At 53.5% G+C, this 102170-nt stretch carries 84 protein-coding genes and 1 riboswitch; of the genes, 50 read left to right on the top strand and 34 right to left on the bottom strand.

Features of this window, described 5'->3' with window-relative positions:
• Positions 1-121: 121 nt before the first annotated feature.
• From ACRDCA_RS20635 to ACRDCA_RS20625, 3 genes are all read right to left on the bottom strand, one after another.
• Positions 122-940: a carbohydrate ABC transporter permease gene (locus tag ACRDCA_RS20635; protein WP_025119098.1), complete on the bottom strand. Its 819-nt coding sequence runs from the start codon at positions 938-940 to the stop codon at positions 122-124.
• 10 nt (positions 941-950) lie between these two features.
• Positions 951-1892, bottom strand: a complete 942-nt coding sequence (locus ACRDCA_RS20630; protein ID WP_438691226.1) for a carbohydrate ABC transporter permease — start codon at positions 1890-1892, stop codon at positions 951-953.
• A 77-nt stretch (positions 1893-1969) separates the two neighbouring features.
• Positions 1970-3223, bottom strand: a complete 1254-nt coding sequence (locus ACRDCA_RS20625) for an ABC transporter substrate-binding protein (RefSeq protein WP_438691225.1) — start codon at positions 3221-3223, stop codon at positions 1970-1972.
• A gap of 462 nt (positions 3224-3685) precedes the next feature.
• On the opposite strand from ACRDCA_RS20625, the gene ACRDCA_RS20620 reads away from it, so the two are divergent.
• The 3 genes from ACRDCA_RS20620 (at position 3686) to ACRDCA_RS20610 (ending at position 7076) form a co-directional block, all read left to right on the top strand.
• Positions 3686-5347, top strand: coding sequence for a DUF4091 domain-containing protein (locus ACRDCA_RS20620; protein WP_438691224.1), 1662 nt, complete (start codon positions 3686-3688; stop codon positions 5345-5347).
• A gap of 162 nt (positions 5348-5509) precedes the next feature.
• Positions 5510-6292 (top strand): N-formylglutamate amidohydrolase, encoded by a 783-nt coding sequence (locus tag ACRDCA_RS20615; protein WP_438691223.1) that lies wholly within the window; start codon positions 5510-5512, stop codon positions 6290-6292.
• 73 nt (positions 6293-6365) lie between these two features.
• On the top strand, positions 6366-7076 hold the full coding sequence (locus ACRDCA_RS20610) for a flagellar brake protein (protein ID WP_438691222.1): 711 nt from the start codon (positions 6366-6368) through the stop codon (positions 7074-7076).
• Positions 7077-7179: 103 nt separating this feature from the next.
• Here ACRDCA_RS20610 and ACRDCA_RS20605 read toward each other — a convergent pair whose 3' ends face one another.
• A complete protein-coding gene (locus ACRDCA_RS20605) occupies positions 7180-8019 on the bottom strand; it encodes a PfkB family carbohydrate kinase (protein WP_438691221.1) in 840 nt (279 codons plus the stop codon).
• 370 nt (positions 8020-8389) lie between these two features.
• Here ACRDCA_RS20605 and ACRDCA_RS20600 point away from each other — a divergent pair, with 370 nt between their 5' ends.
• From ACRDCA_RS20600 to licT, 3 genes are read left to right on the top strand one after another with little or no spacing between them, the layout of a single operon-like run.
• Positions 8390-10255: a beta-glucoside-specific PTS transporter subunit IIABC gene (locus ACRDCA_RS20600; protein ID WP_438691220.1), complete on the top strand. Its 1866-nt coding sequence runs from the start codon at positions 8390-8392 to the stop codon at positions 10253-10255.
• Entirely contained in the window at positions 10252-11667 is a 1416-nt protein-coding gene (locus tag ACRDCA_RS20595) for a glycoside hydrolase family 1 protein (RefSeq protein WP_438691219.1), read from the top strand. The genes ACRDCA_RS20600 and ACRDCA_RS20595 overlap by 4 nt, the downstream gene beginning before the upstream one ends.
• 12 nt (positions 11668-11679) lie before the next feature.
• Positions 11680-12519: a BglG family transcription antiterminator LicT gene (gene licT, locus ACRDCA_RS20590; RefSeq protein WP_438691230.1), complete on the top strand. Its 840-nt coding sequence runs from the start codon at positions 11680-11682 to the stop codon at positions 12517-12519.
• Positions 12520-12526: 7 nt separating this feature from the next.
• Here the strand turns inward: licT and ACRDCA_RS20585 are convergent, their stop codons facing one another.
• The gene (locus tag ACRDCA_RS20585) at positions 12527-13438 is read right to left on the bottom strand and encodes a LysR family transcriptional regulator (RefSeq protein WP_438691218.1); all 912 of its coding nucleotides are present in this window, start codon (positions 13436-13438) and stop codon (positions 12527-12529) included.
• Positions 13439-13537: 99 nt separating this feature from the next.
• On the opposite strand from ACRDCA_RS20585, the gene ACRDCA_RS20580 reads away from it, so the two are divergent.
• From ACRDCA_RS20580 to ACRDCA_RS20565, 4 genes are all read left to right on the top strand, one after another.
• A complete protein-coding gene (locus ACRDCA_RS20580; protein WP_438691217.1) occupies positions 13538-14107 on the top strand; it encodes a chromate transporter in 570 nt (189 codons plus the stop codon).
• Positions 14104-14625 (top strand): chromate transporter, encoded by a 522-nt coding sequence (locus ACRDCA_RS20575; RefSeq protein WP_438691216.1) that lies wholly within the window; start codon positions 14104-14106, stop codon positions 14623-14625. The genes ACRDCA_RS20580 and ACRDCA_RS20575 overlap by 4 nt, the downstream gene beginning before the upstream one ends.
• Before the next feature lie 252 nt (positions 14626-14877).
• A complete protein-coding gene (locus ACRDCA_RS20570) occupies positions 14878-15108 on the top strand; it encodes a hypothetical protein (protein WP_438691215.1) in 231 nt (76 codons plus the stop codon).
• Positions 15109-15145: 37 nt separating this feature from the next.
• Positions 15146-15343: a hypothetical protein gene (locus ACRDCA_RS20565; protein WP_438691214.1), complete on the top strand. Its 198-nt coding sequence runs from the start codon at positions 15146-15148 to the stop codon at positions 15341-15343.
• Positions 15344-15434: 91 nt separating this feature from the next.
• On the opposite strand, the gene ACRDCA_RS20560 is transcribed toward ACRDCA_RS20565, so the two are convergent.
• Entirely contained in the window at positions 15435-15842 is a 408-nt protein-coding gene (locus ACRDCA_RS20560) for a cupin domain-containing protein (protein WP_438691213.1), read from the bottom strand.
• Between the two features lie 180 nt (positions 15843-16022).
• On the opposite strand from ACRDCA_RS20560, the gene ACRDCA_RS20555 reads away from it, so the two are divergent.
• Positions 16023-16607 carry a histidine phosphatase family protein gene (locus ACRDCA_RS20555; RefSeq protein ID WP_438691212.1) on the top strand — a complete coding sequence of 195 codons (585 nt, stop codon included), beginning with the start codon at positions 16023-16025 and terminating at the stop codon, positions 16605-16607.
• Between the two features lie 784 nt (positions 16608-17391).
• On the opposite strand, the gene ACRDCA_RS20550 is transcribed toward ACRDCA_RS20555, so the two are convergent.
• Complete coding sequence (locus tag ACRDCA_RS20550) at positions 17392-18297, bottom strand: DMT family transporter (protein WP_438691211.1); 906 nt, start codon at positions 18295-18297, stop codon at positions 17392-17394.
• Positions 18298-18474: 177 nt separating this feature from the next.
• On the opposite strand from ACRDCA_RS20550, the gene ACRDCA_RS20545 reads away from it, so the two are divergent.
• Positions 18475-19344 carry a helix-turn-helix domain-containing protein gene (locus ACRDCA_RS20545; RefSeq protein ID WP_438691210.1) on the top strand — a complete coding sequence of 290 codons (870 nt, stop codon included), beginning with the start codon at positions 18475-18477 and terminating at the stop codon, positions 19342-19344.
• A gap of 75 nt (positions 19345-19419) precedes the next feature.
• Here the strand turns inward: ACRDCA_RS20545 and ACRDCA_RS20540 are convergent, their stop codons facing one another.
• A complete protein-coding gene (locus tag ACRDCA_RS20540; RefSeq protein WP_438691209.1) occupies positions 19420-19701 on the bottom strand; it encodes a YjcB family protein in 282 nt (93 codons plus the stop codon).
• A gap of 270 nt (positions 19702-19971) precedes the next feature.
• Here ACRDCA_RS20540 and mrdA point away from each other — a divergent pair, with 270 nt between their 5' ends.
• Both mrdA and ACRDCA_RS20530 read left to right on the top strand, forming a co-directional pair.
• The gene (gene mrdA, locus ACRDCA_RS20535) at positions 19972-21897 is read left to right on the top strand and encodes a penicillin-binding protein 2 (RefSeq protein ID WP_438691208.1); all 1926 of its coding nucleotides are present in this window, start codon (positions 19972-19974) and stop codon (positions 21895-21897) included.
• A gap of 101 nt (positions 21898-21998) precedes the next feature.
• Positions 21999-23717 carry a penicillin-binding transpeptidase domain-containing protein gene (locus ACRDCA_RS20530; RefSeq protein ID WP_438691207.1) on the top strand — a complete coding sequence of 573 codons (1719 nt, stop codon included), beginning with the start codon at positions 21999-22001 and terminating at the stop codon, positions 23715-23717.
• 289 nt (positions 23718-24006) lie between these two features.
• On the opposite strand, the gene ACRDCA_RS20525 is transcribed toward ACRDCA_RS20530, so the two are convergent.
• The 4 genes from ACRDCA_RS20525 to ACRDCA_RS20510 all read right to left on the bottom strand — a co-directional run bounded on the left by ACRDCA_RS20525 (position 24007) and on the right by ACRDCA_RS20510 (position 29266).
• Positions 24007-25128 carry an OmpA family protein gene (locus tag ACRDCA_RS20525; RefSeq protein ID WP_438691206.1) on the bottom strand — a complete coding sequence of 374 codons (1122 nt, stop codon included), beginning with the start codon at positions 25126-25128 and terminating at the stop codon, positions 24007-24009.
• Between the two features lie 288 nt (positions 25129-25416).
• A complete protein-coding gene (locus tag ACRDCA_RS20520; RefSeq protein WP_438691205.1) occupies positions 25417-26265 on the bottom strand; it encodes a dimethyl sulfoxide reductase anchor subunit family protein in 849 nt (282 codons plus the stop codon).
• Positions 26266-26267: 2 nt separating this feature from the next.
• The gene (locus ACRDCA_RS20515; protein ID WP_438691204.1) at positions 26268-26888 is read right to left on the bottom strand and encodes a DMSO/selenate family reductase complex B subunit; all 621 of its coding nucleotides are present in this window, start codon (positions 26886-26888) and stop codon (positions 26268-26270) included.
• Positions 26885-29266 carry a DMSO/selenate family reductase complex A subunit gene (locus ACRDCA_RS20510; RefSeq protein WP_438691203.1) on the bottom strand — a complete coding sequence of 794 codons (2382 nt, stop codon included), beginning with the start codon at positions 29264-29266 and terminating at the stop codon, positions 26885-26887. Before ACRDCA_RS20510 ends, ACRDCA_RS20515 begins: the two co-directional genes overlap by 4 nt.
• 512 nt (positions 29267-29778) lie before the next feature.
• Here ACRDCA_RS20510 and ACRDCA_RS20505 point away from each other — a divergent pair.
• The 3 genes from ACRDCA_RS20505 (at position 29779) to ACRDCA_RS20495 (ending at position 31502) form a co-directional block, all read left to right on the top strand.
• Entirely contained in the window at positions 29779-30636 is an 858-nt protein-coding gene (locus tag ACRDCA_RS20505) for a hypothetical protein (protein ID WP_438691202.1), read from the top strand.
• The gene (locus ACRDCA_RS20500; RefSeq protein ID WP_438691201.1) at positions 30629-31033 is read left to right on the top strand and encodes a DUF1240 domain-containing protein; all 405 of its coding nucleotides are present in this window, start codon (positions 30629-30631) and stop codon (positions 31031-31033) included. The genes ACRDCA_RS20505 and ACRDCA_RS20500 overlap by 8 nt, the downstream gene beginning before the upstream one ends.
• Positions 31034-31103: 70 nt before the next feature.
• Positions 31104-31502: a DUF1240 domain-containing protein gene (locus ACRDCA_RS20495; RefSeq protein ID WP_438691200.1), complete on the top strand. Its 399-nt coding sequence runs from the start codon at positions 31104-31106 to the stop codon at positions 31500-31502.
• A 44-nt stretch (positions 31503-31546) separates the two neighbouring features.
• Here the strand turns inward: ACRDCA_RS20495 and ACRDCA_RS20490 are convergent, their stop codons facing one another.
• From ACRDCA_RS20490 to ACRDCA_RS20480, 3 genes are read right to left on the bottom strand one after another with little or no spacing between them, the layout of a single operon-like run.
• On the bottom strand, positions 31547-32026 hold the full coding sequence (locus ACRDCA_RS20490) for an Hcp family type VI secretion system effector (protein ID WP_438691199.1): 480 nt from the start codon (positions 32024-32026) through the stop codon (positions 31547-31549).
• A 53-nt stretch (positions 32027-32079) separates the two neighbouring features.
• Entirely contained in the window at positions 32080-32337 is a 258-nt protein-coding gene (locus ACRDCA_RS20485) for a hypothetical protein (protein WP_438691198.1), read from the bottom strand.
• Positions 32338-32361: 24 nt separating this feature from the next.
• Complete coding sequence (locus ACRDCA_RS20480; RefSeq protein ID WP_438691197.1) at positions 32362-32601, bottom strand: hypothetical protein; 240 nt, start codon at positions 32599-32601, stop codon at positions 32362-32364.
• 207 nt (positions 32602-32808) lie between these two features.
• On the opposite strand from ACRDCA_RS20480, the gene ACRDCA_RS20475 reads away from it, so the two are divergent.
• Positions 32809-33414 carry a nitroreductase family protein gene (locus ACRDCA_RS20475; protein ID WP_438691196.1) on the top strand — a complete coding sequence of 202 codons (606 nt, stop codon included), beginning with the start codon at positions 32809-32811 and terminating at the stop codon, positions 33412-33414.
• 42 nt (positions 33415-33456) lie between these two features.
• Here the strand turns inward: ACRDCA_RS20475 and ACRDCA_RS20470 are convergent, their stop codons facing one another.
• The 3 genes from ACRDCA_RS20470 to ACRDCA_RS20460 are packed head-to-tail and all read right to left on the bottom strand — an operon-like array spanning position 33457 to position 39811.
• Positions 33457-35700, bottom strand: coding sequence for a virulence factor SrfC family protein (locus ACRDCA_RS20470; protein ID WP_438691195.1), 2244 nt, complete (start codon positions 35698-35700; stop codon positions 33457-33459).
• Positions 35697-38600 carry a virulence factor SrfB gene (locus ACRDCA_RS20465; protein WP_438691194.1) on the bottom strand — a complete coding sequence of 968 codons (2904 nt, stop codon included), beginning with the start codon at positions 38598-38600 and terminating at the stop codon, positions 35697-35699. The genes ACRDCA_RS20470 and ACRDCA_RS20465 overlap by 4 nt, the downstream gene beginning before the upstream one ends.
• On the bottom strand, positions 38600-39811 hold the full coding sequence (locus ACRDCA_RS20460) for an SrfA family protein (protein ID WP_438691193.1): 1212 nt from the start codon (positions 39809-39811) through the stop codon (positions 38600-38602). Before ACRDCA_RS20460 ends, ACRDCA_RS20465 begins: the two co-directional genes overlap by 1 nt.
• A gap of 191 nt (positions 39812-40002) precedes the next feature.
• Between ACRDCA_RS20460 and ACRDCA_RS20455 the strand changes: the two genes are divergently transcribed.
• Positions 40003-40968 carry a diguanylate cyclase domain-containing protein gene (locus tag ACRDCA_RS20455; RefSeq protein ID WP_438691192.1) on the top strand — a complete coding sequence of 322 codons (966 nt, stop codon included), beginning with the start codon at positions 40003-40005 and terminating at the stop codon, positions 40966-40968.
• Positions 40969-40974: 6 nt separating this feature from the next.
• Here the strand turns inward: ACRDCA_RS20455 and ACRDCA_RS20450 are convergent, their stop codons facing one another.
• Entirely contained in the window at positions 40975-41991 is a 1017-nt protein-coding gene (locus ACRDCA_RS20450; RefSeq protein WP_438691191.1) for a LacI family DNA-binding transcriptional regulator, read from the bottom strand.
• Positions 41992-42267: 276 nt separating this feature from the next.
• On the opposite strand from ACRDCA_RS20450, the gene ACRDCA_RS20445 reads away from it, so the two are divergent.
• Both ACRDCA_RS20445 and ACRDCA_RS20440 read left to right on the top strand, forming a co-directional pair.
• A complete protein-coding gene (locus ACRDCA_RS20445; protein WP_438691190.1) occupies positions 42268-43014 on the top strand; it encodes an SDR family oxidoreductase in 747 nt (248 codons plus the stop codon).
• Between the two features lie 13 nt (positions 43015-43027).
• Complete coding sequence (locus ACRDCA_RS20440; protein WP_438691229.1) at positions 43028-44644, top strand: FGGY-family carbohydrate kinase; 1617 nt, start codon at positions 43028-43030, stop codon at positions 44642-44644.
• A gap of 157 nt (positions 44645-44801) precedes the next feature.
• On the opposite strand, the gene ACRDCA_RS20435 is transcribed toward ACRDCA_RS20440, so the two are convergent.
• On the bottom strand, positions 44802-45671 hold the full coding sequence (locus ACRDCA_RS20435) for a LysR substrate-binding domain-containing protein (RefSeq protein ID WP_438691189.1): 870 nt from the start codon (positions 45669-45671) through the stop codon (positions 44802-44804).
• A 132-nt stretch (positions 45672-45803) separates the two neighbouring features.
• Here ACRDCA_RS20435 and blaFONA point away from each other — a divergent pair, with 132 nt between their 5' ends.
• Positions 45804-46691, top strand: a complete 888-nt coding sequence (blaFONA, locus tag ACRDCA_RS20430; protein ID WP_438691188.1) for an FONA family class A beta-lactamase — start codon at positions 45804-45806, stop codon at positions 46689-46691.
• Positions 46692-46761: 70 nt separating this feature from the next.
• On the opposite strand, the gene arcA is transcribed toward blaFONA, so the two are convergent.
• Positions 46762-48036: an arginine deiminase gene (arcA, locus tag ACRDCA_RS20425; RefSeq protein WP_438691187.1), complete on the bottom strand. Its 1275-nt coding sequence runs from the start codon at positions 48034-48036 to the stop codon at positions 46762-46764.
• A 15-nt stretch (positions 48037-48051) separates the two neighbouring features.
• Positions 48052-49572, bottom strand: a complete 1521-nt coding sequence (locus tag ACRDCA_RS20420; RefSeq protein ID WP_438691186.1) for an amino acid permease — start codon at positions 49570-49572, stop codon at positions 48052-48054.
• Positions 49573-50137: 565 nt separating this feature from the next.
• Here ACRDCA_RS20420 and ACRDCA_RS20415 point away from each other — a divergent pair.
• Complete coding sequence (locus tag ACRDCA_RS20415) at positions 50138-51106, top strand: acyltransferase family protein (RefSeq protein ID WP_438691185.1); 969 nt, start codon at positions 50138-50140, stop codon at positions 51104-51106.
• Here the strand turns inward: ACRDCA_RS20415 and ACRDCA_RS20410 are convergent.
• The 4 genes from ACRDCA_RS20410 to ACRDCA_RS20395 form a co-directional block, all read right to left on the bottom strand.
• Positions 51068-52573 carry a Na+/H+ antiporter NhaC family protein gene (locus ACRDCA_RS20410; protein ID WP_438691184.1) on the bottom strand — a complete coding sequence of 502 codons (1506 nt, stop codon included), beginning with the start codon at positions 52571-52573 and terminating at the stop codon, positions 51068-51070. The genes ACRDCA_RS20415 and ACRDCA_RS20410 overlap by 39 nt on opposite strands.
• Positions 52574-52684: 111 nt before the next feature.
• Positions 52685-53659: an AraC family transcriptional regulator gene (locus ACRDCA_RS20405; protein WP_438691183.1), complete on the bottom strand. Its 975-nt coding sequence runs from the start codon at positions 53657-53659 to the stop codon at positions 52685-52687.
• A 142-nt stretch (positions 53660-53801) separates the two neighbouring features.
• Positions 53802-56153: a beta-glucosidase gene (locus ACRDCA_RS20400; protein WP_438691182.1), complete on the bottom strand. Its 2352-nt coding sequence runs from the start codon at positions 56151-56153 to the stop codon at positions 53802-53804.
• Positions 56154-56168: 15 nt separating this feature from the next.
• Entirely contained in the window at positions 56169-57530 is a 1362-nt protein-coding gene (locus tag ACRDCA_RS20395; protein ID WP_438691181.1) for an MFS transporter, read from the bottom strand.
• Between the two features lie 330 nt (positions 57531-57860).
• Between ACRDCA_RS20395 and ACRDCA_RS20390 the strand changes: the two genes are divergently transcribed.
• From ACRDCA_RS20390 to bhsA, 17 genes are all read left to right on the top strand, one after another.
• A complete protein-coding gene (locus tag ACRDCA_RS20390) occupies positions 57861-58391 on the top strand; it encodes a hypothetical protein (protein WP_438691180.1) in 531 nt (176 codons plus the stop codon).
• Between the two features lie 249 nt (positions 58392-58640).
• On the top strand, positions 58641-60038 hold the full coding sequence (locus ACRDCA_RS20385) for an MFS transporter (protein ID WP_438691179.1): 1398 nt from the start codon (positions 58641-58643) through the stop codon (positions 60036-60038).
• Between the two features lie 104 nt (positions 60039-60142).
• Positions 60143-60322, top strand: a complete 180-nt coding sequence (locus ACRDCA_RS20380; RefSeq protein ID WP_438691178.1) for a hypothetical protein — start codon at positions 60143-60145, stop codon at positions 60320-60322.
• A gap of 235 nt (positions 60323-60557) precedes the next feature.
• Entirely contained in the window at positions 60558-61136 is a 579-nt protein-coding gene (locus tag ACRDCA_RS20375; protein WP_438691177.1) for a flavin reductase family protein, read from the top strand.
• 145 nt (positions 61137-61281) lie between these two features.
• Complete coding sequence (locus tag ACRDCA_RS20370) at positions 61282-65157, top strand: DUF4132 domain-containing protein (RefSeq protein WP_438691176.1); 3876 nt, start codon at positions 61282-61284, stop codon at positions 65155-65157.
• Between the two features lie 60 nt (positions 65158-65217).
• The gene (locus tag ACRDCA_RS20365) at positions 65218-66315 is read left to right on the top strand and encodes an ATP-binding protein (protein WP_438691175.1); all 1098 of its coding nucleotides are present in this window, start codon (positions 65218-65220) and stop codon (positions 66313-66315) included.
• Between the two features lie 12 nt (positions 66316-66327).
• Positions 66328-68706 carry a DUF5682 family protein gene (locus tag ACRDCA_RS20360; RefSeq protein ID WP_438691174.1) on the top strand — a complete coding sequence of 793 codons (2379 nt, stop codon included), beginning with the start codon at positions 66328-66330 and terminating at the stop codon, positions 68704-68706.
• Complete coding sequence (locus tag ACRDCA_RS20355; RefSeq protein WP_438691173.1) at positions 68706-69830, top strand: VWA domain-containing protein; 1125 nt, start codon at positions 68706-68708, stop codon at positions 69828-69830. Before ACRDCA_RS20360 ends, ACRDCA_RS20355 begins: the two co-directional genes overlap by 1 nt.
• Complete coding sequence (locus ACRDCA_RS20350; protein WP_438691172.1) at positions 69827-71884, top strand: SWIM zinc finger family protein; 2058 nt, start codon at positions 69827-69829, stop codon at positions 71882-71884. Before ACRDCA_RS20355 ends, ACRDCA_RS20350 begins: the two co-directional genes overlap by 4 nt.
• A 73-nt stretch (positions 71885-71957) precedes the next feature.
• Positions 71958-72127: riboswitch (yybP-ykoY riboswitch) on the top strand.
• An 89-nt stretch (positions 72128-72216) separates the two neighbouring features.
• Positions 72217-73233 carry a sodium:calcium antiporter gene (locus tag ACRDCA_RS20345; RefSeq protein ID WP_438691171.1) on the top strand — a complete coding sequence of 339 codons (1017 nt, stop codon included), beginning with the start codon at positions 72217-72219 and terminating at the stop codon, positions 73231-73233.
• Positions 73234-73418: 185 nt separating this feature from the next.
• Complete coding sequence (locus ACRDCA_RS20340; protein ID WP_438691170.1) at positions 73419-74585, top strand: efflux RND transporter periplasmic adaptor subunit; 1167 nt, start codon at positions 73419-73421, stop codon at positions 74583-74585.
• Positions 74582-77758, top strand: coding sequence for an efflux RND transporter permease subunit (locus ACRDCA_RS20335; RefSeq protein ID WP_438691169.1), 3177 nt, complete (start codon positions 74582-74584; stop codon positions 77756-77758). The genes ACRDCA_RS20340 and ACRDCA_RS20335 overlap by 4 nt, the downstream gene beginning before the upstream one ends.
• The gene (locus tag ACRDCA_RS20330) at positions 77755-79224 is read left to right on the top strand and encodes an efflux transporter outer membrane subunit (RefSeq protein ID WP_438691168.1); all 1470 of its coding nucleotides are present in this window, start codon (positions 77755-77757) and stop codon (positions 79222-79224) included. Before ACRDCA_RS20335 ends, ACRDCA_RS20330 begins: the two co-directional genes overlap by 4 nt.
• Positions 79225-79300: 76 nt before the next feature.
• Positions 79301-81856, top strand: a complete 2556-nt coding sequence (locus ACRDCA_RS20325) for a heavy metal translocating P-type ATPase (protein ID WP_438691167.1) — start codon at positions 79301-79303, stop codon at positions 81854-81856.
• A 211-nt stretch (positions 81857-82067) separates the two neighbouring features.
• Positions 82068-82577, top strand: coding sequence for a Cu(I)-responsive transcriptional regulator (gene cueR / locus ACRDCA_RS20320; RefSeq protein WP_438691228.1), 510 nt, complete (start codon positions 82068-82070; stop codon positions 82575-82577).
• Between the two features lie 56 nt (positions 82578-82633).
• The gene (locus ACRDCA_RS20315; RefSeq protein ID WP_438691166.1) at positions 82634-82831 is read left to right on the top strand and encodes a heavy-metal-associated domain-containing protein; all 198 of its coding nucleotides are present in this window, start codon (positions 82634-82636) and stop codon (positions 82829-82831) included.
• 20 nt (positions 82832-82851) lie between these two features.
• Positions 82852-83112, top strand: a complete 261-nt coding sequence (gene bhsA, locus ACRDCA_RS20310) for a multiple stress resistance protein BhsA (RefSeq protein ID WP_438691165.1) — start codon at positions 82852-82854, stop codon at positions 83110-83112.
• 47 nt (positions 83113-83159) lie between these two features.
• On the opposite strand, the gene ACRDCA_RS20305 is transcribed toward bhsA, so the two are convergent.
• From ACRDCA_RS20305 to ACRDCA_RS20295, 3 genes are all read right to left on the bottom strand, one after another.
• Positions 83160-84341: a hypothetical protein gene (locus ACRDCA_RS20305; protein ID WP_438691164.1), complete on the bottom strand. Its 1182-nt coding sequence runs from the start codon at positions 84339-84341 to the stop codon at positions 83160-83162.
• 211 nt (positions 84342-84552) lie between these two features.
• Positions 84553-85107, bottom strand: coding sequence for a GNAT family N-acetyltransferase (locus ACRDCA_RS20300; protein WP_438691163.1), 555 nt, complete (start codon positions 85105-85107; stop codon positions 84553-84555).
• A gap of 58 nt (positions 85108-85165) precedes the next feature.
• Positions 85166-85570 (bottom strand): NUDIX hydrolase, encoded by a 405-nt coding sequence (locus ACRDCA_RS20295; RefSeq protein ID WP_438691162.1) that lies wholly within the window; start codon positions 85568-85570, stop codon positions 85166-85168.
• Between the two features lie 255 nt (positions 85571-85825).
• On the opposite strand from ACRDCA_RS20295, the gene ACRDCA_RS20290 reads away from it, so the two are divergent.
• Positions 85826-86284 carry a GNAT family N-acetyltransferase gene (locus ACRDCA_RS20290; protein WP_438691161.1) on the top strand — a complete coding sequence of 153 codons (459 nt, stop codon included), beginning with the start codon at positions 85826-85828 and terminating at the stop codon, positions 86282-86284.
• 109 nt (positions 86285-86393) lie between these two features.
• On the opposite strand, the gene ACRDCA_RS20285 is transcribed toward ACRDCA_RS20290, so the two are convergent.
• Positions 86394-87290: a PhzF family phenazine biosynthesis protein gene (locus ACRDCA_RS20285; RefSeq protein WP_438691160.1), complete on the bottom strand. Its 897-nt coding sequence runs from the start codon at positions 87288-87290 to the stop codon at positions 86394-86396.
• Between the two features lie 236 nt (positions 87291-87526).
• Between ACRDCA_RS20285 and blaSFDC the strand changes: the two genes are divergently transcribed.
• Entirely contained in the window at positions 87527-88675 is a 1149-nt protein-coding gene (gene blaSFDC, locus ACRDCA_RS20280) for an SFDC family class C beta-lactamase (protein ID WP_438691159.1), read from the top strand.
• Positions 88676-88726: 51 nt separating this feature from the next.
• On the opposite strand, the gene ACRDCA_RS20275 is transcribed toward blaSFDC, so the two are convergent.
• Positions 88727-90040, bottom strand: a complete 1314-nt coding sequence (locus ACRDCA_RS20275) for a glycoside hydrolase family 10 protein (protein ID WP_438691227.1) — start codon at positions 90038-90040, stop codon at positions 88727-88729.
• A gap of 338 nt (positions 90041-90378) precedes the next feature.
• Between ACRDCA_RS20275 and ACRDCA_RS20270 the strand changes: the two genes are divergently transcribed.
• From ACRDCA_RS20270 to ACRDCA_RS20260, 3 genes are all read left to right on the top strand, one after another.
• Positions 90379-90759, top strand: coding sequence for a DUF4354 family protein (locus ACRDCA_RS20270; RefSeq protein ID WP_438691158.1), 381 nt, complete (start codon positions 90379-90381; stop codon positions 90757-90759).
• A 70-nt stretch (positions 90760-90829) separates the two neighbouring features.
• Positions 90830-91180 carry a hypothetical protein gene (locus ACRDCA_RS20265; protein ID WP_438691157.1) on the top strand — a complete coding sequence of 117 codons (351 nt, stop codon included), beginning with the start codon at positions 90830-90832 and terminating at the stop codon, positions 91178-91180.
• A gap of 428 nt (positions 91181-91608) precedes the next feature.
• Positions 91609-92844, top strand: coding sequence for an MFS transporter (locus ACRDCA_RS20260; RefSeq protein ID WP_438691156.1), 1236 nt, complete (start codon positions 91609-91611; stop codon positions 92842-92844).
• A 54-nt stretch (positions 92845-92898) separates the two neighbouring features.
• On the opposite strand, the gene metC is transcribed toward ACRDCA_RS20260, so the two are convergent.
• Together metC and ACRDCA_RS20250 are read right to left on the bottom strand one after the other, a co-directional pair.
• Positions 92899-94080, bottom strand: a complete 1182-nt coding sequence (gene metC / locus ACRDCA_RS20255; protein WP_438691155.1) for a cystathionine beta-lyase — start codon at positions 94078-94080, stop codon at positions 92899-92901.
• Between the two features lie 39 nt (positions 94081-94119).
• Positions 94120-95406 (bottom strand): amino acid permease, encoded by a 1287-nt coding sequence (locus ACRDCA_RS20250; RefSeq protein ID WP_438691154.1) that lies wholly within the window; start codon positions 95404-95406, stop codon positions 94120-94122.
• 360 nt (positions 95407-95766) lie between these two features.
• Here ACRDCA_RS20250 and ACRDCA_RS20245 point away from each other — a divergent pair, with 360 nt between their 5' ends.
• Entirely contained in the window at positions 95767-96729 is a 963-nt protein-coding gene (locus tag ACRDCA_RS20245) for a LysR family transcriptional regulator (RefSeq protein ID WP_438691153.1), read from the top strand.
• A 27-nt stretch (positions 96730-96756) separates the two neighbouring features.
• Here the strand turns inward: ACRDCA_RS20245 and ACRDCA_RS20240 are convergent, their stop codons facing one another.
• Complete coding sequence (locus ACRDCA_RS20240; protein WP_438691152.1) at positions 96757-97137, bottom strand: VOC family protein; 381 nt, start codon at positions 97135-97137, stop codon at positions 96757-96759.
• A 107-nt stretch (positions 97138-97244) separates the two neighbouring features.
• Between ACRDCA_RS20240 and ACRDCA_RS20235 the strand changes: the two genes are divergently transcribed.
• From ACRDCA_RS20235 to ACRDCA_RS20220, 4 genes are all read left to right on the top strand, one after another.
• Complete coding sequence (locus ACRDCA_RS20235; protein ID WP_438691151.1) at positions 97245-98024, top strand: ATP-grasp domain-containing protein; 780 nt, start codon at positions 97245-97247, stop codon at positions 98022-98024.
• Between the two features lie 662 nt (positions 98025-98686).
• The gene (locus ACRDCA_RS20230; protein ID WP_438691150.1) at positions 98687-100072 is read left to right on the top strand and encodes a diaminobutyrate--2-oxoglutarate transaminase; all 1386 of its coding nucleotides are present in this window, start codon (positions 98687-98689) and stop codon (positions 100070-100072) included.
• Positions 100073-100087: 15 nt separating this feature from the next.
• On the top strand, positions 100088-101551 hold the full coding sequence (locus tag ACRDCA_RS20225; RefSeq protein ID WP_438691149.1) for a pyridoxal phosphate-dependent decarboxylase family protein: 1464 nt from the start codon (positions 100088-100090) through the stop codon (positions 101549-101551).
• Between the two features lie 136 nt (positions 101552-101687).
• Positions 101688-102074, top strand: coding sequence for a DUF4440 domain-containing protein (locus ACRDCA_RS20220; RefSeq protein WP_438691148.1), 387 nt, complete (start codon positions 101688-101690; stop codon positions 102072-102074).
• The last annotated feature ends 96 nt before the right edge of the window (positions 102075-102170 follow it).

Here is a 102170-nt window from a genome sequence, read left to right as displayed (position 1 = left end):
TAAACTCACCGTCTTTGATATCCAGATCCACGCCATGTAACGCCCGGAAACCGTTGGGATAGACCTTTTTCACACTGTTTAATTGAATACCGGCCATGTCTGTTTACCTTATTGTTCTCGGTTAGCCTTTAACACCAGCACTGGCGATGCCCTGGATGAAATAACGTTGGAAAAGAATGAACAGCATCAGCATCGGGATCACCGCCATCAGGGCACCGGCCATCAGCAGCGGGTATTCCACCCCGGCACGGCTGGACAGCGATGCCAGCCCCACCGGCAGCGTCAATTTCTCGGTGGTGGTATTGACGATCAGCGGCCACATCAGGTTATTCCAGCTCCATAAGCCGTTGATGATGATGCAGGCGATGATGCCTGGGCGGATCAGCGGCAGCATGATGCGCCAGAAGATGGCGAAGTAGCTGTAACCGTCGATCAGCGCCGCTTCTTCCATTTCTTTCGGTACCGCCAGGAAGAACTGCCGCAGCAGGAAGGTGGCGTAAATACTGAAGATCCCCGGTAGCACCAGGCCGGTAATGCTGTTAACCAGCCCCATTTTCTGTATCACCAGGAACTGCGGGATCAGAAACGCCTGACCGGGCACCATCAGGATCGAGATACACACCAGAAACACCGCGTCACGGCCCCGAAAGTGCAGGCGCGAGAAGCCGTAGGCGGCCATGGTGGCGATCACCATCTGCAACGTCACGGTAGAGAAGGTCGCCAGCAGCGAGTTGATGTAGAAATCGGCAAAGGGGATTTCACGCATGATCTTGCCGTAGGCCTGCAAGCTGGGGTTTTCCGGCAGCAGGGTCAGCGGGATCTGGATGCTTTCGGCCTGGGTTTTCAGCGAGGTCACCAGCATCCAGATAAAGGGCACTACCGAGGCCAGCGCCGCCAGCGTCATAAACAGATAGACCAGGGCTCGTTTGCTTATTGTCATCAGCGGCTCCTCAGCTCACTCTCAGGCGTTTGCCGATCGCCATCTGTACCAGCGTGATCAACAGGGTTACGGCGAATAACACCACCGTAATGGCAGAGGCGTAGCCTTTCTCTTGCAGATAGAAGGCGTATTTGTAGAACAGGTTGGTGATGGTCATGACGTCACCCTCTACCAGCGCGCGGTCGAACATCAGGAACACCACGTCGAAGATTTGCAGGATCTCGATGAAGCTCATCACCGACACAAAGAACAGCGTCGGCACCATCATCGGCAGCGTGATAAAGAAGAAACGGCGCAGGGTGCTGATGCCGTCGATATCGGCTGCCTCATACAGTTGGCGGGGGATGCTTTGCAAACCGGCCAGCAAGATGATGATCTTCAGCGCCAGCGACGACCAGATAATGATGATGGACACGCTGATGCGCACCACGTCCGGATCGGAAAGCCAGGCCACCGGCGCAATGTGCAGCAGGTTCAGCCCTTGGTTAATCAGCCCAAAATCCTTGTTGAACAGCCATTGCCACACCATCGCCACTGCGGCAGGCATGGTCACCGCCGGTAAGAACAGCAGGGTGCGCAGCAGCGCTTTACCGCGGATGTTCTGGTTCAGCCCAATCGCCAGCAGCAACGACAGCAGCAGGATTATCGGCACGCACACCACTACATAAAACAGGGTGTTGAAGGCGGCGGTATAGAAGTCATCGTCCTCAAACAGGTTGATATAGTTGTCAAAGCTGATGGTCGTCCAGCTCATAAACTGGTTGAGGTCGGTAAAGCTGTAAAAAATGTTCTGTAAAAACGGGATGAAGTAAAACACCACCAAACCGATCACCAGCGGCAGGATCATCACCCAGCCCCAAAAGCGCTCGCTGCGCTCCAGGCGGCTCAATGCGGCACGAGGTTTGCTCTTTGCCTGTTGTATGTTGGCCGTAGCCGTTTCTGCCAGCGACATGTCGCCATTCCTCACCTTTGACTGCTCAGTGTTGCCGCTGCGGCCCGCCTTCGGGCAGGCAGACCGCTACGGGGAAATTACTGCTCCATGATGCGTTCGATCTTCTTGACCGACTTATCCATTTCCGTACGGGCATCCGCGCCCATAAAGATTTTCTTCAGGCTGCCGATCCACATGTTTTGCCACTTCGGCGTGTTGGTACCTGCGGTGGGATAGGCTTCGGTCACTTCCAGCGTCTGGATGTACGGTGAAACATCGACCTTTTTGACTTCATCCACCCAGGCTTTGGCGGCTACTTTGTTGGCCGGGATCACCACCTTCGCCAGGGTGGCCTGCGAGGCTTCGCTGCTCATAAATTCGATGTACTTCCAGGCTTCCTGCTTATGGGCACTCTTGGCCGACATGGCATAAGCCAGGCTGTGGGCCACGCCGGACTGGAGCTCGATCTTCGGCATCATCACCACGCCAATGTGGTCGTTGATCAGGGGATTGTTGGCGAACGGTGCGGCCAACCAGGAACCGGCATACACCATGGCGGCGCGGTTGGATTGGAAGATGTTCTCGGTTTTCACTTCGCTCATTTGCTGGGCGGTCGGCATCAGGCCGTCTTTCATCATGCCTTGCAGTTGCTGATAGACCCAGATGGCGTTGTCGTTGGCGATATCGGTCGGTTGGCCATCTTTCGGCACGATATGGTTACCTTTTTGGAACAGCAGGTTCATATAGCTGTCCTGGCCGTCGATGCTGAGATCCATCACCAGTGGGAAGGCGCTACCTTTCAAGCCGGTTTGTAACTCCGCGGCCTTTTTCTTCATATCATCCCAACTCCAGTCGCTGGTGGGATAGCTGACGCCGGCCTGATCGAACAGTTTTTTGTTGTACCACACGGCGATGGAGTCAACGTCGCGTGGGATGGCCATTTGCTGGCCGTCATATTGATAAGCCTTGACGGAGCTGGCAACGATATTATCCAAATTAACCGTGCCGTCTTTTAAATAGTTTCCCAGCGGCTGCATAATGCCGTTTTTGGCATATTGCACAAAATAGGGTATGTTAATCCAGAATATATCCGGGGCGACACCGCCAGCAGCGGCGGAATCCAATTTGACAAAGTATTGTGCGGCCGGGGTTAATTCTATTTCCACTTTAATATTCGGATTGGCCTGTTCAAAGCGTTTGGCAATTTCCTGCTCGGCAGGTAATTGGTTGCGATCCCAAACGGCATAACGCAATGTTATCTGATCGGCAGCGTATAACATGGTTGGCAATAATAAAGCGGCTGCAACAGCTGAATGCAACAGAAAACGTCCGGCGTTTTTTCTAGGTGACATTGCTTTACCCTCGGTGTCGGCGAATACAGTTTTTAGTGAACGTGATTTCTTTCTATCCCTTAACTTTCAATGTGTCAATCTAGCCATTCTGCCCAAAAATGGGGCACTTATCTTTCACTGTTGTTAACAACGAAAGGTCAATGCCAGCAATCGAAAGCCTTTTTTGTTGATGAAATGTTAATGTCGAAGGGCGCAAATCCGTTGTCGTGCGGCAGTTATGGCTTGCCGGGGTCATAGGATTAACTGATAACCCTTGCACCATGATGGGGATTAAAAACGTTTTTATTGTGCAGGCGGCGGCATCTTTCATTTTTGTGATGCAAATAAACAAAAAAATAATTTTTTAGCCAGGAGAGAGGCTGTGAAGCGGCTTTTTTTGTTGGCCTATATTGCCTGTGGTGATAAAACGCGCTAGCCTGAGATTAATTAAATCCCACCGCAAAATAAAACAGGGCAGCTATTATGCGTCTCTCGCTACTATTTACCCATTGTCTGGAAAAGGTATTTCATCGTCAGTCTTCGCCCCAGGTCGAACAGCAAAGCCAATTCAGCTGCCTGAATAATGAAACCTTCTCATGGCAAGGGGTGTATTGCCTGTACCGCGAGGATAATGAAACCCGCCGGGAATTACGCTATCAACTCGAAGGGCCATTGGCCGATGATATCAGCGTGCGCCATGTGCAGTCCGTACCCAGCCACTTTCCCTGTTATGCGGAAACGGATGAAAATTATCTCACTACCGAGCCCGGGCTATTTCCCGACCCGCTCATGCCGATCCAGGATCGGCGTTTTTTTGCTGCCTGCCGTTATTACGCCAGCCTGTGGCTGACCTTGACGCCGCCAGCGCAGGGTATTGCCGGAGGCGACTATCCGTTAACGCTGCGGTTGTTCGATCATGAGACGGGTGAGGAGCTAGCCGCTGCCAAAATGACGTTGCACGTGGTGCCTGCTGCCTTGCCAAAGCAGCGACTGCTGCACACCGAATGGCTACATACCGACTGTTTGGCGGATTACTATCAGATTGCGGTATTCAGCCCGCAATACTGGCAGGCGGTACGCAACTTTGTACGTAACGCGGTGGCAAATGGCGTAAATATGCTGCTAACGCCAATCTTCACGCCACCACTGGATACCGCCATCGGCGGCGAACGTACCACCGTGCAATTGGTTGGAGTACAGCGCACCTCTGCAGGCTATCAGTTTGATTTTGATCGGCTGGCACAATGGGTGGAATTGGCGCAGGAAGAGGGCATTGAGCACTTCGAAATTGCTCACCTGTTCACCCAATGGGGCGCGGCGCATGCGCCAAAGATCATGGTGGAGATAGCTGGGGAAACGCAGCCGCTGTTTGGCTGGCATACCGATGCGCACGGCAGCGAATATCAGCAGTTTCTCCAAGCACTGATGCCAGCGCTGACCGGTTGGTTCCGGGCGCGGGATCTGCAACGGCAGGTATGGTTCCACATCTCGGATGAACCAAAACTGGAGAATATCGCCGCCTATCAACGTGCCATCGATTCACTGCGCCCATTGCTGGACGGGTTCCGCACCTTCGATGCGCTGTCTGACTTTGACTTCTATCAGCGCGGCTTGGTGGAAACCCCGGTGGTGGCCACCGATCATATCGAACCGTTCCTTGAGCATCAAACGCCACAGCTGTGGGCCTATTACTGCTGCGTACAAAGAACCGAGGTGGCCAACCGATTCTTTGCCCAGCCCTCGGCCCGCAACCGCATTCTGGGGATCCAGCTGTATCTGTACAACATCAGCGGTTTCCTCCACTGGGGCTACAATTTCTATAACAGCAGCCATTCGCGGGAAAAACTGAATCCCTATGCGGTGACCGACAGCGGCAACGCATTCCCCTCGGGCGATCCTTTTGTGGTTTATCCCGGGCCGCAATGGATGCCGATAGAATCGCTGCGTTTACGGGTATTTCATCAGGGGCTACAGGATCTGCGGGCGTTACAACTGCTGGAAAGCCTGACCGATCGTGCCACGGTAGAGCAGTTGATCGATCGGGAACTGGGCATGCGCATCACCTTTAAACGCTATCCTCATCAGGCCTCCGCATTGTTGCGGCTACGGGAGCAGGTTAACGCCCGGATAGAGGAGGCGCTGTAACGGGGAGCAGCATGCAGCGCCAGCGCTATATTGCTGTTCATCTTTAAAGAGGCCAGTTTCCTTTTTGACCGAACGTGCGAACGCGCTATTTTCTCCCACGGTAAATTGGTAGCTCGCGTAGGGATCGCCTAGAATTAGCGCTTTCCTGCGCCGGAGTCTTCTATGTACCATCCCTATACCCCAACCTTGCTGTCTGCTGATGAGCCTGCGGCCGTCAGCGTTGAGCTGCCACAGGCGACATCGCCATTCTTATTGCTGTGCGATCATGCGGGGCAGGCGATCCCGAAACGGCTGGGCGATCTTGGCCTGGCCAGCGGTGAAATCGACCGCCATATCGGCTGGGATATTGGGGCACTGGCGGTTTCCCGCAGCCTGGCTCAGCAATTGGATGCGACATTAATCCATCAACACTACTCGCGTTTGGTGATCGACTGTAACCGAACGCCGGGTATTGCCAGCTCTATCCCGCCGTTATCTGAGGTTACGCCGATACCTGGCAACCAGGGGATCAGCGCAGCCGAAGTGGGTGCTCGTGAGCAGGAAATATTTCAGCCTTACCATCAGGCGATCAACCACACGTTAGCCAGCCGTCGTGCCAATAACCAAGCCAGTGCGGTGATTGCCATGCACAGCTTTACGCCGGTATTTAAGGGAGATGCACGGCCCTGGCAGGTAGGGCTGCTGTTTAACCGCCATCCCCAATTCGCCCTGCTGTTGGCGGAGTTGTTGCGTGAGGAAGGGGATTTGCAGGTCGGTATCAATGAACCTTATGCCATGACCGATGCGACCGACTATACCCTGCCGACCCATGCTGAACGCCATGAGTTGCCCTACGTCGGCATTGAGATCCGTCAGGATTTAATCGGGGATAGCGCGGGTCAGGCAGCGTGGGCTGCACGTTTTGCCCGGCTATTGCCATTATTATGGCAACGCTGGGAAATTTGACTTTAGTATTGATGGCGGTGATGATTAGTGTAAGGAAATCGTAAGCGTCGATGGATTATACCGGGAGTGACGGGTGGAACATATTGATAACGGACGGTTTATCAAGCAGGAGCGTTTTGAGGTTTTGGCTATCTTACGCGACATTTATAAGCAAAGAACGCCGCTGCGTGTCGCTAACCAACAACATGAATTCAACAGCCAATTGGTGAGCGTCGGTGCGGATAATATTGTTTTTGACTGCAATGCCCAAGAACAGATCCTCGGCGGAAAATTTAACATTGTGATCGAGAATCACGATGCGAAAATCGAATTCTCCGTCGAACAGGCGCTACTGACCGAGCATAACGACATGCCGGTTTATGAGGCGAGCTTGCCGAAGAAGCTGGTTTATATTCAACGCCGCCGTCAGTTACGCATCACCACGCCTCATTGGCGTGAGTTCTTCTGTAACGGAGAATATAGCGATGGCACTCCGTATCAACTGCGTATTCACGATCTTTCGCCTGGTGGTGTTGGCCTGCGTATTGACGGCGCAGTACCTGACTATATGCAGCCGGGGTTGGTATTTAATAAGGCGCAGCTGGATTTGGGGGATTACGGCAAGTTCAAGGTCAATATGGAACTGATCGCCATTAATGAAGATCATGATATTGATGAAGACGAAACGCATCATTTCACGCGTCTGTCCTGCCGTTTTATTAAAATGGGGATGCTGACCGAGCGTAAAATTCAAAGCGCGGTATTTGCTTTTGAGCTGGATTTCAACAAGAAGAAAAAACGCTGAGTTCCGCTAGTGAGCCAGCCGGTGCTCATGAAGAATCACTACACTTTCAGGCTAACTCGATCGGTTCCCTCTCCCTGTACAGAGAGAGGGCTAGGGTGAGGGATTATTTCAGCGCCCGCAGATGGCCGATTTCCTGCCAGCCGTGCCGCGCAGCATCTTCCAATACCGCACACACCTCATGGATCGCCGTCGGCACCGCCTTGCTGAAAGGTTCCCCTTGCAGCAAATGGGCAATTAACAGCGCGGTGAACATGTCACCCGTCCCTTTCACCGGCGAATCGATTTTGGCATGAGTGAAGCTTTGCACCTCGTCGGCGGTGACCAGCAGCAGGCCAACTTCTTGCTCGCTGTTTGCCACGCCAGGTGCGCTGGTGACCAAGACCCACTGCGTATTGCCCTTGAGTAGCGCCCGTGCGGCCTGTTCGGTTTGCTCACGCGTGGTCAGCGCCATGCCGCACAACTGCTCAAGTTCGAAACCGTTTGGCGTCAGGCCATGGGCCAGATTGAGGTACGGCGAGCGATAGCGCTCAACCAGACGTTTATCAACGTAAACCCCTTCGCCGTAATCGCCCATCACCGGATCGATATAGATCTTGATGTCCGGGTTAAGGGTGAGCACTCGTGGCAACCAGTCGGTCAGAATATGGCACTGCGCCACGTCACCGAGATAACCGATGATGATGGCCCGAGCGCGGCAGACGACTTCACGGGCAATCAGATCTTCCAGAAAACCGCTGAACCATTCGCTGGAGATCGCTCCCCCATGCGGCGCGCCGTAATAGGGCGGGCAACCAAACAACACGCTCGGTACCTGCAACACCTCCAGGTTCTTCTTCAACAACGTGCGGTAGGCAATGCCGTTCCCCACGCTACCGTAGATCACCTGCGACTGAATGGTGATCACATCAATGGGTGGTGGCCGCAGTTTAGAGCCTTGTTGCATGTAGACTTCCTTGGTTCATAGTTATTCAAGCGCAACGGTCGGCGGCGATAGCCTGCCGAGGTAGGGAAGTTTAACCTATTGAAGGGCATGGCTACAGTATGTAGCAGGCGAGTTTGTTGATTTTTAGCAAGAAAACCCGCGTGTATTCTGACAGCTGTTCGTGATGCGAGTCACAAAGCTTACCGCTGCCGGTTGCCTGACGATCGCCTCCGCGGTAATACTTGCGCCGTAGCCTATCGCTACCAATCATTTTTATGATGGCGTGTTACTGCGTAAGCAGGCAAGACCAAAATAGAAATGCACTTCTTCTGACGAAGGGGAGCATTTTCATTTTGGTCTTTTTTTTTGCTTTTTTTACCGGGGAAAACTTATGGATTATAACCAGTTGGGATTAGATATCTTGGCGCTGGTCGGTGGGCAGGGTAACGTCAGCAAGCTGACGCACTGTGCGACTCGTTTACGGATGGAGTTTAACGATGACAGCCTGGTGGAGGCGAAAGCCATCGAAGCGTTGCCAGGTGTGATCAGCGTGGTGGAACGCGGCGGCCAGTTCCAGATTGTGGTGGGCAACAACGTGCAACAGACCTTCCGCGTGTTGCAAAAAGCGATTGGCCAACCGGTGGGCAAAGCGGGCGGACAGCCGAAGAACAAAGCCAAGGGCGGTATTTTTACGCAGATTATCAGCGTAATTTCGACCACCTTCACGCCGGTGATCCCAGCCATTACCGGCGCAGGGATGATCAAGGCGCTGCTGGCGATCCTCAAGTTGACCGGGGCGATAAGCGCTGCCAGTCCGACCTACCATCTGCTGAATACCATCGCCGATGCTGCCTTCTTTTTCCTGCCGGTGTTGCTGGCTTATGGGGCCTCAATCAAGTTTGAATGTAACCCGATCCTGGCAATGACCATCGCGGGAGCCTTGCTGCATCCCAATCTTGCCCAAATGTTGGCCGCAGGTTCGCCAATCGACTTTATTGGTATCCCGGTGCGGCTGGCCGATTATGCTGGTTCGGTGTTGCCGATCATCTTCACCGTTTGGCTGATGTCCTATATCGAGCGCTTTGCCGAAAAAGTCTCGCCGACCATGATCAAGTTCTTCACCAAGCCGATGATCATTCTGCTGGTCACCACGCCGCTGGCCTTGGTGGCGGTGGGGCCATTCGGTATTTTCCTCAACGATCTGGTCGCCAGCGGGGCGGCAGTGATTGATGGCAAGGCCAGTTGGCTGATCCCGATGTTGATGGGCGGGCTGCAACCCTTCCTGGTGATCACCGGCACCGCGTGGGCAATGACACCGATCGCCACCGGGCAACTGAGTAAAAACGGTTTCGAGATGATTAATGGCCCCGGCATGTTGGCTTCCAACATCGCACAGGGAGCGGCGACCTTGTGTGTAGCGTTCCGCACCAAGAACAAAAATCTGCGTCAGTTAGCCTCATCTGCCGGTTTCACCGCACTGTTGGGGATCACCGAGCCATCCTTGTACGGCGTCACGCTGAAGCTGCGCAGGCCGTTGATCGCGGCCATGATCGGTGGCGGTTGTGCCGGTGTCTATGCCGGAGTGAGTGGCTTGGTGCGCTACGCCTTTGTTTCTCCGGGGCTGGCGGCTTTGCCTGCCTTTATCGGCGAAAATCCGATGAATATCGTGCATGCCCTGATCACCTGCGTCATCGCCATCGTGGTTACCTTTGCTCTGACCTGGATCCTGGGCTTTGAGGATCCGGTAGATGAAGAGGCGGTTGCAACAGATAAGGCTCCGTCTGATCGCGATGAGTCGCTGCACAGCCCGTTGGCTGGCCAATTGGTGGCGCTCGATCAGGTGAATGACGACGTCTTCTCGCAAGGGCTGCTGGGCAAAGGGGTAGCGATTGTGCCGGAGCAAGGCGTGCTGCGCGCACCGGTCAACGGCGAGGTCGTGACTTTCTTACCTTCGAAACATGCCGTCGGCATTAAGGCTGATAACGGGATGGAAGTGCTGATACATATCGGCATTGATACCGTCAATCTCAACGGCGAGCATTTCACCTCTCAATTGCAGGTGGGCGACCGGGTGAAGACCGGCGATGAGCTGATACGTTTTGATATTGCCGCCATCAGCGCGCTGGGTTATGACATCATCACACCGGTGCTGGTGGTCAACAGCGAACAATATCCACAGCTGAGCTGCCGGCAGCCCGGCCCGGTAAGCTTTGGTGAGCAAATTGTCGCGCTCAATGCCGGGGAGAAAAAAGTATGAAATACCAGCAACTGAACGACTTCCCACCCGGCTTCCTGTGGGGAGCCTCAACCTCGGCGTATCAGGTTGAAGGGGCATGGAACGAAGAGGGGAAAAGCCCTTCGATTGTCGATATGCTCGATCATCCTGCGGGAACGGCCGATTTTAAGGTGGCCAGCGATCATTACCACCGTTTCCGTGAGGACGTTAAGCTGTTCGCCGAATTAGGCCTGAAGGCCTACCGTTTCTCCGTAGCCTGGACGCGCATTTTGCCGAACGGCACGGGTGAGGTGAATCAGCCCGGTCTGGCGTTCTATCGCGACCTGATCGATGAATTGCTCAAACACGGCATTGAACCGGTCGTCACGCTCTATCATTTCGATCTACCCTATGTGTTGGAGCAACAGGGCGGTTGGAGCAACCGTCACACCATTGATGCCTTTGTCGAGTATGCGGACGTCCTGTTTACTGCCTTTGGTGATAAGGTCAACTATTGGCTGACCATCAACGAGCAGAACACCATGATCCTGCATCCTGGCGCCATCGGTGTGCCAAAGGGGGGTGAACTACCAACCAGGCCGGTGCTGTATCAACAGAGCCATCATATGCTGGTAGCGCAGGCGCGGGTCATGGCACTGTGTCATCAACGTTGTCCTGCTGGGAAAATTGGTCCGGCGATCAATACCACCTCCATGTATCAGGAAACCTGTCACCCGCTGGATGCCATCGCCGCTCATAACTGGGAAACGCTGCGCTGCTGGAGCTTTCTGGATGTTGCCGTGCATGGCCGCTACAATGCACTGGCCTGGCGGTATATGCAGGATCGTGGGCTGGCCCCTGAAATGGCAGCAGAAGATGCGGCGATACTGCTGCAAGGTAAACCGGATTATGTGGCGATCAACTACTATTCCACTGCGACGATTGCAGCCAGCCGCGGCGATGCTTCCGATATCAGCGCTCGTGCCGGGGATCAGCAAATTATGCTGGGTGAGCCGGGCGTGTATCGAGCGGCAGAAAACCCATATGTTGATAAAACGCGCTATGGTTGGGTGATCGATCCCGTGGGCCTGCGCCTGACGTTGCGCAAGGTCTATGAGCGCTATCAAATGCCGATTTTAATTACCGAAAATGGCATTGGTGCGCCGGACCAACTACTGCCAGGAGATATCGTCAATGATGATTACCGCATTGATTTTATGCGTGCACATATCGAGCAGATGAAATTGGCAATCAACGATGGTGTCGAGCTGCTGGGCTACTGTCCGTGGGCCGCGATCGACCTGGTCAGCACGCATCAGGGCTACGCCAAGCGCTATGGCTTTATCTATGTCAACCGTGGCGAGCAGGATCTGTACGACCTGCGGCGTATCAAAAAGAACAGTTTTGGCTGGTATCAGCGATTGATCGCCTCGAACGGCCAACAGCGTGGATAACACAGGGTAATGATGAAAGTCGTCAAGGTGCTCAATAACAGCCTGGTACTGTCCACCGACAGCGATAACCGCGAAGTTATCGTGATGGGTAAAGGTATCGGGTTTAACAGCAAAGTGGGGGATGTGCTGGCTGCGGCCAGCATAGAAAAAGTCTATGTGGTGCAGAATGGTCAACAAGGCCACGATCACCTGCGCCTGATAGAAACCACGCCGGAAGAGCACATTGAACTGGTGCAGATGATCCTGCGGCTGGCCAATAGCCAGCTCGGCGGCCGGGTCAATGAACAGATCTTTTTCACCCTGGTGGATCATCTCAGCTTTGCCATTGAGCGCTGCCATAAAGGCATCGTCATTCAGAACCGGCTGTTGCATGAGGTGAAACGCTTTTATCCGCAAGAGTTTGCCGTCGCGTTGCAGGCGCTGACACAGATCAATCAGCGCCTGGATATTCTGTTGCCAGAAGCCGAGGCGGGGAACATTGCCTTCCACTTGGTTAATGGCCAGACCGATGTGCAAAGCATGGAGCACACGCTATTGGCGGTAAAGATGTTGAAGGATATTTTCAACATCATCAAATACCACTTTGGCATCGATATCGTCACCGGTTCGCTCAATTACTCGCGTTTCCTGCTGCATATGCAGTTTTTCATTCAACGCATGATCGACAATAAACAGGTGAAGTCAAAAGACGATTTCCTGTTCTTGCAGGCCACCAAAGAGTATCCCGATGCCTATCGTTGCGCACTGTTGATCCGTGACTATGTGAAGAATCTGCTGGAAATGGAGATGTCTAACGACGAGCTGCTGTATCTGGTCATTCACCTGACGCGGATTGTCGAACGGGACGATTGAGCGCGATCTACAGTGAGCTCACCGTTTCGGCCACCAACTGACGGAATCGGGTGATCAGCGGTGACTGGCGGTTACCGCGCAGCGCCAGATACAACGGGGCGCTGAGTTGGGCCTCTTCGGCGATGCTGCGAAACACGATCCCGTCGTCACCTAAACGCCGCATGGAAGCAGGAACGATCGACAGCCCCAACCCTGCACTTACCAGGCTGAGCGTTGCGGGCAGGCGCGGAGCCTCCTGCACAATGCGTGGGCTGAAACCGGCGCGGTGGCAGGCCGCCAGAATGGCATCATACAAACCTTGGCCTGCCGGGCGGCGATAAAGGATCAGCGGTTCGTGGGTCAGTTCGGCCAAGGGAACCTTTTCGTTGCTGTCTATCGCCAGGCGATGGCCTACCGGTAGGGCGATCAGCATCGGCTCAAGCAATACGGGTTCGATCAGCAGCCCGGGTATGCCGCTAACCGGTGAGCGTACAAAAGCCACATCCAGGCGTTCATCCACCAAAGCCTCCATCAGTTCACCGCTGCCAGCTTCCTCCAGCAAGGTCGTGATCCCGGGCAGAATATCGCGGTAACGGCGTAACAGGTTGGGCACAAACGGATGCAACGCTGCCGAACTGGTAAAACCGATAGCCAGATGGCCCTGTTCACCACGGGCTGCGCGCCGTACGGCTTCGCTCAAATTCTCTGCTCGCGTTAACAAGGTTCTGGCCTCGTTAAACAACACGTTTCCTGCCTCCGTCGTACGCACTCCGCGTGGCAACCGTTGCAGCAGTTTCACCTGCAATTCTTCCTCCAGCCCTTGCAGCAAACGGGTCAGCGGCGGTTGCTGAATGTGCAAGCGAGCGGCGGCACGGGTGATATTCCCTTCTTCGACCACGGTAACAAACGCCCGCAGACGGCGCAGTTCAATCATATTCATACCTTGTAGGTATCGATACTGGTTTAGAAACGCATTAGACATCATGGCATGGCCAAGCGCATCATTCCAGATAACAACTTAGGTGATGTGGGAAATGCAATGTCTGACTCTAACGCGCTACAAGATCACGGGATCAGTGAACCGCCAAGCAATGGCCAACTGTTTTCAGGTTTTCTCATGCTGGGCTTGATTGGTTTTGGCGGGGTGCTGCCGCTGGCACGCAGCATGTTGGTGGAACAGCGCCGCTGGTTAACCGCAGAACAGTTCACCGAACTGCTGGGATTGTGCCAGTTCCTGCCGGGTGGCAACGTCATTAACCTGTCGGTGGCGGTGGGGATGGAGTTCCGCGGATTGCGCGGCGCATTATGTGCCTTGCTAGGGCTGATCTGCGCACCGACGGCGATTGTGGTTGGCCTGGGCGTGATTTATGCCCGCTATCAAAACGATGCGCATGTGCAGCACGTATTTGCTGGGTTAGCCGCAGCGGCGGCAGGGTTGCTGCTCTCTACCGGGTTGAAAATGTTGTTGCCACTGTGGGGGAAATGGTTACCGCTGATGATTGTTGGCATTGCCCTGGTCGCGATCGCCTGGCTGCGTCTGCCGCTGCTGCCGACCATGCTGGTGCTGGCTCCGCTGAGCATTCTGCTGGCCTGGAGGAAACCATCATGATTGCGGTGTTAATCTCGCTGGCGGTGATTTTCACCGAGCTTTCGCTGATGGCGTTTGGCGGTGGTTTTACCATTCTGCCGGAAATGCAGCGCCAGGTGGTGGAAGTGCATCAATGGATGAGCGCTCAGGAGTTCAGCGCATTGTTCGCCATGGCGCAGGCGGCACCGGGGCCGAATATGATGATCGTGCCGCTGATTGGCTGGCACGTGGCGGGTTGGGCCGGGCTGTTGGTTTCCTCGGTAGCCAAGTTTGGGCCGTCTTCCATCGTCACCATTCTGGTGATGGGCGCCTGGCGACGCTTTAAGGATAAACCCTGGCGACGTGTGGTGCAGCTTGGGCTGATCCCGGTTACCGTCGGGCTGGTTGCTGCCAGCGGCGTGTTGATTGCCCAGGCTTCGGCGACCAACTGGCGGCTGGCGGTATTAATCGTGCTCGCAACGCTACTGAGTATGAACAAGCGCATCCATCCGTTATGGATATTGGCCGGCGGAGCGGTATTGGGATTATTGGTCGGCTAAATCGCTAAATATATAAAGGGCGCAGCAGCGCCCCATGGCAATTCGTAGCTCTCACTCATCGCAATTAATCCTTGGCGTAATTAAATCAACTTAATGACCTGTGTAAGTTATAAGCGCATTAATACAGGTAATTTTGTGATTGGTCTCTAAAATTAAAATATCCCTCTTTTATTAATTGTTGATGATTTGCTGGTGATGAGTTAGAAATTAACTCTCCGTACTATTTTACATTATCAGAAAAAGGAGTAACCTATGGGGCTATTAGATATTTCATTATTAGTTCAGATATCTGGTGGACGCGCAAATAATAGCGGCGACCGCACGGATAACGGTGGCAGAACCAATGGCAATGGTAACAAAGGAAGTGGAAATAACTCTGGTGGTTTTTATGCAAAGTACGCTGATCCACGCTGTTTCAACAGCGTAGCAGGTGGTGCGATAACGGATCCTGCTCGTGGTAGTCTTTCAGTATTAACGCGTTAAGTAAAACATACCGGTTACTTTTTTCTGGATCCATTTCATGAGAAAAATTATCAATATAGCCGCCTCTGTGATTGCCTTTTTTATAGCATCTGCTTTATTAAAAGGGGCCTGTGTCTGGGCATCAGGTTGGTATGCGGCCCCAGCCAATATTTCCCACACATTTGTCATTCTCTCGTGCTGCTATGTGGTGGCCAAATTGGTATTTGGCATAGTAAACTATTTCTACCCCAAATAGCGGGTTGAAATAGCCAATGCCAGAATATTAACCGGTTCAGCGCGTAGGGGCGCTGCATGCACCTCCGGTCTCTGAAACCTGAAAGTTAACGTTAAGGTAGTTGGCCGTAGTCGGCATCGGAGACCGGCTCCAACCATTCATTCGACGCCCCCTCCGCTGGAACCGCCACGGCGATATGCGCAAACCAGCTATCCTGAGCTGCACCATGCCAGTGTTTTACTCCCGCCGGGATAGAGACCACATCTCCGGCGCTAAGTTGCCGGGCAGGCTGATCCCACTCCTGATACCAGCCGCGCCCACCGGTCACCAACAGGATCTGACCGCCCTGGTGGTGAATATGCCAGTTGTTACGGCAGCCGGGTTCAAATACTACATTGCCAATGGCAACCCCTTCGGTGGTCAACATGTTCAGGTAGCTGGTACCGGTGAAATATTGCGCATAGGCGTCATTTTTCGGCCCTTTGGCGAAAATACCTTTTCCGTCAAATTTTTCGTTCATCTTGTTCCGCCATGAGTAAGCAACCAAAAAGGATGGTCAATAGGCGAGAGTGTAGGGAAAGCGAGATTGAATGATAAGATAGGCAAATACGCATATGTCTATGCAAAAAATTCACTAATCAAACAAACAGCTGAACGACCAGCAGGCCGTTGGATAACAGCGAAGGAACAGGGTTCAACAATGAAGCGAACTTTAAAACACGGCCTGTTGGCACTGTTATTGGCCAGTACGGCAGGAGCAGCCTGGAGTGAGCAGACTCTGGTTTTTGTCCGCCACGGTGAGAAACCAGACAACAACAGCGGCCAACTGACCTGTAGGGGATTCAACCGTGCCTTGGCGTTACCGCAGGTGCTGATTGGCCGTTATGGCAAACCAGAGGCTATTTTTGCCGCAGGCCCGAAGAAGAATAAACCGGGAAGTTCGCAACGGGCGTTGACCACCATGACTCCAACGGCAATTCGGCTGTCGTTGCCGGTGAATATCCAATATCACGCCGATGAGATTACCGAGTTACAGACGGCGCTGCTAGACGAGCGTTATCGTAACGCCGTGGTGTATGTTTCTTGGGAACATCACAACCTGGAGCAGGTGGTAAAAAATATTATTGCTGCCGAGGGAGGCGATCCTCAACAGGCAGCCAAATGGCCGGGCAACGATTTTGACAGTATCTATGTGCTGACCATCAATCATGCTGCACCCAGCAACAAGATTACCTTCAAACATGAGTCTGAAGGGTTAAATGCGGTTGCGGAAAGTTGTCCATAGACTGGAACTACGACGGTGTCTGATGGCACCGTCGTGACGCCGTATTTTTGTCAATGGCCTTGCATTTATTTTTACCGCTTTACTTTAATCGTTATCTAAAAAAATAAACATATCGCTTTAATTGTTTTTATTACAGAAAGAATTAATGAGGATTTACTTTCAATTAAAAATATCTTGACCCTGATGAAGTATTAAGAATAATGCCGTCGTCATATACAGATAAGTACCTTTTTGAGTGAGGAGAGTTGCGTTCATTCAATGCTTTATTATTAAAAGATGATTAGACAATGGCTGAGCATCTGTTCCCTCTCGGTATAACTCATTGGTATTGATGTCATTCATTTAAACTTGTTTAATATTAATCAATTACTGTATTGTGGTTGATGGTGAAAAATATTTTATTTTGCTTTTTGTGTGTTTTTATTGGGGTTTTGATAGGTTTTGTTGCAAGAAGCTTTAATGCCCCTCCGTTATTGCAGTCCCTGATTATTTCAATTGGCGTAGCGTTCATGATGCTTATTTACTTTCAAGTAAAAGGAGTTTTTAAATGAGAAGCTTAAGTTTTGACGAAATTAATCTGATTTCCGGTGCGGGAAAATGGCATTTATCGGCCTAATAAACCATTAATATGTATGAGTAAGCAAGGTCAATACGAGTCTTATTGCAATGGTTTATAGTTTTCCTGCAATGGGAGGGTTAATAGTTAAATGAGGTGGGTGATACCCCACCTCAGTTCTTGCTGCGTTCAACTATCAATTATCAAGTTTTGCAACAGGGGTAACAATCACTGGATCCCACGTATCCAGCGGGGTAGCGTGAGCATCCCCGGTTTAGAGAACATCACCAGGTTCCCCAGCAGGATCAGGCATAGGCCTATCACCGCGTTCAGGTGCCACTGGTAGCCTTCATACAGGGTGGAAATCGTCAGCGCGACCAGTGGGAACAGCAAGGTGCTATAGGCAGCTGCACCTGCGCCGATGCGGCCCAGCAGGGTGAAATAGGCGGCAAAGGCGATCACCGAGCCAAAGATCGCCAGATAGAGCAGCGAGCCCAGATAACGCGTGTTGAACTCGATCTGTAGCGAAGCGCCCTGTGCCAGCGCGATGGCAAACATCAGCAATGCGCCATAACTCATGGCATAGGTATTGGTCGAAAGTATATCCAATCCACGCCGCTGGTGGCGCGTGCTGAGCATATTCCCCAGTGAAAAACCGTAGGTGCCCAGCGCGCTCAAACCGATCCCTTTCAATAAATCAGGTGCCATCTGGGTGGCCATCAAATCCTGCCAGAACAGCGCCACGATGCCGATCATGCCCAGTAGCGCTGCAGGCAGTAGGTTAGGGCTAGGGCGTTGGCGGAAGAAAATCATGCTGTTGACCGCGTTGAACAACACCGCCATCGAGAAAATCACCGATTCCAGCCCGCTGCTGATATAGGCCGCTGCCAGATAAAAACAGTAAAAGTTAAAACCAAACACACAGCAGCCCTGCAACATGCAGAACAGATGATCCCGCAGGCTGATGGCCCGCAGGCGGCGTAACGCCAACATGGCCAGCCACATGATGGCGGCAGAAAGCAGGAAGCGGTAACCGATCGAGACCGGGATCGCCACCGTGCCTTGTTGCAGGGTAATCGCAATCCAGGTGGTACCCCAAATCAGCACCACGGCAAGATACAACAGCGTATTCATAAATCCTCCTGTTAGTGATAACGGGAGTATTCACCTTTCCGTGCCATAGCGCTTTCAGCCCTTTGCGGTCAATTGCATATTCTTGCGCTTTTTTGCCAAAACCACCCGGGGAGAACTGGTATCTCGCGTCGTCACTCTTTACACTGAATTGGCTTGAATAACCGGAATAGGGCGGCTATGGCTTACCTGGCATTTGAAACATTACAGCAGCACAAAGCCCAGTTGCACAACAGTCTGCAATTGGGGTCTGGCGTGCAGTTGGCGGCCTGGTCCAACTGCAACGACCGTATTACCCAGGAAAGTGCCGATCACCATACCCTGAGCCTGTACGTTGCGGATGGCTATGAGTGCTATCAAAAGGTGCCAGGGGGATGGCAGAACGGGGGGGGACCGGATCGCTTTTGCATCATGCCACGCCACTATGAATCTACCTGGGATATTCGCAGCGATCTTTCCTTCGTGCATCTGTATTGCACCGACCAACATTTGCGGCAACTGGTAGAACAGACCTGGGATCGCAGCCCGGCCACCATCAACGTAGAGCCGCTGGCGTTTGCGGAAGATCCCCACATCACGCTGTTGTACCGCCAGTTTCTGCTTAATCACAACTGGCAAGACCGCGCTAACCAGTTGGCCCTGAGCAGTGCAGCCACGCTGTTGATGTCACATATGCTCCAGCGTTACACCCAGTTGCAATGGCGGCTGCCCAGCGTGCGTGGTGGGCTGGCTCCTGCCGTGCTGAAGCGGGTGCAGGAATTTATCGACCATCATCTCGATCGGCCGCTGGTGCTGGCCGATCTAGCTTCTCTGGCAGAATTGAGCGAGTTTCATTTTGCCCGCATGTTTAAACACAGTACCGGGCAGGCACCGCATCAGTATGTGATGCAGGTGCGTTTGCAACAGGCAGAGAAATTGCTGCGCAACACGCTGATGCCGCTTACCCAGATCGCGCTGGACTGCGGCTTTAGCTCCGCCAGCCATTTCAGCCACCGCTTTAAAGCGAGCTACGGCCATACTCCAATACAACTACGGCAGCAAAGCCGCTGATGGCTATGGAAAGGAGTTTGCAAGGGGATAACCCTCAGTGGGGCGCCGCTATCTTGCGCCCGTACTGAACGGCGATTATGGCAGGGGGAAGGTAGTCGAACTTTGGCTCATGATATCGATGAAAACATCTTTGAATGTCGCCCAGAACTGCATAATGCCTGCCAGATTGAAGGTCATGCCCATCAGCCCCATCACAAACCAGCAGCTGGTAAACAGCCCGAGACTGCTGAACATAAACGCCATACCGTTACGGCTGGCCTTGCGGCACACCACGTTCAGTTGGCTGGCCAGAAACATCATCACTGCGCTCAGCAATTCCCAGCGCATCATAATAAAGCCAGTGGCTATGGTACTCATCGACGGTGATCCTTTGCTACAAAAGCCTCATCTGGCCCAGGGGGCAGAATAGGTATTGGGATAGAGGGTGATTTATTGTTCAGTGTGATCTGCGTCACATTGTAGCATCGTAGCTATTGATGGCTCAATAGCGCTGACCCATCTCGGAAACATTCCAATATATTGAAACAGTTATGCCAAATCATTAGCAACCTTTTAATGTAGGAGCAGGAGCATTAACGCTATGCTTGCCGGCTGTTAGCACTCCGTCAGACAGGTAATACTCCGCGCATGGCCCCATTAAAAGATCCATTCCGTGACCATTCCGCTGAAGAAACGCTGTTTATTCGCCGAGCCTGTGTGGCGATGGTGTTGGTGGTCGCCTGTTTTGGCGCGTTGGTCTTCAACCTGTATCGCTTACAGATACGGCAGCATGCTTTTTACCAGACGCGCTCTAATCAAAACGACATCAAAATGTTACCCATTGCCCCTAACCGCGGGCTGATATTCGATCGCAACGGCATCCCGCTGGTGCGTAACGTACAGCTGTATCAGATTGAAGTGACTCCCAGCAAAATCACCGATATGTCGGGGCTGCTGCAAGACTTGACGCCGATTGTCGATTTGACGCCGGATGATATTGCCGCCTTCCGCGACGATATGCACCACAATAGCCGCTATAAGCCCGTCACGTTGAAAACCGGGCTGAGTGAAACCGAGGTGGCTCGTTTTGCGGTAAACCAGTATCGTTTTGACGGCGTAACGATCGATACCTACCAGCAGCGGCAATATCCGTATGGGGCGCAGTTGGCGCACGTGGTGGGATATGTCTCGCGCATTAACGATAACGATGTCAAAAAGCTCGATCGGCAGGGCCTGGCGCAAAACTATGCCGCTGACCACAATATTGGCAAACAGGGGCTGGAAGCCTATTACGAAAAAGAGTTACACGGCACCACTGGCTATCAGGAAGTGGAGGTGGATAACCATGGACGTATCGTTCGTCTGCTGAAGGAGCAACCGCCGCAGGCGGGCAAAGATATCTACCTGACGCTCGATCTGCACTTGCAACAGTACATCGAAAGCGTGCTCAAAGGGCAACGGGCGGCGGTGGTGGTCGCCGATCCGCGCGACGGCGGCATTCTGGCCATGGTTTCCAGCCCCAGTTACGATCCCAATCCGTTCGTCAAAGGCATCGGCTATCAGGCCTACAAGTCACTGCTCAGCAACCCGGACTTGCCGCTGATCAACCGCGTAACTCAAGGGTTGTACCCACCAGCGTCTACGGTGAAGCCTTATATGGCGGTATCGGCACTGTTTGCCGGTGTCATCACCCCAACCACCACTTTCTTTGGCGCACCAACCTGGATCTTACCGGGAACGCAGCGCCATTATCGCGACTGGTTGAAAACCGGCCACGGCCTGCTGAACGTCACCAAGGCTATCGAGGAATCGGCGGATACCTTCTTCTACCAGGTTGCCTATGAAATGGGGATCGACCGGATCCATCAGTGGCTCAGCAAATTCGGTTATGGCCAGCCGACGGGTATCGATCTGAATGAGGAATATCGCGGCGTATTGCCCAGCCGGGAATGGAAGCAGCGGGTGCATAAAAAAGGCTGGTATCAAGGTGATACCGTTTCAGTGGGTATTGGTCAGGGTTATTGGGTCGCTACGCCGATCCAGATGGTCAAGGCGCTGACCACGCTGATCAACAGCGGCAGGGTGCAAACGCCGCATCTGCTGTACTCGATGAAGCAGGGCCGGGAAGTGGAACGCTACCAGCCACCTGCGCAGGCGGTGCAAATTGGTGAGGCCAAATCGCCCTATTGGGGCATTGTCCGCAACGGCATGTATGGTATGGCGAACCTGCCTAACGGCACAGGTTATAAGCTGTTTCATACTGCGCCTTACCAGATAGCGGCCAAATCGGGCACTTCGCAGGTGTTTAGTCTGAAAGAGAACCAGACTTATAACGCCAAAATGATCCCGGTGCGCCTGCGTGACCATATTTTTTATACGTTATTTGCGCCGTATAAAAATCCGCGCGTGGCAATGGCGCTAATTTTGGAAAATGGGGGTGGGGATGGGGTGGTCGCAGGGCCGACGGCCAGGGCGATCCTGGACCATATTTTCGATCCGGCCAATGCCCCACCGCCGGGAGATAACGACGCCAGCCAGACACAACTCGGTGACAGTGAAGATGTGCAACATTGAACGCGTTTGTTTTTACTTTCTTACAAACTGCAACCTTCTGCCAATCCGCTTAAGGTTAGACTTACCTGATAAATAATTGGTTAAAAAACGCAGGGTTAATAGTGGCTCCTCCAACCAAGAAAAACGGTAAAAACTACTCGACGGCGCGATTTGGCTGGATTTGTGCAGGCATATTGGTCTGCTTCTTTCTATTGATGTTTCGGGTCGGCTATTTGCAACTGCTGGAACATCAACAGTTGGCCGATCAGGCTGACCAGCGTTCTATTCGTACCCAGGTGGTGCCCACCAACCGTGCGATGATCACCGATCGCAACGATGCGGCGCTGGCGGTCAGCGTCTCTTCCAAAGATATCGTGTTAGATCCCAAACATATCCTCGACAGCCAAACCGATACCAGCACCGAGCGCTGGCAGAGTTTGGCCAACGTGTTGAAAATGCCGCTGGGGGATGTTCAGCACCTGATCCAGGCCAATGGCCGTAAGCGCTTTATCTATCTGGCTCGCAAGGTAGAAGATGACAATGCTAACTATATTAGCAAGTTACACCTGACTGGTGTCAGCACCGAGCAGGACTTCAGCCGCTTCTACCCCATGGGGCAAGACGCAGCCGGGCTGATTGGCATTGTGGGGCAGGATAATCAGGGACTGGAAGGAATTGAGCTGGGTTTCAACCCGCTGCTACAGGGTAAGAACGGCCTGCGCGTCTATCAGAAAGACGGCAGCGGTGCGGTTATCGGTGTGATCAAAAGCGTTGATCCGGTGCCGCCACCGAACGTGACGCTCAGCATCGACAAATTTATTCAATATGTGTTGTTTTCACAGATCCGTGACGGGGTGATCGCCAATCAGGCCGATTCGGGTTGTGCGGTGCTGGTCAAGGTTAATACCGGTGAAATTCTCGGCATGGCCAGTTACCCGTCGTTCAACCCCAATAACTACACCAATACGCCGGTGAAAGACATTCATAACGTTTGTAGCAGCGACAGTTTTGAGCCAGGCTCGACGGTTAAGCCGGTCGTGGTGATGGTAGGGTTGGATCACAAACTGATCCGGCCGGATACCGTGCTGGATACCACGCCTTATACGGTGAACGGCCATCTGATTAAAGACGTGGGGCATTGGTCGAAACTGACCATTACCGGGGTACTGCAAAAATCCAGCGATATTGCGGTTTCGCATATCGCACTGGCGTTGCCTGCCACGGTATTGCCTGCCGTTTACCGCAGCTTTGGCCTTGGGCGGCCTACCGAACTGGGTATTGGCAACGAAAGCAGCGGCTATTTACCCGCTCATCGCGCGCGCTGGGCCGATATCGAACGAGCTACCTTCTCCTTTGGCTATGGCTTGCGCGTCACGCCGCTGCAGATGGTACGCGAGTATGCCACCATCGGTTCATTCGGCGTTTATCGGCCGCTTTCCATCACTAAGGTGACGCCACCGGTAATGGGTCAGCAAATCATGTCACCCGAGGTGGTGAGAACCGTGGTGCATATGATGGAGAGTGATGCGTTGCCTGGCGGCAGTGGGCTTAGTGCCGCAGTACCTGGCTATCGCCTGGCGATCAAGACCGGCACCGCTGAAAAAATGGGGCCTAACGGCAAGTATGATGGCGGCTATATCAACTACACCGCAGGCGTGGCACCGGCCAGCGATCCGCAGGTAGCCCTGGTGGTGATGGTCAATAACCCCAAGGCAGGTAAACACTTTGGCGGTTCGGTGGCGGGGCCGGTATTTGGCAAAATCATGGCACAGGTGCTGGAACATATGAACATCCTGCCAGATGCCCAGCCGCTGAAAGTGGTGGCGGTAGCCAAGGGGTGAGTTGTTAATTTGCTCATACAGCCCCTCACCCCAGCCCTCTCCCAATGTAACATCTGGGACATCATGAGCACTGGTTTGGGGAGAGGGAGCTAGTCCGCACTCGGGTTTAGGTGCAGGTGTTAAAGTCAGATGCGGAAGATAATTTGTGGCACGTTCGTTCCCTCTCCTTGTGGGATAGGGAGTTAATCCGCACTTGGGTTTAGGTGCAGATGTTAAAGTCAGATGCGGAAGATAATTTGTGGCACGTTCGGTCCCCTCTCCCTGTGGGAGAGGGATAGGGTGAGGGGAATTATTTCTCAACCACCCGCAGATCGATCCTGCGGTTTTTGGCGCGATTGGCTTCACTATCGCTAGGTACCAAGGGGTAAGCCGAGCCATAACCCTCGGAAGTAATGCGGCTTTCCCCAATCCCCATCTTTACCAGCGCCATCCGTACCGCATCGGCGCGATCCTGCGATAAACGCTGATCCATCTGCTCATTGCCCGACTTATCGGTATATCCCCCCAGCCGGATCTCCACATTCGGATAGGCGCGCAGAATATCGACGATATTTCTCAATTGCTCCTGTGACGCGGGAGTCAATTCTGTGCGATTGGTATCGAACCGCAGGCGATCCAGCGTAAACCAGCGCTTTTCGCTAGTGGGCGCATTGCTCTCAATGTAAGTGATCAGCAGATTCTCGACGCAACGCTGCGACAGCAGGAGCTGCTTTCCATCGGCCAGCCGGCGGTAGGTCACATCGCTCTTTCCGTTGGTCTGCATGGGCTGTAACACGCTAAAACCGCGCAGTGAAAACAGCAGCGATACCAGCAATAGCAGCACCAGCATCAGCCACGGCCAGATACGGCGTTTGGGCGGTACCAGCGATCCGGTGCGGGAAACCGCCGGGTCAGCCGGGATCAGCGCAGGTAACTGATTGAGCACCGCCGTTGGCTGGGCTGCAGCGATCTGGGGTAACTGCCAATCGAGCCAACCTTTTAGCGATGGGGATTGCATGGAACGTTGCCGCAGGTATTGACCCAACAGGCCGAATACCATAGCGGAGGCCACGGAAAACAGCCGTTCAACCCGCGTTTTTTCCAGCGCATAAAAGCTCATGAATAACTGGGTGAGGTTCTTCAATTTGTGGCCAAGTACCATTGTCAGCAATGCCGGGCTGAATTTGCTCAGCGCTTCATCCAGAAAGCCTGATTCGAAGCTGGGGGTGTGCCTGGCCAATTTGCGCAAACGCAGGGAATTATCGTTGCGATGCAGATAGTCACGGGTGTTTTGCAGGATCAAGGCTGCCATACCGTTCAGACATAGCGAAATCGTCTCCCGATCCATGGTCAGTTTTTGTTCCAACACCGTCAGCAGTTGGGGCGAAATCGCCGCTGCCTGCTGGGTAATGACATTTTCCATCGCGTACATCCGAACCTCCATTTGTTCTGCGCGCATTCTGCACCGCAGAGTATGGTCAGTTCAACTTGTTAAACTCTTAAATTTTCATTGGAAAAATCTGATATTGCGCACAAATGCGCGAACTCTTCAGGTTTACCACCATTCAGGGCAAATCGTAGCTTAAGTACAGGGTGGCAGAGTAGCAGATTGGTTGGATATGCCGAAGTGATTCCACTTACTAATTTAGTAATTTGCAGCAAAGGTTGATCTTACACCGGGATATGAGTGGGGGCGCATTACACGCCCCCGAAAATGGCATTATTGAATACTGAAGAATCCCAACCGCAACAGCACTTCGGCTATCAAGATCAAAACACTTCCCACGGTGAGCCACCGCTTGTTGATGCGCTGGCTACGCCAACTGAGTGCCAGTGCGCTGACGCCGGCGATCAATATCACCCACGAGGCCAAGCGCAGGCTGGCCAGTTGCGCAAAGGCTGCCAGTGGTTGATGAGGGAAGGTGACAACGTCACTGTTCCACACCGAGTTCAGGTATTCCATATACAGGGGTTGTGCCAGCAAGCGGCACAGCGTGATGGCAATCAGCAAGGCTATCGTCGTCACCGCCACCTGGCGCGTCAACTGAGAGGGCAGATCGGGACGAATCGCAAGTGACCACAGGCTGGCCACTGCACCCAGACTCAATACCGACCCAAAGAACATCAGGTAGGTATTGAAATGCATCCAGGTCACTACCGAACTGTGAACGTAGATGGCGCTCATACAGAAGACGTCGACAATTCCCAGCAGCGAAGCAATCAGCAGTAAAACGATCGGCAGTCGTTTTTTGAGCAGCGCAATCAGTGTCCCTAACCCTAAAAACGCCAGATAAAGGCTGGCAAAGATGATTTCACGGCTCAGCCAGGAGCTCTCTACATGGCGCAAGGCGTGGAACGCATTCAACGGATAGCCCAGATGAGCGGTAGAAACCATCAGACCCAGCGCCCCGGAGATAAAGGCGAGCAGCATGAAAGGCAGCGCATAGCGATGCTTTTCCTGACTGCTCAGCCCTTGCTTGGCCACCAACAGGCTAAAGGTGGTGAACAACGTAATACCAACCGAAGCCTGCACCAGCAGGGTAAAAATGATAAGAGGCCATTCATGCATGATTATTTACTCCCCTGTTCGGCACCTTGATGCGCTTTGACGACCAGATTTGGGTGAGTAATGGCGGAATCGGGCAGACCCTGCACATCACAAAGGTCACCATATTTCGCCCGCAGTTCATCAATGGGGCCAAACTTGATGGCACCCAGTGGGCAGGTTGCCACGCAGATCGGCTGTTCCCCTGCGGCCTGTAAATCGATACAGAAATCGCACTTTGACATCTGACCGGTGGTCTCGTTGAGCTGAGGAGCGCCGTAAGGGCACGACCAGGCGCAATAGCCGCAGCCGATGCACTTATCGGTGTCGACACGCACGATGCCATCACCAGGGCGCTTATGCATCGCGGTGGTTGGACAGTTCTTGGTACAGATCGGATCTTTACAGTGGTTACAGGAAATCGACAGGGTATAGGCGTAGACGTTATTGCGGTAGCCGCCCTGGCCGGTAGAGACAAAACCACCGCCTTTGACCTCATAAATGCGGCGAAAACGCCGCCCGACGTCCAGGTTGTTCTTGTCTTTGCAGGCGACCTGGCAGGCTTTGCAGCCGGAACAGCGTGAAGAGTCTATATAGAATCCAAGCTGACGATCGCTAACGGGTGGGTACTCGATAAATTTACTCATGCTTTGGCAACCTCCACAAGCATCGTTTGATGAGAGTTGCCTTTGGCCAACGCGGTGATCCGCGCCGAGCTAAGCACGTTGGCACAGCCACCATGGTCGACGCCGTTGGCATCCGGCTGCCACCAGGCTCCCGCTTGCAATGCGACAACGCCTGGCATAATACGCTGGGTAACCTCGGCCGGAACCAGCGTCACGCCGCGATCGTTGTGGATACGAACGTAATCGCCTTGCGTAATGTTGCGATGGCTCGCATCCGCCGGATTGATCCACAGTTTCTGCGTCTGTACCTCCTGTAACCACGGGTTGGCATATTGGGTGGAGTTAGCCCGGTTTTTGCCTTTCCAGGTGATTAGCTGTAGCGGGTATTTGGCCGCCAATGGGTCTTCCGGCCCCTCATGAGCGGGTACGTAGTGGGAGAGCGCCGGGATTTCCGGGTGGTGCATGTCATACAGCCGCTTGGAGAAAATCTCGATTTTTCCTGACGGCGTCGGGAACGGATGATTTTGCGGATCGCGAATATTATCGGCAAAGGCAATATGCGGCTTGCCTTTGAACAGATGGCGGCGCTGCACCAACAGTTCGTCAAACGTTGGCAAATGTTCGTCAGGCATGGCCTTACGCGAATTTTCCCAGATCTGCACAATCCACTCTTTCTCGCTACGCCCCAGGCTGAACTCCTGCTCAATGCCCAGTTTTTGTGCCACTTCACGGATCCAGTCGTAATCGGAACGACGTTCGAACTCAGGTTCGATCAGCTTTTCCGACAGGATCAAATAGTTCGCCGTACCCCAGGTTTCGCCGATATTCCAACGTTCCATAAAGCTGGTTTCTGGCAATAACAGATCGGCATATTTTGCGCTCGGCGTCAGATAGAGGTCGCTTTGCACAATGAATTCGATCTTGGATTCATCGGCCAACACCTTGGCGGCCTGATTGATATCCGGGTTTTGGTTGGCCAGGTAGTTACCTGCCAGGGAAAACAGCAGACGAATATTGCTATTGAGCTGGTCACCACCGGTTAAACCGTCTGCAGGTGTCACTTTGCTGGCATCATCCGCCGCCTGCACCCAGTTCATGATGGAGATTTTTTCTTTTACCGGGTTGTCTGGCATTTCCGGGCCAGTGGTAAATTTACGGTTACCAATGCCGCCATAGCCGCCAGCCCAACCGCCTTTGACCCCCACGTTGCCGGTAATGGTCGCCAGCAGGGTTGAGCCTCTGGCAGTGCGCTCACCACAGTTGTGCCGCTGTGGCCCCCAACCCTGGATCAGCGCCGCCGGTTTGGTTGTGGCGTAATCACGAGCCAGTTGCCGAATGGTTTGCGCCGGGACATGAGTGATCGCCTCCGCCCACTCTGGAGTTTTCTTGATGCCGTCTTTCGCCCCCATCAGGTAAGCCACCAACGACTCGTTGGCGGGTACACCTTCTGGCATCGAGCTTTCATCAAAGCCCAGGGTGTAGCGGGTGATAAACGCCTGGTCGTGCAGGTTTTCGCTGATGATGACGTACATCATCGCATCCATCAGCGCGTTGTCCGTGGCCGGGCGCAATGGGATCCATTGGTCTGCCAATGAGGATGAGGTATCTGAGTAACGCGGATCAACCACGATAAAGCGGGTACCATTCTGCTTCATCTGCTGAAAATAGTGATTGGTATGACCGAAGATGGTTTCCGTTGGGTTATGCCCCCACAGGATCACCAGCGGCGTGTCACTTAGGGTATCCAGAGTGTTGCCACTGGCTGCGGCCCCGTAGGTATATGGGGTTGCCGCACCGGTATTACCCATACTGACCGAGTGATAATACTCAAGATAGCCGCCGGTCAGGCTGAGCAGACGGCGTGCCATCTTATCGCCTGAGAACGCGCCACCGGTAACCGCGGTATTATTATGCACGAAACGTGAAGCGGGGCCGTATTTCTCGGTGATGCGCTTCAGGTTGTCGGCAATCAAGGTGGTCGCTTCATCCCAACTGATGCGGACAAATTTACCTTCGCCGCGTTTACCGACGCGCTTCATGGGATATTTCAGCCGGTCGGGATGATAGACGAATTTACGGTAGCCACGGCCACGCACGCAGGCGCGCATAATCGGCATTTCCGGATCTAATTCGGCATCGGGTAGGGTGGTGATGCGGGTGACCATTCCGTCTTGCACATGGGCACGGATGTCGCATTTGCCGCCGCAGTCAAAGCTGCTACAGGTCGGAATGATGCGTTCGGGTGGCACAGAACCCGCCGAGGCTTCGCTCTTGGCACTGTCGTTGGCATAGGCAAATCGAACACCCACCAACGGCGCTGCGGCCAGTGCGCTGCTCACTTTGACGAAGTGACGGCGGCTAATCCCTGGTGAGGAGTCGCTATTATATTTATCAGTCATGATATTTGCTCAAAAAAGAAAAAGATTATCGACGGTAAACCGGTGGGGTTTCGTTGAGAAATATCAACTTCAGATACTTATTTTGGGGTAATACCTTAAAATTACCTTTAAAAATGATAAGAATAATCATTTCCATTATATTGTTTGGTGTTATATTTCCCCGTAGCGAACCATTTGTTAAGATAATTCCTAGGGAAGGAGGTTGTGAAAACTTTATTATTGCCTACTTAGGTGGTTATCCTTTGAAGATAAAAACCCTGACTGTTGAGGTGGATTTATCGGTTTAAGCAATAACCATACATTCACCTGGTAAATGATTTTTGGCTAATTAATAAATTACATACTGAGAAGTGCTGGCTTTCTCGCCTTTTGTGGGTTGCTCATGCCATGTAATATAGGTCAGAGGTTAAAAACCTGATGATCCTCGCATTGATGAGGGAAATTTATGGGATTCTGTTGGGCAACACCCTATACTCCATTGACTCAGGCTAAATCGAAGGGAATCAATGCTTATGAGATACGATCCGGTTTCGCAAACTTTTGTGGATGATAACTACCGCTTACAAGATCAGCTTGATTTTAAAAAGCAACATGCAGATATCACCTATCAGAAATTGCATGCTCAGCTCAACGAAATGAAAGATGAGAACATGTATGCCTTACTCACGGTAGAGGAGGCGCAGTATTTCTTAAAAACCTTATGCGATCCCAATGCCAACCTGTCGTGGAAGGACGCGATTTTTTCCTGCACCGACCCGATGTCGTCTTTTGCTGGCAATATCGCCGAGTCACTGTCCGTGGGTAGGATCGCGATGGAGCTGAGAGGGTTTGGCGTAACGGCAACCGAGTACGTGGGGAGAAATGGCAATGCCTATATCAGACTGTCGGGATATGCAGGAATAAGACAATTTTTAAATGCAACCCGCTACCGGATCGATAACCCGAGAATCCTAGATATTGGCATCGGAACCAGAGGTATAGAGAATGGCATTATTGGTGGGGCAAGATTCTGTATTGTGTTTTCCGCCGCTTATCGCGCCGTTGAGTTGTTGCTAAAAGACGAATATGGTTTGACCGATTTTTTTGTGAATTTAACCATGGATATGGCTAAGTTGGCGGTGTCAATTGGGGCTACATGGTGGTTAAAAACGACAGCGACAGCTGCTATGCTTACAGGATCTAGCGTTTTAATTATTGCAGGTGGCATATTTTTATTTGGGGTTGGAATTACTTTTGCTTTATTCTGGTTGGATAATAAATATAAAATAAGCGAATCAATAATTAAAAACATGAAGTCATATAAATCACATAATTCACCGTATCATGCCGACCAATTCTTCAATACTTGGGGGAGACTCAGTCATGGATGATGTAACCAAACCGATTCATGGATTTTTTGCAGTTATTCTTTTGTTGCTTACATGCTGGCTCGGTTGGTTTTCTTTAAGTGGGTATGTCGCTTTTTTTAGATTAAGCGATATCGTTATTTTTTCTTGGGTAGTTGGGTTGATGATATTTGGCGCTCCTTTAATGTTGTATTTCTTATATGTGGTATTTTATTCCCCCATAATGAACAAACCCATAAAAGCGAATAATAAACTGGGCAACTCATTGGTTATTTTAGCTATGATTGGCGCTGTAATTAGTCTGTTCTCTTCGATATATATCGGTCACGATCTGAAAGGTAGGGGGTATAAAGTTTGTTCAAAAAGCTCTTGGATACTCCCTAATGAATATGTAAAAGATATCAAGCTATGTCAAAAGTAAAAATTCTTAGCACACGAGGAGAGGCGTGTTTAGCAGAAGTATTTTTTTAACACTCAAGGGGGAATCAGTCATGGATGATGTAACCAGACCGCTTTATAGTGTTTTTATGGGTTTTCTTTTATTGCTTGTATGTTGGGTTTGTTGGCTTTCTTTAAACGGCTATATAGACTTCTTTAGATTAAGTGATGTCATCGTTTTTTCGTGGCGAGTAGGGGTGATTGTGTTTGCAACTCCTCTTCTGCTTTACTTTTTGTCTGTGCCGCTTTATTTTCAATTAAGAGGGATGCCGATAAAAGTGAACAATAAGCTATTTGGTAGGTTAGCCATGCTTGCTATGGTAGGGGCAGTAATTAGTTTGGTTTTTTCATTCTATGTAGGCTGCAGCCTTAAAGAAAACGGCTATAAAACCTGCCCAAGAAAATCTTGGAATGCGCCGACCGAATATGTAAGAGATATAAAATTGTGTTAATAAAAAATACCAGACACCCATAAGAGGGTATCTGGCCTAGATAATCAGTAAACTCTGTCATCCCAGATGCTATAACCCGAAGTGCCCGCGCTTTTATGACTCCAGCTAATAGACTTATACTTTACCTGCACTTTTTCAAACGGCATTTTATCACCGTCATCGACGGAGTGTGGGTAGATGCAGGTAACATCGACAAGGCTGGCCTCGGTCAATTTAACTTCGTAGTAAAGTTCTAGCTGGCCAGCAGGATTGACACGGTAAAAGGAAAAGATAATGTCTAGCAGTTCATTTTCCGTTATTGCTACACCTAATAACGGAGATGACTTATCGATTGGCTTAATAAAATGCAACGGATGGTGGGCGACGTTCTGCTCACGGCTGATGCTATGATTTAAACCTAAAACCTGCACCTGATTTTCATGGCCAACCTGACACCGATTGCCAATAGAGTCCAACGATGAGCATCCTGCGGAGATCAAACCCTGCCGTTTGCCATTAATGCTTGCGTAAATCAAATTAGACATATCGCTTCCTTATGTAGTCTATAGCTTTATTAAAATCACGTGATGAGTCAAGATCAATGCCGCTGTTGCGGCGCGGGTGGCACCGTAAGTTGGAGCGTAAAACGGAAATGTTCGCCACTTGGATCCGTAAACTTCGCCTCGGCAACATGGCCTACATCTTCAGCATATAATGAAAAAAAACGTTCCATCACTACCGATAATGCTTCTACCGTCTCAAGTTGACTGTTGTTAATGCTATCATTAAGTTGTCTATCAAGCTCAGTCACCAACTCATTTTGGTCATCAATGACATTGCCGCTGTTCTTGGTCATACTTGTGCCTCCATTCATCATGCATCAGTGTGCATTAGTTGGTAGTTTTTCCAGAGTAAGCTTGAGCATGCGGCCATCTGAAACCTTCATTTCCGCGCTATCGGTTTTGTTCGCTCTAAATAATAAAATGCAAATCCTCATCAGCAACGCCAGTTTTTCTTCGGGGGCTAACGGGCTATCATGTAAAGCCTGTTCCAACTGAGCGACCAGTCGCTCCATCGCCGGAGTTTTATGACCAAATAGCGTCCTTGATTCTTTCACCATACCAAACTTACCTTGTAATGAGTGAACAGTGATACCGATTATCTATAAATAATAGGTATTGTCTATAAAAACGAATGCGTAGCAATTTAGTGTATTAAAAATTCAAATATTAACTCTTTCTATCATAATAAAAACATATGTTATGGTGGACAGCAGCCAAGAAAAAGCGACAATAGGCGGGTTAACTTAATCAAAGGACATGAAACAATGAACACACTTGACGCCATTGCGCAACGCCGTGCGACCAAACAATTCGATACCCAGCATGTGATGACGCTGGAAGAGAAGAAGGCGCTGCTCAACATCGCCCTGCAAAACACCCCTAGCGCTTTTAACCTGCAACATTGGCGTCCGTTGCTGATCGAAGATCGCACCCAGCGTGAGCATATCCGCGAGGTAGCATGGGGGCAGGCACAGGTGACCGATGCTTCGATGCTGGTTATTCTGTGTGGCGATCTTTCCAGCTGGGAATCCCAGGTGAAAAACGTTTGGCGTGAAGCCGCAGAACCGGTGCAACAGTTTATGCTGCCTGCGGTCGACCAATATTACCGTGGCAAGGCCCAGGTGCAGCGTGATGAAGTTATGCGCAGCAGCGGCCTGTTTGCTCAGACCTTAATGCTGGCGGCCAAAGCACAGGGTTATGACTCTTGCCCAATGGACGGTTTTGATTTTGACGCCGTAGGCAAGATCATTAATAAGCCGGAACATTATCAGATTGCACTGATGGTGGCGATTGGCAAGGGCATCGGCCAGCCTTATCCACGCATTGGTAAATTGCCGGTTGATGAAATTGTGAAGGTCGATCGGTTTTAATTCTTTTTCCTCTCTCCCAATAGGGAGAGAGGTTCTTGATGACTAGGCCATTTCCTGAATAATACGTTCTAATCGTTGCCGCTGTGGCTTATTAAGCGCTTGCGCACCACCATGGCCCGCGTTTTCCGCGATTAAATGATACAACCCCACCAGCCAATCGTAGATATAGAGCGCACTATTATTGATCGGTTCCACAGGTAACGCTGTCAAACGCAAGTCGGCACTCTGGCTGGGTTTGGTGAAAATCTTATGACCGCGGTTAATGCGGCTTTCCGGCCTCTGTTCCTGTGGGCGCAACTGGAAGCCAAGCCAGGCGACAAAATCCCCCAGCACCGTCAAGGTACAGGCAATCTGCCGTTCAACGAGATTTTCCCTGCTGTTGCCGGTATGCTCCGGTTCGGCCAACGCGTGGTCTAGCCGCTGCCAGATATCCAAGCGGAAGCTGGCGGTGATCAACTCATCCCCCAACGTGGTCAAGGTGGCGGTTTCAACTGCCAGCAGGTCGATTAATGCACGATTATCAGCCAGATTACGCAACTGGGTGATCCATAACTGTTGCACCCGCAATACGGCGTTAGCGCCAGACTTTAGTGTAGCTGCCGCCGTTGGTTGTTCATCAAACAGATCTAACTCGATCGCCAGAGGATCGTCACTATGTGGGCGATCTTGCTGCTGTTGGCAAAAGAGTTGCTGCAGTGCATTGCGATCTGGCAACAGGTGCTCCAGCAGTTCGCCATGCAGCGTCGTGCGTGCTTGCAACGCTTTTACCGTAGCCTTGGCGAGCGGGGCTTTATCCTCAGCTTCCACGCTTAGCCAGCGGCCGAGCAGATTTTGCCGCAGATCCAACTCCAGTCGTTCGAAGCGCCGTTGCAGGCGGTTGTGGCGTGCGGCGTCATTTACCGAGATCAGCAGATAGTCAGCCATACGCCGGAGCTCATCTTCAGTCATCGCCAGCAGGGTGCCCCAAACCTCTCCGGGGTGACCAACGTAACGCTGTACGGCTTGGTCAAAATGGGGAGACGATCGCCGATCGTACGGCGTGAATGCCCAAATCAAGTCAGGATGGCCAAGGCTGTCCAACTCCTGATGTTGCTGTACCCAATGATCCAGCGCCTGGCCTACCATGGTGGCTTCTTCACGGCAGGCCGCTGCATGGCAGACGATCAAGGCTTGCATGGCCTGCTGGTCGCTGTAGCGCTGCAGTAACGTGAGGCTCTTGGCCTGCTGCAAACGTCGGTTAACAGTGGGCAGACCCATGCTATCTGCCGTGCAGGCAGGCAGATCCAGGTAATCGGTTGACGCAAGTTCACTATGGGACGGTTTACTCTGCAAGGGGATCAGCAATTCGGCGGTTAACAGGTTCAGCTCGCCTACGGGTATTGTCATCACGTCGAAATCGAGCCTGATCTGAACCTTGTCAGCGGTCTCCTCCAGATTTGCCGGCGTCAAAATGCCGTAACTGGGGTGCTGATTTTCATCCGTCAGCAGGCTGAGTGGAGCCAACACGCTGGGGGCGTTAGCTAACTGATCCAGCCGGTAAGCCAGCCGGCGATAACATTCGGTCAATGCCGGCTCTGCACCCCACAGCGGAGCAAATAGTTGCGCCCGATCGTCAATTGCCAGATAGGGGGCGATCGCTAATGCGTTTGGCCAATATTTGCTGTCCCAGAACTGCTGTAACTGCGGGTCATCGTGACGCAGAGCGTCCCAAATGGTGACGATATCATCCGCGCTGATACCTGGTACCACCTGGTGTTGGCAGCGTTTGGTCAACGAGGCGAGCAGTTCGCCGGTTGTGCTTTCCGCCACTGACAATGGTGTATTGCTGCTACGGGCCAACATGCAGACCAACTCCGCCGCCGTTAGCAATGTTAGCTGTACCGGGTAATCAGGATCTGGTTGCGGTGCCGCGTGGCTAAAGCGGATCGCCACCCCAACGGCAGAATGCCCCGGGCGGATATGCGTCAGGTAATCCAGCGTCTTACCGGCGAAGGTGGTTGCCAGATAACCGGCTTCAGCCGTTGCCAACGCGGCGATCAGATAGTTTTTTGCCGCCTGCGATCGGCCATAAAAACCCAGTGCCCCCCGTTGAGCTGCGGCAGACGTCAGACGATGAAGCCGGATGCGGCAACGGCGTAGATTAAGCATCAAGGTGGGGGCTTCCAGCGTGAAACGCGGGGGCTGCAAGTGCGCATTACCCGCCCAGGCCAGCGCTCGATCGATACCTTGGTTTAGTAACGCCCAGCGCTGGGTGAGTGGGGTAACAGGGTGGCTGACTGACTTCATGCAAAAACGCTCCCGCTGTCGATCCAATAATGGGTAGCCCCGGCGGCGCTGTCGATCAGCGTATTTAATTTGAGTTGCAGATGCTCGGTGGGCACCGGGCTACCATCTTCCAGTTCGGCAGCGGTGATGTCCCAGCGAGCGGGAAAGTCCGGCTGTGGGGCAATTTTCACCCGCAACAGGTTATCGCCTGCCAGGTTGCGCGCCAGCTGCGGGTCGATAACCGTCAGGGTAAACAGCGGCGCTGCGGGCCAATGCTCGTTATTCAGCTGGCGGAACCCCAGGCACAATGCTCCATTGAGGTCAAAGCTGACGCTGCTGTCCAGACCGCCATCCGGGGTATCCAGATCGAGGTCGGCATAGTAAACCTGATTGGCGGGCAGGCGATTATCCATATCCAGACGGCCCAGATAACGGACGGTGGAATAAGGGCGGAAGTCGGCTGCCTTGAAGTAAACGCCGGGCAAGCGCAATTCCAATGCTAACAGACACAGCATGGCTCCCACCGCCGCAGTGGATTTGGGATTGTCGATCCGTCCTTGCTGACTGAAAGGATACCAACCGCTGGCGTGATAACCATCCAGCGACACTATGCGGTTGATGGGAACAGGCTGGAGCTGCCGGAACAGGGCCTGAATGCCGGGAAAACGCGAGGGGCGGCCGGTTAGCAACAGCACATCGCAGTTGTGCAGGGCGATCACCTCGGTCAACAGACGCAGATTGCGGGTAAGCGCCATGCGCGGGGCCAGGAACTCGGCGTGAAGGTGGCTCAGCCGCATTATTAACGGTGTCAGCAAGACATCGAAAGGTTCGGCTTCTGCCGGTAAGCCGCGTTGCACCGCGGCGTTGATATATTTCAATACGCTATCGGTGGGTTGTTGCGGCAACAGTTCACCCAATGTGGCGTCAATCTCGCTGCGGGTCTGCACCGGGGTGAAGCTTTCGTAGCGTTCCAGGATCGCCTGAGCCAGCGGAATGAAAAGTTGCAGTGTCACTTGTTGCCGCAGCACCGATACCTCTTCCTGACCAAACAGCTCGGCCATCAGCATTGCTGGCTCAGCCACGCCAACGCGTTTGAACTCGGCCTGTAGCGCGGGTAGCAGATACAGGCGGATCACCTCCAGCAAAATGTCATCGCCCGCAACCTTGAACCCTTCGCGGAACAGCAGATGTGGCGTTACCTTGACGTTGTTACCCATCGTCTCTTCCAGACGATACTGGGTGATGGCCAGATCGGTGGTGCCACCGCCGATATCCACCGAGGCGATACGCAGCGTTTTCCCAGGTTCGGCAGAGTCTGGACGCGCCATGGCGCTAAAGAACGCCCCGGCCTGGCCCGCAAAGTTGACCTGGATTTCGTTATACAGATAGACCATCTGGCCGCAGGTGGCTTCATCCCACTCCATCTGTACGGCAGGTAACGGCACCAGGCTTGAATGCCAGCCCATCGCTTGCCATACGAGCGCGATCGCCTCATGCATCCGCAGGCGGAAGATTTCCCGTTCCGGTACCGGCATGGCGGAAGGCAGGGTCAGAATGATATTACGCAAACGGCGGGGCGCCGAGCTGTCACGCAGGGTTAGCCGCTGGGCCACGTCGTTGATCTGCATCAGAGCCTGGGCCAGCAGTTCGCTCAACATCAGGGCCATCACCGAGCTACGGCTATAGTGCGGGGTGAAAACCGGCAGGCGCTCATCCGGTGGCAGGCTGGATAATGGCTGACCTTGGTCGTTGATCAACTGAGCCAACGGCGTTGCGATCGCGGGCGGTTCCTGCAGGCTGAGTTCTGCCGTGCGGTTGAAACGCCAGCCGGGAGCGTAACCCTCCTCATCCCACAGATAGCGCCGTGGGCTGGAAAGGCCGGTAGATGCCGTATCGCCTTGCCGCTGCTGTGCCAATCGGCAGGCTTCATGGCCAACCCGAGTCAGCGAGGGCCAGAGAAACGCATCGTCACGGCCACTTTCAAACGAATAATTGGCTTTGCCGAAGTTGGCGGGGGCAAACTCCGTACGGCTGGAAAATAGCCCTTGATGCCGATAATGCGGTTCGCTGAGATCGCGCAGTTGCAGCTCATAACTGTACTTCAAACCGTTACGTTCCGCCGGGTGATCCTCTACCAGGATGCCACAGGTATGCGAGTTGCCGACATCGAGGATCAGATCCACATTCACTGCGGATTGCTGCACATCACTGCCTAGCGAGATATCCGGCACGTTCAGTTGGCTGGCCAGCAGTTGCAGCAGGTTCAGATAATGAGCCTGATATTCAAATTCGCGCAGCGAAGCGTTGATATTGCGCTCCGGGCGCTGCTCCAGGTCGCTGGCCTGTTGGCAAAACGCCTCGCGCAACCAGCCGTCGACCCATGTGGCATCCAGAAAATCACCCAGATCCTGGCTTTGGTGCGCCAGTGCAAAGCTCAGGCCGGTGGCGATGTCCTGTTGAGTAGGGGCCAACTGCTGGTGTTCATGCCCTGCTGGATAGACCTGAGTATCAAAGGCCAGCGTAATACGCAGCGTATGGCCTTGCCGGTCCGGCTGGGCCAACTGCCTGATTTGCATTCGCGCCCAGTTGTCCGGCCCGCTCAGAAAGCTGCTTGGGGGATTGAAGCGCAGAAACGGCAAGGGCAACCAAATTCGGTCAAGCAGCCGCAAGGACTGCTCCAAAGCGAAGCTGAATTCAGGGCGAACCATTTCAGCCGGTTCGCCGGGCGCCACCGGCAGGAAATATCTGTCTTTGGCCTGGTGGTAGTTCAGCCGCAACAGTGGGCCATTGGCGGTCTGACGGACAAATTTACCTGGACGCTCGGCATCCAGCACCGGCGTAACGGCGAAGTCCAGAAATTGGATCCCGCTGTTGGGTATCAGCGTAACGCGCTGCGGATATGCGATGGGGGTCGCCAACATTATTTACTCTCGCGCTTGATCGTCATAGGGAATACCGTTTCGCTGTTGCCGTAACGCCCGCTGCATTCTGCTGCTGTAGCATCACCTTGCTTACACACCAGTTCCGGCATTTGATAGCGGGAACCGTCGCTGCAACGGGCCTTGGTACGGCTGTTGATCACCAGATTGCCGGACTGCATCAGACCGGCATGGGCCTCGACCCGGCAGGTGACTTTGTCACCCTGAACGATCCTGGCGATGCCTTTGCCATTTTTAAACTGATACAGCAGGCTTGGCGGTTTGCCGGTCAGCGGATCCTTGATGGCCAAGGTGACGCGCCATTTACCGTTAAGGAAGGCGGTAGAACCGGCCTTTACCGCCTCGGCCGGTAACGTCAACGCCAGTTTATCGACCACGACCGGCGTGATGACCGGTGGAGGCAGCACCTCTGCATGGGCTAATGGCAGCTGTAGCGCCACAGGAGCAATCACCGGCCTGGGCCGGAACTTGACTGGTTCAACGACTGTGATCGGTGGCTGAACAGTGGATTTGGAGAGCGACAACCAGATCGCGGTGGCCAGAATGAACACGGCTGGCAGTAGCAGTAACCACCAGGCATGGCGAGGCTTGTCTGCCTCCACGGTAGGCAGAGGTAAGGGCTCCGGTTCGGCAATGGGTTCAACAACGGGTTCGGCGATGGGTTCAACAACGGGTTCGGCGATGGGCAGAACTATCGGTGGCGCAGGGCGAGCTTTCGGGCGCAGGCAATCCAAAGGCGCGCTGCGGATTTGGCCATCGGCTTTCACACATCCCCAGAAGGTGAGCACCGGCTTGCCATCCACCAGGAAAACCGCGTTCTGATCCGGAAACTGCATGGCTTTGCTGAGCAACGCCGCAAACATTTGCAGGCTGGCTTTGCCGCTGTGGCGAGCGCGCAGGGTAATGGCTTCGACGGTATTCTGGCAATGCTCCAACAGCGGTAGGGCGGCGGCTCGTTGTTGTTCATCGGCTGCATGCCAGGAGATTGCTCGTCCAGCAATTGGCGCGTACCAGTCAATGCGGTCGCCTTGTGCGTTGGGAAGCGGGATCGCCAGACAGTCCGCTACGGCTGGCTGCTGCTGGAGGCGCAACGCCTCACGTAACTGCGCTGCCAACGCATAAACCGGTTGTCCATTTTCCCCCAAAGTGAGAACGTCATCTAAATTGCCACTGCGTAAAAACGGTTTTGCCACGCCGGATGCCTTGCATTTAAGCTAAACGCCCAGTTTAGGCAGTCGTGAACAAATCAAACGGCTGAAAACAGGGGGAAAGTGGCATCTGTTTTGTGCATCGGATTGCCAGCGGTGGCGAACGATATTATCCTGCAGCATGCTGTTGTGCTTTTTAGAGAAACACCCAGAGTTTAATCGGAGTTGATGTAGCAATGAAAACGCCAGAGATACCTGAGAATGAAGTACAGCGATTGAAGGCTCTGCGTTCCCTGCATCTGCTGGATACCCTGCCAGAAGAGCGCTTCGACCGGGTGACCCGTATGGCCCGGCGGCTGTTCAGCGTGCCGATTGCTTTGGTCAGCCTGATTGATGAAAACCGCCAATGGTTCAAATCCAGCTGTGGATTGGGGGACGCGACGGAAACCCCAAGGGATCTCTCCCTGTGCGGCCATGCAATCCTGGGTAACGATATTCTGCTGGTTCCCGATACGTTGCAGGATGCACGCTTTGCAGATAACCCGTTTGTCAAAGATGCGCCGCACGTGCGGTTCTACGCCGGTTGTCCATTGCGTTTTTCCGGCGATCTCAAGATGGGCACTCTGTGCCTGATCGACGATCAACCCCGCCTGTTTGATGACGAAGATGCGGTGGCGCTGCGCGATCTGGCCTCAATGGTAGAGGACGAGCTACGCGCCTTTCAGGCCTCGACTTCTGACGAACTGACACAAATATCCAATCGCCGTGGTTTTATCTCCCTGGCTGACCGCATGCTGCACCATTGCCAGGTGAAAGGGCTCAAGGCCAGTCTGGTATTTATTGACCTCGACAAGTTCAAAATGATTAACGACGCCTACGGCCATGGGGAAGGCGACCGGGCGCTGGTCTACTTTTCCGAGTTGATGAAACAGGTGTTTGGTTACTTTGATGTCATCGCCCGGCTGGGAGGTGACGAGTTTGTCGCGTTGATGGGCAATCGCACCAAAAACGAGGCCGAGCAGGGGATTTTGGCTCTGCAGCGCTATGTGGATCAGCATAATTCCTCGCGGATCACGCCTTACCAGTTGGCGTTCTCCTATGGCATCGTCGAGTTCGATCCCGCCGCGCCCCACAGCCTGGAAGCCTTACTGGCCGATGGGGACTCCACCATGTACCGCATCAAAAAATCCAAGATCGTGTAAGCGGCCTCAAAGCGTCTCTGGGAAGATCGGGGGTATTTCAATCAGCTGTTTTTCCTGCGAGTTGGCATCGATCAGCGTAAACGCCGCTTGCAACATCTTCTCCACGTCCTGGCGCACCATCACAATGTCATGGCCTAACAGCAGGACGAAAGGGTCCCAGTCAAAGCAGCCCATCACGGGCTGTTTGTCACCGCGATAGCCGGAGGCCACCAGCCAGCGCATCACGCCTTCCAGCGAGATCGTTGAGTTGACGAATAGCCCGGTGTGCAGATCGCCGCCTTCGGCAATAAAGGCTTTTAGCGCCTGCTCGGCCTTGTCTGGCGAATAACCGCAGGCCAGCAGGTTCTGTTCGACAACCTCAACGCCCAATTGACGGTGTGCATCCCTGAAACCACGCAGGCGTTCCGTGGTGTTATGGTCAAGGCCGCGTCCCCCAACGAAAATCAGCGGCTTGAAGCGGCCTAGCCGTTTTTCGCAGTTCGCCAGGATGCGTAACGTCAACTCTTTGGCGCCGGCATAGTTGTCGGTGATCACCGAAGGGGCGAGGGTGCCTGGCAGATCGAGGTTCAGCGTGGAAATGCCGGAAGCGGCGCAGATCTCGGTGATTTTGTCGGGTGCGGTGGCCCCGGTTGAGATGATCCAGTCAACCTGATAGGAAAGCATGGTACGGGCCGCTTCGATTTCCAATTCAGGATCGCGACTGGTACAGGTGATCACCGGGAACAGGCCGCGTTCACGGGCCATCGACTCGAACCGTTCGACGATGGAACCGAAATAGCGGTTGTCATATTTGGGGACGATCATGCCGATCATCGTCGATTTACGACGGCGCAGCAGGCTGGCCTGTTGATTGACGGTATAGCCTTGTTCTTCAGCGATGCGCAGGATTTTTTCTGCCAGTTGAGCACCGATGCGGCGCTTTTTCCAACTGCCGTTGAGCACGGCGCTCACCGCGCTTGAGGAGGCCCCGGCCAATTCTGCCAAATCGTAAATTGTCGTTTTTTTTGCTTTGAAGCCAGTCACAAATTTCGCTCCCCAATTTTCTATATCTTGACAGTAAAAATAAAAAGTCGCAATGATGCTCAATCGATTGAGCGCCGTGAGCAAGCGGTGCGTAAATAAGTTTGTGACGGGAGCAATTTCTCCGCCCCGCAGCCCTCTACCCTGATAAAAGCCGGGATCCCATGAACGCATGTTTAGGGCGAGGGTGAGGGGCCAACCCATGCTTAACGCGATGAATTAACACGCGGTTATTTCGTCGTGACGATTTGATCTCTTGTTTAATTAAGGAACCCAGCCATGACAGATTTCACCCCATTGAATTTCTCCCTCAAAGGTAAGGTCGCTGCGATCACCGGCGCGGCCTCGGGTATCGGCCTGGAATGCGCCCGCATTTTCTTGCAAGCCGGAGCTAAAGTGGTGCTGATCGACCGCGACCAGGAAAAGCTACAGCGCCTTACCGATGAACTTGGCGACAACGCTTTCCCACTGGTTGTCGATCTGCTCAACCCGCAGCAGGTTTCTGGCATGTTGCCTGGTATTCTGGCGGCTGCCGGGCGCCTCGACATTTTTCACGCCAATGCTGGTGCCTATATTGGCGGACCGGTGGCGGAAGGCGATCCGGACGTCTGGGATCGCGTGCTTAATCTCAATATCAACGCCGCGTTCCGCAGCGTTCAGGCGGTATTGCCGCATCTTATCGAACAAAAATCTGGCGATATCCTGTTTACCAGCTCAATTGCCGGGGTGGTGCCGGTAATTTGGGAACCTATTTATACCGCCTCAAAGTTTGCCGTTCAGGCGTTTGTGCACTCAACGCGCCGTCAGGTGGCACAGTATGGCGTGCGGGTTGGCGCGGTGTTGCCAGGGCCGGTGGTGACAGCGTTGCTGGACGATTGGCCAAAAGCCAAAATGGAAGAGGCTCTGGCCAACGGTAGTCTGATGCAGCCAAGGGAAGTGGCCGAAGCGGTGTTATTTATGGTCACGCGCTCGAAGAATGTTACCGTGCGCGACCTGGTGATCCTGCCAAACAGTGTCGATCTTTGATAGGTGAAAAATGATGAACAACAAGCAGCAGGTCGTTATCGGCGTCGATGTGGGTTCAGGTAGCGCACGGGCAGGCGTTTTTGATCTGTCCGGTGTCATGTTGGCGCACGCCAGCCAGGAGATTACCTTGTTCCGCGGCCCGGAACACCATGTTGAACAATCTAGCCGTGAGATATGGCAAGCGGTGTGTACCAGTATCAGGCAGGCGGTTGCCGCTGCCGGGATTTCTCCAGACAACGTGGCAGGCATCGGTTTTGATGCCACCTGTTCCCTGGTGGTGCTGGATGCCGCAGGCCAGCCATTGGCGGTAGGGCCATCCGAAGATCCCGACCGTAACATTATCGTGTGGATGGACCATCGGGCAACCGAGCAGGCCGAGCGGATCAACGCCACCGGGCATCCGGTACTCAACTATGTGGGCGGTAAAATCTCGCCGGAAATGGAAACACCCAAACTGCTCTGGCTGAAAGAGCACCGGCGCGCGGTCTACGACAACGCCTGGCAGTTCTTCGATCTTGCCGATTTCCTGACCTGGCGTGCTACCGGGGATCTGGCACGTTCCGTCTGTACCGTGACTTGCAAATGGACCTATCTGGCCCATGAGAAACGTTGGGACGCGGACTATTTCCGCACCATCGGCCTTGAGGAATTGGCAAACGAAGAGTTCCGCCGTATCGGGGATAGCATCAAAGAGCCAGGCACGCCTTGTGGCAACGGCCTGACGGCAGAAGCGGCTGAAGAAATGGGGCTAGTGGCGGGTACGCCTGTTGCCGTGGGCCTGATTGATGCCCACGCTGGCGGGATTGGTACCGTTGGCGTCGGTGGCGGTGTCACCAGCAATATGGCCTACGTGTTTGGTACTTCATCATGCACGATGACCACCACGCAAAAGCCAGCCTTCGTGCCGGGCGTTTGGGGGCCGTATTACTCAGCCATGGTGCCGGGATGCTGGCTGAATGAAGGTGGGCAAAGTGCGGCTGGAGCAGCGATCAAGCAGTTGGTCTCTTTCCATCCGGCAGCAGCCGAGGCGGCGGAGCAGGCTAAAGCGTTGGGCGTATCACTGCCAACCTTGTTGGCCGACCTGGCGCTGGCGAAAATGCCAGCGGTGTCGGCAGCGGCAACACTCGCCAATGGCTTGCACGTGGTGCCCGAGTTCCTTGGCAACCGAGCACCTTTTGCCGATCCGCATTCCCGCGCCATCGTTTCTGGGCTGGGTATGGAGAGCAATCTCGATAATCTGGTGGCCTTGTATGTTGCCGGTATCTGCGGGATTGGCTATGGCTTAAGGCAAATACTCGATGCCCAGTCTCAGATGGGCGTCACCGTTGATAATATTGTTATCAGCGGCGGTGCCGGTCGGCATCCGTTGGTGCGGCAGTTGCTGGCGGATAGTTGTGGCTGCGCGGTGCTGGCAACCAAGGCGGAAGAGCCGGTATTGCTGGGTTCGGCGATCCTCGGTGCCGTGGCGGGCAAGGTTGCCGGCTCGGTGGAGCAGGCGATGGCGCAGTTTTCCGAGCTGGATAGCCATTATCAACCGAATGCGGATTTCTGCCAACTGCACGCCAGGCGCTATGAGGCCTATAAGCTGTTGCAAAGCACGGCCAAACGCATCCGCGAGGAGCTGCAATAACGCAGACGCCCCTCTTCCTAACCCACAGGGAGAGGGAACCGTCCGTGCTACCAAATTGACCTCCATAGCTAACTGCGGCTCTGGACTTATTCCCTTCAGTGAGTGCACGGCTATCGCATTGGGAGAGGGCTGGGGTGAGGGGGGATGAGCCCGTAGGTTATGTCTCTTGTGCTTCCTTGAGTAACCAATCGCGGAATATCTCCATGGCGGGCGTCATATTTTTCGATTTCAAATAGGTTAACCAGTAGCTTCCCATATTGATTTCGGTAGCAAATGGGCGGACCAGTTGCGCGCCGTCCAGTTCACGGGCAAACATCTTCGGTGGTGCCAACGCCACCCCACCGGAATAGATAGCGCTCTCGATCATCAGGCGGGATGAATCAAAGATGGCACCATTGACTCGTACCGCTTGCAGACCTGCGGCAGCAAACCAGTTTTCCCACTCTTCGGCACGATAAGAACGCAGCAGATCTTCGTTCAGCAGATCGCTGGGGGTGGTGAGCCGCTTAGCCGTAGCTGGCGTACACAACACGGTCAGCGGTGCATCAAACAGCAATTCGTTTTGGGTTGATGGCCACAGGCCTGTGCCAAAACGGATGGCGAAATCCAGCCCCTCGGCGGCCAGATTAACCACGTTATTGTTGGTGCGCAGCCGCAGTTCGACAAAAGGGTGTTCTTGCCTGAAGCGGTCCAGACGCGGCAACAGCCAGCCAACGGCAAAAGTGCCAACGGCAGCCACGGTAAGCACCTCCTGGAATTGGCCACCTTCAAACTGCCGGAAGGCCTTTTCAATATGGCCAAAGGCGTCGGTTAGCACGGCAAACAGCGCTCGTGACTCCTCCGTCATTTCTAACCCACGGGGCAAGCGTTTAAACAGCACCATCCCCAGGCGCTCTTCAAGCAGCCGAACCTGTTGGCTAACGGCGGCCTGGGTAACATACAGTTCCAGTGCGGCCCGAGTGAAACTCAGGTGTCTGGCAGAGGCTTCGAAGGCACGCAGGGCATTAAGAGGAAGATTTGAGCGCATAGCCATTATCCAAAAGATTTTCTTTATGCTAGAGAAAATTCTTGTCGCTTGTCAATAACCGCCTAACAGGGGATATTTGCCGCCATCTGAAGATCAACTCAATGCGTTAATCCCCCAATCTGCGAGGCAAACATGGTTAAAAATACACTACGTCAGACCACCCTGATGGTAGCTGCGGTTATGCCGCTGTTGTTCGGTAGTGCATCGGTGTGGGCGCAACCCGCTAATGCTAAAAACAATATTCAGCAGCAACTGGCTGATTTGGAAAAAAGCTCCGGCGGCCGTTTGGGCGTCGCGCTGATCGATACCGGCGATAACTCACAGATCCTGTATCGTGGGGATGAGCGCTTTGCCATGTGCAGCACCAGTAAGGTGATGGCGGTCTCGGCGCTGTTAAAACAGAGTGAGACGGATAAAAATCTTTTGGATCGGCGCATGGCTATCAAGCAATCCGATCTGGTCAACTACAATCCGATCGCCGAAAAGCATCTGGATACCGGGATGACCCTGGGCGAGTTCAGCGCCGCGACCATTCAATACAGCGACAACACGGCGATGAACAAGATCCTCGAGCATCTTGGCGGCCCGGCAAAAGTGACCACCTTTGCGCGTAGCATCGGCGATAAAACGTTCCGACTCGATCGCACCGAACCTACCTTGAATACCGCAATTCCGGGTGACGAACGTGACACCACCTCGCCGCTGGCCATGGCCAAAAGCCTGCAAAACCTGACCCTGGGCAAGGCGCTGGGTGAACCACAACGTGCCCAACTGGTTGAATGGATGAAGGGGAATACTACTGGCGGAGCCAGCATTCGCGCAGGCCTACCGACTACCTGGGTCGTTGGGGATAAAACCGGCAGCGGTGATTACGGTACCACTAACGATATCGCCGTTATCTGGCCAGCCAACCACGCGCCGTTGGTGTTGGTGACTTACTTTACCCAGCCACAGCAGGATGCCCAAGCTCGCAAAGACGTGTTGGCCGCAGCCGCCAAGATTGTCACCGAAGGTTTTTGATGTAGGGGCGCAGCATGCTGCGCCCGTGAAAAGGCCGGAAAATCCGGCCTTTTATCATCACGCTTGGCGATTAATAATCGATGGCGTCACGGATAATCGGGCAGGTCATACAGTGGCCGCCGCCACGACCACGGCCCAGCTCACTCCCCACAATCTCAATCACCTCCACGCCTTCCTTACGCAGTTGGGTATTGGTTTTGGTATTACGATCGTAGGCCAGCACCACCCCAGGAGAGAGCGCCACCATGTTGTTACCGCTATCCCACTGCTGGCGTTCGGTATCGTAGTCGTTACCTTCGGTCTCCACCACCCGCAGTTTTTTCAGGTTCAATGCCCCGGCAATGGCCTCAACAAAGGTGCCATTATCGCGGCTCAGCTTCATGCCGGTTGGGCCATCATCCGGGCGCAGTGAGAAGGTTTTGATCTGATTGACGATTGCCGGGTAGAGGGTGACGACATCGCGATCGCAGAAGGTAAATACCGTATCCAGGTGCATGGCGGCCCGCAGTTTTGGCATCGCGGCAATCATTACCCGCTCAACGCCGGAATGTTTGTTGGCAAACAGCGAAGCGGCCAACTGGGTAATCGCCTGGTGAGAAGTACGCTCACTCATGCCAATCAGCACCGTTTTGTTACCGATCGGCATCACGTCTCCACCTTCTAACGTGGCGGTGCCGTGGTGCACCGTTGGATCGCCCCACCAGACGTTAACGTTGGCTTCACCAAAGTCCGGGTGGAACTTATAAATCGCCGTGGTCAGGATGGTTTCTTCATGGCGGGCTGGCCAATACAGCGGGTTCAAGGTTACGCCGCCGTAGATCCAACAGGTGGTATCACGGGTATACAGGGTGTTGGGCAGCGGTGGCAGCAGGTATTCGGTGATGCCTACCGCTTCACGGATCAGCTTCAACTCCTCATGGTCTGCATAACCTTCTTTGGCCAGTTCGGTGGTGGAGAGGCCACCGATCAGTACCTCTGCCAAGGCCCGTGGTGCCAGGCCATCCAGGAAGCTACGGGTTTCCTTCAGGATCCCGAGCGACACTTCATTGGGCACAATCTGCTGATCCAGTATCCATTTTCTGGCTTCAGGCAGCGCCAGGGTTTCGGCCAGCAGGTTGTGCATTTCCACCACGTCCACGCCGTGTTCGCGCATCTTGGTCATAAAGTCAAAGTGGTCACGCTTGGCGCGCTCAACCCACAGCACGTCATCGAACAACAGCTCATCACAGTTACTTGGCGTCAGCCGGTTATGCGCCTTGCCGGGGGCGCAGACCATCACTTTATGCAATTTCCCTACTTCTGAATGAACACCAAACTTGGACTGCGTCTTTTTTTTCGTCGACATAATGACTTGCCTCGATCAGATTGTGATAACGCCAGTGGCAATGCTGTAGATTGCGACAATGGCGGCGACCATAACGATGATAAAAAGTCCCATTTCGGCCGGAGTGAACAGTTTCGCGTGTTGTTCACGTTTGGCCATAATGTAGAGCAATGTGCCTGGGCCATAGATGATGGCGGAGAGCAGCAGATATTTCATACCACCGGCGTACAGCATCAGCAGTGCGTAGAAGGTGGCAATCAGCGCGAAGATCAGATCCTTTTTGTGATCGCGTTTGTCGGTTTCGTAGGTTTCACCGGTCAGGGCCAGCTTCAGCCCATAGGCACCCACCAACAGGTAGGGGATCAAGGTCAGGGAACTGGTCAGTTCGAGCGCCAGTTGGAAGGCGTAATCGCTAAACAGCGTCAGGATCAAAAACACCTGAATGGTGATGTTGGTCAGCCAGACGGCGGAAGAAGGCACCGCATTGCGGTTTTCGGTGGCAAACACCTTCGGCATACTTTTGCTTTTCGCGGCGGAATACAGCACTTCTGCCGCCAGCAAAGACCAGGAGAGGTAAGCACCCAGTACCGAGACAATCAGGCCCACGCTGATGAATATTGCCCCCCAGCGCCCAACGATAGCCTCCAGCACGCCCGCCATCGAAGGTTGGCGTAACGCCGCCAGATCGGGACGGAGCATCACGCCATAAGACAGCATGGTGATCAGGACCAACAGGCACAGCACGCCGATGAACCCCAGCACCGTAGCAATCCCTACGTGGCTGCGTTCTTTGGCATAGCGGGAATAAACGCTGGCACCTTCAATCCCCAGGAAGACGAATACCGTCACCAGCATGGTGCTACGCACCTGGCTGAACAGGGATTCAGGTTCTGCGGCAGGGACGATGGCGGCGGCGGCATGCCCTACATAGCCGTAGTCGTCAAGATGAGACAAATCCCCCACGCTAGCCAAAGAGGCTGCGGCCTCTGGTGTTCCCCAAAAGTTGAGTGCAAACACGTCACTTTTGAAGGCAAAGATCAGCACGATGACGAAGATGAGGATTGGCAGGATTTTGGCGATGGTGGCAATGGTGTTGATCGCCGCCGCACTTTTTACCCCACGTAGGACCAGAATGTGGAATGCCCAAAGAATGATCGAGGCCACCAACACCGCTGGGATGGTATTGCCGTCGCCAAATATCGGGAAGAAAGCCCCCAGAGTCGACTTGATTAGCACAAAATAAGAGACGTTACCGATACAGGTCCCGGCCCAGAAGCCGAGTGCAGAGGCAAATCCCAGGTAGTCACCGAATCCGGCTTTGGCATAGATAAAAACGCCGGAATCAAGATCGGGTTTACGTTGCGCCAGCGTTTGAAACACAAAAGCCAGCATTAACATCCCACCGCCCGCAATACACCAGGCGATGATGGCACCAAACCCTCCCGTAGCACGCCCAAAGGTGGCCGGTAGAGAAAATATACCGGCCCCGATCATGGAGCCCACTACCAGTGCGGTGAGTGACCATAGGGACAGTTTATTCGTTGATGAGCTCGTCATGGTTTTCCTTACTGACACCGAGTCAAATAAAGTGTTGCGTAATTAAAGGATAACGTTACCAACAGACTTACGATTAAATCATAGTCATTACTGGCAGCTTTTCCTGTCGCAAATAACTTTTTCCTTCAACATCAGCACAGTTCATCCCTCGGTGGCTCAAATGCCGCCTCCGAGTAGAATAAAAAACCAGATATAAGAATATTCCCGCATTACAATGCTTTAAAGAGAACAAAATCAAAGATAATACATCATTTTTACGAGACTGATCGTGGCAAGGTAATTTGCGTTTTAATTTAATCGTTATAAATCAATGAAATAAAGTAGGTGTTAGCATGATAATTTACTGCTCATGCAATGCCTTTTTAGCATAAAAACAGGTGTTACATAAAAATAGTTAATATATCCAAGGCTGTCCATCGGTTTCTAAGGAAATTCTTATGCCATGGCTGTACATCAGGCTAATAGTGATGTTGTCGCGTTGTACAGCAGGCTTTATTGTACTAAGATTATTTTTATAAAAAACAGCAGGGTGGGTCACGAATGACCCGTTAATGGATGGAAAACCATGGGCAACAGCGTCAGTCAGCAGGCATTAAAGAGTTTGAGTTGTTTTGCCGCCGTCACTTTCTTCTCGACCAGCCAAATGTGCGCCTTCGAGTGTTTCCTTCATGCCAATACCATGGGGGTGTTGTACTTCGTATCTATTATTTCCAAGCCGCTGTTTTTTATCATTATCGGCTATATGGATGAGGTGGAGAAACTTACCAGGCTGGAGATCATCGTCAAGATAAAATCCATTATCATGATAATTATTTTTTGGAATATCGTTTCATCTTTGATTAAAACTCAATATATTCATCAGGGCTATATTTTACAGAATGGCATACTATTAAATATGGGGATCATCTATCTTATTTACCCCATTATCCTTAAGGGAATTAAGCATCTTAAAATTACCGGGTTCGTCTTCGCCGCTCTGGTTGCCGTTATTGCCGTATTGGACATATTCAGCCCGCTGGATACCCACGACGATCCACTGTTTATCTCCAGCTACTCGTTTATCTGGATTTGGGGTGGCTACTACATTTTTGGCCATGTGCTGGGGGAGGCCCCGGGCCGCAGATTCACCAAAAAACCCGGCGTACTGTTGGCCGCCAGGCTGTTGGTGATCCCTATCGGCGTCTCCATGTATTTCTATGAACGCTACCTGTCAACCCATACCCAGATCAGCGTTGCCGGCTGGTTTGTATTGGAGCATCTGCATCTGTTGGGCATGAGCCTGGCGCTGTTCATCCTGTTTGATAATATCGCCATCAAGAGCCAATGGCTCACCCGAATCGTAGAGTTTATCAGCCCGGCGATGGTGGGCGTCTATATTGTTCACTACAGCGTATTCTATTTCATTACTACGCTGTATGACTTTAATGACGCCACGCTGAAATTTACCTTACTGATCCTGGTGTTTATTGCCTCGGTGCTGGTTTCACGGTTATTACTACTCAACCGCTTTACGGCTCGGATCATTTCCTTTTGACGCAGTGGCAATGGGGATATGGCGAATATTAAAGCCGGTGATCCCCAAGGCCAGGGTGAGCAGCGGGGCGGCGATATTGAACACCGCAAACGGCATGTATGCCATGGTGGAAACACCCAGCACCGCCGCCATATATGCCCCGCAGGAGTTCCAGGGGATCAGCGGAGAGGTGACAATCCCGGCATCCGAAACGATGCGTGACAGGTTTTCTGGCGCCAACCCACGCTTGGCAAACTCGGCGCGGAACAGCCGGGTGGGCAGCAGCAACGCAATGTACTGATCGCCAGCCGCAATGTTCAGCCCGATCGCGGTGGCCACCACCGAAGTAAACAGCTTGCCGACGGTTCTGGCCCGCAACAGCAGCGGCGTGACCAGTTTGTTCAGCAGGCCGAAGTCATCCACCATAATGCCAAACGTTACCGCGCCAATGATCAGCCAGATCGTCAGCAGCATGCTGTCCATACCACCACGGGAAAGCAGGGCATCGATCTGCTCGATACCTGAGTTCTCCTGAAAGCCGGTAGCCATCGCGACCCAGACCGCCTTGATGGCCAACAGCGGGCTGGCCATGTCAGGTTCGACAATAAAACGCTCGATCACCTGAGGCTGCATAAAGGACGTCATAATACCGGCCAGCAAGGCTGAGCACATGATCGCCAATGAGGCGGGCACTTTGGCCACCGATAGCGCCAACAGGAAAATCAGCGGCAACAGGTTCCACGGCGTGATGTGGAACAGTTCGTTAAAGCGTGTCAGTTCGTTGTTGGTGACGGTGCTGTCAAAAGCGCTGTGCTGATTCAGCCCCAGCAGGATAAAAGCCAGCAGGGCAATGACCGCCGCCGGCACGGTAGTCCACAGCTGGGTACGGATATGTTTATATAATTCGACGCCGTTGAGTTGGGCGGCCAGCACGGTACTTTCAGACAGCGGCGAGATCTTGTCACCGACGTAAGCGCCGGAGATCACCGCTCCAGCCGTAATTTCTGGCGAGAGTCCGAGCATATTGGCCAGCCCGACCAATCCGACCCCCAAGGTGCCCGCCGTGGTCCAGGAACTGCCGATGCTCAACGACACGCCAACGCAGACCAAAAAGGCGATTGGATAGAACCAGTTGGGGGTGATCATGACAATGCCGTAATACACCATGGTGGGAATGGTGCCGGACATGTTCCAGGTGCCAATCAGCGCCCCGACGGAAAACAGGATAAAGATGGCCCCGGAAACGGTGGCAATCCCTTTACGACCAGACTCGGAGATCTCCTCCCAGCTATGGCCATTCTTTAGAATAATGATCGCCGTAAGCATGGTGCTGAGGATAATAGCCACCTGCAATGGGCCGTTGACGGCTTCAAGACCAAACAGGGCAACGGAGGCACCGACCAGCAGAATCAATGCGACGATCGGCAGCAAAGCATCCAGAAAACTTGGGGCTTTGACCGGGCGGGGAGCTTTAGCGGGTTTGGTCATGGGAACGACTCCACAGACAGTTAAGACAGGAAAGTTCAGGAAACTGCGATACCTGTGGTAGCTACTGCGGTAAGTATAGCCATCGCTGGCATAGGGTAATGATTATTTTCACTATTGCGGGTCGGTGTTGAGGCTCCGTAAGCGTGCGACGATTTGCCGATCCAGTGGCAGACAGCGGAAATCGGTCATGATTTGCAGCTCTGCCGGTGAGTTCATCGCGGTAAGATAGCTTTTGCGAAACTCGGTTGGCGTCATGCGGCAGTATTTGTTAAAGGCGAAAATCAGCTGTTTGTGGCCGCTGAAACCACAGGTATAGCTGATATCGGTAATGGGGATATTGGTGTCTTTCAGCAGCAGCTTGGCTTTGTTAATGCGGATCATGGTCAGATATTCTTTAAAATTGTAGCCGCTGATCTTTTTGAAAATACGGGAAAAGTGGTGATAACTGACGCCAGCGCGATCGGCAATGGTGGCCAGGTTGAGCTCATCGTCAAAGTGCTGGTTGATAAACTCAATGCCGAATTTGACCAACTGCTGGTCTTTTTTCCTGACGTTGACCTGTTGCTGGTCTGTCTGGTTTGACGCTGCTGCGGCCAGCGATCCCAGCAAATGATAAACCAGGGCAATACGGGTAAAGGAGGGTTGTGACGCCACCAGGTTATCGAGCAGGGCGATCACGTCGTGGCTAATCTGTTGCACTGATGCCCGATCGCCTTGATTGACCATCAACGGTGCCGGATGGGTTTCATCAAACAGGTGGGGTGAAAACTGAATGGTCAGCAGTTGGCTATTGGGTGCGCGGGCCTCAAGGGAATGGATTTCGTCCGGGTTGATATACAGCAGGCTGCCTGCGCTGGCCACCGAGGTGGCATGGCCAAGGGTAACGGAAAACTCCCCGGCTAAGATGCAGATCAGCTCCGGTGCCGAGTGCCAATGTGGCTCGCAGTAGTAAACCTCTGCGGCGAAGACGTTCAGCTTTTCCGCATCAAACGAGATCAGTTCATAGCCGCTGCCGTCGTGAACCGCTGCTGCCGCCTGCCGATGAGACTGCGGCTTGGATTGTCGGGTGACAGAAAAAGGAAACATCGGCTAAATCCCTCGTTTATAAAATGGTTGTGGCGTTTTTCTCCCTCACCCTAGCCACGGGCGCAGCCTGCGACGACCCTACGTATGTGCCTGAACGTAGTACCGTTCTAGCTCCCTCTCCCTTTGGGTTGGGGTGAGGGGGCTATTGCCTAGCGGGTTCAGCCAAAGCCGCAGCCAATTCCTGCTGGGTAATATCAATCGCCAGGAACTCCGTCAGGGCAATAAACAGGCCACAGAACAGATCCGGGGCAAGCGCGGTAAGCTTTTCGCGCATCAGCGCCTCCGGCAAGGCGTTTTTACTGACCAACAGCTTCACCACGCGGTCAAAAGCGGGCGGAGTGGCAAGTAGCTGCTGCAACGAATTGTCGACCTTGAGCGGTAAATAATAGGGCTTGGCGCACAGCTTGACCACCGTGCTCAGCGCGATATCCCGCGATGAACGCGCCACATGCAGCTGGTACAGGCCCGGGTCGACCACCCAGGTGGCCATTCCCGGATGGAAACAGGCAAAATCCTGCCATTCCAGCGTCAGGGTTACCGTTTTGCTTTCGCCAGGTTCGAGCTGCACTTTGGCAAAGGCTTTCAGCGCCAGGACTTCACGCGCCAAATCGCCATGCGGAGCAGTAAGGTAAAGCTGCACGATCTCTTTGCCCGCCCGATCGCCACGGTTGGTCACCTCCACGCTGACGGTGAGCGGCTGCCCCTCTGCAAGCTCCGCGGCTGACGTTGCCAGCTTGGCATAGCTGAACTCGCTGTAGCTCAGGCCAAAACCGAACGGGAACTGCGGGGTCAGCTTACGCCGGTCGTAGTAGCGATAGCCCACGTAGAGCCCTTCGCTGTAGTGATGACGCAGGTTGTCACCTGGATAACCAAGCCAGGCCGGGGTTTCCTCCAGCGTATTGGGCACCGTGACCGTCAGCTTGCCACAGGGATTGGCCCGGCCAAACAGAATATCGGCCACCGCGCGGCCCATGCCCTGGCCCGCAAAGAAGGTCTCCAACAGGGCTTTGCAGTCCGCCAGCCAAGGCATCACCACCGCATCGCTATTCGCCAGCACCACCACCAGATTGGTTTGCACCTCGGCCACTGCGCGGATCAGCGCTTCATGGCTAGGCAAGATGTTCAGATCTTTGCGATCGCCGTTTTCGCCGTCCTCGCCAATGGCGGTGCTGACAAACACCACGGCCACGTCGGCCTTGCTGGCTAACTCAACCGCATCGGCCAGGGCTTGCGGGTCGACGTGATTATCGTCCGGGGTGCCGATGGCATAGTCGATGTGGAAGTCGTTACCGGCAACCTCGAAAATTTCGTCGAGCGGACGATCGAGCATATAAGGCACGGTGGTGGCACAGCCCGATCCCTGGATCACCGGCTCCTGTGCCGGTTTACCCAATACGGCGATAGTGGTTTTCTGCCCGGATAGCAGCGGCAGAATATGGTCTTCATTCTTCAATAACACTATCGATTCGGCAGCCAGTTGCTGTGCCAGCCGATGATGCTGCGGGTAATCGGCCTTGGTACCCGGTTTACGGTGGCGCTGCACCTTGTCGATCAGGGTTAACATACGCAGGCAGGCGGTATCGAGAACCTCTGCCGGGATCTCTCCGCGCTCGATTGCCTGCAACAGTTCCAGTTTGTCACGCTGGGTCTCCGGCATCGCCAAATCGTTACCTGCCAGCAAGGAAGCGGGGCGATCTTTGATGCCGTACCAGTCGGACATCACCAACCCGTCATAGCCCCACTCATTGCGTAGCACCTCGGTCAACAGCCAGTGGTGTTGCGACGTTTGTACCCCGTTGAGCCGGTTATAGGACGACATCACGGTCCAGGGATTGGATTTGTCGATTGCCCGCTTGAACCCGGAAAGGTAAATCTCGCGCAACGCCCGTTCTTCCACCACCGAGTCCATCTCGGTACGGCGGTATTCCGAGTTATTGGCGGCAAAGTGCTTCAGGCTGGCACCCACGCCACCGTCTTGCAGGCCGTTGATGAGGGCGGCAGCAATGTCACCACTGACCACCGGATCTTCCGAGTAATATTCGTAACCACGGCCAGCCAAAGGCGTACGGCGAATATTGATACCCGGGCCGAGCAAAATACCGACGCCCATCTCCTGGCACTCTTTGGCCAATGCTTCGCCCATTTGGTACACCAGTTCCACGTCCCAGCTACAGGCCAGGGTTGAACCGTTCGGGAAGCAGGTGGCCGGTTTGGATTTGCTGAACAGCGCCTCAGAGCCACCTTTCTGTTCTTCCTGCTCCACCTCGCCCGCGCTTTGGCCAATTACGGCCAGAAAATCGCTTATGTGCCAGTTTTCCCCTTGTTCGATCTGGCTGGTGCTGTAACGGACGCCGTAGGTGCCATCCGTCATCACAATGTCACTGATATCATGCTGCGGGAAGCTGGCCGTGCGCCACAGACCGCTGCCGCTGAGCAGCGCCACTTTCTCTTCGGCAGTCATGGCGGCAATGAGGGGGTGGAAATCTTGTTTCATAATGATACCTGCTGGTTACAGCGCGCTGACTTTGCGCAATTCAATGTCTTTGATGATATTTCGGTAGGTGTGCTCATCGAGCTGATAGAAGAAGATAAACACCATCCCGAGGGCGAACATCAGGCCGGGGAACAGCGTCATCATCATATTGATGCCGTTGAGCGCGTTGGCGCTGATATGCTCAGACGAGTAGTCAAAGTAATCAAGCATCAATCCGGCACAGCCTCCACCAATTGCCATGGCAATTTTGGTGATGAAATTAAAGAAGCCGTAAATCGCCCCTTCGGTACGCACGCCGTGTTTCCATTCGGCATACTCGACGGTATCGGCAATCATCGACCACATCGCGACAAAACCCATGCCCAGGGTGATGCTGTACAGGCAAACGCCGGTCATGATCAGGTAGGCGTTATCGCCTGCCAGGAAGTATTGGAACAGCACGCCGACAATCCCGATCAGCAAGCCCAGTTGGACCATCTTCTTTTTGCCCATCAGGCTGATGAGCTTTTCGGAAATCACCGTGCCTACCACATAGGCCGCAGATTGGATGGCGAAGAATTTGGCGGTAAAGGCTTCATCACCCAGGGTGTACTTGATGAAGTAAATCGCAATCGCCATCCAGACCGTGTAGGCGATATAGAAAAACACCGTGAACAGCGAAAGGTGGATTAACGGCAGGTTGCCGGAAACGGCGGTGATCATCTCTTTTAGCGTTGGCGCTTTTTGATCTGGCAGGCTTTTTACCCGCTCTTTGGTCATGCCAAAGCAGGCCAGGAAAAAGAAGGTAGCCAACAGGCTAAAACAGCTGACGGCAAACACATAACCCATCTTCTGATCGGTGAACTGCGAGATCAGCAGGTCGGCACTGGTCGAAACAATCAGATAACCGACGATAGCCAACACAAAGCGGTAGACCGATAGCGAGGCCCGTGAACCTTCGTGTTGGGTCAGCATATTGGTCATGGCGGAATAAGGCGTGTTGACCGCCGTGTAGGCCAGGCAGTAAATGGTGTAGGTGATCAGTGCGTAATAGAACTTATAGTCGCTGTCGAAGGTGCTGAAACAGAGGATCGTCAAGATCCCCAAGGGCACCGCGCCGTAAAGCAGGTAAGGGCGCAGCTTGCCGTGGCGGGTTTGGGTCTTGTCAATAAAATAGCCGACAAAGATGTTAAAAATGGCATCCACCACGCGGGCAATCACGAAGATTAAGCTCGCCTGCACCGCACTGATGCCATAAATATTGGTGTAAAAAAACAGTAAGAACAGGGAGACGAAGCCAAACGACAGGTTAGAGGCCAGATCGCCGAAGCCATAGCCGATCTTTTCCCGTACGCTGACTTTTACATAGCTATCTGAGGTGATTGCTGTTGTTTTCATTGTGCTGACTCATGCAGATTGGTTCGCCTTGAGTATACCGAGAGCGCTACGGATGACTTGCCAGCCGTTGTTTATACAGTTCCTATTTTTTGCTCGCGTCTGGCTTTGTTATGGAGTTGTGATTAAGATCACAGGATAATTCTCCCACAATGCCATGACTATATACCCGCCTCATACTGGTAGTCTGATTACGACTACCGCTAATGGATCGCATGGTGATAGCAGGAATTAGAACCAAGCGACGTAATAATGAAAACTAATTGACATCAACCTGTTAATGTATAGAATATATAACCTTATTATTTTTGATGGATTAATAGGGATATAATTTTGAACAGGATTTTCATTGCAACTATTCTTGCTGGAGCTGTATTAGTTGGTTGCGATTCAAGTGAGGCCGCCAATAACTCGGAATTTACCAAGGCAATAGACGGAAAAATCTCTAAGCGTTGCCACGGTGTTTTTCCTCTTGGAATGTATGCAACCCCGCCATTTGTTGTTTCTAATAGCGATACCTTACGCTTAGACAAGTTGAACGCCTATGCTAAAGCTGGCGTTTTCAGTGTGGAAGATAACGGTAATGGTCAGTTAAAGTATTCATTAACAGCCGAAGGGAAAAAATATAGTAAGGGTAGTGGTTTCTGTGTTGGTTATAGAAATGTTAATGATATTGTAGATTTCACAAAACCAGCTGATTTCTTTGGTGTTACCATGACAAAAGTTAAATATACCTATGTGGTCAAAGATATTCCAAAGTGGGTTGAGTCTATACCTGATGTTTATGATGCATTAAACAAACCTGAAAAAGCATCCATGGAGTTATACCTTCAAAAAAGTGGCTGGACGGCAAATAAACCTTAATAGAGTTTTTTAATTTCGTATTATTATAAACCACCGTCGCTTTTATATCCTCCCAGCCTCATAGGTTTTGGGGGGGGTAAGCCCTCATTTTTCCATATCGACCGCGATTAACCGAGCGGTGTTTGATCGTTCGGTGATACGTCTCATATCAGGCGTTTGGTGCACTTATAAAGTGTATATGCTGCGCCTTCCGCCTTGTGATGGTTTGCCATAGTCTGGCTGACAAGTTAATTCAGGAGTCAGCCGTTCATGAAATCCACCGTATCCAACACCTTGCCAACCCAGCGTGGCGGGCTAATCAGCCTGGCCTTGCCGACGCTGCTTTCGTCTCTGGGCAGCAGCATTACCAACGTCAGCCTGCCAACATTGGCGCAGGTATTTGGCGCGACGTTTCAAGATGTGCAATGGGTGGTGATCGCTTATCTGCTGGCAATCACCACGCTGATCGTTGGCGTGGGCCGATTAGGGGATATCATCAGCCGCCGCACTTTGCTACTGGCGGGTCTTGGCCTGTTTATGCTTGCCTCGCTGGCTTGCGCTGTCGCTCCGACTATCTGGTGGCTGGTTGCTGCCCGCGTTGTTCAGGGTTTAGGGGGCGCAGTGATGATGACCATCACCCTGGCGTTGGTGGGCGAAACCATCAGCAAGGAGCAGGTCGGGAGGGCGATGGGGTTGCTAGGTACCTTATCAGCCGTGGGTACGGCGCTTGGCCCGACGCTCGGTGGCGGTCTGATTGCCGTGTTTGGCTGGCAGTCGATTTTCCTGATCAATCTGCCGCTGGGTGGCGTCGCGCTGTTTTGCATCTATCACTCTCTCCCATCAACAGAACCGCAGCGGGCAAGCAAACAGGGTGGGTTTGACTTTGTTGGCCTGGGCTTGCTGGGGTTAACCCTGGCGCTATTTTCACTTGCCATGACGTTGGGGAGTGGCCACTTCGGCTCACTCAATAGCCTGTTGCTGCTGGGAACTGCCGTGGCAGCCTGCGCGTTCGTCTGGGTTGAGAAAAAAGTTGCAAGCCCACTGATCCAACTTGCTCTGCTGCGTCAGCCGATCCTGAGCAGCGGCCTGCTAACCAATATGCTGGTGAGTACGGTGATCATGACGTCGTTCGTGGTCGGGCCATTCTATCTGGCACATGGGCTGGATTTAGCGCCACAGCAGGTGGGGCTGGTGATGTCCGCCGGGCCGCTGATTGCCGCTTTGGCGGGTGTGCCATCGGGCTATCTGGTCGATCGCTTCGGTGCTGCGCAGATGATCAGTCTGGGATTATTAGGCGTCTGCCTGGGAGCATTAGCCTTGTCGACGATGTCACTCGCACAGGGCTTGTTGGGTTATATCTTGCCGATCTGCCTGATCACCGCAGGTTACGCCTTGTTCCAGGCTGCCAACAACACGGCGGTGATCAAACAGGTTGGCGTCGAACGGCGTGGGGTTGCCTCTGGCCTGCTAAATCTGGCACGTAACCTTGGCTTTATCATTGGGGCATCGGCTATGGGGGGCATCTTTGCCTTGGCCTCGATATCCGATGATATGCGCTCAGGTAGCGCGGCAGGCTTACATCTGACCTATCTGGTGGCCGCAGGTTTGGCGGGGTTAGGGCTGTTGATGGCGCTGTGGAGCCAGTTTTATCGCCACAAGCGTGTGTGACGCTGTCACTTAAACCCAAGGCAACATGGTGTTTCCATCAGCTTGTGCTAATCCTTAAATGACTGCCTGTAACAATTTATTGCGATCCACTGGGAATAAAACCGATGAAAAAAATCATGCTTTGCGTTTTGCTGTTCGCCCTTACCGGTTGTTCTTCACATAACCGGCCAGAATTAAGCAAAACACCGCCGAAAACGCTGGATAGCCAAACCTGTATGGAAGATCTGAACGTGGCCAACAGCGATTGCGGGCACTCTGTCGATCCGTCGTTTATTGGTTATTAATTTCCCTCACCCTAACCCTTTGCCACAGGGAGAGGGGACTGAACCCGCTACATCGATATCCAGCGCTTGACTGCGGCTCCGGGCTAGCTCCCTCTCCCCAAACCCGTGCTCATGGCATCCCTGGTGTCATATTGGGAGAGGGCTGGGGTGAGGGGAAGCAGACATCCCTTTCACAATGGTTCACGGCCGCGCTACGATGACGTATCCAGCCGAACCTAACTTTAAGGGATGACGAATGAACCTACATATTGCCACCGTAGCCTTGGAAAAAGCCTATCGCCTGCTAAATCATGGCCCCACGGTGCTGGTGTCTGCTTGCCACGAGGGCGTTAACGACGTAATGGCTGCCGCCTGGGCCTGTGCGTTAGATTTCTCGCCGCCCAAACTGACGGTCGTGCTGGATAAAATGACCAAAACCCGTGCGCTTATCGAACAAAGCGGACACTTTGTGATCCAGGTTCCCACCGTGGATCAGTTACAACTCACCTATGAGGTCGGCAACCGCAGTCTGTTGAACGACCCCGACAAGCTGGCTCACTGCGGAGTCGAGCTATTCAGTTTTGATGACGATCGACTACCCTTCGTAGCCGGATGCTCCGCCTGGCTCGCTTGCCGCTTGATCCCGGAACCTCATAATCAGCAGACCCACGATCTGTTTATCGGCGAGGTGACGGGCGCCTGGTCCGACACCCGCGTATTTAAAGACGGCCACTGGCATTTTGACTCCGCCGATCCTGCACTACGCAGTTTACATTACGTCGCCGGTGGGCAGTTTTATGCTATCGGTGAGTCACTCACGGCCAAGGTGAAGTGAACGGATCACCTGGCAAAGCGGCGCGATCCCACTACGCAAAGGATTTTGACAAATTCCATGGAACTCCTCTATTCATCCCCCAAATATCTGATAACGTAATCTCAGACATTATTTTATGGATAATCTATTTTTCAGGGAGACAGCGGTGCGCCATTTCGAATTCAAAGACGATAAATCAAGCAAGTTTTGGCAAGTCGAGCAGTCAGACAGTGAGTTAAACCTGCGCTGGGGCAAGATTGGTACCCAGGGCCAAAGCCAGACCAAGAGCTTTGATAATCAAGCCAAGGCATTGGCCGCCATGACCAAGTTGATAAAAGAAAAAACCGGCAAAGGCTACGTTGAAATTGCCGTTGATGACAACGCCACCATTGGTGCCACTGCGCCAAAAGCTAAAGCAGAACCTACAGAAAACCTCCGTGCTGAGCCAATCAGTGATACCCCAACAGCAGCCGCGCCTCAGGTTTCTGCTGCTACCATACTTTCGCAATCCGCAACGTCATCCGACATCGCCAAGCCTGTTGGCGAAACTCCACCGTGGTTGGCCAACGGTGAGCCGATTTCCTTACCGAAGAACCTTAGCGTTCAAGCCTTGACCACCCGCACTCATCCAGGCGAAAAGCCGCAGCTGAACGATAAGCAGAGCTGGATCAAGCTGCGTAATCATCTGTATAAAAATGACGATTTCACTACTGATTTTGACTCCTCGTCTGCGCAGTGGCGTCAGATTTATGTCACCAGTTGGCAACGGCTGGCCGATCAACAGATGGACGGCACCATCGAGTCAGACGCGGTGTTGTTTGCCCTGTCGTGCAATGTCGGTAACAACCGTTATTACGGTGACAGCACGACAGATATCACCGACTTTTTAGTGGCCAGAAAGGGATTGCCGTACGCGATTGATGTGCTGCTAGTGGCGCAGGGACTCTGTGTTGAATCCAACTGGGATAGTAGTGCGCAAAAGCATAATTACTACCTCAATGAAGATATCGTCGATCCGCTAAGTGGCTCGTGGATGTGTCCCTATAGCTGCGCTGAGCTGCGTTTTCGTCAATTCCTGTCCTGTGCCGATGAGGCAGAGTGGCAGATTTGCGTGGATAAATTGATCGCGGCTTTACCGCACCTACATGCCAGCCGTCAGCCGTTGATTGCCTTGTTATTACCTGAGCGCCCGGATATCGCGAACCGGTTAGCCAGTGAGTTGATCCAACAGGGGGATAGTGACGTCACGCCATGGCTACAGTTGGTCGCCACCGACGAGGCCGTTCTGAAATCGCTAGGAGCAATGGGCCGTTCAGTCTATCGTCACGCCGCATTCCTTAACTGTGAATTTAGTCTCGCTACGTTGATTGCAGAGCGCGGTATTAATGCGGTACCCATCCTGGCCAACCAAGCGGAAATAACCCTTACCGGTGATGCTCTGGCCTGTATTGGCACGCCTGCGGCGATAACCGCATTGGCGCAAGTTTCCGGTCAGGGCAAAGCGTTCCTGACTCGGTTTATTGATGCCGCGCACCGCTGGCCGCTGGCATCAATCCCGGCGATTGCCGAATTGTTGGCCGGTAATCATAAAGACAGCGGCATGCTGAGCGCTTGCTTAAGCAATCTGCTGTTGGCCAATCCTGCACAAGTGGCTCAGCTACTGCCCTGGATGAGCGGGGCAGCGCAAACTCAGGTGCAAGAGTTGATTGCCCGCGTCTCTGGCCCGGTTGAATTAGCCGATGAAGCAGATTTACCCCTGGTACTGGTCAGCCCGCCTTGGTTACAGAAAAAGAAAAAGCAAGAAACCGCAGTCCTGGCACTTGAGCCGCTGGTGCTGGCACCGGTACTCGATTTAACCGATGCAGAGAAACAACGGTGGTTGGCACTGAACGGCTGGGAAGAAAAGCGCTATCAGGCTGCCGCAAAGAATATGAACACGCTGGCCAATGAACTGGGCTTCCAGATTTATCAATCAGGTAACAGAAAGAGCCTGAACGACGCGGCAGCCATTGCGATCAGAAACCGGGATACGCAGGGGTTGATTGACGCCTGGAAAGCTCAGTTGGCAGAAACCAGCTGGTCAAACTTTAGTATGCGCTTTACCTCGCTGTTGCCCGATGAGATGGCGCTGGCCCTCTGGAACAGTTTGTCTGCTCATCAATGTAGCGGTGAAGGGTATATGGTGGCCAATTTTGGCGAAGCGGCGTTGCCCGGCCTGATCAATGCGGTGCGCTCCCGACCAACAGAACTGACCACGATCTGGGAGCACGTAGGTGCCAGCGAATTGGCTCCGCTGATTGCCCGTGCATACCTCAAGCTGAAAACGTTACGCAGCGAAGCTCAGCAGTGGCTGTGCAAATTTCCGCATCACAGCGCTATCGGCCTGATCCCGGCGGCATTAGGCAAAAAAGGCGAAGCCAAAGACTGTGCAACTTCAGCGTTACGTATGCTGGCCACACAGGGCCACGAAGCGCTGATTTTCCAGACCGGCGAAGCTTACGGCAATCCTGAGGTGGTCAAAGCGTTGCGCAGCATGCTGGACGAAGATCCGCTCGATCGTTTCCCGAGTAAAATCAGCAAGTCCCCAGATTTTTATCAACCCGCAGGTTGGCGTCGCCCACACCTTGTAGCGAGCAAAAAGGCATTGCCGGACAGCGCACTGGAACACCTGGGCACCATGCTACGTTTCCCGGTTAGCGAGGGGTTGTATGAAGGGATCGGTCAGGTAAAACAGGTTTGTGATCCCGACTCACTGGCGGATTTTGCCTGGGATTTGTTCTCGGCATGGTTATTTGCTGCGGCGCCGTCCAAAGAGGGCTGGGCATTTACGTCGCTGGGCCTGTTTGGTACCGATGATACCGCACGCAAGCTGACGCCGTTTATCCGCGCCTGGCCGGGGGAGGCTCAGCACCAGCGGGCGGTTAACGGCCTGGAAGTGCTGAATCAGATCGGCTCCGACGTGGCGTTGATGCTGCTGAACGGCATCGCGCAGAAGGTCAAATTTAAAGGCTTGCAGGACCGGGCGCGGGAAAAGATTGCGGCAATAGCCGAGGCCCGTGAGTTAACCATCGAGGAACTGGAAGACCGTTTGGCCCCGGATTTAGGGCTGGATGAAAACGGCTCACTGCGGCTGGATTTCGGCGATCGCCAGTTTACCGTCAGCTTCGATGAAACCCTGAAACCGTTCGTGCGCGACAATGATGGCACCCGCCTGAAAGATCTACCGAAACCGAAAAAGACCGACGACCAAGAGCTGGCAACAGCAGCGGTCAACAGCTTTAAGCTGCTGAAAAAAGATGCCCGCACCGTGGCCGCTCAACAGGTCGTACGTCTGGAAATTGCCATGTGCCAGCGCCGCCGTTGGACACCAGAACTGTTCGAGCTGTTTTTAGTCCGTCATCCGCTGGTACGCCACCTGGTGCAACGCCTGGTCTGGGGCGTGTATCTGGTTGACGACGATTCTTCCCACGGCGGCAAGTTGGTAGACTGTTTCCGCGTTGCCGAGGATGGCAGCCTGACAACCGCAGAAGACGACGAGTACACGCTGCCGCAGGGCGAAAACGTGCGCATCGGTATTCCTCATGCGCTGGAGCTGCCTGAACATCAGGCGGCAGGCTTCGGCCAACTGTTCGCCGATTACGAACTGCTGCAACCGTTCGTTCAGCTTGGCCGTGATACCTACAGCCTGACCGAACAAGAGCGGGAAAGCCGTGAATTGCTACGTTGGAAAGGGGCCGTCGTTCCCACTGGCCGTATCCTTGGCCTGGCCAATAAAGGCTGGCGCCGTGGCGACGCTCAGGACGGAGGCGCGATCCTGGATTTCATCAAACCGATTGATCGCCGGTCAGGTTTTAGCCTGTCGTTTGAACCCTGCATTATCGTTGGCATGGTCGATGAATACCCTGAACAGACCCTGGAGTCGGTGGTGATCGACGACGGCCAGTATTACTGGCAGCGAACCGAAGAGCGCAAACCGTTCACAATGGTGGATGACATCATCTTGAGCGAACTAATCCGCGATATGGAAGCCCTGCGCGCCTAGGTTTTGCCTTGATCCCGACGCATGTCGGGATCGTACCGATGACCAAGAGAACCGATCCTTATGTCTGAACAACAAAAAATGCAGCGGCCACCCGCGGAAATTCAATACGCAGAACAGCTGGCCTTGTTGGTCAAACAGGATAACCAACCGCGTCCACCGGGCTGGGTACTGAGCCTGAATGCCGCCCGGCGCTTTATTCTGGGTGACGAAAAACTAGGTATTGAGCGTAAAATTGTCGCCGACGTAGCTTCGATTGAACGAATGCTGGTCACGCTGGCGACAGGCCGTGGCCTGATGTTGGTGGGCGAGCCGGGTACCGCCAAATCCATGCTGTCTGAACTGCTGGCCACCGCCATTTCCGGCACCTCCAGCCTGACGATCCAGGGCGGGGCATCGATTACCGAAGATCAGATCAAGTATTCATGGAACTACGCGCTGCTGATCAACGAGGGGCCATCGCTGAAAGCGCTGGTGCCGGCACCGCTTTATCAGGGTATGCGCGACGGCAAAGTTGTGCGTTTTGAAGAGATCACCCGTGCGCCGTTGGAAGTGCAGGACTGTCTGCTGGGCATGTTGTCCGACCGCGTGATGACCATCCCCGAACTGAATGACGACCATAACCTGCTGTATGCGCAGGAAGGGTTCAACATTATCGGCACCGCCAATACCCGCGATCGTGGCGTGAATGAAATGAGTGCGGCCCTCAAGCGCCGGTTTGATTTTGAGACCGTGTTTCCGATTATGGATTTCCAACAGGAACTGGAGTTGGTGGCCACGGCTGCCAACCGGCTGTTGGAAAAAAGCGCCATCCCACATACCGTTCCCGTTGAGGTTTTGGAACTGCTGGTCACCACTTTCCGCGATCTGCGCGGCAATGAAAAATCAGCGGGTAAGGGCGACAGCGCCATGGATCGCCTGACCGCGGTGATGTCGACCGCCGAGGCGGTGAACGTGGCTCATGCTGTGGGCGTGCGCGCCTGGTTTCTTGAACAACGCAGCGGTCAGCCAGCCGATCTGGTGGAGTGCATCGCCGGGACGGTGGTCAAGGACAATGCGGATGACCGGGCCAAGCTCAGGCGTTATTTTGAGCAGAAGGTCGCGAAAAAGCCCGGTAACCACTGGCGGGCCTATTACGAAGCCAGACACCGTTTGCCTTAAAGGCGCTGCGCAATGAAGACAACATCAAAGCCGGAAATTATCGGTATCCGCCACCATAGCCCGGCCTGTGCCCGCCTGGTTGCGGCGAAAATCAGCGCCCTGAAACCCCGCTACGTGCTGATTGAAGGGCCAATGGATTTCAATTCCCGGCTCGATGAGCTGTTTTTGCCTCATCGGCTACCGCTGGCTATCTACAGCTATGGCGTGCCGCAACAACGTGGGCAGGGCGTGCGCCGGGGATCCTGGTCACCGTTTGCCGAGCACTCACCGGAGTGGCAGGCGCTGGTTCAGGCCCGTGCGAGCAAGGCAGAAATACGCTTTATGGATCTGCCGGCCTGGCATTCTGCGTTTGCCGACATTGCCAACCGTTACGCCGATCTGGCCGATGCCGAACAGCAGCAACGGGCAGAGGATTTTGAACAGGCGCTAAGCCTGGAGCTAGGCATTCAGGGGCGCGATGCGCTTTGGGACCGGTTATTTGAGGACCAGTGCGATGTACAGGAACTGGATCAACGCCTAAGCCACTATTTCCAACGGCTGCGCGGAGACGTTGCTGGCTCGCAGGGCAATCAGGATCGTGAAACCATGATGGCCCGCTGGATCCGTTGGGCCATGGATCAACAGGACGGTGCGGTGTTAGTGGTGTGCGGAGGCTATCATGCGCCTGCCTTGATGAAGCTGTGGCAAAACCTGCCCAGCGAAGCTCATGAACCAGAGCAGCCCTCTTTAAGCCAGTGTTTTGCCGATCAATCCGGCGACATACCTTACACCACCGGCTCTTATCTGGTGCCGTATAGCTATAAGCGGCTGGATGCTTTTACCGGCTATGCTTCCGGCATGCCGTCACCGGAGTTCCAACAGTGGGTGTGGGAATTTGGCCTGGAGCAGGCCGGGCTCTACGCTTTTCAGCGCATTCTTGAACGGCTCCGTCAGTTGAATCTGCCAGCCTCTACCGCCGATATGGGCGCGGTTTATCTACGGGTTCAGGCACTGGCGCGGCTGCGCGGCCACCAGATACCGTTACGCAACGATTGGTTGGATGCCATGGCCGGATCCTTGGTCAAAGAGGCGATGGATGTCCCTCTGCCGTGGACCTATCGCGGTCCGCTGCGGCCGGGAACCGATCCTATCCTGGTGCAGATGATGGCGGTATTAGCCGGGGAGTCTCATGGTAAACTGGCAGCCAATACGCCGCGCCCACCGCTGTTGATTTCGTTGCAACAAGAACTGGAGCGGCTGGCGATAACCATGCCCTCAGAGCTTAAGCTCGACCTGTTGAAACCCGAAGATCGTCAGCGTAGCAGAGCGTTGCATCAGTTAGCGCTTTTGGCGATCCCTGGCATCCACTGCCTGAAAAGCGTCGGGCAGGCCATGTCGGGCGAAATGAGCGAACATTGGCAACTGCGGGCGCCGCTTGAGCAGGCTGCCGCATTGATTGAGGCCGCTTCCTACGGCGCTACGTTGGCCGATGCGGCACTGGCTAAACTGGAGGAAGCCTTACTGGAGCTGCATGGTAGCCAAGGCCTGGTGGTGGCGCTGGTTAAACTGCTAAACCAAGCGGCGTTGGCCGGGCTGGCCGATTTCAGCAGCCGTGTATTGGAACAACTCACTGCGGCGGTGAGCCAGGAAGGGAGCTTTGAGGATCTGGGCTTCGCGCTGGAAGCGGCCCACACGCTCTATCGTCACGGTGAAAGCGTTGGTATGCAGGGATCGCCCATCCTGCTAACGGTGATCCAGATAACTTTCGACCGTGCGCTCTGGCTCTGTGAAAGCTATGGCAGCGTGAACCCCGCCGACTACCATCGGCACATTGCGGCATTTCAGGCGATCCGCCTGGTAACGCGTGATCTGCTCGCGTTGCCTGATGTCGATCGCAATACGATCTTTCCCGTCTTGGAAGCCGATCGGGCACTCACCGTTTGGCAAAGAAAAGCCTCGGCGACCGACGCAGACCCGCTTAGCCGTGGTGCGGCATTGGGGGCACTGCTCAGCCTGAATGAAAGCACATCGCCGATCGCCCAGCCGCTGGCGTTACTGGCCACCCTGGCAGCCAATAAAATGGGCGATGCGCTCAGCGGGCTGATCGCATTGGCACGCCACCAGTTAACCCAGGATCTCACCTTTGTCGACGGTCTGAACCAACTGATCACGGCGCTGGACGACGAAGACTTTTTGCTGGCAATCCCCGCGATGCGAGGAGCATTTGCCTGGTTGCCACCGAGAGAACGCGGTGAGTTTGCCCGTCAGATCCTGGAACTGCATCAGGCAGGCCATTTACCGGTTTCGTCGTTAAATCGCGAAATTACCCCCGCAGCGCCGCAGGAGATTGCCGCTATGCAACAGGCAGAAAAACGGGCGCTGGAAATTCTTGGCCAATGGGGGCTGACATAATGGCGAACCCACTATCACCCGAGTTACAGCGCTGGCGCTTGCTGTTAGGTGAGGCCGCTGAAGCCTCTCTGGGCGAATTGGACGATCGCTACCGCTCAGTCGATAGCGCATTGGAATGGCTGTATGGCCGTGATCCGGAGCGCTTGGCCCGCGGAGAGCGTGGAGCCAGCCTGGGTAAGTCCAGCCTGACCACGCCTGAGTGGATTAATGAAATTCATCAGCTGTTCCCGAAAGAAGTGATCGAAAGGCTGGAGGTGGATGCGGTCGAACGCTATGGGATTGACGACGTCGTCACCAATCTTGAAGTGTTGGAGCGTATTGAACCCTCGGAAGCGTTGCTGAAAGCGGTGTTACATACCAAACATTTGATGAACCCACAGGTGCTGACCGCCGCACGCCGGTTGGTGGCAGAAGTGGTGCGACGGATCATGGAGCGGCTGGCCCGTGACGTGCGTCAGTCATTTTCCGGCAGCCGGGATCGGCGCCGCCCCTCACAGGTCAAAGTCGCGCGTAATTTTGATTTTAAGCGCACCGTTGCCGCCAACCTGCACCGCTGGAGCCCGCAACACGGCAAACTGTTTATCGAAACCCCGGCTTTTATGAGCCGGGTAAAACGCCATAGTGAACGTTGGGACATTATCTTGCTGGTTGACCAAAGCGGCTCAATGGTGGATTCGGTGATCCATGCCGCCGTGATGGCGGCCTGCCTGTGGAATTTACCGGGTATGCAAACCCGGCTGGTTGCTTTTGATACCGCCGTGGTGGATTTAACCGCCGATGTCAGCGATCCGGTCGAACTCTTGATGAAGGTTCAGCTTGGGGGCGGAACCGATATCGCCAAGGCGGTTGGGTACGCTCAATCCTGCATCACCAACCCGCGACGTACGATTGTGGTGCTGCTGAGCGATTTCTTTGAGGGCGGCAGCGAAAGCGAGCTGGTACGGCGGGTGCACACCTGCATTCAGGCCGGGGCGAAAGTGCTGGGGTTGGCGGCGTTAGATCATCAGGCCAACCCACAATATGACCGTGACATGGCTAACCGGCTGGTCGCGGTTGGTGCTCAGATAGGAGCTATGACGCCCGGCGAATTAGCGGCCTGGTTGGCGGAAAAGGTACAAGGTTGACTACACGTTCTGATTTACTTGAGCTCACGCCGGAAGCCTTGATGGCGTTGAGCAATGCGGGCTTCGTCAAGCGCGCGCAAAAAGAGGTTGCCGAGGGTAAGCTCCCGGAACTGACCGAACACGATGATGGCCGTGTTGATGCCACGTTCGGCGATAGTAATCAGGTTTCTTTCCCCATGGGGAAAACCCTGCGGGATGCGACCTGTAGCTGCCCGGCCAGTAGCATGTGCCGCCATCGGGTGACGCTGGTGTTGGCCTATCAGGCGTTACATGCCGCCGGGGTTGATGACACTCAGCCGCCAGCAGTTTCAGCGGGCTGGTCACCGGCCAGATTTAGCCAACAGCTCAATGAGGTACCGCTATCGGTGATTACCCGGGCTAAAAAGCTGGTTCAGGGCAGCGTAGTGGTGCAATTGAGCAAAGGCAGCGGGGCGCAAGCCACTCCGTCTGCTCGTTTACCGATGTGTGACGTGCGGTTTTTCTCCCGTAGCAGCCTGGCCCATGCACGCTGTGACTGCATTCAGGAGACGATTTGCGAACATATCGTGTTGGCGGTCTGGGGCTTTGAGCAGGCCGAACTCAGCCAGCCGGATTTCCAGCAGCTAACGCTGCAAATCAACGTGCCCGATGGCGCACAGACCGGACTTAACGCCTTATTCGAACAGCCGGAGGCCGTGTTGTTACAAACGGCGTTGGATAAACTGCTGCTCAAACTGTGGTCGGACGGCAGCAGCCAGCCAGATACGGCCATCAAACCACTGATGGCTGAAGCGTCTCGCCATGCGCAGCAGTTGCAGTGGCGCTGGATTAGCGAAAGCCTGGACGATATTCAACAAGGGATAGCCGATCAACATCATCGTTCCAGCCGCTATCATCCGGTTGATTTTCTACAGCGGATCAGCGGGCTTTCCGCTCGCTTGGCGGCGGCCAGGCACATGGATCTCCAGGCACAACAGCAGACTTTGCCACGCCTTCCTGCGGCAGAAATTGTCGGGCTGGGCGTCAAAGGCGAGATCCAGATGGAACATCTGAAACTGGTTTCACTCGGGGGGCGTTACTGGGCCGACGAACAGCAGGAAGGGGTGAAGCTAATCTTCACCGACCCTGATTCCCAAGCGCTGATGGTGATTGAACGCCAGTGGCCGAAGAACAGCGGCCCGCAAGGCATGGCAACGCCGATCGGCAGCCGACGGGTTGCCGGACATTCGGTAATAAAACTGGCCGCCAGCCAGGTGATCACCAATGCCGCCAAGCGCCGGGCCAACGGGGCGTTAGACATTGCCAGCGGTAAACAATATACCAGCGTATTGCCGCTCTCATCCCGTGCGTGGGAGCTGTTGGGGGGACCGCTCAGGCAGCCCGATGCCGCAGCGTTGAAACGCCATCTCCAGCAGGTACTGCCTGATTTTGTACGCCCCAGACAGCCGATCGAACAGCTGCATATTTTACCGGTCAGCGAAGTGCTCGATTGGCGCTGGGATCCGGCTTTGCAGTGCTTGCAGATCGATATTCTCAGCGGTGAGGAGAGTGATGAGGCTGACAATTATGTGACGGTGTCACTAAATTACGATATTGCAGCCCCTCAGGCCATCGAGGCATTGGCCAGGGCCATGCTCACGCCAGCAACGCCGCCCCGGTTAATTTCAGGCAAGGTGAAGATCGAGTCAGGTAAATTGTTTATCGAGCCGCTGGCGATAGCCAGTGATACCCAAATATGCTCGCTGTGTGCCGATGAAGTAGAGGCTTTCCCAATGGATCGCCAGGCCGATCTGCAACAGCGTTCAGGCGTGCAGCAAACGTTGGTGGAAACGGAAACGCTGCTGGCCCAATGGTTACAGCAGGGGATCCGGCACCAAGGGGGGCGAGGGGGTGATCGGGTGGCAATGCTGGCTGAAGCGCTGCATGGCTATGGTCTGATACAACTGGCCGAGTGGCTCAACGAGTTACCCGACCGTATGCGTGCCAATAACCACCGCGAATTAGTGCACCCATTGATGATGATTTATCAAACGTTGCGCCTGGTGAAGGATCAGCACAACGGTTTACGGGAGTAAATATAAATAGAAATCAATTACATTATCAGATGATTTATTCATTTGACACGGTTGTAATAATTAGCTTAAGCTCCCCGCACTCATTTGGGGAGTAGCCTTCCTTCATCATGAAGGAGGATGTGTCAACATACTCAGCTCTTTGCTGTGGCACATCCGTCGACCAGATTGGCGAGACCATAGGGGTAATATTTCTGTTTGATTGGGCGAGAAATATTACACCATGGTTTGATACGCCCAGTCGGTATTTCCATTATGACCGTTTTTTCTCCTGTTACCTTTAAAGATTTCACCGTTGAAATCGCCAAATCCCCTTGCGCTATGAGGGCTAGAAAATGACATTTTCATTTTTTCAGCTCGGCGTATCGTTAATCATCATCCTGATTGCCTCCGAAATTTTCACCAATGCGCTTGAACACCTTGGCGAAAGGTTGAAGATATCAGAAGGGGTAACCGGCTCGCTTTTTGCCGCTATCGGCACGGCTTTACCTGAAACTATGGTACCCATTTTGGCCCTGGTTGCCGGAACCTCGGCGGCTAGCGTGAACGAAGAGATTGGCGTTGGGGCAATATTGGGCGCGCCGCTGATGCTATCGACGCTGTCGGTCTTTTTGATGGCACTGGCCGTGCTTAGGCAGCGGGGAATTAATGGGGCCATCACCCCAGAGCCGACGGGGTTTATGCGTGATACGCGCTTCTTCCTGCTGGCCTTTGTGTTGGCCGCGATCGCCTTGTTCATTCCTGTCGAGATGAAAGTGGCAAGGATGGGCGTCAGCGTCTTGCTGATCTCACTTTACGTCACCTATATTGTCAAAACCTTGCACGCGTCGAAAAAGTTAGTGGCCGAAGGCAATGGCACGGCGGCTGATAACGTGATGTTTTTATCCCGCTTGGGATTGCCGACCACGCTATTTACCATCATCTTGCAAACATTAATCGGCTTGGCCGTATTAATCGCGGGGGCATTAGGCTTTATCAATGGTGTGGCGGATGTCTCGGCAAAACTTGGCGTTTCCGTGTTACTGGTATCATTGATTATCATTCCTATTGCTACCGAGCTACCAGAAAAAGTGAACAGCATACTCTGGATACGGAAAGGGAAGGATACTCTGGCATTAGGGAATATTACCGGTGCGATGGTATTCCAAGGCACCATATTACCCGCACTCGGTATACTACTGACGCCATGGCAACCCCGGCATGAAGTGTTGATCGGAGTGTTTATTACGCTGACAGCGGCATTTTGGCTGTGGGTAAACGCCAGAAATAAAAAGCTGAAAGTGTGGATGCTGTTTATTAATGGGGCTTTCTATTTCGCTTATATTATCGCCTCAATATCATTTAGCGGCTAAAAATCCCCTCTCCTGAAATGCTCCGCGCTTACATTGACCTCGGAGCCGCTGCGCTCAACGTGACCCAGCCCCAGCCTGGGTGCTCGTTGCCCGCCAGAAAAAATACTTGACCTTCCAAACGTGACAAGCCGGATAAAGGCAGCCTGCCAAACCTACTGTCGACCATCGTCGCGAAAGGTATACCGATGCAAGTCAAAGCTCTACCCCTGCTCACTGCGGCGATAAGCGCCGCGTTCATTATCTCCGGATGCAAGGAGGCGGTGCCTTCCGGCGCAGCTGCCAAACCACCTGGCGTGCCGGTGGCCGAAGTTGTCGTGCGCCCGATAACGCCCTTTGTGGAATTCACCGGCTCGCTTACCGCGGTCAAACGGGTTGAACTCCGCCCGCGGGTCGCTGGCTATCTCCAGGAGGTCACCGTGCCCGAAGGACGCTTGGTTAATCAAGGAGACCGGCTATTTCTCATTGACCCGCGGGAGTTCGTCGCTGCGGTGAACGTGGCCAAAGCACGGCTACGTGAGGCTGAGGCTGCCTCGTTACTCGCCAAGGCGGAATATGCACGAGCCGAGAAGCTGTTCGCGCAAAAGGTCGTTGCTCGGGCGTTTCTTGATACCGCCATCGCCGCAGTGAACGCGGGCAAAGCTCAGGTTGATGCCGCCAAAGCCGAGCTGGATGCGGCGCAACTGGATTTGAGTTTCACCCGCGTCACCGCCCCCATCAGCGGACGTGTCGGCCAAACCCTGGTCACCGAAGGTAACTATGTCGCCAGCGGTGTGACGCCATTGACGACCATCGTCTCGATCGATCCGCTGCAGGTCTATTTTGATGTCGACGAACGCACTTATTTACGCTCACTCGCCGCTGGCAGAACCAATGTAACCCCAGAGGCGGCAAAGGCAACCAGAGTCATGGTGGCGCTGATCGCCGACAAGACCTACTCGCGGCCCGGCCAAGTTGATTTCCTCGCCAACGCTGCCGATCGTAGTACGGGAACGGTGCGGGTCCGCGCAGTGGTGGACAATCCCGATGGGCAATTAACCCCCGGTCTGTTCGCCAAAGTCAAAATGGAGACCGGGGCACCACAGCCTAAGGTACTGATTTCTGACCTGTCGATTGGCACCGACCAGGGCCGCCGCTATGTGCTGGTCGTTGACAAGGACGATAAAACACAATACCGGCCGGTCGAACTTGGCCCGATGGCCGACGGAATGCGGGTGATCGAACAAGGTCTGCAAGCGGGTGAGCGCATCGTCGTCAAGGGATTGGTACGCCCAGGGATGCAGATCACACCACAGTCCGCAGCGATTGACGGTACGCCTATTGCGCGGCCGCAAACCTCAGGAGGCGTGCAATGAACTTTCCACGTTTCTTCATCGATCGGCCCATCTTTGCCATCGTGCTTTCGGTGCTGATGGTGCTGGCGGGCACCGTTGCCTTCTTCCAATTACCGCTCAGCGAGTATCCGGCCGTGACCCCGCCCACCGTGCAGGTGACCGCCTCTTATCCGGGCGCGAACCCCAAGGTGATCGCTGAAACGGTGGCCGCGCCGCTCGAACAGGCGATCACCGGGGTAGAGGGCATGTTGTACATGTCGTCGCAGTCAGCCACCGATGGCCGAATGATCCTGACCGTCACTTTTGCCCAGGGAACCAATGCCGATATGGCGCAGGTTCAGGTGCAAAACCGGGTCGCCCGTGCGTTGCCGCGTTTGCCTGAAGAGGTGCAACGCCAAGGCGTGGTGACGCAGAAAACCTCGCCAGACATTCTGATGGTGGTGCATCTGTTGTCGCCCGATAAGCGTTATGATCCACTGTATATTTCCAATTACGCCTACTTGCAGGTGCGCGATGAGCTGTCCCGCATTCCGGGGATCAGCGACGTGCTGGTCTGGGGGGCGGGCGAATACAGCATGCGGCTGTGGCTCGATCCAAACCTGATCGCTGCGCGGGGGCTGACGGCTGGCGACGTGATAGCTGCGGTACGTGAACAGAACGTCCAGGTGGCGGCCGGTTCAGTCGGCCAGGCTCCCAATGCTACCGCCGCCTTCCAGGTAACGGTGAACACCCTCGGGCGATTGACCGACGAAGCGCAGTTCGGCGATATCATCCTCCGCACCGGCGCGGATGGCCAGGTGACGCGCCTGCGGGATGTCGCCCGTATCGAGATGGGGGCCGATGCTTATGCTTTACGCAGCCTGCTGGATGGTGAACCCGCCGTGGCGCTGCAAATCATTCAAAGCCCGGGAGCCAACGCGCTGGACGTTTCGCAGGCGGTGCGGGCCACCATGCAGCGGCTTGAAGGCAGCTTCCCGGCCGGGCTCAGTTCACGCATCGCCTATGATCCGACGGTGTTTGTCCGGGCCTCGCTGGAATCGGTAGCTACCACGCTGTTGGAGGCCATTTTCCTGGTCGTGATCGTGGTGGTACTGTTCCTGCGCAACTGGCGGGCGTCGCTGATCCCGCTGATGGCCGTGCCGGTATCGCTCATCGGCACCTTCGCCGTTATGCATCTGATGGGCTTCTCGCTCAACACCTTGTCGCTGTTTGGTTTGGTACTGTCGATTGGTATCGTGGTCGACGATGCGATCGTGGTGGTGGAGAACGTCGAGCGGCATATCGAGAATGGTGAAGATCCTCCGCAAGCCGCCAGGAAGGCGATGGACGAGGTCACCGGGCCAATTATCGCCATCACCTCGGTGCTCGCCGCCGTGTTTATCCCAACCGCCTTCCTTAGCGGTTTGCAAGGTGAGTTTTATCAACAGTTTGCGCTCACCATTGCCATCTCGACCCTTCTGTCGGCGGTGAATTCGCTCACGCTTAGCCCGGCGCTTGCCGGACTCCTGTTGCGGCCACGTAAGGTGGGTATCACTTATGATCCGCACAGCCAGCGTGGCCGAGCCGAACGTTGGTTTCAACGGTTGGGGCGGCCATTGCAGCGAGCCCCGGATGCCTATGGCAACACGGTCCGCAAGGTCGTGCGGATCAGCGGCCTGGCACTGGTGGTTTACGCTGGGCTGCTGGCGCTGACCTTTTTCGGCTTCAAGGCTGTAGCGCCGGGCTTTGTCCCCATGCAGGATAAATATTATCTGGTTGGCATTGCCCAGCTTCCCAACTCCGCATCGCTGGATCGCACCGAGGCCGTCGTTAAGCAGATGTCGAAAATCGCACTGGCAGAACCCGGCGTGGAAAGCGTCGTGGCATTCCCGGGGCTTTCAATCAACGGCTTCGTTAACGTGCCAAATGCCGCTGTGATGTTTGTGATGCTCGACCCATTCAAAGATCGCACGACGGACGATCTCAGCGCGATGGCGATCGCCGGGCGCTTACAGGCCAAATACGCCAATATTCCCGACGGCTTCCTTGGCGTATTCCCGCCGCCACCGGTGCCTGGGCTGGGGGCAACCGGCGGTTTCAAAATGCAGGTTGAAGATCGCGGCGGTGCCGGGCTGGATGCGCTGGTTCAGCAAACTCAGCTCCTGATGCAGAAAGCCAGTGGCACGGGGCAGGTGGCCGGGTTGCTCAGCAGCCTTGACGTCAATGCACCACAGCTCGACGTCAGTATCGACCGTACCCAGGCGATGAGCCAAGGCGTTCGTCTGGCGGACGTCTTTGAGGCACTCCAGGTGTATCTCGGTTCGCTGTATGTCAACGACTTCAACCGCTTTGGCCGCACCTACAAAGTCACGGCTCAGGCCGATGCGGATCACCGTATGCAAGCTGAAGCCATCGGACGGCTGCAAGTGCGCAATGCGGCCGGGGAGATGCTGCCGCTGTCCGCGTTTGTTACCGTTACGCCAAGTTCAGGTCCGGACCGTGTGATGCATTACAACGGTTACCCCTCGGCGGATATTTCCGGCGGTGCCATGGTGGGCGTCAGCTCTGGACAGGCGGTGGCGCTGATGGAGCAACTGGCGCAGGAAGTGCTGCCTGAAGGCATGAGCTTCGAATGGACCGACCTCACCTATCAACAAAAGCTGGCCGGAGATTCGGCGCTGTTTATCTTCCCACTCTGTGTGCTGCTCGCTTATCTGATCCTTGCCGCGCAATACAACAGTTGGCTGCTGCCCCTGGCGGTCTTGCTGATCGTACCGATGTGTCTGCTGAGTGCGATCGTGGGCGTCTGGTGGGTGGGGGGAGACAACAACGTGTTCGTCCAGATTGGGCTGATCGTCTTGGTGGGGCTGGCTGCCAAGAACGCCATCCTGATTGTTGAGTTTGCACGCAGCCTCGAAGCCAAGGGATCGAGCGCGCTTGAGGCGGTCATCGAGGCTTGTCGACTGCGGTTACGACCGATCCTGATGACTTCGCTGGCCTTTATTGCTGGCGTGGTTCCGCTGGTGTTGGCCAGTGGTGCAGGGGCGGAGATGCGCCACTCCATGGGCATTGCGGTGTTTGCGGGCATGCTCGGCGTGACGCTGTTCGGACTGTTCCTGACCCCGGTCTTTTATGTAGTGATGCGTGGTCTTGCCGCCCGTGTCGAGCGGCACCGCTCTGCATCAAAACAACGCATCAAGGGGGGCCAGCCATGAGAAATCTCTATCAGGCCGCGCTAATCCCTCTGAGTGCGCTGTTCTTGCTGGCCGGATGCTCGGCGGTGGGTCCTGACTATGCAGCACCCTCGTCGCCGCTGCCAACTTACTTTGGTGAACCAACTGCTGGGTTCAGTGTGGGGGCCGTCGAGGTTGAGTGGTGGCGTACTTTCGACGATCCGACGCTAACGGCCTTGATCAAGCAGGCATTGGCTGCGAACCATGATATCGGCATCGCAGCCATGCGGCTGGAAGAGGCCAAAGCCATGCTGCGCGAGGATCGCCAGAGTTTCCTGCCCAGCGGCGGCCCCGCGCTTAGCTATGAGAACCGCCGTTGGGGAGAAGTAGAAATTTCACCTGATCAACCGCGGCAACGCGAAAGCTATCGCGGAGCCATCGATGCCGCTTGGGAACTCGATCTGTTTGGACGCGTGCGGCGTTCGGTGGAAGCTGCGCAGGCACAAGCGGGCTCACGCGAGGCGCTACTACGTGAAGTGCAGGTGAGCGTCATTGCTACGGTGGCCGCTACCTGGTTCGAATTACGCGGTCTCGAGACCGAAATTGCCGTTGTAACCGACATCATCCAAAGCCAGCGTGAAAGCCTGAGGCTGGTTGAGCAGCAGGTCAATGCCGGTTCTGCCAGCGAGTTTGACCGCCTGCGTGCCGAGGCGCTGTTACGTAATGTTGAGGTGGCCATGCCTGAGCTGGAACGCCGCCGGGCGGCCACTCTCAACGCACTGGCCATCCTCCTTGGCACAACGCCGCAGACGTTCAGACCGCCGGCAATTGCGCCGTTGGATGACTCGTTGGTCATGCGAACCATTGCCGTGGGCGATCCCGCATCGCTCCTTTCAAGGCGTGCCGACATTGCGGCGGCGGAACGGGACCTCGCTGCGGCTACCGCCCAGATTGGCGTCGAGACGGCCGCGCTCTATCCCGAGATCCAGGTGCAGGGATCCCTCGGTTTTGTGGCGGGGAGTCTTGATGCGCTGAACGGGGCCGAGGCGCTGTCGGGCTTTATCGTGCCGGTGATTCGCTGGTCGCTGCTGGACATTGGCCGTACGCGCGCCCGGATCGCCGCAAGCGAAGCGCGCAGCAAACAGGCCTTGACCGTCTATGACCAGGCCGTATTGCGCGCCTTGCAGGAAACGGATGATGCTTTTAAAGCCTATGGCGCTGCGGACCGCACGCTTGAGTTACGCCTGCTGGAGTCTGAGGCCAATCGCGAAGCAGCTCGTCTGCTCCAGGTGCGATTTGCCGAAGGTGACGGCTTCTATCTGGAGGTGCTCGATGCCAAGCGTGCTGACTTTGCCAGCCAGCGTGAGCTGGCCATCGCACGGACTAACCAGCAACTGGCCATTGTCAGCATCTATAAGGCGTTGGGCGGCGGTTGGGAAGTCTGTACACCGGCGGAGCGCGATTGTGATGGGGCCAAAGGCATAGCCAATCTCCCCCCACAAAACTGATTGCCAACAGGCCTTGACCTTCCCCTGGTGGGAAGCTTTAAGCTTTTTGTTACCGAAACTTTCCAGGAGTAGAGTCATGGCTTCCGTTTCCCCCCAATCAGGTTCCCATCAAGCGGCTCGTCTGAGCCTGCCGGTCGAAGGAATGACCTGTGCATCTTGTGTTGGCCGTGTCGAGCGCGCACTTAAAGCCGTGCCCGGTGTGCAAACGGCAACGGTCAATCTTGCCACCGAGCGTGCCGATGTCACTTTCAACGGTGTGGCCGATCCACAGGCAGCTGTTAATGCCATCGAGGGGGCAGGTTACACCGTTCGTGAACAGACCACCGAACTGGCAATCGAAGAGATGACCTGTGCTTCATGCGTTGGCAGGGTTGAGAAGGCGCTGACGCAACTTCCAGGCGTGCTCGCAGCCACCGTCAACCTGGCGACTGAGCGTGCGCGGGTACGGCATCTCGCTGGGGTTGTCTCCACCGCTGACCTTGAATCAGCGGTCGAACAGGCCGGATACCAGGCCCGTCGAATATCAGCCGAAACGGCGAATGTGAACGATCAGGACACCGAACGCCGAGAGAACGAAGCACGCGGCTTGCGGCGCTCTTTGCTGATTGCGGGCATTCTCACTTTGCCGGTCTTTATCCTTGAGATGGGTTCGCACCTTATTCCCCCGATGCATCACTGGGTGCAGGGCGTTTTGGGTGAACAGACGAGCTGGTATATACAGTTCGTACTCGCCACCCTGGTGCTGTTCGGTCCGGGCCTGCGTTTCTTCCGTAAGGGCATCCCGGCGTTGTTGCGCGGGGCTCCCGATATGAACTCACTGGTGTCGGTGGGTACGGCAGCGGCGTACGGCTATTCGGTGGTGGCAACCTTTATCCCCAAGGTACTGCCACCGGGAACCGCTAACGTCTACTTCGAAGCCGCCGCCGTCATCGTGACCCTGATCCTGCTTGGGCGCACGTTGGAGGCTCGCGCCAAAGGGCGAACGTCGCAGGCCATCAAACGGCTCGTCGGCCTTCAGGCCAAGACTGCACGCGTTGAACGCAATGGCGAGACCGTTGAGATCCCGCTCGATCAGGTGACCACCGGTGACGTGGTGTTCGTTCGCCCAGGGGAGAAGATCCCGGTCGATGGCGAAGTCGTCGAGGGGGCATCTTATGTTGATGAGAGCATGATCACCGGCGAACCGTTGCCCGTATCGAAAGGCGTAGGGGCTGCCGTTGTCGGTGGCACCATCAACAAGACCGGTGCTTTCAGTTTCCGCGTTACCAAGGTCGGGGCCAATACGGTGCTGGCGCAGATCATTCGTCTGGTTGAGGAAGCGCAGGGATCCAAACTGCCGATCCAGGCGCTGGTCGACAAAGTGACTATGTGGTTCGTACCGGCGGTGATGGCCGCTGCCGCGTTGACCTTCCTGGTCTGGCTGATCTTCGGCCCAGATCCGGCGCTGACCTTTGCTTTGGTGAATGCGGTTGCGGTGCTGATTATCGCTTGCCCATGCGCCATGGGCCTGGCCACACCGACGTCAATCATGGTCGGTACCGGGCGCGCAGCCGAACTCGGCGTGTTGTTCCGCAAAGGAGAAGCCTTGCAGGCGCTGCGTGACGTGAGCGTTATCGCCCTCGACAAGACCGGCACCTTGACTAAAGGACGCCCAGAACTCACCGACCTCATTCCCGCCAAGGGCTTCGAGCCCCACGAAGTGCTGGCTTTGGTTGCGGCGGTTGAAACCCGTTCCGAGCACCCGATCGCCGAAGCGATTGTGTTGGCTACCAAACAGCAAGGCATCACCCTGGCCCCTGTTGAAGGCTTTGACGCCGTGCCGGGCTTTGGCGTCACGGCCAAGGTTGATGGCAGGGTGGTTTCTGTCGGTGCAGACCGGTTCATGACACAGCTTGGTCTTGATGTAGCGAGCTTCCTGTCTGCCGCCCAGCGTCTGGGTGAACAGGGTAAGAGCCCGCTCTATGCCGCTATCGATGGTCGCTTGGCGGCGGTGATTGCGGTTGCCGATCCGATCAAGGAAACCACGCCAGAGGCTATTAAGGCGCTGCACGCGCTGGGCCTTAAAGTGGCGATGATCACCGGCGACAACGCGGCAACGGCGGCGGCGATCGCCAAACAGCTCGGTATTGATGAAGTTGCGGCAGAGGTGTTGCCGGACGGCAAGGTTGCCGCGCTGAAAAAGTTCCGGGTCAACGGGGCGCGAGTAGCCTTTGTAGGGGACGGCATCAACGACGCCCCGGCGTTGGCGGAAGCGGACGTTGGGCTGGCTATCGGCACCGGTACCGATGTGGCTATCGAGGCGGCCGACGTGGTGCTGATGTCTGGCGACCTGCGCGGGGTGCCGAACGCGATCGCGCTGAGCCAGGCGACGATCCGCAACATCAAACAGAACCTGTTCTGGGCTTTTGCCTACAACGCAGTGTTGATCCCGGTGGCGGCAGGGGCGCTTTATCCATTGAACGGTACCCTGCTTTCGCCGATCTTCGCGGCGGCGGCGATGGCGCTCTCCAGCGTCTTTGTACTCGGTAACGCACTACGCCTGAAGCGCTTCCAGGCTCCGATGATGGTTGAGGCTTCTAGCGGAACGGCGGAAAGCGGGGCGGAGATTATCCCCGTCACCGCAAACAAATGACCAATCTCGGGCCATGGTGATCCCCCTAACCCCATAAGGAGAGGGGACCGAACGTGTGACAAATTGAGTCCAGTATCCTACCGCAGCCCAAGATCTTCGGGACGGTAGAGGTTGGTCACCACCGAATCAGCTCCCTCTCCTTGGGGTGAGGGAGACCAGCGAACTTAACCCTACCCACAGCTTCAGTGCCATTCCTCTGAAGGAGACAATGATGAATATCGGTCAAGCAGCCAAGTCCTCCGGTGTTTCAGCCAAAATGATCCGCTACTACGAACAGATCGGTTTGATCCCCAAGGCCATACGTTCGGATGCGGGCTATCGCCATTACAGCACCTCGGACGTACATAGCCTGCGTTTTATCCGCCGCTCACGCGACCTTGGATTTTCCGTTGAGCAGATTTCGGCGCTGTTGGTGCTGTGGAACGATCGGGACCGCGCCAGCGCCGACGTCAAAGAAATGGCGCTTTCCCACGTCGCCCGGCTAAAAGCCAAGATCGCCGAACTGCAGGCGATGGCGCAAACCCTCGAGTTCCTGGCCGATCACTGCCACGGTAATGACCGCCCAGACTGCCCGATCCTGGCAGATTTAGCCGAGCCTACCGCAGCAGCGACAGTGCCAAATAAGGCACCAAGGTTTGGGGTTGCGTCCGGCGTGCTGAAACGCGGGGAGAAGGGGGTTGCTGTTGTAACGAAAGAGAAAATTTTGCAGAAAAACCTTTGACCTTGCCACGCTGGCAAACCTCATAGTGCTCTGACACTAACCCGATGGAGATCAAGATGCATCATTTCACTGTTCCCACTATGACCTGCGGCGGCTGCGCTAAATCCGTCACCAAAGCGCTACTGAACGCTGACCCACAGGCCCGAATCGAAACCAATCCGGCGGCAGGTGAGGTAAAGATCGACAGCACTTTGGCAGCAAGCGCGCTACTTGAGGTACTCGGCGAAGCTGGCTACCCGGCCCGTCATAACTGAACAGCAAAGGAGAACCTGATATGAAACCTGTCAAAATGGCCATCGCCGCACTCGCGCTGGCAACGCTTTCTTTCTCTGTGATGGCGGCCACCCTGGTTGACGTTGCGCCAGCCAATCAGCAGAAGATTGGCGTGATCAGCGCCTGTTCAAGCAGCAACAGCCTGACCAGCCTCCAGCGTGAACTGGAGAACAAGGCTAAAGCAGCAGGGGCAAGTGCCTATCGCATTATCGGCGCTTCCGGCAACAACCGTATGTGCGGTACGGCCGAGATTTACCACTGATTATTGACCCTATAGAAGCCGCTTGATGCGGCTTCAACCGAAGTTACCTAAGCGGGCGCAGTCAGGGCCGGATTCTGGACAACCTCTTGCCTCAACGGCTCAAATGGGCACTGGTTGAATAAGCGGAGGATCGCTACCGGGGTCAAAGGGCTGAGTGCCAGCGAACGGTTAAACTGAAACAGGCTGCTGGCAGTGTCGTACAAATGGGTTTCTGAAGCCGGAAATTTAGCATAGCCAAAGGTGCGGAACGGCGGCGTTTTATCACGCACTTGAGGACACCTATCCGCGAGTTGCTCCACCCAACGAGAAAAGATTGGCCAATCTATGATGTTATCTTCCGCCAGTGCTGCCATACCGGCAAAGCTATCCTCAGTAAAAACATAAGGATGTTGTGCCAGTTTTTGCCACACGAGGCGGGCAGCGGTGCTCGGATTTGGATTGAGGAAAAACTGCCGGTTATGAGCCAGCCTGCTCAGGACAAACAGATCCATCGATTGACTAAGCTGAGCCAATATATGGCTGGATATAGCGCGTTCCGCCAGTTCAGCTCTGACCCAGACATTGGCGTCGTCCAGTAGATCCATCATCAACGCCTCATCTGCATGATAGCGGGAAACCAGTCTGCACCTGACTAAATGAGAGGGATCTTGGGTGAGAGACTGCAACAGGGCTTGAGAGGGATTAACCAGCCGGAAAATCATATTTTCACGGACGGCATCATCGGGGTGGTGGATGGCAATATTGCCCCAACATGCTGGCCAGCCTGGGTTGTTATCCAGTTTATCGAGGATTGGGCCAATCGGATCCATAAAATAGTCGGAGTAAACTTTGTTTGCCGCGCAGTCTTGATCCGCTATCGATGCCATAGGCCGGCTGGCAAGCTCCTCAATCAGCGCGGGATAGCCTGAGGCTAACGCCTCCCATGCCAACGTTTCGCTGGCATACTCCCAGGGTTGCCAACGCCAGACCAACTCCGGCCAGATCATGCAGGGCACAATAAATGGCTGTTTGCTTTGCTGCGCCACCTGGATTTTCAGATCCAGCGACAACGCAGGCAACATATCAAGCAGGGTCTGCGTGGTGGTGTCCTTCGAGTTAGCCACGGCTTTGAGAAAACGATCCGGAAATGCCGCCCAGCCGTGTTCAATCAGCAGGGCAGCAAAACCCGGCGCCTTGAGGAGCTTACTGACGGTGTTACTTCGGGCTTGGTTTAAGTCTGAGATGTCCATGGATCGCTGCTTTTGATTATTCCTTCAATGGGGGAAATACTATCCGATTCACGGTGCGCTGGATAGACGCCGCCCGTCGCGGTTTTTGGTCCTAAAATGGCGGACGATATTGGTAAGGTTGATTATTAAGACTGAACGGCCCTGCGGGTTTATTGATAAATAGTTCCAATAGAGAGTCTCTATCTTGTTATGACACCGCAAATCGTAGACATCAGTTCCGCGGCCATTCCTGCTTCAGCATCGCATAAATCAGCTCATCGCCCCATTGGCCTTCAAAGCGGTCATTCTGTCGTAAATGTGCCTCTTGGCGCATGCCCAAGCGCTCGACCACGCCGATAGAGCCGCGATTGGCTGCATCAAGGCGGGCAAAAATGCGGTGGAAACCCACTTCGGTGAAGCCGCGTCCAAGCACTGAACGTACCGCTTCTGCCGCATAGCCTTTACCGGCATAAGCGGGGTTGAAGATATAACCGATCTCTCCTTGCAGCGCGGCGCTGCTGGCCAGCTTCAGCAACACTTCACCGATGAGTTCGCCGCTATCTTTCAATGTGACGGCACAATAAAAAGTGTCACCATCTTCACTAAAACGTGAGGTTACGGCCTTTGCCAACCGATTTTCCATTTTCACCCGATCCGGGGGCGGAGCGTACAAGTAGCGATAGACTTCAGGTAGGCGATGGTAAGCCGCATAAGCGTGGAGATCGTCAGGGGTAAAACGGCGTAACCGCAGGCGCTCGGTAGAGAATGGCAGGGTAATCGAATGCAAAAAATTATCCTTTTCTAATGTGCTGTTATGGGGAGGGGCTGATATTGCTAATGACACATTATCGATCCAACAGAGAAAGAATATGATTTTTGGTGAGTGGGGCCAGTTGCAAGGGTTGGTTGCTAGAGGGTTCAAACCATATCACTTCTTCGATTTCTGCGGCGGGCAGAAAGTGGGTCTCTTCGGTACTGACTCTGAACATGTCAGCAATCAGCATATACCCAGGCTCATTTGCAGCAAGATCCGTAAAGCGTCCTAGCGGGACCATCTCATCAGGGTTGAAGGAGGCATTCAGTTCCTCTTGCAGCTCACGTGCAAGTGCCACTTCTGGCCGCTCACCGGATTCAATTTTTCCACCCGGTTGCATAAACCACGCTGTATTGCGTTTTCTGACCAGAAGGACCCGGCCAGCCCGATCGGTTATGACGGCTGCAGCTATATGAATTTGCTTACTCTCTGACATTCTCAACCCCGTTGTGTGGTAAAAATAACCTCCCGCGTGAAGGCATCAAATGTACCAGAGTAGTGATGGTGATTCCTAGCCGGGAGATCAATGTTAGTCAGGCAAAGCAGACCCTTTAACCTGTGCTACGCTCTGGTCTACAAAATCTTGGGTTGGCCAGGATCTTGAGAAGAAGTGAATATGAAAAAGCTAGCCGGACACGTTAAGACCAGCACGGCAGTAGTTTCATGGTTGGAAACAAAGTAAGGATTAAAGATGGAAATAAGCTGGAAGGTATTGAGGGGCAGCAGCCTCAGCGCGCAGCAACTGCATGATATTCTGGCGCTGCGCATCGCGGTGTTTGTAGTTGAGCAAACATGTCCGTTTCAGGACATCGATGGACAGGATTTGCTTAATGGAACCCTACATGTGGCGGGATACTGTAACAATACCCTTGTCGCCTACGCCAGAGTGCTGCATTTGGATGATTCTAAGGAGGTGATCAAAATTACGCGGGTGATTGTCGATGGCTCCGTCAGAGGACAGAAACTGGGCGTCAGGCTGATGGAAAAAACCATGTCCTCTATCAACCATCACGAGCCGTGTAAGGCCATAAAGCTCTCAGCACAGTCTCACCTCGTTAAATTCTATGAGGGAATTGGCTTCAAGGCGGTATCAGGTGTTTATCTTGAAGATGACATTCCCCATGTTGATATGGACTATGCAGGCTCGTAATCAGTACTGGACTCAATGGCCCGGCTCGACCTGAGCCGGGCTGAACTTCATCCCGGCGTTATATTCATTGTTGCGAAAATAATTAGGCCAGTAGGGGGGATTACCACCGCTAAATATTCAACCAGCCATTAATCAGCGTGCAACTCTTCCCACCGATCCAAGGTTCATCGTCAATAAAACGAACGCTAACCCGGCCATCTCGATGTAGTTGGGTGCCTTGTCGAACCTGATACCCCTGTGCCGTCGAGCCACCGTCGGGGAAGTTATTGGCCTTCAACAAACGGGCCAGGCACGCATTGGCACTGCCAGTCACTGGGTCCTCAACCAACTTATCCCATTCAACCAGAAACGCTCGCATTTCGTAATCGGCTGGCTCACCCGATGAATAGGCACCATAAATCACCACGCCATCAACATGATGATCGGTTTGCAGTTGTTTAATCATGACTTGGTCCGGCGTCATCGTCAGGCAGGATTGAGCGCTTGGCATACGTACCATCAGCCAGCGAATACCCATGTCGGCAACTACCGGCATCGTATCGGCTTCAATAACTGCAGGTTGAAAAGCGGCCATTAGCCGTTCTCTTTCCCCAATATTCAGCGTTCGAAGCGTTACCGCAGGTGCGGCAAAGGCCAGCGTTCCTTCAGGTAAGATATTGACCGCAACCAGACCAACCCCGCATTCTTGCATCACCACCCCTGGCTGTTTGGTCACCAACCCAGCCTCCAGTAATGCGTGGGCCGTACCTAAAGTCGGATGTCCGGCAAAGGGCAGCTCTTTTTCGGGCGTAAAAATGCGCACCTGATAATCTGCCAGCGGATCCGTTGGTTTGAAAACAAACGTCGTTTCCGAAAGGTTGGTCCAGCGAGCTAATGAAAGCATCTGCATTTCATTTAACCCCTCCGCCTCCAGGATCACCGCCAAGGGATTCCCCTGCAATGGCGAAGTGGTAAATACATCCACCTGTTTGTAGGCACGAGGCTTCACATTATTTTTTCTGAGCATTTGCCGTAATCCGCTAGGTATAAGGCTTGATGATAGCGCTATTAAATGGCCGACATCAATTGCTAATGCCTTAAAATGGTTGGCTTTTGCGATACATTGGCATTCATGGGTTATTACCCAAGCCAATAGAAAAACTTTTAACTGATGCTAAATTTTAACGTTTGCCGCCCGCAATCAGTTCTAACAAACTAAGCGCGTTTGATAGAACTTTTAACCCTCAATGACGGAAAATAGCAATGTTGAAAAAATCCCTATCCTGCGTGTTGTTGCTCGCCATCTCAGGTCCAGTGTTTGCAGCACCACAAACGGCAAAACAGATAGCCGACATTGTGAATCGCACCGTTGCGCCACTGATCAAAGAGCAGGGCATTCCTGGCATGGCGGTGGCGGTGATTTATCAAGGCCAGCCTTATTACTTCACCTGGGGATTGGCAGACGTTGCTGGCAAGCAGCCCGTCACGCAGCAGACCTTATTCGAGCTCGGTTCGGTCAGTAAAACGTTCACTGGAGTGCTGGGCGGAGATGCCATTGCTCGCGGTGAAATCAACCTTGGCGATCCGGCAAGCAAGCACTGGCCAGCGCTGTCGGGCAAGCAATGGCAAGGGATCACTTTGCTGCATCTGGCAACCTATACCGCCGGTGGCTTACCGCTACAGATACCGGAAAATGTTACCGATGAAGCGTCGCTGCAGAATTACTATCAAACCTGGCAACCGCAGTGGGCTCCCGGTACCAAGCGGCTTTACTCGAACGCCAGTATTGGCCTGTTTGGCGCACTGATGGCCAAACCGTCAGGCATGAGTTTTGAACAGGCGATGACCAAGCGTGTGTTCCAACCGTTGACGCTATCGCATACCTGGATAAACGTGCCGCAGCAGGAAGAAAAGCACTACGCCTGGGGCTATCGCGATGGGAAGGCGGTGCGCGTCTCTCCAGGTATGTTTGATGCCGAAGCCTACGGCGTGAAGTCGTCGATAGAAGATATGGCAAGCTGGGTGCAAGCCAACATGGCACCAGCCAAAGTTAAAGACGCCACGCTGCAACAGGGAATCATGCTGGCCCAATCACGCTACTGGCATGTCGGTGAAATGTATCAGGGGTTGGGTTGGGAGATGCTGAACTGGCCGGTGGATAAGAAAACCCTGGTCGATGGTAGCGATAATAAAAACGCATCGGCAGCGCTGAACGCCACCAAAATCACTCCGCCAATGCCATTATCAAGCGCCTCTTGGGTACATAAAACCGGCGCAACCGGTGGGTTTGGCAGCTACGTCGCCTTCATTCCTCAACAGGATCTCGGCATCGTGATGCTGGCGAACAAAAATTATCCTAATCCTGTGCGTGTTGAGGCGGCTTACTGCATTCTTGAGGCGTTACAGCAGTAATTGAGCCCTACAGTCTCAGGGGCATTATGCCCCCAAAACCCGCCAAGTTTCTCAACTGCCCCAACGACTCTTAAGGTAACTGACGGCCTTCTGGGTCTGGGGTTGATTGAGATAATCCTCTCTGAACAGGATCGTGCCTTTAATTTGCGAGACGGACTCGTTCAAATCGAGCTGTTTTTGTAGCTCTGGCACGCCACCGTTTATCATCCAATCTGGCTCATTCTTTGACGGAATGCCTACCTTGTACAGTGCTACGCCGATATAAAGGCGGGTATTGGTAGGGGTCACCACATTCGCCCACCATTTGGCGAGTACGTCATAACGGGCTACGTCGCGCGCGAAGGGCCAATACAGCTGCGGGGCAATGTAATCCAGCAGTCCAAGCTGTACCCAACTGCGGGTGTCGGCATAAGATTCATCATAGGCTGCGGCACCTCGCGTATTGGAGCCTGCCGCATCGTGTGAATGGTTACGCCATACGCCAGAAGGGCTGACACCAAATTCAACGCCGGGTTTCAGCTTTTTGATAGTATGAGATATCTGCGTGATCAATTGCTGCGTATTGTATCGCCGCCAGTCAGCTTTAGAGCCATAGTTCTGGCCATGGCGTTTAAAGGTCTGATTGTCGTTGAGAACCGAGCCAGGAGACTCCGCATAGAAGTAATCATCAAACTGCACGCCGTCAATATCATAATTGGCTACCACTTCCGCGACGATGCTGGTGATCCAGTCACGCACCTCTGGGATACCAGGATCGAGCACAAAGCGATCGCCTGCGGTGCGAACCCAGTCATGGTGCAGAACAAATACGCTGGCTGGATGCTGCGACAATGTCTGGTTCAATTTATCGATGGTGGCTGGCTTGGTGTTAACGGACACCCGGTAAGGGTTAAACCAGGCATGGACTTTCATACCACGCTTGTGAGCTTCATCCAGCATAAACTGCAGCGGATCATAGCCAGGATCGTCACCAATCTTGCCCGTCAGCATATCTGACCACGGTAAAATTTTAGATGCCCAAAGGGCCGTCCCATCCGGTTTAACCTGGAAAAAAACGGTATTGATACCTAGCGTTTTCAACTTATCCAGCTTAGCTTTCAGGGCCTCCTGCTGTTGGCTGATGCGAAGCGCTGGGCTGCTGGCGTTGATCGATGTTGCTGGCGGCCAATCGAGGCGGGAAACGGTTGTCAGCCAGATACCGCGCACCGGTTGCTGACTTTGCTGCGGTGACGGTTTTGCCACAGAAGGCAACGGAGTGACTAACGATTTCGCAGGTTCGGAGGTGCAACTGGCCAGTGAGAGGGCACCGGCAAGAAGTACGCCTAGCTGTTTAACTTTGGTAAAGCTCTGAGAACAGGCGATGATTCGCTCCGGCTTCTATTGATGAATCATTGGGGGAGCCCCAATACAATCTTATCATTCTCTTATTATTCGAATTTTAGTCAATACCGGTAGGGCAATTTGATCGCGCGCCTGTGTATCGTCGTGACCTGTTGCATCATTTCCTCAGCCATATTGGCGCTCTTTCGGAGGCGACAAACCTCTCTCAGCGAGATGAGGCATACGGGACACCAATCGGTCACCGAAAGCGCATTCGGGATTGCTAATCAAAGGGTAGGCGTTCGGCCGTTAATCTGCCGTTTAAAACCTCTACACTATTATGAGTGACTCACATTATCGTTAATGACATAAAGGGAAAGATCATGAAAGCACATTACCTGACTATGGCCTTGGCATTTGGCGTTTTTAGTCTGCCCGCAGTCGCTGGGAATTCTGACGCTGTCGCGGTATATTCCACACAACAAAGCCAAGGTTCGGCCGCGATTGGCAGCCATGTTTTTTATACCAAGGATTTCACCGTTGCCCTGACCAACTTGTCCGATAAAGATCTCGATCTCAGTAAGTTATGTTTACAAGCGTCCTCTGCTAACGGTAAAGTGTTTAACTTGGACACCGTCGATGAGAACCTTACGTCCGGAATTTTAAAGCCTAAAGCGATGGTAAAGGGATTGGCCGTATTCGCGTCGAATGATGAGAGTGTTTATAACGCCTCGTTGGTGAAAATGAGTGATAAGTGCCAATAGGATTTTATTTCCTACAGGATCGAGGAGCACTGATAAAATAACCCCTTCAATTTAACTAAAGAATTATTATATGAACAAACGCTTATTTGCTATTTTTCCCGCCATTATTCTAACAGGCTGTGCTGCCACATGGGAACCGTTAGGTACGCCAATACTGCCCCTTCAAGAGGCGAATAACCTTTGCGATACTGAGTCATTAGCTCAGTACCCGGTTAAAAATGAGGTCGCTACCAGAAGCGTTGAAAAGCAAGTTTCATTGAAATGCAATAAAGATGACGCAGAGTGTAACAGCAGTGGCTATAAATATGAGAATAAATTAGGCGTTGAAAGCTACCCCTTGGACGTAAATATAAATAGCCGGAAAGCGGCATTTACTGCCTGCATGGCAAAAAACGGTTGGAAAAACACCAGCTGGCTATAATTAGCAGGCGGCGTTGCCGAAGTCTGAATTCTTGATGCATAGAGCTGTGCTCCAGGCTGATACTACGGCCGGAGCACAAAACGGGATTCTGGGGGTTACGAAACCTTTGGTGGGACCGAAAGTGCCACAATTTATATAGTAAACTCCTCTTCTGCATCAACTCTATCGCAAATTACCTCTACACCAGAAAACGACACCGTACCCGCTCCCTCGCCCTGTGGGAGCGGGTTGAGGTAAAGCCAGTCTCTCAAGCCGAGCCGGTGTCAAAGGCATTCTTAGCGCTGTAGTCTAGATAAAACAACAACAATATGTTAACAATGATGAAACAATTAATTTGGCGGTCAATTGTGGAACGGTTAACGAGAAAACGGCGTTACCGGATCTCAGAGAGGCCACTTGGTTGACACATTTATTCAAGGAGCAGGGCATTGAGACAACAACGCTGGTGGGGAGTTATTGCGACATTGCTGCTAATCGTGATCGCCTATGCCGATCGGGTAAATATCTCCGTCATGCTGGTTAACCCCGAGTTTCTCCATCACTTTGAGCTGGCAGACAACCGCGCCTATCAAGGCTCGCTGATGACCGCCTTCCTGCTAGGTTACGGCCTTTCAGCCATGTTGCTGACCCCGTTTCTGGAAACGCTATTCGGTTATCGTAAGGGATTGACCCTCAGCGTCATTCTCTGGGCGTTATTTACCGCCGCCTCACCGCTGGTGGGATCATTTATCATTTTACTCGTCGTGCGGGCCTTCCTCGGTGTCAGTGAAGGACCGCTTTTCTCGCTGAAAACCATGTACATCAGTGACCATTTCGCCTCCAATGAGCGGGGAAAGCCCAATGCGGTGTCTGCATTAGGCGTATCTTTAGGTTTGGTGATTGGCTTTCCGCTGGTGACTTTCCTGATGAATCATCTTGGCTGGGTCTTATCATTTCATGTTCTGGCGTTAATCAATCTCCTGATCGGTCTGCTTTTGGTGCGCGTGTTTATCCATCCTAGAACAACCGGAGTGGTGCCGCGCAGCAGTGAACCCATGATGCAACGTGTCTGCCACACCTTTATTCAGGCTTGGAAAACGCCAATGCTTGGCTGGATCATGCTAGTTGAGATAGCAACGCTAAGCTATCTTTGGGGTTCCAGTTCCTGGCTCCCGGCTTACTTGACCAATGAGCGTGGTTTTTCCATCAAGCAAATGGGCTGGCTAGCCTCGTTACCCTTTATTATCAGTATTTTCTCCAAGTATCTTGGTGGGGTGATCCTGGATCGCGTCCGACCACAACAGATGCCATTGATTTTTGCCTTTGGCGGGGCAGCAACCGCTATCTGCATGCTAGGCGTTATGCTGAGTTCACAAAGCGGCTGGCTGGCCGTGTTCCTGTTATCGGCCAACGCTTGTTGGGGAGCTCAAGGCGCGGCTATCCCCACCCTGATCCAGTACCATGCCAAAGCGGAAAGCGTCGGCTCAGCCTATGGGCTGATCAACGGCGTGGGGAATATCTTTTCGGCCTTTATCCCCTTGCTGATGGGGCTGGTGATGATGTCGTATGGCACCGTGTCATCAGGCTTTTCAGTGCTGGTGGCATCACAGGTTTTGACTATGTTCGCCGGTGGGATGCTGTTTGTTCGTATGCAGGCTAACCGGCAATTAACCACGGCGTGGTGAACGGCAGCAATGATCAGGTGACCGCCCAGGCGGTCACCTTGATGAAGTGACATTTCAAACAGATTGCTTCAATCTTTCAAAACCTTGCTCCAGATCGGCTTTCAGATCGTCCATATCCTCCAGACCAATTTGCAAACGCAATGCCCGGCCACCGGGCTGCCAATGCGTCACGGTGCGGTATTCGGCACAGTTGAATGGGATCACCAGGCTTTCAAAACCTCCCCACGAGTAACCCATGGCGAAAATCGACATATTGTCCAACATGTTATCAACGCCAGCCTTGGTAAATTCCGGCTGCAAGATGATAGAGAACAGGCCTGAAGAACCTTTAAAATCGCGCTTCCAGAATTCATGCCCAGGGCAATCAGGGAATGCTGGGTGAAGCACTTTCAATACCTCCGGGCGGGCTTTTAGCCAATGAGCCATCTCCAACCCGCGCTTCTCGGCTTCCTTCAAGCGTATGTACATGGTCCGCAATCCCCGCAGGGCAAGGAAGCAGTCTTCTGCACCCGGTAGCATCGCCATCAGATCATAAGTTTCGCGCAATTTTGGCCACCAGGCGTCATTGGCAGAAACCACTCCCATCAGTAAATCGGAGTGCCCCCCCAAATACTTGGTACCCGCCTCAACAGAAATATCGCAACCATGCTCATGGGCTCGGAAAAATACCGGGGTTGCCCAGGTATTATCAATAATAGTGGCGATCCCGCGTTCTTTTGCCACAGCCGTCATGGCTGGAATATCTTGGACCTCAAAACTTTGAGAGCCAGGAGATTCCAAGAACAGGGTGGTGGTGTTAGGGCGGAACAAGGTGGCGATGGCTGCGCCGAGCAATGGATCATAATAGGTGGTTTCGATCCCCATTTTACCCAGCATTCCGGCGCAGAACAGGCGAGTAGGTTTGTACACGCTGTCTGGCATTAACAGGTGATCGCCGGCTTTCAGCGTGGTAAGCAAGGCCAGCGCAATTGCGCCAAGCCCGGAGGGTGAGAGCACCGTTCCTGCCGCACCTGCCAGTTCACTCCATGCGGTTTCAAGATTGGCGATCGTTGGCGTGCCCATCGTCCCATAGTTAAATTCGGCACGGTTATGCTCAATATCGCTGACGGTAGGGAAAATAACCGTTGAACCCCGGTAAACCGCTGCGTTGACAAAGCCGGCCTGTTTGGCGGGGTCTCTACCAATTTGTGTAATTCGGGTGCCGATGTTGAAGTCCGAGTTTGGTGATTTGCTCATTGCTAACCTCGTTGAATAGCGTGATTCTACGCGTATCGTTTATTCGAAAAATTTAAAGAACGGGGACAGGCAAAGCAGGATGCCGAAGAAACTGATAAACCAAACGGCAGGCCCCTTAAACTTATGAAGTGCTTCGACTTTATAAACCAGGTAGCAAGGGATCAGGCAGGATACCAAGCCGAACAAAGGACTCCCCAACTGCATAAAGAACAGGATAGAGAAACGGGTTGAAATCCACGCCCACAACCCCAGCACCACGCCGACGCTGATGGCAACGTGCAGCACTTTCTGATTAATTTTTTCCTCTGGAATAAAACGGCAGATAATATTGGTTACAATCCCTTTTATCGCCTCCTGAAAACCCAGATAAATACCGAGAAACGCGGTCAAGATGGCGAAAATATTCAGCAGGGCGCTCATTATCCTCACTACGGAACCGGGAATGACCTGTGCCGCAATCGCTAATGCGGAGATGTTTTGCTCAAAAGCGGAAACGGCTTGCTCATGGCTGATAGCAAAAGTGAACGAGAAGGCAAAGAACAACACCGCAACCGCCAGAATGATATAAGCGACGCGATTAGCGCGGATAGCGCGATAGGTAGCAATACGTTTATCCGGTTCTACTTTGCGATAAGCAATGTTCATCGGACTCAGTATCTGAACAAACAGAATAGAAAAAAGAGTAAATGGTAAGGTCAGAAACACGTCGCGCATAAATGGCAACAGGGCAGGGAAGGCGGTAATATTATTTAAGTTCCAGTGGGGAACCATCACGATCCCTAATACAACGATAATCCCAAATTTAACGCACACCATCGGCCCAGAGACCTTGAACAGCAAGCGTTCCCCTTGAGCGGCAATGCTGACCAAAGCAACCAATACCACCAATCCATACCAGATAGAGTCTGACAGCAGACCCTGCGTCAGCCCGAAGGTCTGGATATAGGAGGCACTATCAAAGGTAACAGCCAGGGAGTAAGAGAACATGCCGTGCAGTAACATCAGGAAGTAGGCAATACCTAACCAAAACCCCCAGTTTTTCCCGAGATATTGCGTTATGACGTTCGTGTAGTCCTCGCAGTTTTCACTTTCTGATAATGTTTTAAGGTAAAGACTTTGCAACAGATAAATCGCTGGGTAAGAGATGATAACCGAGGTGATAAATACCCAAATGCCTTTAATGCCCACTTGAACCGGCATAAAAACGATGCCAGAACCGATGGCCATACCGATGCAGAGAATAACCCAACCGAAGTCATACCGGGTAAATGGGATGTTTTTATAAGCGTCTTTTGACTTGATGTCAGTATTTATTATGCTATTCATTATTGTCTTCCTGTCGCAAGATTATCACAGTATTACTCTCACGAAATGAGAAGTTATGTAAAACATCGCGTTTGTCAGAGAAACGTTGTTCTGACATAAAAGTATAGTACGTACTGGTAAGTAAGACTTAAAGGTGTTAACGATGTTATTAAATGAAAATACTTGTGCGTAAAACGCAAAAGTTGATGACGGTCTTATTTTAAGTCCTTTTTAAGAAAATTGACTTAAAGGGTTGGCAGCGTTGTATGCTAATGAGTATAGTCAATTTTAATGCGTAAGAATTTTACTAATTTAACGTGATAGGGTTAGTCTGTTGTCAGAAGCGAACGGCTGCATAAATTAACAAAGGGGTACTGGCAGATGACATCGTCAACCAGAGGTTTCGTTTCATTCAAGACAAAAGTCGACAACAATGCCATCTTCCGGCAATTGGAGATTTTTATTAAGGTAGTGGAATGTAACAGTTTTTCTGCCGCTGCACTGAAGCTGAACCTGACGCCGTCCTCGGTGAGCCGCAGCATCTCCCAGTTGGAAGAGTATCTTGGCATCGTTTTGCTGAAAAGGACCACGCGTAACCTGATTTTAACCGAACCAGGAAAATATCTGCTGTTTCGGGCACAGCAGTTGTTGGCGGATCTTGATGACTCCTTGGTTAACACCTCCAGCTTCCGCAGCCACCCACAAGGCCAGCTAAAAATCACCTGTTCAATTGCTTTCGGCGTTAGCCATCTGATGCGATTGTACAGCGAGTATCGAGAAATCAACCCCGACGTCAGGCTGTCAGTCGATCTGAATGACCAAAGCGTAAATCTTAACGAAGAGAATATTGATATTGCACTGCGTATTACCGCGCATCCGCCGAGCAATTTTGCTTTGCGCAAAATCTGTAAGATTAACTGGGTTTATTGTGCCAGCCGGCGCTACTTTGAACGGCGTGGTCTGCCGAAAAACATGGCAGACCTGGAGGATCATGACTGCCTGATCAATCCAAACGTATCTGATAACTGGCAATTTATAGATAGCGATGGCCGTTCTATAAAACTCAATAGTATCGTCGAGGTTAACAGTACCTTGGGGCTGCTACAGGCGGCACTCTATCATCAGGGGATCGTCAATCTGCCGACCTACATGTTGGGAGACCATATCGCTAATGGTGAGTTGATCCCAATCTTGCTGGATCATGTTGCTAAAGAGCATGAGTACCATCTTTTCGCGCTCTACCATCCAGGGCATTATCAAGATCCCAAGGTGAGAAGCTTTATTGATTTTATTGTGGAAAAAATCTCTGAGGCACCAACCTGGGATGACTGGATGGCAGGGTAAACAAAGATTTGTTCCAGCATTATGGAGTTACCCGTGGTACACCGCTTCTATGTTGTAGCCATCGGGATCAAAGACATAGGCTGCATAATAATGTTGGTGATATTGAGTACGGTAACCGGGTTCACCATTAGGGACCGCGCCTGCGGCGATGGCTGCTTGATAAAACTGTTCGACTTCCTCAGTAGAGGTTGCCCGAAATGCGATATGGTTTCGCGGGGTATGAGGAGTACCTTGAGAAATCCAGAAATCACCGCCCGGATCGTCGCCACTTTTTGCCATTTTTGCGCCGAAACCATAAGCACTACCAAGGTTCAAGCAAATTTCATAATGCAGAGGTAACAGCACTGCACTATAAAAATCTTTGCTTTTTTCGACGTTAGAAACGTTGATACCGGTATGATCGATCATGAAAACCTCTCCAACAGAAATTGCAGTACACAATTTAGCGTATGTTGAGCAGAGGAACACAGACAGTGGTAGCATTTCGGCATCAAATGAAAATAGGGAGAATTCAGATGCAGATTATTTATCCCAGTGATTACTTTAGCCCAGGCAAGGCCGATGAAACCTTTGAGCTGGAATTTAACTGCGCCAAAAACAATGGATTAACGTGTTTGCTGTTGTCCTCTGAGCATGCCGCTATGGGAAAGTACCAGTTCTCGCAAAGCTTTGAGCCGGGAGTCCCGGTAATATGGCGTGGATGGATGCTGAGCACCGACGAATATCAACAGCTGCATAGGGCAGTAGCGCGATGCGGAGGGCAGATGCTTGAGTCATTCGATGATTACATTCGATGCCATTACATCAGCGGCTGGTACGATATTTGCCAGAAGTATACGCCGGAGACCGTATTGGTCAGTGCAGAGGCTGATTTCGATAAGCTGACCGATCAGCTTAAGTGGCCGCGTTACTTCGTGAAAGATTATGTTAAATCATTGACCACTTCGAGAGGCTCCGTTGCCGCAAATGCCGATGAGATACGCGAAGTATTGCAATCCATTGAACACTTCCGAGGAAAAATTGAAGGGGGAGTCAGCCTGAGACGTTTTGAACATTTTGTCGCGGAAAGTGAACGCCGCTATTTCTCGCTGAATGGCCAAGTGTACTCGGCCGATGGTGTTATCCCAGACGTCGTGATTGAGATCGCCCAGCTCGTTGACGCGCCATTTTTCTCTATCGATATGGTCGAAAATGATGTGGGACAACTGAGGCTCGTCGAAATCGGGGATGGGCAGGTGTCCGACATTAAAGAATGGCCCGTTGAACGTTTTGTACGCATGTTTATCGCGTCATAAGCGGCGTAAGACTCTTTTCCGCCCACCGTCCTCTGGTGAAATCTGGTGGGAATGACAGCCAACAGCCCCCAGATTTCACGTAGCGCGATCAACAAAGAAGGCCGTTTTGCACGATCCCACACGGCTTTTAGCAGTGATCCTGTCGCGGGTAGTTCACCGCCGACGCGCTCATCGTCGATGAATTACGGCTATAACAAACAGCTGAAGCGCTCAAATTGGAAAAATCCGATGTGATGTGTATTAGCTTTTTATTTACAGCCAGTAAAAATAAACGTGCCGATAGTAAGTGATTTATCCTTATGGATAGACACTTTTATTATTCTTGGCAATAAACCAGTGAAAAAGAATGTTTTACAGGCCAGCGCCAACCATTATTGCACCAAAATGGTGTAACGAAAGAATAAAACCATGTAAAACCGATGGATTTCATGACATTGTATGCAGTCTCATTCGTAACGCTTTGCACGATATTGGTAACAAAAAACAATACGCACGATAATGCAATCCATTGATATTCATCAGTTATTTAACCATAAACGCATGAAAAAACAAATGATTGAGTACACCATTAAAATACTATATATTGGCCGCGCCTTTACAGGCAATTCCTTTAACCTTTTACTCAACCCGGCGTTAATAATACCCGAGGTTGTGGGAGTGATATGATGACGGATAAAGTCCGTATTGATTCTTTAAGTGCTAGTTCATTACCTCAAAGCAATGAGACCTTTTTAGCGAGACAAGCTGAGTTTGAGTCTAACGTCAGAAGCTATCCACGCAAACTGCCATTGGCAATTGCCAAAGCGCAGGGCGTATGGATTACTGATGTAGAGAATAATCAATATCTTGATTGTCTGGCTGGCGCCGGGACCCTGGCGTTGGGTCATAATCATCCTGATGTGCTGCAAAGCATTCAAAGTGTCATCAGCAGCGGCTTACCGTTACATACGCTGGACCTGACCACACCTCTGAAAGACGAATTTTCCTCCTATTTACTCTCTTTGTTGCCGGGCCAGGGTAAAGAGTATTGCCTGCAATTCACCGGTCCGTCAGGCGCTGATGCGGTTGAAGCCGCGTTAAAACTGGCGAAAAAAGTCACCGGTCGTTCCAGCATCATCAGTTTCTCGGGCGGCTACCACGGTATGACGCATGGCGCACTGTCCGTCACGGGCAACCTGTCACCGAAAGAAGCCGTCAGCAACATGATGCCGGAAGTGCAGTTTATGCCTTATCCGCATCAGTACCGCTGCCCGCTGGGTATCGGCGGCGACGCAGGCGTTAAAGCGCTGACGTACTACTTCGAAAACCTGATCAACGACGTGGAAAGCGGCGTACGCAAACCTGCGGCGGTGATCCTAGAAGCGGTGCAGGGCGAGGGCGGTGTGAACCCGGCTCCGGTCGAGTGGTTGCAACGCATCCGTAAAGTCACGCAGGAGCATGGCATTCTGCTGATCATCGACGAAGTTCAGGCTGGTTTCTCACGCACCGGCAAGCTATTTGCGTTTGAGCACGCAGGTATCGAGCCAGACATCATCGTGATGTCTAAAGCTGTCGGTGGCGGTCTGCCGTTGGCTGTTCTGGGGATCAAAAAACAGTTTGATGCCTGGGAACCTGGCCACCATACCGGGACATTCCGCGGTAACCAGTTGGCAATGGCCACCGGTCTGACTACGTTTAAGTACCTAAAAGACAACGCCATTGCGGATAAAGTTGCCGCTCAAGGCGAGTGGCTGAAAGGCAAGCTGGCAGAACTGCAAAAACGTTACCCGGTTATCGGCCACGTACGTGGTCTGGGCCTGATGATCGGCATTGAAATCGTCAAGCCGAACGAAGCGCAGGATCACATGGGATGCTACCCAGCGGATGGCGAACTTTCTGCACTGCTGCAGAAGAAATGCTTCGAGTCCGGTCTGATCCTGGAGCGTGGCGGCCGTCATGGTTGCGTATTGCGCCTGTTGCCGTCGCTGCTGATCTCCAACGCTGAGCTGGAAGTTTTCCTCGATAAATTTGAAAACGCCATGCTGAACACTGGCCTGAAGCCGGTTTAATCGGAGTTAACGATCGTGTCTGATAACAACCCAATTCTTTCTGGTTCGGCGCATAGTATCGCCGCCTATCAGGATGCCATTGAGCAGAGCAGTAAAGCGGTTGTCGAATGGTTAAAGCAACCTGAAATGTATCAGGGGAAAACCGTCGACCAGTTGCGCGAGCGCATCCAGTTGAACTTCACCTCTCAGGGCCTGGGCAACCAGGCCGCCATTGAGCGTGCAGTTGAGTATTTCCTCAAGGACAGCCTCTCGGTACATCATGCACAATGTGTGGCGCATCTGCACTGCCCAAGCCTGGTGATTAGCCAGGCAGCAGAGGTGTTGATCAACGCCACTAACCAGAGCATGGACTCCTGGGATCAAAGCCCGTCTGCGACCATCATTGAGATCAAACTCATCGAGTGGCTGCGTGAGCAGATAGGATATGGCGCCGGGGATGCCGGCGTGTTCACCAGCGGTGGCACCCAAAGCAACCTTATGGGGCTGATGCTGGCGCGTGATGCTTTCTTCGCACGTCAGGGGCACTCCGTTCAGCAGCATGGTTTAGCGGGCGATCTGAGCAAAATCAAAGTGTTCTGCTCTGACAGCGCGCACTTCTCGGTGCAAAAAAACATGGCGTTGATGGGGCTGGGCTACCAGTCCGTCACGCAAGTGAAAACCGATGCGTTCTCGCGGATGGATCTCGCGGACCTGAAAACCAAGCTGGCGCAGGCGAAAGCCAACGGTGAGCAGGTGATGGCGATTGTGGCCACCGCCGGTACGACCGATGCGGGTGCGATTGATCCGTTAGCGGATATCACCGCGCTGGCCGCGTTGGAAAACATCTGGGTTCACGTTGATGCCGCATGGGGCGGGGCGCTGCTGCTTTCCGAGAAGTATCGCCACTACCTGAACGGCCTGGAGTCCGCAGACTCCGTGACCCTGGATTTCCACAAGCAGTTCTTCCAGACCATCAGTTGTGGCGCATTCCTGCTGAAAGACGCACGTCATTACGAGCTGATGCGTTATCAGGCGGCGTACCTGAATTCTGATTTTGACGAAGAGCACGGCGTGCCTAATCTGGTGTCAAAATCACTGCAAACCACACGTCGTTTTGATGCCTTGAAACTGTGGATGGGTCTTGAGGCTTTAGGTAAAAAGCAGTACGCCGAAATCATTGATAATGGCGTTACGCTGTCACAGCAAGTTGCTGAGTTTGTCTCAGCGCAACCGCACTTGGAACTGGTCATGCAGCCGCAGTTGGCAAGCGTACTGTTCCGGTTCAGGCCAGACAGCGGCGATCACGCTTTTATCGCGTTGTTGAACCAGCGTATCGGTGATGTTCTGTTGGCATCAGGTAGCGCCAACGTTGGGGTAACAGAAGCAGACGGCGTAACCTGCCTGAAGCTAACGCTGCTGAATCCGACGGTTTGTCTGGAGGATGTGAAAGTCTTGCTGGCAAGCGTGCAAGAGACGGCTGAAAAATTGCTTAACGCGTAATCCTTTTGTAGCCGAACCTGCGTCGAGTTGCTAGTCAATTCGGCGCAGTCGAAAGGCTTCCTTTGGTGAAATCTGTTGGGTAATGACAGCCATCAGTTTTCAGATTTCACGTAGCGCGATCAAAAAGGAGGGCGTTTTGAACAATATTGCACAGCTTTTGCCAGTAATCCAATCACTAGAGGTTCAACTCCATCAGTCGGTAACGCGCAACGATACCGATCTCGTCGGAGAATTGCTGCATGACGATTTTGAAGAGATCGGCTGTTCCGGGCTGCACTATGACAGACAGCAAACCATTACGGCGCTAAAGCTGAAAAGCGGCCAGCCACAGATTTTTGCCGAAGAGTTCAAACTGCTGGCGATTGCCGATGGTGTCATATTGTTGAGGTATAAAAGTTTTCAACGTGATGCGGGTGGCTGCATTGTTCGCCGTGCCGAACGTTCTTCGATCTGGTTGCAATCACCACAAGAGAGCGGCCGTTGGCAGATGCGTTTTCATCAGGGCACGCCGCTCGAGGATTGAGATTGAAATCGGCTGAGTATCAACTCGAATAAATTGCCACTAATGAACCAGCTTCTGAGATACCAGGCGTGCAAAGCATGAAGGTGAGGTGAGCCA

This window comes from Serratia sp. (in: enterobacteria) (assembly GCF_051654945.1).
Classification (GTDB): domain Bacteria; phylum Pseudomonadota; class Gammaproteobacteria; order Enterobacterales; family Enterobacteriaceae; genus Chania.
The sequence above is the reverse complement of the archived record's forward strand: the minus strand, read 5'-3'. Positions and strand labels throughout refer to the sequence as shown.

Coding starts and splice junctions, on each gene's coding strand:
- ACRDCA_RS20635 (WP_025119098.1), bottom strand. CDS start 940: ATGACAATAAGCAAACGAGCCCTGGTCTATCTGTTTATGACGCTGGCG.
- ACRDCA_RS20630 (WP_438691226.1), bottom strand. CDS start 1,892: ATGTCGCTGGCAGAAACGGCTACGGCCAACATACAACAGGCAAAGAGC.
- ACRDCA_RS20625 (WP_438691225.1), bottom strand. CDS start 3,223: ATGTCACCTAGAAAAAACGCCGGACGTTTTCTGTTGCATTCAGCTGTT.
- ACRDCA_RS20620 (WP_438691224.1), top strand. CDS start 3,686: ATGCGTCTCTCGCTACTATTTACCCATTGTCTGGAAAAGGTATTTCAT.
- ACRDCA_RS20615 (WP_438691223.1), top strand. CDS start 5,510: ATGTACCATCCCTATACCCCAACCTTGCTGTCTGCTGATGAGCCTGCG.
- ACRDCA_RS20605 (WP_438691221.1), bottom strand. CDS start 8,019: ATGCAACAAGGCTCTAAACTGCGGCCACCACCCATTGATGTGATCACC.
- ACRDCA_RS20600 (WP_438691220.1), top strand. CDS start 8,390: ATGGATTATAACCAGTTGGGATTAGATATCTTGGCGCTGGTCGGTGGG.
- ACRDCA_RS20595 (WP_438691219.1), top strand. CDS start 10,252: ATGAAATACCAGCAACTGAACGACTTCCCACCCGGCTTCCTGTGGGGA.
- licT (WP_438691230.1), top strand. CDS start 11,680: ATGAAAGTCGTCAAGGTGCTCAATAACAGCCTGGTACTGTCCACCGAC.
- ACRDCA_RS20585 (WP_438691218.1), bottom strand. CDS start 13,438: ATGAATATGATTGAACTGCGCCGTCTGCGGGCGTTTGTTACCGTGGTC.
- ACRDCA_RS20580 (WP_438691217.1), top strand. CDS start 13,538: ATGTCTGACTCTAACGCGCTACAAGATCACGGGATCAGTGAACCGCCA.
- ACRDCA_RS20575 (WP_438691216.1), top strand. CDS start 14,104: ATGATTGCGGTGTTAATCTCGCTGGCGGTGATTTTCACCGAGCTTTCG.
- ACRDCA_RS20570 (WP_438691215.1), top strand. CDS start 14,878: ATGGGGCTATTAGATATTTCATTATTAGTTCAGATATCTGGTGGACGC.
- ACRDCA_RS20565 (WP_438691214.1), top strand. CDS start 15,146: ATGAGAAAAATTATCAATATAGCCGCCTCTGTGATTGCCTTTTTTATA.
- ACRDCA_RS20560 (WP_438691213.1), bottom strand. CDS start 15,842: ATGAACGAAAAATTTGACGGAAAAGGTATTTTCGCCAAAGGGCCGAAA.
- ACRDCA_RS20555 (WP_438691212.1), top strand. CDS start 16,023: ATGAAGCGAACTTTAAAACACGGCCTGTTGGCACTGTTATTGGCCAGT.
- ACRDCA_RS20550 (WP_438691211.1), bottom strand. CDS start 18,297: ATGAATACGCTGTTGTATCTTGCCGTGGTGCTGATTTGGGGTACCACC.
- ACRDCA_RS20545 (WP_438691210.1), top strand. CDS start 18,475: ATGGCTTACCTGGCATTTGAAACATTACAGCAGCACAAAGCCCAGTTG.
- ACRDCA_RS20540 (WP_438691209.1), bottom strand. CDS start 19,701: ATGAGTACCATAGCCACTGGCTTTATTATGATGCGCTGGGAATTGCTG.
- mrdA (WP_438691208.1), top strand. CDS start 19,972: ATGGCCCCATTAAAAGATCCATTCCGTGACCATTCCGCTGAAGAAACG.
- ACRDCA_RS20525 (WP_438691206.1), bottom strand. CDS start 25,128: ATGTACGCGATGGAAAATGTCATTACCCAGCAGGCAGCGGCGATTTCG.
- ACRDCA_RS20520 (WP_438691205.1), bottom strand. CDS start 26,265: ATGCATGAATGGCCTCTTATCATTTTTACCCTGCTGGTGCAGGCTTCG.
- ACRDCA_RS20515 (WP_438691204.1), bottom strand. CDS start 26,888: ATGAGTAAATTTATCGAGTACCCACCCGTTAGCGATCGTCAGCTTGGA.
- ACRDCA_RS20510 (WP_438691203.1), bottom strand. CDS start 29,266: ATGACTGATAAATATAATAGCGACTCCTCACCAGGGATTAGCCGCCGT.
- ACRDCA_RS20505 (WP_438691202.1), top strand. CDS start 29,779: ATGAGATACGATCCGGTTTCGCAAACTTTTGTGGATGATAACTACCGC.
- ACRDCA_RS20500 (WP_438691201.1), top strand. CDS start 30,629: ATGGATGATGTAACCAAACCGATTCATGGATTTTTTGCAGTTATTCTT.
- ACRDCA_RS20495 (WP_438691200.1), top strand. CDS start 31,104: ATGGATGATGTAACCAGACCGCTTTATAGTGTTTTTATGGGTTTTCTT.
- ACRDCA_RS20490 (WP_438691199.1), bottom strand. CDS start 32,026: ATGTCTAATTTGATTTACGCAAGCATTAATGGCAAACGGCAGGGTTTG.
- ACRDCA_RS20485 (WP_438691198.1), bottom strand. CDS start 32,337: ATGACCAAGAACAGCGGCAATGTCATTGATGACCAAAATGAGTTGGTG.
- ACRDCA_RS20480 (WP_438691197.1), bottom strand. CDS start 32,601: ATGGTGAAAGAATCAAGGACGCTATTTGGTCATAAAACTCCGGCGATG.
- ACRDCA_RS20475 (WP_438691196.1), top strand. CDS start 32,809: ATGAACACACTTGACGCCATTGCGCAACGCCGTGCGACCAAACAATTC.
- ACRDCA_RS20470 (WP_438691195.1), bottom strand. CDS start 35,700: ATGAAGTCAGTCAGCCACCCTGTTACCCCACTCACCCAGCGCTGGGCG.
- ACRDCA_RS20465 (WP_438691194.1), bottom strand. CDS start 38,600: ATGTTGGCGACCCCCATCGCATATCCGCAGCGCGTTACGCTGATACCC.
- ACRDCA_RS20455 (WP_438691192.1), top strand. CDS start 40,003: ATGAAAACGCCAGAGATACCTGAGAATGAAGTACAGCGATTGAAGGCT.
- ACRDCA_RS20445 (WP_438691190.1), top strand. CDS start 42,268: ATGACAGATTTCACCCCATTGAATTTCTCCCTCAAAGGTAAGGTCGCT.
- ACRDCA_RS20440 (WP_438691229.1), top strand. CDS start 43,028: ATGAACAACAAGCAGCAGGTCGTTATCGGCGTCGATGTGGGTTCAGGT.
- ACRDCA_RS20435 (WP_438691189.1), bottom strand. CDS start 45,671: ATGCGCTCAAATCTTCCTCTTAATGCCCTGCGTGCCTTCGAAGCCTCT.
- blaFONA (WP_438691188.1), top strand. CDS start 45,804: ATGGTTAAAAATACACTACGTCAGACCACCCTGATGGTAGCTGCGGTT.
- arcA (WP_438691187.1), bottom strand. CDS start 48,036: ATGTCGACGAAAAAAAAGACGCAGTCCAAGTTTGGTGTTCATTCAGAA.
- ACRDCA_RS20420 (WP_438691186.1), bottom strand. CDS start 49,572: ATGACGAGCTCATCAACGAATAAACTGTCCCTATGGTCACTCACCGCA.
- ACRDCA_RS20415 (WP_438691185.1), top strand. CDS start 50,138: ATGGGCAACAGCGTCAGTCAGCAGGCATTAAAGAGTTTGAGTTGTTTT.
- ACRDCA_RS20410 (WP_438691184.1), bottom strand. CDS start 52,573: ATGACCAAACCCGCTAAAGCTCCCCGCCCGGTCAAAGCCCCAAGTTTT.
- ACRDCA_RS20405 (WP_438691183.1), bottom strand. CDS start 53,659: ATGTTTCCTTTTTCTGTCACCCGACAATCCAAGCCGCAGTCTCATCGG.
- ACRDCA_RS20400 (WP_438691182.1), bottom strand. CDS start 56,153: ATGAAACAAGATTTCCACCCCCTCATTGCCGCCATGACTGCCGAAGAG.
- ACRDCA_RS20395 (WP_438691181.1), bottom strand. CDS start 57,530: ATGAAAACAACAGCAATCACCTCAGATAGCTATGTAAAAGTCAGCGTA.
- ACRDCA_RS20385 (WP_438691179.1), top strand. CDS start 58,641: ATGAAATCCACCGTATCCAACACCTTGCCAACCCAGCGTGGCGGGCTA.
- ACRDCA_RS20380 (WP_438691178.1), top strand. CDS start 60,143: ATGAAAAAAATCATGCTTTGCGTTTTGCTGTTCGCCCTTACCGGTTGT.
- ACRDCA_RS20375 (WP_438691177.1), top strand. CDS start 60,558: ATGAACCTACATATTGCCACCGTAGCCTTGGAAAAAGCCTATCGCCTG.
- ACRDCA_RS20365 (WP_438691175.1), top strand. CDS start 65,218: ATGTCTGAACAACAAAAAATGCAGCGGCCACCCGCGGAAATTCAATAC.
- ACRDCA_RS20360 (WP_438691174.1), top strand. CDS start 66,328: ATGAAGACAACATCAAAGCCGGAAATTATCGGTATCCGCCACCATAGC.
- ACRDCA_RS20355 (WP_438691173.1), top strand. CDS start 68,706: ATGGCGAACCCACTATCACCCGAGTTACAGCGCTGGCGCTTGCTGTTA.
- ACRDCA_RS20345 (WP_438691171.1), top strand. CDS start 72,217: ATGACATTTTCATTTTTTCAGCTCGGCGTATCGTTAATCATCATCCTG.
- ACRDCA_RS20340 (WP_438691170.1), top strand. CDS start 73,419: ATGCAAGTCAAAGCTCTACCCCTGCTCACTGCGGCGATAAGCGCCGCG.
- ACRDCA_RS20335 (WP_438691169.1), top strand. CDS start 74,582: ATGAACTTTCCACGTTTCTTCATCGATCGGCCCATCTTTGCCATCGTG.
- ACRDCA_RS20330 (WP_438691168.1), top strand. CDS start 77,755: ATGAGAAATCTCTATCAGGCCGCGCTAATCCCTCTGAGTGCGCTGTTC.
- ACRDCA_RS20325 (WP_438691167.1), top strand. CDS start 79,301: ATGGCTTCCGTTTCCCCCCAATCAGGTTCCCATCAAGCGGCTCGTCTG.
- cueR (WP_438691228.1), top strand. CDS start 82,068: ATGAATATCGGTCAAGCAGCCAAGTCCTCCGGTGTTTCAGCCAAAATG.
- ACRDCA_RS20315 (WP_438691166.1), top strand. CDS start 82,634: ATGCATCATTTCACTGTTCCCACTATGACCTGCGGCGGCTGCGCTAAA.
- bhsA (WP_438691165.1), top strand. CDS start 82,852: ATGAAACCTGTCAAAATGGCCATCGCCGCACTCGCGCTGGCAACGCTT.
- ACRDCA_RS20305 (WP_438691164.1), bottom strand. CDS start 84,341: ATGGACATCTCAGACTTAAACCAAGCCCGAAGTAACACCGTCAGTAAG.
- ACRDCA_RS20295 (WP_438691162.1), bottom strand. CDS start 85,570: ATGTCAGAGAGTAAGCAAATTCATATAGCTGCAGCCGTCATAACCGAT.
- ACRDCA_RS20290 (WP_438691161.1), top strand. CDS start 85,826: ATGGAAATAAGCTGGAAGGTATTGAGGGGCAGCAGCCTCAGCGCGCAG.
- ACRDCA_RS20285 (WP_438691160.1), bottom strand. CDS start 87,290: ATGCTCAGAAAAAATAATGTGAAGCCTCGTGCCTACAAACAGGTGGAT.
- blaSFDC (WP_438691159.1), top strand. CDS start 87,527: ATGTTGAAAAAATCCCTATCCTGCGTGTTGTTGCTCGCCATCTCAGGT.
- ACRDCA_RS20270 (WP_438691158.1), top strand. CDS start 90,379: ATGAAAGCACATTACCTGACTATGGCCTTGGCATTTGGCGTTTTTAGT.
- ACRDCA_RS20265 (WP_438691157.1), top strand. CDS start 90,830: ATGAACAAACGCTTATTTGCTATTTTTCCCGCCATTATTCTAACAGGC.
- metC (WP_438691155.1), bottom strand. CDS start 94,080: ATGAGCAAATCACCAAACTCGGACTTCAACATCGGCACCCGAATTACA.
- ACRDCA_RS20250 (WP_438691154.1), bottom strand. CDS start 95,406: ATGAATAGCATAATAAATACTGACATCAAGTCAAAAGACGCTTATAAA.
- ACRDCA_RS20245 (WP_438691153.1), top strand. CDS start 95,767: ATGACATCGTCAACCAGAGGTTTCGTTTCATTCAAGACAAAAGTCGAC.
- ACRDCA_RS20240 (WP_438691152.1), bottom strand. CDS start 97,137: ATGATCGATCATACCGGTATCAACGTTTCTAACGTCGAAAAAAGCAAA.
- ACRDCA_RS20235 (WP_438691151.1), top strand. CDS start 97,245: ATGCAGATTATTTATCCCAGTGATTACTTTAGCCCAGGCAAGGCCGAT.
- ACRDCA_RS20230 (WP_438691150.1), top strand. CDS start 98,687: ATGATGACGGATAAAGTCCGTATTGATTCTTTAAGTGCTAGTTCATTA.